Genomic DNA, 115343 nt, shown 5'->3' with positions numbered 1-115343 from the left:
AGGCTGCGGAAAAGGGTCAGATGATATTTTTTCAGTTCCTTCCCTTTGATAAGAACTTCTACCGCCCGCTTATCCTGCTTGAAACGGCTGTCGAACAAGGCTTCCACATGCATGCCTTTCTGTGCCCATAGAGGTAGCACAGCCAGCATGGTTATTCCTAGTATAATCCATCGTCTTATCATATATTTCATTCTTTTTGATTGTCAACTGATACGGATTCGCCTGCCTCGAGTGTCTGGAATATATCAGACAGTTGCTCTTGTACTGTTTCCTGCGGTGAAGCATGCTTTACTTTTTCTATTGATTTCATTGCTTCCGAAAGAACGATTTCCTTGTTTGTGCAACGTTCGCCATTGATATAAGCTACACATACGTTCGTTCTTTCCGACAGTTGCCAGGCAGCTGTCAGTGCGATAATGCCGGTTATTGCTGCGGCTGCTGCATAATACCTCAGTCGCACGCTATGTGTACGATGCTTGTGGTATATGGCACGTCCGGTAGCGGTGTATCCCATTACGGCACGAAGTTCGTCGAACTCCTTGCCTTGTGCGGCAGGAGTGGCCAGAAAGCGTGCCAGCGCTTCTTCTTCGGTCTCGGTAGTTTCTGCTTCGAAGTAGCGTTCTGCCAACTCTTTCCACTGTTGAAAAGTCCGTTCGTATTCTTTCATCGTTCCATTTGTTTTAGGTAACATTCTCTGATTTCTTTTCTTGCTCTCGAAAGTTGCATGCGTACTGCCGGTTCCTGCATGCCCAGTATATCGGCTATCTCATTGTATTTTTTCCCTTCGTATTCTTTCATGTGCAGAATCTGTTGCTGGAGTGGAGTCAGTCTGAGTTCGATAATGCGTTCCACTATACGGAAACGCTCTTCTTTCTCCATACTCTCAGCCGTAGAATCGGAAATAGATTCATCCCGGTTCTCGTCCAGCTCTACGGTAGGCAGGTGATTCCGTCTGCGTAATGTGTCGATACACAGGTTTTTTACCGTTACTACCGTAAGCGCTTCAGCTTCTTCTCGTGAACCGATCTGGTCAGCATGTTTCCACAGGCGGAAGAAAGCCTCCTGAAGAGCATCGTCAGCATCTTCCTTATTCGGCAGGAAGCGCATGGCTAGCCTGAGAAAACCTTTTCTCAGTTCAGTGAAAGTCGATGTCAGTGTTTCTTTACTCATGCTTTTATATCGGGTCGTACGAATTGTTTTCAAAAAGTTAAACGTAAAGCTATATCTTTTGTAACAGAAAGAATGAAAAAAAATCTTTTTTTGTGTATCCGAGTTAGGAAAATCCTTGTCGTAAAGCGAGATATTTGTTACAAAAAAACTCATGACGAGGCTTTGTCAATTATTTGCTGAATTTATCGGGAAAATATCTCGATGTTTTTTATTTTTTGTACAAAAGATAAATGAAATATGCTGATGTTTTTTGGGGATGTTCTTGTAATGAATGGGAAATGTTGAATAAACTTCTATAAATTAAAATATACTTTAAAGAAAGACGTATATTTGTAACAGAAACCGAAAATACAGATTATGAGATATTCTTTTATCGTTCCCGTTTACAACCGTCCGGATGAGGTGGATGAATTGCTGCAAAGTCTTACGAAGCAAACCCTTGGTGATTTTGAAGTATTGGTTATAGAAGATGGTTCGTCTGTACCCTGTGAAGATGTGGTAGAGAAATACCGTACACTGCTGGATGTACATTATTATAATAAGCCGAATTCAGGACCGGGGCAGACGCGTAACTTTGGAGCAGAACGCAGTCGGGGAGAATATCTGTTGATCTTGGATTCGGATTGTGTATTACCTCCGGGGTATCTTGCTGCTGTCGATGAAGAGTTGAAACGTGAGCCTGCCGACGCTTTTGGAGGACCAGACCGTGCACACGATTCTTTCTCGGCTACACAGAAAGCGATAAATTATGCCATGACCTCTTTCTTTACTACAGGAGGTATTCGTGGCGGGAAAAAGAAAATGGATAAGTTTTATCCCAGAAGTTTCAATATGGGAGTACGTGCCGATGTATATCGCAAGTTGGGAGGTTTTTCGAAAATGCGTTTCGGCGAAGACATCGATTTCAGTATCCGGATATTCAAGGCCGGATGTCGTTGCCGCCTGTTTCCTGAAGCATGGGTGTGGCATAAACGCCGTACTGATCTGAAGAAGTTCTTCAAGCAGGTACATAATTCGGGTATCGCACGTATCAATTTATATAAAAAATATCCAGAATCGCTGAAACTGGTGCACATGCTTCCTGCTGCATTTACGGTAGGGGTAGTGCTGGTGCTGCTTGCTTCGCTGATATGTCCGTGGGCACTCTTGTTGCTTGCACTGTTCGCTCTGATTATATTTGTTGATTCTTCCATACAAAATAAAAGTTTGTATATCGGTATATTATCTGTCGTTGCTGCGTTTATACAGTTGACAGGTTATGGAACCGGTTTCTTGTCGGCATGGTGGAAACGCTGTGTGCGGGGTAAAGGAGCCTTTTCCGCCTTCGAGAAGAACTTTTATGAGTAAATGGGTAATAATAAACTGACAATCAACCAATGGGCGGAGGAGGACCGCCCGCGTGAAAAAATGATGCAGCACGGCGCTGCTGCTTTGTCGAATGCCGAACTGCTGGCTATTCTGATAGGTTCAGGAAATACGGAAGATTCTGCGGTGGAGCTGATGCGAAAGGTGCTCGGCGACTATCGTAACAGTCTGAGTGAACTGGGGAAGACAACTATCGATGAACTTTGCCGCTATAAGGGAATAGGTCCGGCAAAGGCGATTACTATTCTGGCAGCTTCGGAAATAGGCAGACGGCGGCTGGAGGAGGAGCCGTTGGAAAGAAAACAAATCAGATGCTCCAAAGATATATATGAGGTGTTTTATCCGTTGATGTGCGACCTTCCGGTGGAGGAGTGCTGGGTGCTGTTGCTCAATCAGTCATCGAAAATCATAGACCGTATTTGTATCAGTCGTGGCGGACTTGCTTCCACACAGGTGGATGTCCGTTGTATTTTGCGTGAGGCTCTGCTCAAACGGGCGGTATCCATGGTACTTTGCCATAATCACCCTTCTGGAAACACATCGCCCAGCCGCGATGACGACCGTCTGACAGAAGCGTTGAGGCGGGCAGCCGAGGTGATGAATATCCGCTTGCTCGATCATCTGGTAATAACCGATGGCGGCTATTATAGCTATTGCGATGAGGGAAGGATATGAGTGTATTTTCGTTATTCCATTTTTTTATTACATTTGCACATGTAACTAAAAGCGTGCTTTATGGATAACGAAACTAAACTGAAAGTAGAAGAAAGTATTGTAGAAATGCTGAAAACCGTATACGATCCGGAGATTCCAGTCAACGTATACGATTTGGGACTGATATATAAAATAGACTTGCAGGATGATGGTGAGGTTGTGATTGACATGACACTGACTGCTCCCAACTGTCCGGCTGCCGACTTTATTATGGAGGATATCCGCCAGAAAATAGAATCGGTAGAAGGTGTGAAAGCTGCTCAAATTAATCTGGTGTTCGAACCTGAATGGGATAAGGACATGATGACCGAGGAGGCAAAACTGGAACTGGGTTTTCTTTGATAAACATAAACTGAGTCTATGAATACGAAACGTATGCTTCTGATTGCGGGAACGGCCGGGTTGTTTGCCGGAAGTTTGTCTGCTCAGGTAGCAACAGTCGAGGGCAGGCTGTCGGGAATAGACAGTGATACATTGCTTGTAGATTATTTTCCCATATCCGATTTGAAGCGTGAGAACCTGAAAACGGATGCAGTAGCCATACGACAGGGACACTTTACGTATAAAGTGGAGACAGGTAATATGCCTGCTGAAATGTATTTTTACGCCAAGCCTAAAAGTGGTGAGGCTTCTTCGTTGCGCAAAACAGTCAGCGTAGTCGCTTTTCCGGGTGAAACCGTTCAGCTGACAGGTTCCATAGACGATTATCAGGCAGAAGGGAATGTATTCCATAAGAATTATGCCGAAGCTGCAGAAGGGTGGAAGTCTGCTCAACAGCGGATGGAAGCTACGACAGAAGTTATCATGAAGATGCAGCAGGAAGGACAGTTGAATCCTCAGCGTATTGACTCGCTGCGTCAGATTTATCAACCGATAGCCGATGAAATAAGCAATTGTAAGGAACAGTACATCCGTAAGTATCCCGATAGTGATGTTTCCGTGTATCTGCTTGCTGGTCTGAGGGGTGCTCGCGCCAAGGTTTTGCTGCCTCTTGTGGGCGAAAAGGCAAAGACGGGGCCGATGTCTTCGCTTTATCTTGCCATGCAGGATGCTTTGAAGGAGGCAGAAGCACGTAAGGCTGCTTCTCAAAATATCAAAGAAGGAAAAGAAGCTCCCGAGTTTGTGCTGAAAGATATCAATGGGAAGGATTTTGCTCTTTCGTCGCTGCGAGGCAAATATGTGGTGCTGGACTTTTGGGGAAGCTGGTGCGGCTGGTGCATTAAGGGGCTGCCTGATATGAAGAAGGCTTACGAAAAGTATAAAGACCGGATGGAGATTGTAGGCATAGACTGCGGTGATACGGAAAAGAAATGGAAGGCTGCTGTTGCCGAGCATGAAATTCCCTGGCTGCATGTACGCAATGCGGGACAGGAAGATTTGACCGTAGTGTACGCCGTTAAAGGATTTCCTACAAAAATTGTGATAGATCCTCAGGGTAAAATAGCCCGGGTTGTGGTAGGTGAAGATCCTGCTTTCTATACGTATCTGGATTCATTGTTCAAACTCTAAATATAGCAAAATGAAGAATGTGTATTTCCTTTCCGATGCCCATCTGGGCTCACGTGCGATAGCGCATAGTCGTACGCAGGAACGTCGGCTGGTTAGCTTTCTCGACAGTATCAAGAACCGGGCGGCTGCTGTTTATCTGCTGGGCGACATGTTTGACTTCTGGTACGAATTCAAGCTTGTTGTTCCGAAAGGATATACCCGTTTTCTGGGAAAAATATCCGAGTTGACCGATATGGGAGTAGAGGTGCATTTCTTTATCGGTAATCATGATATCTGGTGTGGTGACTATCTGGAAAAGGAGTGTGGCGTTACGATTCATCGTGAACCGCTGACTTGCGAGATTTATGGCAAGGAATTTTTCCTGGCTCATGGCGACGGTCTGGGTGATGGTGACCGTAAGTTTAAACTACTTCGTACAATGTTTCATAGTAAAACGTTGCAACGTATGTTTTCAATGCTGCATCCTCGCTGGAGTATTGAGTTTGGTCTGGAGTGGGCAAAACATAGTCGCCTGAAACGAAAAGATGGAAAAGAACCGGAATATATGGGTGAAGATAAAGAACCTTTGGTGTTATTTACCAAGGAGTATCTGAAGACACATCCGGATATTAATTACTTTATCTACGGACATCGTCATATCGTACTCGACCTGATGCTGAGCCGTTCATCACGAATGATGATTCTGGGTGACTGGATTAATGAATTTTCGTATGCAGTATTCGATGGCGAGTCAATGTTCTTGGAACAGTATATCGAGGGAGAAACTTCTGTACGATAAGAGTGTATTTATACATAACAAAAGCCTGCCGGACATTGTCCGGCAGGCTTCTATTTTTATATAGGGTAAGGTTGCTTTATCGAGCTACCTCTCCACTTTCATGTTTAGCCAGCAAGCCTTCTACTTCAGATACTTTTACGATGTTATAGTCGCCGGCAATTGTATTTTTCAGAACAGAAGCTGCGGTTGAGAAGTCTACACGTTTCTGTTCATCCTCGTAAGCATGTTGTGCATACAGCATAGCACCGCAGAATGCATCACCCACACCAACGCAGTCGATAACGTTGTCGATATCGAATACTCGTGTATATTTCATGCTGCCATTAGAGTAAAGCACTCCGGCAAAGGTATGATGTTCCGAGCTCATCACGTTACGCAGGGCAATATATATGTATTTGCAATTTGGAATTTGCTGACTGATTGCCTTACAAAACTCTTCGTAAGCTTTTACATCGTATGTTTCGCCACTTTTTGTTGCCTTAAATCCTGGGGCAGGAATTCCAGTCAGCAAAGCATATTCTCCTTCACTACCAAACATGATATCACTGCTCACCATCAGTGGACGAAGCACTTCTTGTGCACTCTTACCATAATTCCAAAGGTTCTTTCGGTAGTTTATGTCGTATGAAATGGTCAGTCCCATTTCCTTGGCAACGGTAATAGCTTCTTTGCATACCTCTGCAAGTCCCGGAGTCAGTGCTGCATCTATGCCCGACCAGTGGAAAATTGCAGCGCCGGCAAATGCTGCATGCCAGTCTATCATTCCAGATTTCAGTTCGGAGAAAGCAGAACCCTCACGGTCGTAAATGACTTTTGAGTTACGCATGGCAGCGGCTTTTTCCATGTAATAAGTTCCCAGACGGTGTCCGCCGATCAGGATATGTCGTGTTCCGATATTGTGTGAACGCAATTCGGCCAGACATGTTTCTCCTAGAGCGTTATCTGGAAGGCGGGTAATATATTCTACATCTCCTCCAAAGTTGGCGATGGAGATGGCTACATTGGCTTCGCTACCGCCGTAGTTGACCAGGAGCTCACGGCTTTGTTGCATACGTAAGTTATCCGGGGTAGTAAGGCGAAGCATGATTTCACCAAAGGTTACGATTTTCTTTTTCATAATAGAGGCGTGTTTCTTGTTGTTTTGATGGCATAAAAAAAGAAGACATTCCATATAAGTCTTTCTTTTTTGCTCGCTGCAAAGATAAGAAAACTTATGAGGAATATCCTCTTTTTTAAGCTATTTAAGGTATGCTGTTCCTTATTTGTTCATGCTGTTCAGTATGTCCATTGTGTCTGTTGCAATCATCAGCTCTTCGTCTGTCGGGATAACTACAACTTTTACTTTAGAATCGTCGGTAGAAATGATCGCTTCTTTGCTGCGAACTTTGTTCTTTTCCGGATCGATCTTGACGCCCAGGTAGCCCAGTGTCTTACAAACGCCGGCACGAGCTGTAGCCTGATTTTCACCAACACCACCAGTAAACAAGATTACATCTACACCGTCCATTGCAGCTGCGTATGCACCGATGTATTTAGTGATGCGGTAGAAATACATGTTTTCTGTAAGGATGGCACGTTCTTCTCCTCTGGCTACTGCATCTTCCAGTTCACGCATATCACTTGATTTTTCGAACATTCCCAATACACCGCTCTTCTTGTTCAGCAGAGTAGACATTTCATCAGGTGTAAGGCCTTCTTTTTTCATGATATAAGTGATAGCACCACCGTCGATATCACCGCAACGTGTACCCATCATCAGACCTTCCAGCGGAGTCAGTCCCATAGTAGTATCGATACATTTACCGTCTTTTACCGCAGCGATAGAACCACCGTTTCCGATGTGGCAAGTGATGATCTTGGAACCTTCTTGTGGAATACCCAGATATTCGCATACACGTTTTGATACATAGCGATGAGATGTTCCGTGGAAACCATAACGGCGGATACCATATTTTTCGAAATATTTGTAAGGTATCGGATACAGATATGCATAGTCGGGCATAGTCTGGTGGAAAGCAGTATCGAATACAGCTACCTGTGGTACTTCAGGCAACAGTTTCTGTACAGCATAGATACCTTTCAGGTTTGCTGGGTTGTGCAACGGGCCCAAGTCGCAGCATTCTTCTACAGCTGCAATAACAGCGTCGTCAATCAATACAGAACCGCTGAATTTTGTTCCTCCGTGCAATACACGATGACCTACTGCTTTGATTTCGTGCAAGTTATTTACTGCGCCGTATTCTGCGTTAGTCAGTGTGTCGAAAATAAACTGTACACCTGTAGTATGTTCAGGTACGTCCTTTTCAAGGATTTTCTTTTCTCCGTTAGGCAAAGTCAACTTCAGGAAAGAGCCTGGCAGACCGATTTTTTCGATACCTCCTTGTGCGAGGACTTCTTTGGTAGTCATTTCGAACAATTTGTACTTGATTGATGAACTACCGCAGTTGAGTACTAATACTTTCATATATGAATTTTATTGTTTTATTAATGTGAAATAAAAACAGTTGTCATTCAGAACGAGATTGCATTGAATGACGTCTGAATGACAATGCTGTATAAATTAAGTTCCTAATTATTGAGCTTTTGCTGCAATAGCCTGGTTGGCTGTGATAGCGATCATCTTGTAAACGTCGTCGATAGAGCATCCGCGTGACAAATCGTTTACAGGGCGTGCGATACCTTGCAGGATAGGTCCTACAGCAGTAGCGTGTCCTAAACGTTCAACCAGTTTATAAGAAATGTTACCTACTTCCAGACATGGAACAACCAATACGTTAGCTTTTCCTGCGATTTCAGAACCTGGAGCTTTGCTTGCACCTACTCTTGGAACCAGGGCAGCATCTGCTTGCAGTTCACCGTCGATCTTCAATGCTGGATCCATTTCTTTAGCAATCTTCAATGCTTCTACTACTTTGTCTACAACTTCATGTTTAGCAGAACCTTTAGTTGAGAAGCTCAGCATAGCTACACGTGGATCAAGTCCGGCAACTGCTTTAGCTGTCTGTGCTGTACAGATTGCGATTTGAGCCAATTGGTTTGCATCTGGAACAGGAGTTACGGCTACGTCACCCATTACCAATACACCATTGTCACCACATTCTGGAGCATGAGTCAAAAGCAGCATGGCACCAGATACGCAAGTAATGCCCGGAGCTGTTTTGATAATTTGCAATGCAGGGCGCAGAACGTCGCCGGTAGTATTGCGTGCACCAGCCAACTGACCGTCAGCATCGCCCGCTTTGATAATCAAACAGCCCAAGTATAATGGATTGAGAACCAGTTTACGGGCTTCTTCGATAGTCATTCCTTTTTTCTTGCGAAGTTCGCATAACAAATGTGCGTATTCTTCTTGTTTCGGATGGTTTTCCGGATCGATGATTGTTGCTTTATGGATATTTCCTAAGCCCCATTCTTTTGCCAGACCCATGATTTCATCGGGATTTCCCAACAGAATCAGCTCAGCTACACCATCTGTCAATATCTGATTGGCAGCTTTTAAAGTACGTTCTTCAGTTCCTTCCGGAAGCACAATGCGCTGTTTGTTTGCTTTAGCGCGTTCAACGATTTGACTAATTAAATCCATGACTTAATGAATATATTTATTATATGTGATTCTTTTATCGTGCGCGATAACAAGAAGTATATATCGCACTGCAAAAATACGCATTTTTGTAATATCTAGTTTGCAAAAGCGAGTTTTTTTTCTCCTAAAGTATGCAAAAAACTTATGTTTAATAGCAGAAGAAATAAAAAAGGCCACTTTCGATACAGCGTTTTCTCCTATTGTGTAACTTTACGTCCGTTTTTCAAGATAATATTAATAGGTATGATTCGTCAATGTTCTATCCTTTTTGGATGTTTGGCGTTAGGTGAACTGATAGTTTATCTGACGGGAATTAAGCTGCCGTCGAGTATTATTGGCATGCTTTTACTTACGTTATTTTTACAGTTAGGTTGGATAAAACTGCACTGGGTGCAGGGATTGTCCGATTTCTTAGTAGCTAATCTGGGCTTTTTCTTCGTTCCTTCGGGGGTGGCGCTGATGTTATATTTTGACATTATTGCTGCCGAGTTCTGGCCTATTGTCATTGCTACTTTAGTAAGTACGGTATTAGTGTTAGTTGTTACAGGTTGGGTTCATCAATTGGTTCGTAAGTATGGAATATTTAGAAAGTAAATTCTTTTTGCTCGCCATTACGTTTGGATTCTTTTTTCTTTCCAAACAGTTGCAGAAAAAAACAGGTTTGATTATTCTTAATCCGATATTGATAGCGATTGCCTTGCTGATTTGTTTTCTGAAACTGACAAATGTTTCGTATGAAAAATATTATGAAGCAGGTTCCTTGATTGAGTTCTGGTTGAAGCCGGCAGTTGTAGCACTGGGGGTTCCCTTGTATCTACAATTACGCATGATAAAAAAACAATTAATGCCGATAATTGTTTCTCAATTAGCAGGCTGTCTTGTCGGACTAGTATCGGTTACTATTATAGCAAAACTGCTGGGAGCTTCTCCAGAGGTTATCATGTCGTTAGCTCCAAAGTCGGTGACGACTCCGATTGCGATGGAAGTTTCGGATGCAGTAGGCGGAATACCTTCTCTTACTGCAGCGGTAGTGATTGTTGTAGGACTATTTGGTGCTATTTGTGGTTTTAAGGTACTTCAGGTAGGACATGTTGGAAGTCCTATAGCGCAAGGGCTTTCGATGGGAACAGCTTCGCATGCGGTAGGAACATCGCGTGCTATGGAGGTCAGTGGAAAGTATGGAGCTTATGCCAGTCTGGGATTGACTCTGAACGGTATTTTGACTGCTTTGCTTACTCCGACTATCCTTCATCTGCTGGGGCTCTATTAAATTATAAAATCCAATGCGAGCATGTTTCGTGGAAGCGTGCCGATGTTTTTTAATATCGGTGCGTTTCTTTTTAAGCATGGTTACGCCTGAAAAATAAAAGAAATATAATATGATACCATTTAGACCCATAGAACTGGAAGATAAGGAAACTGTGCAGCGTTATACTTTAACAAGCAAGCGCCGTAACTGCGATTTGTCGTTTTCTAATCTGTATAGCTGGAGGTTTTTGTACCAGACGGAAATTGCTGAAATGGACGGCTTTCTGTTGTTCCGTTTTTATGCAGATAATGAACTGGCATATATGATGCCGGTGGGTGAAGGCGATGTACATCGAATTGTTGACGTGCTGATAGAGGATGCGCGCAGCAAAGGTGTTCCTTTCCGTTTGTTGGGTGTATGTAGCTATATGCGTGCAGAACTGGAAGCTGCTTTTCCGGGGCGTTTTACGTTTACAGCCGATCGTGATTATTTTGATTATGTATATCTTCGTTCTGATCTGGCAACGCTTCGTGGAAAAAAGTACCAGCCTAAACGGAATCATATCAATCGGTTTAAAGCAGCTTATCCTAATTATGAATATAAGGAGTTGACAGCCGAACTCGTCCCTGAGTGTCTGCGTCTGGAAAGCATGTGGTGTAAAGCAAACGACTGTGCAGAGAATGAAGCTCTGATAGCAGAACGGCGTTCGATGACTGATGCGTTGAAGCATATTAACGAACTGGATTTGCGAGGAGGAGTATTGCATGTTAACGGAGAGATTGTAGCATTTACTTTCGGAGCTCCTATAAACAATGAAACTTTCGATACTTGTGTAGAGAAAGCAAATACAGATATAGAAGGAGCCTATGCTATGATTAACAATGAGTTTGCTAATCGTATTCCGGAACAGTACATTTATATCAACCGTGAGGAAGACCTGGGGCTGGAAGGACTGCGTAAGGCTAAATTGTCTTATTATCCAGAAACTCTTCTTGAAAAATATATCGTGGAATTACAATGAGCGTAAAAGAACAAGTCAGGCAACTTTGGGAAACTTGCTTCAATGATGATGAAGCATTTGTAGACCTTTATTTCCGTTTACGTTATACCGACCAGATTAATAAAGCGATAATAGAAGATGGTAAGGTGATTTCTGCGCTTCAGATGATATCTTATCCGATGACATTTTGTGGCCGGACGGTAGCTGCTTCATATATATCGGGTGCTTGTACTCATCCTGATTATCGGGCAAGAGGGGCTATGCGTCGCCTGCTTGAGGAAACACATCGTTCCATGTTCGATGAGGGAATCGTGTTTTCAACACTAATTCCTGCCGAAGATTGGTTGAAAGGATATTATGCTCGCTCAGGCTACGCGACTTGTTTCCGTTATGGTGTGCTGAAAAAAGTTATCAACAGTTATGAACAACCTGTTAATAACTCTGTATCATATCTGAAAATGAGTAAGATAGATCTGTTGAAAAACCCTGAAGAAACAATTTATCCATACTTTAATGAACAAATGAACAGGCGGTCGTGCTGCATACAGCACACCTTTGATGATTTCCATGTTGTACTGTCTGATCTGGCTTTGAGCAAAGGTGATGTATGGACAATTTATAAAGGTGATGTCTTGTCCGGACTTATCTTTTGCCTGATGCAGGAAAAGACACTTTCTGTCAAAGAAATACTTCTGTCTGACGAGGCGGACCTGACAGTTGCATTACATCAACTCGCTGCTTTTTATCAAGCTGAAACCATGACATGCATACTTCCTTTTGCTGACGAGATGCATGAATTAGGCATGGCACGCTTAATAAATGTTCCTGCTTGCCTTGAGTTGTATGCTGCTGTTTATCAAGGGGAGGAACTCTGTATTCATCTGCAAGGAGACGAGGTTATCGGAGAAAACAATGGATATTACACGGTTTCTCCGGGGAAGATGATACAAGGTTATCAGATGGGAAAAGAGTATGTTTGTGTCACAATAAGCGAGCTGACTGCTCTTGTACTGAAAGACCTTCATCCCTATATGAGCCTGATGTTGGATTAATCCTTAAAGCTCATCTTCACTCGTAAGCATTCTTTCCAGTTCCTCAGCCGTCAGTTTTAGGTAGAACTCACCCTGATAGGCTATGGAAATACCTCCGGTTTCCTCGGAAACGATAATTGCCATGGCATCTGTTTCCTGAGAAACTCCCAGTGCGGCACGGTGTCTTAGCCCCAACTCTTTCGGAATGTTCAGGTTATGTGATACCGGAAGAATACATCCGGCAGCCTTTATACGTTTGTTGCTGATAATCATAGCTCCATCGTGTAGCGGACTGTTTTTGAAAAAAATATTTTCTATCAGTCGCTGATTGATGTTCGCATCGATGATATCTCCTGTACGTGCGATGTCATCCAGTGGAAAATTCTTTTCGATGACAATCAGTGCGCCCACTTTTCCTTTACTCATGTTGAGGCAAGCCATGACAATAGGCATGATGGCCTCTTTGCTGTTGTCGTTCTTCTGACTTCCCTTAAAAAAGCGAAGCAGACTGCTTGTGCGGTGGCGTGAACCAAGCGAGAGCAGGAAGTGACGTATTTCATCCTGAAAGATTACAATCAGTGCAATGACTCCCACGCTTACCAGCTTATCGAATATCGAACCGAGCAGACGCATTTGCAGCACTTGCGATACGATAACCCAAATGACGATAAACACGAGAATTCCCGTAAATACATTGATTGATCCCGACGATTTCATCAGCTTGTAGGTTTTGTATAACAGAAACGCTACCAGCAGAATGTCGATAATATCTTTGACGCTAAGTATGGAAATATCGAAAGGCATAATTTTATATTTACAAACTTACAGGAGTTAACTTTTTCATGGCGGCAACTATTTTGACTGCTTCGGATGCGGCACGCACATCGTGTACACGCAGGATGTCGGCTCCTTTCATCAGGGCTATTGTGTTGACGACGCTTGTTCCGTTCAAGGCATCTTCCGGTTCTCCTCCCAGCAGGCGGTAAATCATCGACTTGCGTGAAACTCCTACCAGTACAGGCAGTTCGAATATCTGGAATTCTTCCATTTTGTCCAGTAGCTCGTAGTTGTGTTCCAGCGTCTTTCCGAATCCGAATCCCGGATCGATGATGATATCCTTGGCTCCCAGGTCACGCAGCTTCTGTACCTTTTCAGAAAAGTAATATAATACTTCTTTCAATACATTGTCATAGTGTGGAGCCTGCTGCATGTTTTGCGGAGTTCCCTGCATGTGCATCATGATGTAGGGGACACCGAGCCGGGCTACGGTTGCAAACATGTTTTCATCCATATTGCCCGCTGCTATATCGTTGATGATAGCTGCGCCGTACTCTTCTACACACATACGTGCAACATCTGCCCGGAACGTATCTACCGAAACAATGGCATCGGGACATTCGCGGAATACAATCTCCAGTCCGTGACGCAGACGAGACATTTCCTCCTCCGCACTGATATGTTCTGCATTGGAGCGTGATGAATAAGCTCCTACATCGATAATGCTTCCCCCTTCCGACACGATTTGAAGTGTACGTTCTGCAATTTCCGTTTCTGTCTGTTTCCGGCTTCCGGCATAAAAAGAATCGGGAGTAACATTCAGGATACCCATTACCTGCGGGTAGGATAAGTCCATTAACTGTCCCTTTACATTGATAAGTTTCGTGATACTGTTTTCCATGTCCGATGAATACGTCTTTAAGCGCTGCAAATGTACACACAATAATTTGTTTTTTCGCAGTCGCGGGAAATTAAATTACGTTATCTTTGTGCCGGAATATTTTGTTACAGAAAATATGGAAATAGCAGAATTATATAAATGTTTTATGGAATGCGGTAAGGTGACCACCGATAGCCGCAACTGTCCTGAGGGTTCTATGTTCATCGCCCTGAAAGGAGAAACTTTTAATGGCAATGCTTTTGCCGCACAGGCTTTGAAGCAGGGTTGCCGCTATGCTGTAATCGACGAATCTGAATATGCGGGTGAGGGTACAATTCTCGTAGACAACTGTTTGCAGGCTTTGCAACAACTGGCTAATTATCACCGCCGGCAGCTGAAAACGCCGGTTATCGGCATTACAGGTACGAATGGAAAGACCACAACCAAAGAACTCATTTCTACGGTGCTGAGCCGGAAGTTCAATACATTATATACAGAAGGTAATTTCAATAATCACATCGGAGTACCGCTCACGTTGCTTCGTCTGACAAAAGAACACGAAATGGCGGTTGTCGAAATGGGTGCGAACCATCCGGGAGAAATAAAGACACTGGTACATATTGCCGAACCGGATTATGGAATTATAACAAATGTAGGCAAGGCTCACCTGCAAGGTTTCGGATCTTTCGAGGGAGTTATCCGCACGAAAGGAGAGTTGTACGATTTTCTGCGGGCTAAAGGTGGGGCTACTATCTTTATCCAGAATGAAAATCCTTACCTGAATGGCATTGCCGAAGGGTTGACTTGTGTGCGTTACGGGCAGACTGCCGGTTTGTATGTCAGTGGAGAACTGATAAGCTGTTCACCTTTCCTGTCTTTCCGATGGACAGCAGAAGGAGTATCGCACGAGGTGAATACACATCTTATCGGCTCGTATAATTTGGATAATATGCTGGCAGCAGCAGCTATCGGACGTTACTTTGGAGTGTCTGATGATGATATCAGCAGTGCGCTGGCGTCGTATCTGCCTCACAATAACCGGTCGCAACTGAAAGAAACAGCCGATAATAAACTGATTGTGGATGCATATAATGCCAACCCGACCAGTATGATGGCTGCCTTGAAGAATTTCCGTCAGATAGAAGCTCCGCATAAGATGGTGATTCTTGGCGATATGAAGGAATTGGGTGAAGCAAGTCGGGAAGAACATCAGAAGGTGGTAGATTATCTGAAGGAATGTGGTTTTGACCGTGTTGTTCTGGTTGGTCCCGAATTTGCAGCAGCCACTCATTCCTATCAGACTTTTCAGCATGTAGATGAAGTGCTGGCTGATATCCGGATACATAAGCCTCAGGGATATTATATCCTGATAAAAGGTTCAAACAGCATGAAGTTGAGTCAGCTGCCTGAGTATTTGTAATGCACTGTTAATCAATTGATAAATTCTTCTTTTCGATAAAAGAATGATATTCTCGTAAGAAACGTATTATATTCTTGCTGACGTTTTAAAAAAATATCCTGATGTTTTCGGAAAAACATCAGGATATTTTTTTAAAATCTGTACAAACTTCGACAATCTTTGTACGAAAAAATAGGGCATTTTCGCTAGTTTGTGAAGCCTTTTTCTGAAGCTTTCAGTATGTATTCCTGAACTATAAACGGCTGTCTGCTCCCCACATCATTTTTTCCCGAAGCGTATTGAAGAAAGAGTGATGACAGCGTTTTACGATGCGTACGAAATAATCGGCACGGCGTACCGTCAGGCGGATTCCTTCGCGGCATGTTTCACTGCGTCCGTCTACGGCTACCAGAAAGTTGTGGCTTCGGCTTTCTACGTCGAGTGTGATTTCCCAGTCGTCGCGAATGACAATCGGGCGTACGTTCAGGCTGTGTGGAGCCACGGGAGTCAGACTGATAGTTCCGCTTTGCGGCACAAGAATCGGACCTCCTACACTGAGTGAATAACCTGTCGAGCCGGTGGGGGTTGCGATAATCAGGCCGTCTGCCTGATACGAACAGAGTGGCTCACTGTTTATGTAAGCCCGTATGGTAATCATCGACGAGCTGTCACGTTTCAGAATAGCTATTTCGTTCAGTCCGTAGGGATAGCCTTTCAGCACGTATCCTTCGGATGTCAGATGCAATACCCTGCGAGGTTCGGCAAGGTATTTCCCTTCGTAGATTTCATCGAAAGCCTCCTCCATCTGGTCGGGTGATATATCGGCAAGGAATCCCAGACGTCCGGTATTGATGCCCAGGATAGGAATTTCTTTCTTTCCTACACGGCTTGCTGCACGCAGAAAGGTTCCGTCGCCACCGATACTGAGTGCCATGTCTGCATTAAAGTCGTAACCTTTGAATATCTCCAGTCCGTCGAGGTTTGCTTTTGTATGCTGTTTTAAAAAGTCGTAAAACTCGTTGCTGATACAGATTTCGGCTCCTTTGCCACGCAATATCTCCAGCAAATGGGTGACATGTGCCGACTTATGTTCCTGATAAGTATTTCCAAAAAGGGCGAATCTGAGGTTGCGTTGCATATCTTGTAGCTTTTTTTATCAATCTTTTGTCACGTAAAGTTAACAGGTTTCTCGCAAAACCTGTTAACTTTGCAGGTTGTAGACGCAAAGATATAAAATAAATTCAATATGACTAAGCTAAGTGTGAATATAAACAAGGTAGCAACCTTGCGTAATGCTCGCGGGGGAAATAACCCGGATGTAGAAAAAGTGGCGTTGGATTGCGAGGCTTTCGGGGCCGAAGGGATTACGGTTCATCCTCGTCCCGATGAACGGCATATCCGCTATGCGGACGTGTTGGCTCTTCGTCCCATACTTCGTACAGAGTTTAATATCGAAGGATATCCTTCGAAAGAATTTATTGACCTGGTATTGAAGGTAAAACCGCATCAGGTAACGCTTGTTCCCGACGCTCCCGACCAGATTACTTCTAACTCGGGGTGGGATACTAAAAATAATCTTTCCTTCCTGACCGAACTGATGGATACTTTCGGAGAAGCAGGTATACGTACTTCTATTTTCGTAGGAACTGATACGGAAATGATAGAGTATGCGGCAAAAGCCGGAGCCGACCGTGTGGAACTTTATACAGAGCCTTATGCATCACAGTATGGAAAGAATCGCGAAGCTGCCATTGCTCCTTTCGTTGAGGCTGCAAAGGTAACCCGCAAGTTGGGAATGGGACTGAATGCCGGTCATGATCTCAGCCTTGAGAATCTTGCTTACTTTCATGAAAATATTCCATGGGTGGACGAAGTTTCCATCGGTCACGCATTGATTTGTGACGCACTCTATCTAGGACTTAAGAAAACTATTGAAGAATATAAAAATTGCCTTCGTTAAATTATGATTACAATGACACTGCTGGCAGCTGCACAGACCGTTGCCGACACCATGACGGGAAATAATCCCGTATTGACTCCTGTTGCATCGGGAGAATCGGAAATGAACCTTTGGGACATGGCTTGCAAAGGTGGTTGGATTATGATTGTACTGGCTCTGATGTCTGTCATAGCCTTTTATATCTTTTTTGAACGTGCGGTAGCTATCCGCAAGGCGGGTAAAGAAGACCCGTTGTTTATGGATCGTATCCGCGACTATATCAAGACTGGAGAAATCAAATCGGCAATCAATTACTGCCGTATAACCAATACTCCTTCTTCGCGTATGATTGAAAAAGGTATCATGCGTATGGGACGTCCGGTTGCCGATGTACAGGCTGCTATCGAGAATACCGGAAACATTGAAGTTGCAAAACTGGAAAACGGACTTTCTATTATGGCTACTATTTCCAGCGGTGCGCCGATGCTTGGTTTCCTGGGTACGGTAACTGGTATGGTTCGTGCTTTCTGGAATATGGCTAATGCCGGAAACAATATTGATATTACTCTGCTTTCGAGCGGTATCTATGAAGCGATGATTACTACTGTAGGCGGTCTGGTTGTGGGTATTGCTACCATGTTTGCTTACAATCATCTGGTATATCGCGTAGACAAGGTTGTAAGTCAGATGGAAGCTCGTACCATTGCTTTCATGGACTTGATGAACGAACCAAACGAAAAATAAGAAGCCTATGTCACTGAAAAGAAGACAGAAAATATCTCCGGCCTTCAGTATGTCGTCGATGACCGACCTCATCTTTTTGCTGCTGATATTTTTTATGATTACCTCTACGATGGTATCGCCGAATGCAATCAAGGTCTTGCTTCCGCAGGGTTCTGAGCAGACTTCGGCCAAGCCTATGGCGCGGGTAATTATCGATAAGGATTTGAATTATTACGGGGCGTTTGGTAATGAGGATGAAATGCCGCTTGCACTCGACGAAGTTCCTTCGTTCTTGCAAGAGTGTGCTGCGAAGGAACCGGAAATGTATGTGGCGCTTTACGCTGACGAGTCGATTCCGTATCGCGAAATTGTCCGTATCCTGAATATTGCCAACGAAAATCATTTTAGAATGGTTCTGGCTACTCGCCGCCCTGACAAACAGAATTAAAAAAGAATACAGTGAAGAAAAGTAAAGTAACCGGAATAATAGGAACGGTAGTGCTGCATATCTTTGTGGTACTATTGCTGCTCTTTTGCTCACTTACTCGTCCTGAGATACAAGAAGAAGGAGGTGTGCCGGTTATGCTTGGTAATACACAAATGGCTCAGGGAGATGCCGATCCGTATACAATGACGGAGGTTGATGTATTGCCGCAGCCGGAAACTTCTGTACCCGAACCGGAAGTAACTCCGGAACCGGAGGTGAAACAGCCTATGATTACGCAGGATGATGAACCTTCTATTCAGGTAAAAAAGGAAAAGCCGAAAGAAGAAAAACCTAAAAAAGAAGTTACTCCTAAAAAGAAGCAGGAAACAAAACCTGTTGTAACCAAACCCAAGGAAAAAACTGAAGCCGAAAAGCGTGCTGAAGAAGAACGTGCTGCTGCTCAGGCTGCTGCCAACAAGATTGCCGGGGCATTTGGTAAAGGATCTAAAATGGGTAGTAAAGGTTCGGCTACTTCCGGACAAGGCATAGAAGGTAGTCCGGATGGAAATGGAAATACGGGAAAGACTTCAGGAGTAGGAGGATATGGAACATTCGACTTGAACGGACGTTCTTTGGGACCTGGAGGGTTGCCTGTTCCTGTATACAATGTACAAGATGAAGGAAGAGTTGTGGTTACTATCACAGTAAATCCTGCCGGAAGAGTCATCAGCACGAGTATAAACAAACGGACCAATACGGTAAATCCCGCTTTGCGTCGTGCAGCAGAAGAGGCAGCTCGTCGAGCTCGGTTCAATTCGGTAGACGGTGTAAACAATCAGAGTGGTACGATAACCTATTACTTTAAGTTGAAATAAGACTATAAGCATATTTAAATTCATCATATTATGAAAACTATTTGTATCTTTTTGGCAGAAGGTTTCGAAGAAATGGAAGCCATGTTTCCACTCGATGTAATGCGTCGTGGGGGACTGAATGTAAAAACTGTGTCGGTAACAGGTGAAAAGACCGTTGTCAGCTCACATCAGGTTCCTATCGTTGCGGATATGCTGTTCGAGGATTTGAAGGAAGAAGATGTGGAAATGGTTGTTCTTCCGGGTGGACTTCCGGGAGCGACAAATCTGGATGCTCATGCAGGACTCGACAAGCTGATTATGAGTTTTGCTGCGGCAGGTAAACCTCTTGCTGCTATTTGTGCAGCTCCTATGGTATATGGCAAGCGTGGTTTGCTGAAAGGCAAGAAGGCTACTTGCTATCCGGGCTTCGACAAATATCTGGAAGGTGCAGAATATACAGGCAATATGGTTGAAGTTGTCGATAACTTTATCTTGGGTAAAGGTCCGGGTGCTGCTCCGGCTTTTGCTTTTGCTATTCTGGAAAAATATGCAGGAGCAGAAAAAGCTTTGGAAGTTAAAAAAGGAATGTTGCTTGCCTGATGAAGAAATATATCATTGTCGTAGCAGGAGGTAAAGGTTTACGCATGGGGGGAGATATACCCAAGCAGTTTATCCCGGTAAAGGGAAAGCCTGTACTGATGCGTACGCTGGAGGCTTTTTATGCTTACGATAAATGTATAAATATCATATTGGTACTTCCGGTAGACCAGCAGGACTACTGGAAGCACCTTTGTGCGGAATATGGATTTACGCTTCCCCATCGTATCGCCAACGGCGGAGAAACTCGTTTTCATTCTGTAAAGAACGGACTGGCCTTGGTGGATGATAGGAATAGTGTAGTAGGAGTGCACGATGGTGTACGTCCTTTTGTTTCTCAGGAAGTGATAGCCGCCTGTTATGCTGCTGCTGAAGAAAACCAAGCTGTAATTCCGGTTATTGATGTAGTGGAAACAGTCCGTCGGATAGAGGCAGACGAAAAGAGTGTGACTGTACCACGCGACTGTTATAAACTGGTGCAGACTCCTCAGGTTTTTACTGCATCGTTACTGAAACAGGCTTACGGACAAACATATACTTCCGCTTTTACAGATGATGCTTCGGTAGTGGAGGCTTTGGGACATCCTGTCTTCTTAATACCGGGAAATCGTGAAAATATAAAGCTTACTACTCCATTCGACTTGAAAGTTGCAGAAGTTCTGGTTTAAATAAATGTTCGATTTATCTACGCGTGACATAAAATATTTGCAAGGGGTGGGCCCGCAGCGTGCGGCCATACTGAACAAGGAACTGAATATCTATTCCTTTCGGGACTTGTTGTGTTATTTCCCTTATAAGTATGTCGACCGTAGTCGTCTGTATTATATCCATGAAATAGATGGAAATATGCCTTACATACAGTTAAAAGGTAAGGTACTCAGCTTTGAAACAATGGGTGAAGGTCGCCAGCGGCGTCTGGTCGGACATTTTTCCGACGGAACGGGTATTGTCGATCTGGTATGGTTTCAGGGACTGAAATTCATCATGGGGAAATATAAGGCAAATGAAGAATATATTGTCTTTGGCAAGCCGACCGTATTCAATGGACGAATAAATATAGCTCATCCGGATATTGATCCGGCACAGGAGCTTACTCTTTCTACAATGGGGCTTCAGCCTTATTATAATACGACCGAAAAGATGAAGCGCAGCAATCTCAATTCGCATGCGCTGGAAAAACTGATGAAAAATCTTTTCGGGGCGCTTCAGAAGGAGATTATTGAAGAAACCTTGAGTCCGCAACTAGTGGATCATTATCGGCTGATGCCGCTTACTGATGCGCTGTATAACATTCATTTCCCTCAGAACCCTGATTTGCTCCGCAGAGCACAATACCGTTTGAAGTTCGAGGAACTGTTTTATGTCCAGCTTAATATTCTTCGTTATACCAAAGAACGGAGAAATAAGTTCCGCGGACTGGTATTTGGCAAAGTAGGAGAGATATTCAATACTTTCTATTCGCAGAATCTTCCTTTCCAGCTTACCGGAGCACAGAAGCGGGTGATAAAGGAGATGCGCCGTGATATGGGAAGTGGAAGACAAATGAACCGCTTGCTGCAAGGAGATGTGGGCAGCGGAAAAACACTTGTTGCCCTGATGACTATGCTGATTGCGCTGGACAACGGCTATCAGGCTTGCATGATGGCTCCTACAGAAATTCTGGCTACTCAGCATTATGAAACGATATGTCGTTTTCTGGCGGGTATGAATGTACGGGTGGAGCTGCTTACCGGAACAGTAAAAGGAAAGCGCCGGGAAACAATTCTGAAAGATCTGGTGACGGGAGATGTACATATCCTTATCGGTACTCATGCGGTAATAGAAGATACTGTCAACTTTTCGTCTTTGGGATTGGTGGTGATAGACGAACAACATCGTTTCGGAGTAGCCCAGCGTGCCAAGCTGTGGGCAAAAAATACCTGTCCGCCTCATGTCTTGGTTATGACGGCAACTCCTATCCCGCGTACACTTGCCATGACATTGTATGGCGATCTTGATGTTTCGGTTATCGACGAACTTCCTCCGGGGCGAAAACCCATTCAGACTGTTCATCAGTTTGACAATCGTCGTGCTTCGATGTATGCTTTCATACGGAAGCAGATACAGGAAGGCCGGCAGGCATATATTGTTTATCCGCTGATTCAGGAAAGCGAGAAGATGGATATCAAGAACCTGGAAGACGGGTATATGCATATCTGTGAAGAGTTTCCGGAGTATAAGGTGAGCAAGGTACATGGTAAAATGAAACCTACAGAGAAAGATGAGGAGATGCAGCGTTTCTTGGCCAATGAAACTCAGATAATGGTAGCTACTACGGTGATTGAGGTGGGGGTGAACGTGCCCAATGCCTCGGTTATGGTGATAGAGAATGCGGAGCGTTTCGGCTTGTCGCAGTTGCATCAGTTGCGCGGACGTGTAGGACGAGGAGCGGACCAGTCATATTGTATTCTGGTTACCGGATATAAGCTGACGGAAGAAACGCGTAAACGTATCGAAATCATGGTGCAAACGAATGATGGATTTGAGATTGCAGAGGCCGATTTGAAGTTGCGCGGTCCGGGTGATTTGGAAGGAACGCAACAGAGTGGTGTAGCCTTCGATTTGAAAATTGCCGATATTGCCCGCGACGGACAGCTCTTACAGTTTGTACGTGAAATAGCCGAGCATCTGCTTGATGCCGATCCGAATGGAGAACGTCCGGAAAATGCGATTATATGGCAGCAGTTGAAGGAGCTTCGGAAAAAGAATGTGAACTGGTCGGTTATTTCGTAATCCTGTAAAAAAGGAAAATGTAAAGTACATGGTCCTTTAATTTTTTGTAAGTTTGTTATCGTCTGATAATCAGATTTAGGATAACTCAAAGAAATCTAAGATCATGGTACTGGAAGAAGAGAAAGAACGCAAGGTGGAGTGCTGGTTGAAACGCAAGCACGTTAATGTGGAAGAGATTGCAGGTTTCACGTTTATGCAATACTATAAGCCTCGTTCTAGCAAGTGCAAACCTTATTGGCGTTGTCTGGATGGATTGGGTGTGTTTATCTTTACTTTGAAGTCGGGTTTTGTACGTGGAGCACAATTGCAAGGTATGTGGTTGAATAGGGGATCTCGCCTGAACCCGGCCTGGATTGTGCAATATCTGTTGGCACGGCAAATTCCTTTTACCAATTATGAAACTTCCCTCAAGCAGGTGGATAGCTTGGCCGTAGTTCATGTTTATAATGAGTTTCCGAAGTGTATGCGTTCGCGTCGTAGGTGGGGAGTTTTTGAGTTGTTGTTTGGGGCGTTTGTTTTCTTCTGGTCATGTTTGGTGATTTTTGGAACTCCTCATGTGTGGCTGGCGGGACTTTTAGTGTTATTGATTGGAATAGGGCATGTAGGACTTTCATTATTTACACTTTATCAGGGTATTTCTTGTCAGTATGCATTGACGCTGGAACCGCGAGAAATGGTCTTGCAGCGGCCTGATGAAGATGAAACTGTAAAATTTGCTTATTCGGACCTTCGGAAGGTGAATTTCACGTCAGCACCTTTTGTGAGTCATGAATTTATCTCCTTCATAGAGTTTCTAGATACCGATTTTGCTTATCACTGCTATCCGATAGAAAGGGTTCCAGTGGAAAAGTTCGATGAGATCGTTTCTATATTGAGACAACTGGGAATTGATGCGACCAACTCTTTTAAGTGATTCCGGCAGACGGCAGAGAGGATTATAATTTCAGCACCACCCGGTCGCCGGCACGCTGAGCCATGATACTTTGTGTTTCGTGCAGCTCCTTATAACGCTGCATGATTTCCATATAGCGTTGCGGATCATTGGCTATTTCCGGATTGGCAAGTGCTTGAAGCGTATGTTTCATTTCCTCGTCTACAATGGATAGCTTAAAATCGAGCAGCAAACGTGGAACCAGTTCATGCAAGCGCTCTTCATCGCTGATGATTTTTTGTCCTTTTGAGTGATACTTGCTCAGTTGATAGCGGTCGCTGGCAAGATCGACAGCTACTTTACTTATTTCTGGAACCGGATGTGCGATAAAGTAACGTTCTGCGGTAAAGTTCTCGTCATGAATGTGCATTTCCGCTTCTTTCAACATTTGGCGGTGAAGTGCGACATGAAATTGCAATTCATCTTCTTTCAGCCCTTCGGATATATATTCGGTCACGGTGAGAGGCAGTTGTTCTCCATTTTCATTTTCCATGTAACACATTACTTTCTCTCCGTACCGTACAATCATACGCATTAAGTCTTCCTCCTTGGCATAGAACACCTTCTGCTCATTGCCTTCTGTCGGAATGTATGACGTATATGTATCAACTGGAATTTCATTCCCCAGCGATGTAGGTACGACAGCCCCTTCTCCTGTTTCAACAGGAGGAAAATCGGGGATGATTCCATTATTTCCGGAATCTTCGACGGGAGGAGGGGGGAGTGGAATATCATTCGATGCTGTGAATGGTATATCATTACCAGCTGTTGCATTGCCTTCAGAAACAGCAGGAGTGGAAGAAGCCGGTGTACCAGTATTCGGAGTAGTGGCAGCCAACTGACGTTCCCGGTATTGTCTGCGTTGTTCTTCCTTAAATTTATTTTCTCTGGCCTGCTCTATCAGTTTGGCAGTAGCTTCTACCAGTATCTTTTCTTCCATTTGCAGTAACTGACTGCATTCACGAATGTACACCGATCGTACAATGGCGTCGGGAATAACCGAAATACTTTTTACGATACTGGAAATCAGTGAAGCACGCTTGATGGGATCTTTACCCGCTTCTTCCATAAGGAGGTTGGTCTTAAAGCGGATAAAATCAACTTCATGGTCATTGATATATGCCTGATAGTCGGTGGCATTATGCTTGCGGGCAAAACTATCCGGATCATCACCGTCGGGCAGGAGGCAGACCTTGATGTTCATTCCTTCTTCCAACAGCATGTCGATACCGCGGATACTAGCCTTAATACCCGCTCCGTCACCGTCGTAAAGTACGGTGATGTTATTTGTAAAACGATGAATAAGCCGGATTTGCTCAGAGGTTAATGCTGTTCCCGATGAGGCTACTACGTTTTCTATACCACTTTGGTGCATAGAAATCACATCGGTATATCCCTCTACCAGAAAACAACGGTCTTGCCGCACAATAGCTTGTTTGGCAAAGTAAATACCATACAGCTCACGGCTCTTGTGATAGATTTCCGATTCGGGAGAATTGACGTACTTCATCTGTACGTTTTTGGTGGCGGAGCTTAATACACGTCCGCCGAAAGCTACAACTTTTCCCGACAAGGTATGAACAGGAAAAATGACACGTCCCCAGAACCGGTCGTGCAAAGAACCGTTGTCTTTACGGTAACAGAGTCCCGTTTTTACCAGAAATTCTTCCTTATATCCTTTCTGGATGGCAGCCTTTGCCAATGCATCGGGGCTGTCGGTGCTATATCCTAACTGAAACTTCTTGATAATATCGTCACGGAATCCGCGTCCGCGCAAATAGGTCATACCGATACGCTGTCCGTCGATGTGATTATAAAGAACATCCTGGAAATATTCCGAAGCAAACTGGTTGACAACAAACAGACTTTCGCGCAAGCTTTGTGCCTGCTTTTCTTCATTAGTCAGTTCGCGTTCCTTGACTTCGATGTTGTATTTTCGGGCAAGCCACTTCAGTGCTTCGTAATAAGAAAGCTGTTCGTGTTCCATAATGAAATGAACAACATTTCCTCCTTTCCCACAGCTGAAGCATTTGCAGAGTCCCTTACTGGGAGAAACACTGAAAGATGGAGTCTTTTCGTTGTGGAAAGGGCACAGTCCGATATAGTTTACCCCCCTGCGTCGGAGAGTAACAAATTCGGATACTACGTCTACAATCTGTGCAGCATCGAGGATACGGTCTATGGTGGCTTGGTCTATCATTTCGAGAGGCGAAAATAATAAAAATAAGTAGAATGTGCAACGACTTTCTTTCTGCTGCTTTTCAGGATGCACGGCTCTTTCATTTAAAACAACCTCTATAATCCTTGTTATTCTCCGAAAAACCATTATTTTTGCGCACAGCGATGCAGGAAGCACCGCTTCCGGTGTTTCTTTTTATCGTTCATATAAAATTATTTTTGTAGGCGGAAATCAAATGCGACAGAGGTCGTTTTTTGATTTCCGCCTTAATTTTCGCTATGCGAAAATAAGATTTATTTTGCTGATATGCAACATTTTGCATGTCTAATATATAAAAAAGAAACATGCATTCTGCCGTCGTGGCAGCATAATGAAACATCTGAAAGAATTTGTGAAATCAGTGCCGGATTACCGCAGGACAGACAAGGGAAACTACAAATACAAGCTGGAAGATATTCTTCTCCTTGTAATACTCGGACGGCTGGGCAAGTGTATGACAAGACCGGATATAATCAGATTCGGCGAGCGTAATCTGAAACGCTTCCGCTCTTTAGGAATTTTGTTGGACGGTGTGCCTTCTGAACCTACGCTCTGCCGTATATTCAAACATATTGATGATGAAGCCATGTCTGAGCGGATGTCTGAATTTACCTCCACCTTCCATGATGAGCTTGTCGGTTGTGCCGGAGACATCCTCTGTATTGACGGCAAGGCAATGAGAGGGACGGTACTTGAAAACGGACGCACCCCCGACATCGTATCCGCCTATTCCCTTGAAGGAGGTTTCACCCTTGCCACGGACATGTGTGAAGAAAAAAGCAACGAGATAACTTCCGTACCCAAACTGTTGGACAAGGTGGATGTGTCAGGATCATAGTTACGGCAGACGCCATGTCCTTCCAGAAAGCCATCATAGATAAAATCCGGGAAAAAGGCGGTGATTTCCTTATCGAGCTGAAGGCAAACCAGAGAACTCTGCGATATGGGGTTGAGGACAATGTCGAACTTGCAGAGCCTGTGGATGTATATTCGGAAGGCCCTTTTCTTGAACATGGCAGAATAGAGACCAGAGTATGCCGTATCTTTCGTGGAAATGACCTGATTACGGACAGGAAAAAGTGGAATGGAAATCTGACGGTTGTCGAAATACGGACTGCAACGGAGAGAAAATCTGATGGTCAGAAATCTTCCGAGAGGAGGTTCTATGTCTCCAGTTTTCACGGAAGTGCCAGGCGGCTGAGTACAATAGCCAGAATGCATTGGACAATAGAAAGCATGCACTGGGACCTTGACCGCAACCTGAGGCAGGACTTCATCAGGCGGAATAGTGCAAGGTCCGCCAGAAACCTTGACACGATACAGAGGATAGTACTGGCAATACTTTCTATATGGAAAGGTAAAAGGAAAAAGCTCTCCGACAAGGCTAAGGGAACGGCCGAACTTATTAGAGAACTTTCTTTGGACTTTACCGCAATGATACATATGCTGGATCAAAAATGAGATAATTTGTAATTTCAGAGGATTCGTAACGTTTTGGGTATCAATCATAACAAAATCCCTACTTCCCATAAGAAGTGGGTGGGGGAATTATGTGCCTTTATCTAAGCTTAAATGAAAGAGCCGTGTTCAGGATGGAAGTTACATCAGAACATAAATGCAATGGAAGCACCGAATGTCAGGTTATGCATGGGCATTCCGATTGCCTTCTTCGTTTGTCCAGGAGTTCTTTAAATCGTATGTCAGACGGGGAGAGGCAAAGTCGTAGTCACAATATAGACGGAGAGCTGCATCTTCCTTGTAGCGGTAGGTAAACGAAACTCCCGTACCGACTTTATATGTAGCACTCTTACGTATGTTCAGAAAATCGTCATCTACAAAAGAACTGTTCAGCAATTCATCGCGGCTGATTCCATCTTGATTCATGTAATAGTCGATGTCTTCTTTATAAAATTGGTTGTAAACTTCTTCACTAACAATCCCACGGTCGAATATTTGTGGATTGATGCGACAGATTGAATTCAACTTGAAATTAGCATTTATTCTGCGTCCTACCAGCAGCTTGCTTCCTATCTGAAAATGCCGGCTGAAAGGATATGAAAAATAAAGTCCCAGGTCGACATCGAACATACCCAGATGATCCGATTCCAGACCATCGAGCAGAAATAGATTGACTGGAGCGTCTTCTTTTAAATCGCTGTCCATATCGAAGTTTCTCATATTCTCTGCCGGGATATCAGCAATGACAGGTAGAGTTGCCACCTTCAAACGTCCTCCTGCTCCGATAAAAGCATTGAAAAAATAAGCTCCCTCTACGCTGACAACTGTTGCTGTTCCAACCTTTAAGCGCATACCTAGCGGGGAGCCACCTTCAGAATCATATATTTCTGCTGTTCGTAAAGCTGAAGGACCGGATGCTATTCCCATGTTAAAGCTTAAGAACGAAGGCGTGTCATACCGGTCGTAAGCAGTATTTGTTTTCCGTGTATCTGCATTATCGCGTCTGAAAATCAGATTAGAGAAAAAATATCCCAAGTCTGTAGAAATCATGCCTATTCCGGCTCCTACAAGCACATCGCCGATCCAGTGCCGGTTATTGAGCTGACGTGTAACTCCCGTAATTCCGGCCAGTGTATATCCTCCGATGCTGTACCAGGGACTTTTCATGCCATATTCCTTGTGAAGAATGGTGGCACACATGAAGGCAGTGGCCGTATGTCCTGAAGAAAATGAGTTGTTGGATGTATTGTCCGGACGGGTTTCTCGGGTGGTGTATTTTAAAGACTTGACAAATCCTGCCATCAATGCAGCCGAAAAGACATTGCTCACTGCCAGTTCTTTCCATGAACTGCGACTTTGAACACCAGCCAGTTTCATTCCCCAAGTAGCAGCCAGAGGAACATATTGTGTATAGTCGTCATATCGATGATGAAAAGCTGGCTTAAACCGGTTGCGGAGCGTCCGGAAATCAGTATTGCGTTCTTTTACGATCAGCCCGGCTGTGATAAAGGGGATTCCCATATATGAAAAGTTCCTTTTAAAACTTTCTTTGGCGGTCGGATGCTTTGTTTCTTGCGAACCGGTTATTTGTGAAATAGAGTCAGGGAAATTATAAAAAGCTTCTTCACAGAAGTTATGGGCATGCAACGGTATATAACAGAACGATAGACTGAAAAAGATCAAGACGTTTTTGAATTTCATAGTTTAGCTTCCGGTTATAAGCTGTTAAAAACTGTATAACGGAGTGATTGTAAGGCTGGTTCATCGGATTTTGTTAAAAAAGATTTTTAATAAACAAGTTTTCATGGGTTTGGTTACTATAAAAAACAAAGAAGGAAACTGGTATACAGTCTCCTTCTTCTTAAATCAGGTATATATCTGATTATTTAATGTTCGGGTTCAGTTTGTTCCATTCAGAAACAGGAGGAAGAACGCCCATTGCGATTACTTCGTCACGCAGTGCGCACAAGTGTTCGTAGCTCTTATCCAAAGCAGCTTGTTCTTCTGCAGTACCGTTCAAAGCAGCGCAGTGGCAACCGTCAGCAGTGATAGAAGTTTCCCATGCCATCATGATGTGATCGTACTTATCGTTTGATACGTAAGTACCAGCCGGCCAACGGAATGCTTTACCACCCATAGCAGCACCAATCATTTCGATAGAAACGTATGATGGGCTCTGGAATGAAGAACGGCCACGCAAGTTGATGATGTTTGCACCACCTTTAGTAACTTTCTGCTGGATTTCAGCCCATTGTTCTTTAGTCAGAGCGTCTGTACCGATGATGTCAGTCAGAGCTTTGCCGTTAACTTTTGCTGTAGAAGCAAATACAGCCATCTGTTCTCCGTGACCACCATAAGTACGGCAGTTTTCAACAGCATCCATAGCTACTCCGAAGTGTTTAGCCAATTCGCTGCGCAGACGAGTAGAGTCAAGAGCTGCCAAAGTAGTAACCTGACTTGGTTTCAAACCAGAGTACAGCAATGTAATCAAACCTGTGATATCAGCAGGGTTGAAGATAACAACGATGTGTTTTACATCCGGGCAGTACTGTTTTACGTTCTTACCGAATTCTTCTGCGATAGCAGCGTTACCTTTCAACAGGTCTTCACGAGTCATACCTGCTTTACGAGCAGCACCACCTGAGTTTACGATATATTTTGCACCAGTCAGCGCTTCTTTGATATCAGAAGTGAAAGTTACGTTTACGCCTTCGAAACCGCAGTGGTACAATTCTTCAGCTACGCCTTCCAATCCCGGAGCATACGGGTCATACAAACAGATGTTCGGAGTCAGACCCATCATGATAGCAGTCTGAGCCATGTTAGAACCGATCATACCGGCAGCACCAACAATGGTAAGTTTTTCGTTAGTTACAAATTCCATAATTCTTATTATTTAAGTTATGTTATAAAAGTGTATTTCTTCTTTCTTGCGCTACAAAGATAAAAAAGTTCTTTGGTATAAACGAATCTTTCTTGGCGTAAAAGTGGGCAAATCTGCGGGCTTTCGAATTAATTACGGAAAAATTTCACTATTTTTAAATCTGGATATGGCGTTTTGCTATCAGGAGTTATCAATTGCCCGATTATGCTTGTCGGATATGTTTTTATTTGCTTCTCGATTTCTTTATTTCAGAAATAAGATTTATATTTGTAAATATGAAAGTGGATAATATATATACATAATGTATATGTGTGGAATGTATTTGGAGGTAGATTGAACATTATCGGCTTTGGCTGTAAACTTTATTGGTTGTCAGTCGTTTTTATTATATAGATTAACCTAAATACTACAATTATGACACATGTAATGCCTCAATTAGCTTACGGGTTGGATGCACTTTCCCCGTACATGAGTAAAGAAACACTCGAATTTCATTATGGAAAACATCTGCAAACTTATGTAGATAATCTGAACAAGCTGATTCCCGGAACTCCTTACGAAGATATGCCTTTGGAAGAAATCTTGAAAAAAGCCGAAGGTGGAATATTCAACAATGCTGCGCAAGCGTGGAACCATACTTTTTTCTTTCAGAGTTTAACTCCCGGACAATCTGATATGCCAGCCAAACTGGTTGAGGCTCTTACAGAAAGTTTCGGTTCGGTTGACACGTTCAAGGAGCTGTTTACCAAGGCAGCTTTAGGATTGTTTGGCTCCGGTTGGGTATGGCTTGTAATGGATAAGGAACATAAACTTTCTATTGTTCAGGAGTCCAACGCAGGAAATCCTTTGACAGAAGGACTGACTCCTGTGATGGTAATAGATGTATGGGAACATGCCTATTACATTGATTACCGAAACCGTCGTGCCGCATATATTGAAGCTTTCTGGAAAGTTGTGGACTGGAATGTAGTAGCTGAACGTATTTAAAAGTACAGAAGTTATTGTTTAGATGATATACACCTGTTTCCTTTTATCGGGAACAGGTGTTTTTTTATGTCAGTTATTTCTGATTTGCACAAATTAAAAACTATCTGTACCTTTGTTTGGTTCGAAATACGTTTTAGTTTTATCAATCTAAATTTAAGCATATGAATACCACATTGTTATTTATGGGAATCGGTACCCAGGAACTGCTGTTTATAGCCTTGATTATACTTTTATTATTTGGGGGTAAAAAGATTCCTGAACTGATGAAGGGACTCGGAAAAGGCGTGAAAAATTTTAAAGACGGTATGAACGGGGTGGAAGAAAACTTGAAGGATTCTGCTGATAAACCAGAAAATAAGGAAAAATAAGATCGTGAAGGAGAAGAATGAATCGGAACTGACCTTTTGGGATCATTTGGATGAACTGCGGGCAACTCTCATGCGGATTGCATGTGTGGTTGTGGTGCTTATGCTGCTCTCTTTCTTTTTTAAAGATGAGCTTTTCCATATTATCCTTATGCCTAAAAATAGTGATTTTTATATTTATCGTTTTTTTGAATGGATAGGAACATCCTTGCATATACCCGGACTTGAAGCAAATGACTTTCATGTTCGTCTGATTAATACGAAACTGTCCGGTCAGTTTTTGATGCATATGAATGTTTCATTTTATGCAGGGATTATTCTGGCTTCTCCTTATATTCTTTACCAGCTTTTCAGATTTGTTTCCCCCGCATTGTATGAGAATGAAAAACGCTATTCTACGAGAGTTATCATATGGGGATATGTGCTGTTCCTTTTGGGAGTATTATTCAGCTATTTTCTGATATTTCCTTTTACTTTCCGTTTCCTTGCTCTTTATCAGGTCAGTCCTGAAGTCGAAAATACGATTATGCTAAGTTCCTATATTGATACGCTGACTATGCTAAGCTTGATGATGGGGATTACTTTCGAAATACCGATACTGGCATGGTTGTTCGCAAAACTAGGTTTTCTTACCGCCGACTTTATGACTAAGTATAGGAAACATGCTTTAGTCATTTCATTAGTCATAGCCGCTATCATTACTCCGACCTCTGATGTCGTAACTTTACTGATGGTTACTTTCCCGATGTTTGTATTGTATGAGGTCAGTATCTTTATCGTACGGCGTACTGGTAGAAAATGTAAATCGGAAATTATCTGATAGATAGTGCTTTATGAGGACTTGGCCTGATAGCCTTCCTGACATGCGGAAAGCTCAATGAAATTTGTACGAATTTTAAAAAAACATCGAGAAGAATTACTTGAAAGATGCTGATATTTTAGAAAAAACATCAGCATCTTTTTTGTTTCTGCTTTTCACGTCCCTCACATTTCTTATTGAAATACTTTTTTGAGCGTGTTGGCCAGAGTTGTATTTCCTTTGCCAAATTCGAACTTATTCTTGTTTAGCTTCTCCTTCTTCTATTTTTCGGGCAACAAACTGGATCTTTAAGTTTGCTTCTTTCTGTTCCTTACGTATTTCTTCCATTCCTGCAAGAATTCGTGCCAGATTGCTTACCTCTGTGATTGCTTTTATGTCATTGGCATACATCGTTGTTTTGTAGTTACGGTCGCCTATGAATTCCAGTTTGAGACTTTTCTTATCCTTATTGGCTGCGATGTAAGCTGCTACACCTCCGTCATTGCCTACTTTATAATCAGCCTTTTCTATGGCACGCCCTAAGTCTGTTGTTTCGTAGCTGTCTGTCGAAGCTGGAGTTTCGGCAAATGTATCATCGTTTGCACTTACTTTCACTGCAGTGTGGTGTATGTTGCCTCCTGCACAGTAAATAGATGTAAGCGACATTTCGCCCAGTTCGTTTACCTGTGCACGCAAGAAAGAGCGTCCGATGTTTTTTTCTACTACCTGCGACGGGTAGAAATAGTTTCCGATTTCCTGATAGGCAGTATCTTTCTCTAAAACGAAATTTCCCTTTATCGAGTCAAGTTCAGCTTGCTTGACGGTCATCATACTGTCCAGATAAGCCAGCGTCTTATGCTGTTCCTGCAAATCTATCTGTTGCATCAAATGGATTCCTGCCTTACGTACATCTACTGCCTTAGGATAATAGGTACGTATGCTGTCTATTTGTAGCCGGGCGAGGTTATAGTCGCCTGCTGCGAAAGCTAGTTCCGCACGTTGGAAAAGTTTTCCGGCATTTTTACTGTCGCTATTGCATCCGGATAGTAGGAATGCTAAAGTTGCAGCTGCTAAGATTATCTTTTTCATATAATTAAGCGATTTATTGTGGAACAAAAATACAATTAAATCGCTTATTCTCTACGAGGCTTTTCATTTTTTTGTAATTTTGCACGCTAATTTTGTAATAGACATGGAATTGAAAGAACACTTTACAGGCAAAATATTCAATTTGATATCTGATACTGCTGATGAGTTAGGATTGGAATGCTATGTCGTGGGAGGTTATGTCCGCGATATTTTCCTGAACCGTCCTTCGAAAGATATTGATGTGGTAGTAGTAGGCAGCGGAATCGAAATAGCCGAAGCGTTCGGAAGAAAATTAGGACGTGGCGCTCATGTTTCTGTATTCAAGAATTTTGGTACGGCACAGGTGAAATATCATGACCTGGAAGTCGAATTTGTTGGAGCCAGAAAAGAGTCGTATAGTCACGACAGCCGTAAGCCGGTAGTAGAAAACGGAACGTTGGAAGATGATCAGAACCGCCGAGACTTTACCATCAATGCGCTGGCTGTATGCCTAAACAAATCACGCTATGGAGAATTGGTCGATCCCTTTGGGGGACTGGACGACTTGAAAGAGCGTACCATACGTACTCCGCTTGATCCGGACATAACGTTCAGTGATGATCCTTTACGTATGATGCGCTGCATCCGTTTTGCTACTCAGCTGAATTTTTTCATTGAGGACGAAACGTTTGATGCGTTGGAACGTAACCGGGAACGTATTAAGATTATTTCTCGGGAGCGGATAGCTGATGAATTAAATAAGATCTTGCTTTCTCCTGTTCCTTCTAAAGGCTTTGTAGACTTAGACCGTTGCGGATTGTTGGAACTGATTTTCCCGGAATTTGTGGCCTTGCAAGGTGTAGAGGTAAAAAACGGAAGAGGGCATAAGGATAATTTCTATCATACATTGGAGGTGGTAGACAATATAGCAAAGGTTACTGATAATTTGTGGTTGCGTTGGGCTACTTTGCTTCACGATATAGGAAAACCTCGTACCAAACGTTGGGATTCCCGTATCGGATGGACATTCCATAATCATAATTTCGTCGGAGAGAAGATGATTCCTGATATATTCAGAAAGATGAAGCTGCCGATGAACGAAAAGATGAAATATGTTCAAAAGCTTGTAGGCTTACATATGCGCCCTATCGTAATTGCTGATGAGGAAGTGACTGATTCTGCCGTAAGACGCTTGCTTTTCGAAGCCGGTGACGATATTGATGACTTGATGCTGCTGTGCGAAGCAGATATTACATCGAAGAATGAAGTCCGTAAGCAACGCTTCCTTGATAACTTCAAGCTGGTTCGTCAGAAACTGAAAGATCTGGAGGAAAAAGACCGTATCCGAAATTTCCAGCCTCCTGTAGATGGTGCTGAAATTATGAAAGTTTTCAATTTGCAGCCCTGCCGCGAAATCGGTAGTTTGAAAAGTTCTATAAAGGATGCTATCCTGGATGGAGTGATTCCAAATGAACATGATGCTGCTTTTGAATATATGCTGAAGAAGGCAAAACAGATGGGACTGGAGCCTGTCAATTTATAACTTGTTATGCTCCCTGCTTTTACTCTTTTAACGCAGGGAGCGTAGCCGGTAAAAAGGAAAAAATATTCTTCTCTAAAGGCAATAAGAAATTAATTTAATTATCCAAATAGAAAAGTTAGTATAAATAATAGTTTGCCATTTATATGTCCTGTAGGTGCTTCTGGGTTATTTTTCTTTCTTAAAAGTTGTCCAATTTAGAAAATTATCAAGATTCTGATTTTTGTTTATTTCTTTAAAGCCATATCTTTGTATGGCTTTTTGCTAGGTAACAAAAGTGTTTCAAAAGGGAATGCCGTGAAAATCGGCAACAGTACCCGCTGCTGTGATTCTTAATGAACCGAAGGCAATGCATAAGCAAACCACTATTGTTTTTTTACAATGGGAAGGTGGCTGTCGGGGAGAGATCAGTCAGAAGACCTGCCGCAAAGAGCAAAGCCAACTTTTATATTAACTTATTCGTTACAAGCCAGTATGAATTTAACTGAAATCTGTATTATCAAGCGTGACGGGAAGCGGGAAAACTTTTCGCCTTCAAAGATTACAAATGCTATCAGTAAAGCGTTCAACGCAACGGGGATTGCTCATCAGGAAGAACTGATTGACGAGATTACACAGCGTGTTATCAATCATTTTGAGAATCCTACTATCGGAGTCGAAGAAATTCAGGACCTCGTAGAAACGGAATTGATGAAGGTACAGCCTGAAGTGGCTAAAAAATATATCATTTATCGCCAGTGGAGAAATACGGAACGCGATCGGAAAACTCAGATAAAGCATATCATGGATGGTATTGTTGCCATAGATAAAAATGATGTGAATCTGAGTAACGCCAATATGTCGAGCCATACTCCGGCCGGACAGATGATGACCTTTGCTTCGGAAATAACAAAGGATTATACCTATAAATATTTGTTGCCGAAACAATATGCTGAGGCACATCAGTTGGGAGATATACATATTCATGATCTGGACTATTATCCTACCAAGACTACGACGTGTATTCAGTACGATCTTGACGATCTGTTTGAACGCGGTTTTCATACTAAGAACGGAAGTATCCGTACACCTCAGTCTATTCAAAGCTACGCAACACTAGCTACAATTATATTCCAGACCAACCAGAATGAGCAGCACGGAGGACAGGCTATTCCGGCTTTCGATTTCTTCATGGCAAAAGGCGTATTGAAAAGTTTCCAGAAAGTCGTTGTTTCTTCTATTTCTTTTTATTTCGATATGAAAGGCATGGAAGTAGATGAGGCGAAGTTGCAGGCGTTGGTAAAACAGCATGTTGCTTCAATAGCTCCTTCTGAAGATGAAAAAAAGATTCTTCTTGCAGCATTTGCTGACCAGCAGATCAATCTTACAGCCGATGAACTGGAACATATTTTGAAAAAGGCTTATAGTCAGGTACGTAAAGATACTCATCAGGCAATGGAAGGGTTTATTCATAACCTGAATACGATGCATTCACGCGGAGGAAATCAGGTTGTGTTCAGTTCTATCAATTATGGAACAGATACTTCTGCCGAAGGACGAATGGTGATAGAAGAACTGCTGAAAGCTACTATTGAAGGTTTGGGTACGCGGGGAGAAGTACCTGTATTCCCCATTCAGATATTCAAGATAAAGGATGGTGTGTCTTATTCGGAAGCCGACTACAAACGGGCAATGGAAGACTTTGATGCGGCAATGGAAGGTAAGGTAGAGTTTGAAGCTCCTAATTTCGACTTGTTCCTGAAAGCTTGCCGTACTACGGCAAAAGCTTTATTCCCGAATTTTATGTTCCTTGATACTCCTTTCAACCAGCATGAAAAATGGGATGCCAGCGATCCAAAACGTTATCGCTATGAACTGGCAACAATGGGATGCCGTACGCGTGTCTTCGAAAACTTGAATGGAGAAAAGACTTCCTTGGGACGTGGTAACCTTTCGTTTACTACGATGAATCTTCCCCGACTGGCTATCGAAGCCCGCATCAAAGCAGAAAGCATGTCAGATTGCCAGAGTCAGGATGCAATAGAACGTCTGGCAAAAGAAATATTTATCAGTTCTGTGCATGATATGGCAGTCTTTATTGCAGAACAGCTGTATACTCGCTATCAATATCAGCGTACGGCACTGGCACGTCAGTTCCCTTTCATGATGAGTAACAATGTATGGAAGGGAGGAGGTAACCTGAATCCGAACGATGAAGTAGGTGATGTACTGAATCAGGGTACATTAGGTATCGGGTTTATAGGTGGCCACAATGCAATGGTTGCTTTATATGGTCAAGGACATGGTCATTGTCAGAAAGCCTGGGATACGCTTTACGAAGCAGTAGAAGAGATGAATCACGTTGCAGATGAATTTAAGCAGAAGTATCATTTAAATTATTCTGTACTGGCAACCCCGGCAGAAGGACTTTCGGGACGTTTTACACGCATGGACCGTCGTAAATATGGAGTAATACCAGGAGTGACCGACCGTGATTACTATGTAAACTCTTTCCATGTAGACGTAAAAGAACCTATCACTATAGTAGAAAAAATAAAATGTGAAGCTCCTTTTCATGCTCTGACCCGTGGAGGCCATATTACTTATGTGGAGCTTGACGGAGAAGCACAGAAAAACGTCAAGGCAATTGCCAAGATTGTAAAAGTGATGCATGATGAAGGCATTGGTTATGGTTCTATCAATCACCCTGTTGATACATGTCATAATTGTGGCTATAAAGGAGTGATTTATGATAAATGTCCTATCTGTAACAGTGAGAATATTCTCCGGATGCGTCGTATAACCGGATATTTGACTGGTGATTTGAACAGTTGGAATTCTGCGAAACGTGCAGAGGAGCGTGACAGAGTAAAACACTGTTGATTAATTCGTTTGTTATTAAGGATAGAAGGCTTTTTAGATGCGGATTATCTGCCTGTAAGCAGGTTGTAGGTATATAAAAAGCCTTCTTTTTATTTCACTGGCAATTGGGAATAACTTATTCTTTATGCTACATTATTTATATACATATCCTGAAACAATTGTTGATGGTGATGGTATACGCTTTTCTATTTATCTATCGGGATGCAGACACCATTGCCGGGGATGTCATAACCCTGAATCCTGGAATCCTGCGTCAGGTCATCCTTTGACTCGTGAGAAGATAGAAGAATTTATTGAGGCTATTAATTCCAATCCTTTATTAGATGGAATTACCTTTTCGGGAGGGGATCCGTTTTATTCGCCGGAAGACTTTCTTCCTCTTATCAAGGAATTCAGTGAGCGTACCGGACAAAATATCTGGTGCTATACCGGATATACTTATGAAGAACTTTTGGAAGATCCTGTACGCAGACCTATATTGTCTTATATAAATGTATTGGTAGACGGCCGTTTTGAGCAATCCCTCTATTCTCCGAAGCTGGAATTCAGGGGAAGCAGTAACCAGAGAATCCTTAAATTGAAGTAAAAAAATGTTGCATATTGTCTAATTTCGTTATCGCACACAAAAGAAAACTGTCGTTCCCATGATATAAATCAAGAAAACAAATACTTTGTGAAGAAAATAATTATATCTTATTGCTAATTAAACAGAAACATCTACCTTTGCGATGTGGTTGTGAAACCAGAATTAATTAAGATATAAAAGAAGGTATTAGAATAGATTTTTTAAGGTATTAGAAGTTAAGGTAAAAAAGCAATTTTAAGAAAAGGTATTAGAGATTTAAGGTATTAAGTTTTAGGTTTTTATTTTAAGGTATTAGGATAAAAGGTAATTGTTTTCAGGTATAGTTGAAATAGGATTAGGAAAATTGCTTTAAGGTAAAAAAGAAGAGAAAAGGATAACGTACACAACAACAACTAGATGAGTAAAAGATGCAAGAACCCTTAAATGGGGGTTCTTTAGGAAATCGGCGGTGTTCAAAATGTGAACAATCGCTTTTTTTATTGTTAAACGGTATAAATTTCGTACAATTGCTCTTACAATACTGTTTCTCCTTCCAAGAGCAATATTCATTTTCTGAAAAACTTAGTGCATGTTGATAAGAGGTATCTGTGTTTTTTAAAGTATTTTATTTTAAATAACCGATAACTTCGTGTATCTTTGCGTCCAGATGAAAGTAAAAGCGCGCTATATACGCATTGGGGCAGTAGCTCTTTTAACCTTGTTTGTTGCTTATTATGCCATTTCGACATTATATGCGCACGTACATGAGGTGAACGGGACTTTTATTGTCCACTCGCATCCTTTTACTGAACATCATTCTCACTCAAGCGGGCAGGCACTGACACTGCATTTCTTATCAACATTTACTTCTGTAGGTTCAGACTCTATTGAATCGGCGTGTCCTGACTTGCCTTTACTCTGTTTATTAACTGGCAGCTTGTCTGCATTTCATGCCCTGTCTTCATTTGGAGATGAGATTTATCTACGTGCACCTCCCGTATATCTTTTCATTTGATTAAGCGAGAAACAGGAAACCAATTAAAATGCCTGTTCAAATAAATGCTGTCTGGCTTCTGTTGGACAGTTATCTTTCGTCTGCTTCTATAAACTAGATGTGGAAAGGGGAAGATATGGAAAAATCTGAATCAGTCAGACCTGATTCTGTGGTATTTATCTTGAATATTTAGAACGGGCTTTATTAAGTTAACGAACGAAAAGATTATACATGAAATATATTTTATTCATAATGGGATTGCTATGCTCTTATGTAAGCATGGCAATAGAGCCGGTTAAGGAAGGAAATGTTATAGCCGGACACGTGATAGAAAAAGGCTCGGAAAATAGTTTGCCTTATGCCACTGTGTTAATCGTAGAAACGGGAAAGGGTACAGTGACCGATGCGGAAGGATATTTCCGCTTTAAGGAAATTCCCGCCGGAGAATATACGCTGAAAGTACAGAGCATGGGGTATAATACTCAGACTAAAAAAATAACAGTCAGTAAGGATTTCACGGTAGATGTACATTTTGTAATGGAAGAAGAAACTATTATGACAGATGAAGTCGTAGTTTCGGCAAACAGAAATGAAACAAGCCGTAAAGTAGCTCCGGTGGTCGTGAATGTAATGAGTAACAAGTTGTTTGAGGCTGTAAATTCTACAGATTTAGCAAAGTCATTGAATTATCAGTCAGGACTTCGTGTAGAAAATAACTGTCAGAACTGCGGATTCCCACAAGTGCGTATTAATGGACTGGAAGGTCCGTATTCCCAAATTCTGATAAATAGTCGTCCTGTAATGAGTGCTCTCTCGGGTGTATATGGCTTAGAACAGATCCCCACTAACATGATTGAGCGTGTGGAAGTGGTTCGCGGAGGTGGGTCTGCTTTATTTGGAGCCAATGCGGTAGGAGGAACAATTAATATTATAACAAAAGATCCGGTTAGTAATTCTTTTCAGGTTTCTTCTACAATGTCGAATCTGAACGGGAAAGTATGGGAACAATATGTAGGCGCTAATGCCTCTTTGGTTTCATCGGACAATTCATATGGAATAGCCCTTTATCAGTCTTACCGTAACCGTAATCCTTATGATGCCGATAATGATGGTTTCTCGGAGCTTGGAAAACTGAATATGAATACGTTTGGTTTACGTTCGTATTATCGTCCTACTCAGTTTAGCCGTATCAGTCTGGAGTATCATACCACGAATGAATTTCGTCGTGGGGGAAATAAGTTTGACCTTCAGCCTCATGAAACAGATATAACAGAGCAGACTAAGCATATTATTAACAGCGGGGGACTGACGTATGATGTGTTTTTCAATGAATATCGCCATAAACTATCCGTTTATGGTTCTGCACAACATACAGATCGTAATAGTTATTATGGAGCAGATAAAAATGCCAATGCTTATGGAAAGACAAAAGACTTGACAGCTGTGGGAGGAGCAATGTATGTAGGGAATATGGATGATTGTCTTTTTTCGCCTGCCACGTTTACTGGAGGAGTTGAATACAGTTATAATTCGCTGCATGATGTAATGACCGGATATAACCGTGACTTGCGTCAATATGTAAGAATATTCAGCGGATTTGCTCAGAATGAGTGGAAGATGACGTATTTTACACTTCTCGCAGGATTTCGTCTGGATAAGCATAATCTGATAGACAACATCATTTTCAGTCCACGCGTAAATTTGTTGTGGAAACCAACAGACAAGATACAGGGACGTTTAACCTGGTCTACTGGCTTCCGTGCACCCCAGGCTTATGATGAAGATTTACACGTAGCAGCCGTTGGCGGCGAAGCCATGATAATTCGTCTGGCAGATGGATTAAAGCCAGAACGTTCCAACAGTTTCAGTGGCTCTGTAGACTGGGGATTTAATTTTGGACATTTCCAGTCGAACTTGCTGGTCGAAGGGTTTTACACATCCTTGGATAATGTCTTTTATCTGACAAAGGTTGGAGCGGATGCTGATACGGGTGCCGAAATACAGGAAAGACGAAATGGATATGGTGCACGCGTGTATGGTGCAAATATTGATTATAAAATAGCTCACGGACGTGAAGCTCAGTTACAATTAGGATTTACAGTACAGCGCAGCCGATATACAGAAGCTGTAAGCTGGAGTGAAGATCAGGATGTAGATCCTATAAAACGTATGCCTCGTACTCCAGATTACTATGGCTATTTTACGTTTACTTCTGCTCCGTTGAAGAATTTTGATTTTTCTCTTTCTGGTGTGTACACGGGAAAGATGGTGGTTCCTCATTTTGCTGGTTATATTGAAAAAGACCGTCTGGAGCATACACCCAATTTCATGGAACTGAACCTGAAGCTGAATTATACGTTTGTACTGAATGATCACTTGAAGCTTCAGCTGAATGGGGGAGTGCAGAATATGTTCAACGCATTCCAAAAAGATTTGGATAGAGGAGCCTTACGAGATTCAAAGTATTTCTATGGACCTACTCAACCGAGAACTTACTTTATTGGAGTTAAGTTTTTTAATTGATCCATTGCTAAACTGTTGTTTTTTGACATGGCATTAAACAAATAAATGAGACTCCAAATAAAAAACAGAGATAAGTTTACTTACAATCTATAAGTCACAACATAAAAATCTCCTGCTTTTAGTCCTATAATTGTAATAAATAAGGGCTAAAGCAGGAGTTTTTTATTACGAAGTTTCAATCTATAAGATTTTTACTTTTGCATTTCTATTTTGAGACAGCTTCATTTTGATTATTGATAAAAATATAGATTTTGAATTTTTATTTTACTACAATCTGTAATGAACCTTGATTCGTAAATGTTACATTATCTTTTTGTTCTTGAGTTACATATAAAGTTTGTAACTTCTGACGATCTACGTTACATGTCTTTAAATGAGGACAACCAGTGACATCTAAAGTTGTTAATTGGTCATAATAACCCATCCAAGAAGATAAACTAGCATTGATATCTGTGATATTATTACCTGATATTATCAAAGATGTTGCTTCTATATAATCTTGTAATCTTAATGAGGTTACAGGATTATCACCTATGATAACCGAAGTCAATGGATAGATTGATTCAATATTTAATTCTTTTACATGTTTAAGTTTAGATATATCTATTGTTGTTAGCTTATTATATGCTAACCTTAAAACTTCAATTTGAGGAAATTGTTCTATTCCTTCAATTGATTCAATACCGTAGTTGCTCCAGCTGGTACCATCTAAATCAAGAATTGTTTCTTTTAGTCCTTTTTCTAATATTTCACATTGACTATTATCTTCTTCTCCTAATACAATCCAACCTTCAGCAGATAAGGCTTCTCTGAAATTTTTATCAGGAATTGTAGCCATAATAGGATTTGGATTTTGTTGTTTTATTGTAAGGGTTAGGTCTATTTTTGAGTCTTTTAAGAAATAAATATCACTTCTTCTTGAAGCCATTGCTTCTGATACATGGAAAGTAAGGGTCTGTTTTTGTAAACCATCAACAGTTTCTCCCTTAGTAGTTTCTTTCAATTGAATCCATTCCGGTAACTCTCCCAGCTGATATTCTATGTTCGTTTTAATATTAAATTGTATGTCGCATTCTGATAAATCAGTTTCTTTGTATTCTTCTCCATCCGACAATATTCCGTCTAATTGAGCTTGTTGTATATTAATAGAAACAGATCTATTTTCACTTGTAATTTTTAAAGTAGAACTGCGTGATATATAAGTATCATTCGCATTAGCTTCTAGTACAAGAGTTCCTTTTCCAAAAGCTGATTCAAAACTTGAAACTTTTAGCCATTGATTCCCGTTATCGGAAAATTCATAGGATAAATTAGTTATATTGGTAGATAAGGAAATATTGATTGTATTCTTATCTGAATTTATAGATACATTATCTTCTGATAAAAGCTCTAACTTCATTGTTGGATTAGAAATAACAACAAGTTTCTTTACATTAGAGCCAGCAAATATTTTATAAGTATTTTCTAATTCTTTATCTGTTTCATTTGCTTCCACCTTAAAAGTTAAGGTTTGGCCGCTTTGACCTTTATTGGTAGAAGGAGTAGCCCATTCTACTTTAGGACCTACTAAAGTCCAATCTTCAGAACTTTCTATAGTTACTTCTAAATCCCCTCCCTGAGGTCCGGCCGATAAGGTATCAGCAGATAGGACGACAAAGTCTTCATTAAGATTTAGATTTTCATTGGAGTCATCATTAGAGCAACTGTATAATAGTCCAATAGTTGCTAATATTATGAGTATTTTTTTCATATGCAATTAAATTAAATAATTACCTAGAATATTTGGTTGTATCATTTTTCTTGTAGTAAAAAGTTGGATATTTTACTTCTTGGTTATAAAGTCCCCTCGATACATTTTGTATACGGTATACTTGAATTGGATATAATGAAGGATCTAATGCAAACCACATATAGAAACCGTAGCCGTCTTCTTTCACACTACGTGCATAATCTTCACTTGTATCCCCATATCCTCGTCTTAATTCGACAGACATTCCTGCACATTGTTTTTGGGTCATACCTGTCATTGGGCGTGTTGATTGAGCATAGTCTGCAACTACGATATCTACAAAATTATTAGGGGTAATTCCATATACCGATGGACAATTTGATTCAAGACTTCCCAAATAGTAAACTGTTACATATTTATCAGGCATTGCTTTTTTGGTTTCGTATAATAATTTTGCACCTGCTTCTGATGATTTATAGGTTAACCAAGGATTATCTAAGTTTGGATAATTAGAATATTCATCATCAAAATTAACTCCATCTAAATTATATGCATTACAGATTGCTGCAAGTTCACGTGCAAACTCTTTACAGCCCATATCAGATAGCTGACATACTCCTGCTTCATCATGATTTCCAAGAACTCCAAGTAACACTTTTATACCGCGTTTTCTTAATGGTTGTAGATATTGCTCATTATTGTCTAATAGAAATTGAACATTCGGGTTGTTGTATACATATACTCTGCCCGTTTCTGCATTCCAGTTAATATTTGCTGCAAAAAGCACAACATAGTCAAAGAATAATTTTCCATCTTCTCGAATGAATTCAAGTGCATTTAATGGATTTGTATCATTCACTTCGAAATATAGAAAATTTTTCACAGCATCAGCTCCTTTGTCACAATCTGCTTCATTATGATAGTTTTTGATTAAGTAAATACAATGACTTGTAGAGGATAAGGAGATACCTTCTGTTGTAGTTGTTATCTTTAAGGGTAGCACATAGGTTGTTCCTTCCTCTAAATCTGTACTTGCTGGTTGAATTGTTAAATTAACAGCTAATGATTGTTTTTCATCAGGTGCCATTAGAATATTAGCTTCAGAAGCGCCATCTAAAGAAATCAGATTTTGAGGGAATAGCTTAAAATTGGTTCCGTGTTGTGTATTGTATTCATTTAAGTATTCTGCATCATAAGAAATGGCAAAATCAACTCCTTTCATTGGAGCTTTTGTCAGGTTTACACAAACAGAGGTTATGCATTCTTTCGTTCTAAGTTCTATAATGTTATCGGAAAGTCCACTATTTTTATCTTTTAGTGAAGCTTCAAGTTTTCCTATATTATTATATGAACTTTGATTTACGCTACCGACTACTAAATCATCTTCGCATGAAGTGAAAAGCAGCGATCCACATATTAAGACTAATGAAAATATTATTTTGTTCATAATTTTAAGATAAGGGGTTATTATTTTTCAGGCAAAGAAACTTTAGTCCATGTCAAATCATTTTCAGCAGTAATATTATTACCATTGGCTGTATAATCTTTTACTTGTTTTCCTGTGCCTTCATTAAATTTCCAATAAGCGACTAATCCTTCTGTTGATGGATCTACGTCATACATACTTGAAGCAATTTGTTCAGGAGTTCTTTGTATACTCCAAACTCGAAGTTCTGAAATTTCTCCATCAAGCCAACGGTCATCATTCCATGCTTTACCAACATAACAATCTCCATTGGTTAAGTTAACTGTACCCGATGCTTTTGAGTCTCGAGCCACTTCTTGTCCATTTGTATACATAATTCTATCACCCGTGGTTGCATCCCATACTGCAGCAACATGTACCCATTGGTCTACAGGTAGTCCTAATTCAGAATTTCCAGCAGGAAAATTGCCATTGGAATTTACCATTTGTACCTGATTTTGCGGAAATCCTGCATCACCAATACGAATGAGGAATTTTCCTTCAATACCGAAAATTGTACTCATTGCTTCTCCTTTTAAGTCATTAGATGTCCCAAAATCTCGTACTCTGATTAAAGCTTCTACTGTGATAGTTTTCATGGAACGTACCAAGTCTGGAGTATTCCAGTTGACTGGTAAATTGTTCTGGGCTATATCAGCTACTACATTAATTAAAGAAGCACCTTTGAAAATGAAATATGTCTTTGTTTTTGATGATAACACATCTATACCTTGTACATCAACCAACTCTATAGGCATTACATAAATGAGGTCACGATCTAGTCTTTCTAATCCTGTAAAAGTAACTGTTACAGGAGCAGATGTTGTACCTCCAACTTTTATTTTAGCTTCAGGATTCTCAATAATGCACATGTCTGATGGCAAAGGTTGAGCTTCTGCATTATAAATCATATTGTAGGTACTTGTTAAGGCTGGATTTGCTATAAATTTTCCTGTAATAGTTTCTGTTGCTTGTAAGGCTGTTGCAACAGTCAGTTCTCGTGTTTCTGTTACATTTTCAGAACCTGATTTAAAAACAAGTTCTTCTACGGGAGTTTCTACATTGATAAACAGTTTATTGTCAAAGTGATGCTCCTCTACGTCATTTGTATTACAGCTGATTAAAACGGCTGCCATACAAAAAGTGATAATATTTAATTTAAAGAGTTTCATAAATTGTCTATTAATTTAAGGGTGACGGATTCATTATAGAAATAGCTTCTTTAATGTTTTTATAATTGCTTTTTACACCAAAATAATAATCATTTTGAGAGCGAGAAATACATAGTCCAGTTTGAACGAAATTATTATTATTATTACTGATAACGGCTAATGCAGCACCTTTTACTGCGTACATTGGACTCCCATTTTCTTGGGCTTCAAAATAACCTGTTTGGTCTTTGCTATCTGTAAGTGAAGGAATGGTGACTCCATATATTATACGGCCAGTTGGAACACCTTCAACTAATGCCATATTTGTGGTGAACAATATGTCTTCACGATTTACTGCATCAACAACAGGGATGATTATAAAATTTGTTTTTTGTAATAAACTCTTGTCGTAAAGAAGATTTTGAGGTTTCCCTTCAAATATAAAAGTTGCATTAACATTTGTATTCTTCCATGCTTCAATTTTTCCAAAGAATATTTGCTGGCGTGCTTCTAACTGACTCTTTTCAGTTTCAGAAAGCGCTAATGGATCTATACCTGAATAGATTACGTTTATTCCATCATATTTATATTTAGAGAATAATCCTAAATAGTATTCCATTCGTTGTTCGCAAAACTCTAGGAAACGATCGGTTGTCATTTCTTCTTCTCCAGTATTCTCGTCTTGGACTTTTGTGTCTTCTTCTGGCGTTTCTTCATTTTCAAGCATAGCTTCATACTCTTTTTCTATGATAGAATAATCTATAGAATAAAGGGTATGCGTTCCTTTTAGACGTATTTTTTGCATATCATCAATGGTAACAGCATTAAGATTGTCTGCATTATTTAATATAACAAAATCAATACTATCTGGTAAGGCTGTAATACGCTCTCCTTGACCTGCAGGATCTGTTTCTTTATTGTCAAATTTTACAATGGTTACTTTATGTTCACTCTTTTTATATTCATTTAAGGAGCTGATATAGGCTTCATAAAGTGCCGGATTTTCTTCTTCTAAAGTTGGTGTTTTAATATTTAAACTTTCTGTTTCTGTCCAGTCTGAGCAAGAAAACAAAGCCATTGTAGCAATTACTGCAACTATAGATCTTTTTAACGGATTGTATTCTTTAATTTTCATAGAATTCATAATTAATAAGTTCTCTAAAATTAATTGTTTCTTGGTTTACAAGCCCACCAAACGTCTACGCTCATGTTGTCAATTCCTTTTAAATATTGGTTGACTGCATTTTGTACGTTTTCAGTATTGCTTGTATATTCTTCTAGTGGATATGGCATACGACGGACACCACGATTGCTGTTGACTATACCTCCACTAAGATTACCTTCCGTTGTTGCAGGTATTAATTTAGGATATCCTGTACGGCGATAATCGGCCCATGCTTCGTTTCCAAGCATCCAGTTGGCAATCCATTTCTGAGTAATAATTCTTTCTTGTTTTTTTTCTAAGTCAGCATTTTCGTCCCATTTTATGGTTATATCTGATATGGTTGATTCATGTGAATTAAGACCTGCTGGGTCTGTATAGTTTTCTGGAACGCTTGTTCCGTCTTCTATATATTGTTCATATCCGCTAACCCCTAATTGCTCAAAAGAAAGTCTGATTCCCTCATTATAGAAGTCCTTAGCTTCACCTCCCATATTAAAACCGAAGATAGCTTTCCCTTCTGCACGTAAGAACGCTATTTCTGCTGCATTCATCCACATAACGGGTGCTGAAGCTGAAATGTTAACTCTTGAGTATTTTGAAAAGTAACTATCGGCTTTTTTCATATTAATGCCCCTGCGTAGGCCTACATATTCTTTTCCACTCCATCCTGAAGGTTCGAAATATGAAGCACGACGGGGATCGTTATATCCATTCATGTAACAAACGATATCAGCTGCAACATGTGTATCACCTCCTGTTTGTTCTTCATTGTATCTTACCGCTGTGTAAAGAGGGTTACTGATTGTACTAAAATAATTCCAAGCAGCATTATCTTCATTTTTGGTAATAACACCGAATTCCTGTGTGATTGCACTTTCTGCCATTTCTCTAGCTTTGTTTATATCTGCATAAGCAATGCGAATGGCTAGACGTAGTTTTAAGGAATTGGCGAATTTGATCCATTTTTGAACATCTCCACTATAGACGTAGTCAGCTGTTGGAACAAGTTTAGCATCACTATTAGCTGTCAATGTTTCAATGGCACCGTTCAGCTCTTCAAAGAATTTATTATAGACATCTGCTTGAGAATCATATGGGGTTGTGATCTTACCGTCTTCTCCGATTTGGGAATAAGGTATTGCTCCATAAGTATCGGTGACACGACTCATTGCTGCAACTTTTATAATTTGAGCAATTGCATATGGCACTGGGTTCTCCGTAGATTCTGAAACAATTTTTACAGCGTTGAGATTGGTATATAAGGTTGGTATAATGCGGTCGCTCATCATAAATACACGGGTCCAGTCATTCTTTGCATTATAATTAGAGATTGTGTTAGACCATCCTGAATTAGAATCGGCAAAGTATCCTCCCATCGGACCTCCCAATAAACAATCTGTGAATTGGGCTGTATTTACATCAGATGAAATAACGGTACTGGCAAGGTTACTCATTGCTGAACCTAAGGCATAATCATCTGGATTTAAATCTCCTGGTTGATATGGGTTGGAATTTATATCAAAATATTTATCTGTGCATGAAGTGACAGTGAAAAGTAAAGCTCCAACTACAAACTTGTTGATTATATATTTTTTCATACCTATTAATTGTTAAAATTTAAAGTTCAGGTTAAATCCAATATTACGTAATGCAGGCATCATGAAATAATCGATTCCCTGATAAAAATTGTCTGTAGAGGCAATACTTTCTGGATCGAATGGAGCTTTATTATAGATCATCCAAAGATTACGACCTACCAAAGATACTCTGATGTCACATATGTCACGCAGCCATTTTCTTGGGAATGTGTATCCTATAGATACCTCCTGTAAGCGTACGTTTGTAGCGGAATAAGTGTAATATTGTGGAACGGATGTGCCACCACCAATTACATTATACCAGGTTTCTGGATTTATATGATCATTATCATTTATTATGACATATCCTTGGTCGCGGGCTGTTGCTGTAGCTTCGGAAACGCCAAAATAATCAAGCATAGCTTGAGTACGAGAGAATACAATGCCACCTAAGCGTGCTGTAACTAAGAAGCCGACGTTGAAATTCTTCCAATTAAAGTTATTTCTCCATGATAGATTACCTTTAGGTAATACACTTCCTAATTTTATGTAGTTATTAGGATTACTGATTGTTTCTGTTGCTATCTGACCATTAGCATCTACATATATTTTCCCATTGGCATCACGTTGCAAATCAATCAGAGAGTATAAATCTCCCATGGTTCCACCTTCTCTCAATAAGAATTTAGCTTCACCTAATCCACCCATATCTAATGTAGAAATAGATATTGGTTCACCTGTTGCTGGATTTATAGCGTTATCAGCTAATTCCAAAATTTTATTTCTATTCATAGAGTAGGTGAGACCTGTTTCCCATGTGAAGTTGTTCCAAGTATTTTTATATCCTAACGAAAGTTCAAGACCTTGATTTCTGACAGCACCAGTCTGAAGATAAATGGCTGAATATCCATTTACTGGTAGTTCTGGATTAAATGTCTGATTCATTGTCTTGGCATTATAATATGTTATGTCAAGATCAAAACTTTTCAAGAATTTCATTGTCAAACCTACTTCGAAAGAGTTTGTTCTTTCTGGTTTTAGGTTATATGCTGGATATTGGGTGGTGTTACTCCACTGTCCTGATCCTCCTACGGGATTCCACTCATAACGTGGATTAGCCAAATATCTAGCAAATGGGTTACCTACAGATGCCCACGAACCACGGATCTTCATGTATGATAAGTAATCCTTGTTTAAGTTAGGCATGACCTCTGATAAAACTACAGAAGCACCGATTGACGGATAGAAGAATGATTTGCTTACTGATTTGGGACCAGCTAATTGTGAGGGCCAATCATTACGTCCTGTTACAGTTAAATAATAGGTACTCTTATAACCGATTTCGGCAGATGCAAAAATTGATTGTGTTTGTTCACGCCATCCTTCATTTAAGCGTTCGGTATTTTTTGCACTTAGGTTTTGGATAACGAACCAGTTTGTTAATCCGACAGGCTCTCCTGTAAATGAGTCGGAACCGTCTGCAATAGGCCCGCGTACTTTCATCAAATCATAACGTAAGTCTGAGAAAGAGGCTCCTAAGTTAGCTTGCAAGCTCCAATCTTCACCGAATGTTTTATTAATATTGATTAGAAAATCTGCATATAGTTGCTTATCTTCTGATTTTGATTGTCCATACAAGCCACGACTTGACTTTTCTGTCAACTGAGTATTGGTTGTTGCATAAAATTTTTCGGTATAATTGGTTGATGTATTATCTAAGCGGACACGACCAGCTATGTTTAACCAGTCAAAAATTTGATAACTTAAACCAGCGTTTAGCATGTAACGGTCTTTCTTGTTTTCGCGTAAGTTTCGATAGTTAATCCAATAAGGGTTCTGCATCGCAATAGCAGCATCCCCAACAGGCCAATATTGGGTATAAATTTTGCGAGCAGGGTCGTAGCGTTCGTACATTTTGATATCTTCCCAATCATAGCCTCTCGGTATTAAATATGCTCCAACAAGAGGATTGTTATAGGTACCTTGATTTGTCATGTTTCGGTCGTTCTGAAGAATATAACTTGCACTGACATCAAGTTTCATTTTGTCATTGAGGAATGATGTTGTATTACGGACTGTAAAGTTGTAACGATTATATTTATTATTAGGAACAATGCCTTTGGAGTTTACAGCAGCAGCAGAGGCATAAGTTTGATTTTTTTCTGTTCCCGTTGAGAAAGAAATGCTTTCTGTTCCAGTAATTCCTGTCTGGAAATAATCGTCTTTGGGAGAATAATTGAAGGCATTAGCTTCAGTTAGTTTACCTCCCCAACTTAAGATACCAGAGTCGCTTAATACGCCTCCAATTCCAGTACCATAGCGATTTTGAAATTCGGGCATGACGAATGGTGAAGAAAATTCAGTATTGCTGTTTACAGTAATGCTCATTTTCCCTTCCTTTCCTTTTTTGGTTGTGATAACAATAGCACCGTTTGCTGCATCAGAACCATAAAGTGCTGCAGCAGCTGCACCGGTCAGTACAGACATTGATTCGATATCTTCTGGATTGATATCTGCAATGGGTTCGGTTGCTCCTTGTGAGTTAAACTCTGTTCCTCCTTTATTACTTCTGCCAGAAAAGATAGGGACACCGTCAATTACATAAAGAGCATTTGATGATTGCATAATGGATTTAGTACCACGCATTACAACTTTCGATACACCACCAATACCTGAAGAGGAAGCATTAATATTAACACCCGCAACTTTTCCACTTAAAGAATTAACGAAGTTTACATCTTTATTAGTTGTAATGTCTTCAGCGTTTACTTGCTGTACATTATATGACAAGGCTTTTTCTGAACGTTTGATACCTAATGCTGTAACAACAACTTCTTCCAGCACTTCAGTATCTTCTTTCATTGTAATGTCAATTACATTTTTACCTGCTACTGACATTTCTACAGTTTGGTACCCTACATAAGAATACTGCAGCACTGCAGCATCGGGTACTGACAATGAGTAGTTACCGTCAAAGTCAGTGATAGCACCGTTAGTTGTGCCTTTTTCAATTACTGTTACACCGATTAATGGTTCTCCTTTCGCATCTATGATTCGTCCGGTTACTGTTTTAGTCTGCTGTTGTGCAGCTTTTAATGATGTTGACGAAGCGGAAGGAGAAGTAGAAGCTTTTGATAAATATACAACATTCTCATCAACTCTGTAGCTAATGCCTTTACCAGCCAATGCGGTATTTAAGACTTCTTCTACGGAAGCGTCTTTTACATTAACTGATGAGATTGGAGTATCTGCCAAATCATCATCATAAAAGAATTGATACTGAGATTGTGATTGAATTTGCTTAATCATTGTCCCCAGTTGGGCATTGGATAAAGCAATATTCAACTGCGCTGACGCAAACTGTGAAGGCACAGCAAATAGCGTCGACAGCAATAACGCCCGAAGTAATTTTTTCGAGCACTTGCAAGAGTTTTTGCTTCTCATACCTGCTTTTTTAAGGTTATACATTAAGTTATTTAATTTATTTCGTTTTTATATATTCAATAGTTCGTTAAAAATTCGCCAAGCCTAAGCGGCTCTGGCAGTAAATAAAATGAGTTCTTTGAAAAGTTTGTCAATAACTTGCGGGTCTGGGCTAATCCCAAACACGCAAATAAATCGTTCAAGCATATAAGCATTGTGTATGAATGACTTGCAGGAGGATATGGAATAGGCTATTCCGAGCCTCTTACATGCCGCTTTGGCCAAGTTGACAGCAGCAAGCGATGCATTGAAGTGAAAATCCAATTTCCTGAAGTCGGTAGACTGGCAGCTGGTGATTCCTGCATGCTGCTTGCCATCTCTAAAGCAAAATTCCAGTTGGAACCTGGTTCTGTAATAATCCAGCACCTCACGTCCATCCATGGAATCGTCTGTAGAGAAATAAAGTTGCCACTTGTCTGTTCTTCCGTCCATCGGATACCAGATGGCTAAGGAAACATACCTTTTGAAAGCTTTAGCATAAACCCTCAATCCGTATAGCTTTCCTTTGTTCACCTCGTATTCCTTGCACCGGGTCAAATCCAGATTGGCAAAGTCAATCCTGCCGTCAAACCACTTGGGATGACCACGTTTTCCTGTTTTCTTTTCCAATGTCGGATAGTACAGGACAACATCATTCCTAAAGCGGCTGATGACATGGAAACCGTTCTCACACATAGGCGTTACGAAAGTTTTCTTGGAAAAGAATGCGTCTGCAACCACCGTTTTGGATATGCTTTGCAGCTTGTCTTTTCTGCTGATAAGATAGCAGCTGTACCAGTCAACAAGGTTCTTGTCCATATTATCCAAGGTCTTACAATCCGGTGTCTGAATGGAACCTAAAGTCATGCATTCATGGTTGTCGATGTCAATGATACCGATGCCCATGATTTCCAATCCTCGCTTGTACTCTCCTGCACAACCGGACCGGAAGTAACCTATCCAAGGTGTCTTCTTGCCTGATTTGGGAATATAGGAAGGGTCGATGGCAATGGCTTTTCTTTTGCCTGTGAGATGCTTGCTGATGATAGAGCCGTTGAATGCAAACCAGTCGAAAGTTTCATGCTCAAAAAGGTTACGATAAGTCTGTTCTGAGAAACAACCATATCTGCCCAATTGGAGGAAGTTTATACGATCCGGGATGGCCATGAATAATTTCATGGTGTCCATGAATGCTTTTTCAAAAGGTTTGTGTATATTCGCTACTGATTTGAGAGCCGACAGGCACTCGGATTGGTATTGCATAAGGAGCGTTTCTTTAGTCATAATCAGAAGAGTTCAGAGACTTCTAATTTACTAAGAAATAACGAATTATGCAATACTTTCCTCCTTTATTATCAGCAGGTTAGCTCTCTTTTTTTTCAGCACATTTCTTCATGCTTAACCATTCGTTTTTGACAACATTTCAATGACCTCTTTAGTGTTTCCGAACCAGCTTTTGCCGGTTCTATTGTTTAACTTTTAATTTTTCGGTAAAAATTTACCGAAGTATTGATATTCTTGAACGAATAAAATTCGACTATATAACAAGTATACCTATGAAAAACACTTACTCTTACAAAGATATTTTTGAGAATTTTTCTACTTTTTTCTTATTCTTATGTGGCTTTTTCTGACTTTTTTGCCCTTTACGTCCTTATCCAAAGCCAAAAATGTATCTAATTGTTGTTAAATAAGTAGATTTATCTTTAATTGATTATGTGTTATGAAAGGTAAAAACTACGGTTAAAATCTTTTGGAGGAATGCTTTTGTCCCTCCTTTATAAGATTTATCTAGATGTTTTCTGAAAGGTTATATAAAAGACCCCGGATTGGGTACAAAAAATTAAACTTTTGTACCTAATCCGGGATATATAAGGATTAATAGACATCTAATGATATTTTTTGAGGACTTTCTTTGGGGCTTTCAGGAATATTTTTTCCATTAACTGAAGATTGGGTAAAGTTTATACATTCAGTATTCATCAAATAATAAGGATATTGTGCCTCTTTTACATGGAAGTTATCAATGTTTATGTTGCGGATTTTATATTCTTCATTGCCGTCCATAAAAATTGCATAGTTATCAGCTGTGCCGGCGCTTACATTACTTATATGAAAATCTTCATAAAGTGCCTGATGATTTCCACCACGGAAGCCGAAATAATTTGTTTCGAAACGTAGAATGGCTCCTTTTGCTCGTTCTACCGTAATGCTGTCAACGACAACATTGCGTATATATCCTCCTCGGTCCCGATTTGATTTGAAGTAAATAGCATTTTTTACGGTTCCAATTTCTATATTGTTCATATATACATCAGATGCTCCTCCAGACATTTCACTACCAATACAAAGTCCATTACATTCCGAGTGAAAAATACAGTTACGGATTACAATATTACGTGAAGGACGTCCTATATATCGTCCGTCGGTATCTCGTCCGGATTTGATGGCGATAGCGTCGTCTCCCGTACGGAAGGTACAGTTTTCAATCAGGACGTTAGTTGTCGATTCCGGATCACATCCGTCATTATTCGGAAAGTGACTGTCTATGGTGACTCCGCGTACTATCACATTGTCACAATATACAGGATGGATTGTCCAAAAAGGAGAATCTTTAACAGTAATTCCCTCTATCAGGACACGTGAGCATCCATAAGGCTGTATGCAAGAGGGGCGTAGAACGGTACCTTCTCCAAAAATACGTTCGTGTACAGGTACTAGTTTATCTCCCATTTCACGGAGCCGGTCACAATCGTTGGCTTCTATTTTACTCCATGCAGCAAATTCAAGTCCTCCTTGTGCATCGATTGTTCCTTTTCCTGTGATAGCAATATTATTAGCATGATAAGCATAAATCATAGGTGAATGTCCATAAAGTTCTGTTCCTTCCCAACGAGTGAGGACAACGGGAAGAAAATCGGAAGATTTACCACTGAATTGCAGGTATGCTCCCTCTGCTAAATTCAGATTGACATCACTTTTCAGATGTAACGGACCATTAAGGAAATAATGTCCTTCTGAAATCTTTACTGTTCCGCCTCCTGCAACCGAACAAGAATCAATTACTGCTTGAAGTAAAGTCCGTGCACAGCTTGTATCTTGAGGTACATTTATCATAAATGTTCTGTCAGGAAATGAAGTGAGTGCGATATTGTTGATGATTTCCTCTTGAGGAGTAGGGGAAGCAATGGGTTGTTGTGGAGAACCGCATGCTGCGAAGATGCCACTACCCAGTACAAAAAGATATTTTACTAGTTTCATAATTGTTTATTATTTAATGTTTGTTTTGTATAGAAGGTCCGTCGTGTTCATATTGGAACCAGTCGAAAGCAACTTTTCCGTCAGCAGACTGGGTGTTATAACAATAGAGTCCAATCCTTACACCTTTCCAGTTGCCGAACTTCATATTGAAAGAAGTGCCTATTTCTTTGTATGATTTTCCATCTTGACTAGCTAGAAATTGATAGTTATTTTCCTTTGCGTCAGCTTCCAGACGTAAATAAATGTCTTCTCCAGAAATAGTTTCTTTTTGTTTTATGATACCGTCTTTTTCAAAATACAAAAATGTTTTGCCGTTCTGTTTTGCGATACCAATAAGATAATTTTCCTTACCTATGCAAGCCAGTCCGCAATACTGTCCTTCAGCTAGTTCTGTATAAATCATTTTTGTAGTTGCTGTTCCTTTGTATCCCATCATTTTCTGTGTCAGTGTATTACGGGCTTGTTTAAAGCTACTGGCTCTTAATGCATGAAAGGTAAGCATTCCTTTTTGCTCGGTAAGCGACCATGCTTTATTTTCAGGATTATGGTTGAACTGCCATTGCAAGGATAGCTTTTCCGAAGAAAAGTCATCATCAGTTTGTGGGACTGTTATAATGCTCTGTTTACCAGTACGTGGTTTAGTCCAAACGGTTACAGGTTCACCGATTCCATTCATATCCATATCTACACCGATAACTGGCCAGCCATTTTTCCAGTGCATAGGTTGCAAATGTACCACTCTGCCCAATGGATTGTATTGTTGAAAATGAAAAAAGAACTATTCTCCATACGGAGTATCTACCATTGCTCCCTGATGAGGCCCATTGATATTTGTACTACCTTGTTCTAAAACAACTTTTTTTTCATATGGACCATATATGTTTTTCGAGCGTAAAATAGTTTGCCATCCTTCGGAAACTCCTCCCTCTGGTATACTTAAATAATAATAACCATTGATTTTATGTATTTTAGTTCCTTCTGCTACAGGTCCTGTGTATACAGTTCTTCCTTCATCGAGCAATTTGGTCCCGTCTGGACTCATCTTATGAATAATGATAGGTCCTGCACCATGAATACTTCTTCCAAGATATGCTTGCCCATCATCATCCCAAAAAGGACAAGGGTCTTCCCACTTTTCTACATGACAGACATTTACTAACGGACTCCATGGACCAGCAGGGTTTGTAGCATTCGACATAAATAATCCTTCGTCTGGGGTACAAAAGAAAACCCAGCACCTTCCATCATGATGACGGATTGAAGGAGCCCATGATCCTCCGGCATAGTGTTCGTTTGTATCCCATCCAGGAAAGTCGAAGCGTGAATATACTTGTGACAATAGTTTCCAGTTGACCATATCTTCTGATTCAAGGACTTGCATCCTTAAAAAATGGAAGTCGGATGCTACCATATAGTATTTATTTCCGACGCGGGTAACATCCGGATCTGAGTAATCGGCATTCAGTATCGGATTTATATATGTTCCGTTGCCTTGATCTCCCCAGGTGTTAAGTGAAGTAGGAGAGGGAAGATAGGACTGTGCAAATGATACAATTGCACCTCCTATCCCCAATAGAAATAAAATAGTGTTTTTCATGTGTATTGTGTGTCTTATGATTAATATATATTCTCTAGTGACTGTATTATTTACTCCTTATATTATATATACTGATATTATAGTAAAATAAATTATAGCAGTCATTTATAACCTTTTCAGTGCTAGCTTAATTACTTTTTCTACAGCTGCTTCAGGCTCTTCTTTTAATATTGCTGCCACTACCTTTTGTGATGGCGCTTGTGCAAATCCTAACATCGTCAATGCAGCTATTGCTTCTTCATAAATTTCATTGTTGGCGGTGATGCTAATAGGAGCTGATGTTGTTGATGTACCGATGTCTGTAGTTGAAATTTTGTCTTTTAAATCAACAATGATACGTTGTGCGGTTTTTAATCCGATTCCTTTGACGGTCTTTAGTAATTTATCGTTTCCGCTGCTTATTACATTACAAAGTTCAGAAGGTGTGAGAGCCGAAAGTATCATGCGGGCAGTATTTCCTCCTATGCCTGATACGCTTATTAGTAATAGAAATAGTTCTCTTTCCTGCTTGGTTGCAAATCCATATAATATATATGCATCTTCTCTGATTGATTCATAAATGTAAAGTTTGACTTCTTTTTTCCCTTGGATGGCAGAATAGGTGTTCAAGGACACATTAATACTATATCCTAAGCCGTTACATTCAATGACAGCCATTGCTGGCGTGATTTCGGTAAGTTCTCCTTTGATATATTCAATCATATTTTTCTGATAATTTATTATTTTAATACAAAAATAGGCATAAGAAAGTTATAAATTGTAAGTTTGTGCAGATTTATTTCAAAATCGCTGCCACAGTGTTTGTTTAGAATTGTTCTAATTTTGTATTTTTGCGGTGTTAAAATATAGAATTAATTCAAACATCAAAAATAATATGGGAAAAATTAGAGCAGCCGTAGTAGGTTACGGAAATATTGGAAAGTTTACATTGGAAGCACTCGAAGCTGCTTCTGATTTCGAAGTTGCAGGTATTGTACGTCGTAATGGAGCTGAAAACAAGCCGGCAGAGTTGGCTAACTATCCGGTAGTAAAGGATATAAAAGAATTGGAGAATGTTGATGTTGCTATTCTTGCTACTCCAACCCGTAGCGTAGAAAAGTATGCAAAAGAAATATTGGCTTTGGGTATTAATACTGTAGATAGCTTTGATATCCATACACAAATAACAGATTTACGTCGTTCTTTGGGAGAAACAGCAAAAGCTCATAACGCTGTATCTATCATCTCTGCGGGATGGGATCCGGGAAGTGATTCTGTAGTTCGCGCTTTGTTGCAGGCTATTGCTCCTAAAGGTATTACTTATACAAACTTTGGTCCGGGACGTAGTATGGGACACTCTGTAGCTGTACGTGCTATTGCTGGCGTGAAAGATGCACTGTCTATGACAATTCCAGTTGGAACAGGTATTCATCGCCGTATGGTTTATGTGGAACTGGAAGAAGGTGCAGACTTCAAGACTGTAGAAGCTGCTATCAAAGCTGATCCTTATTTTGTAAATGACGAGACTCATGTAATTCAGGTTCCTTGTGTAGACGATTTGAATGATGTTGGTCATGGCGTTAACTTGGTACGTAAGGGTGTATCTGGAAAGACACATAATCAGTTGTTCGAATTCGATATGAAGATCAACAATCCGGCTCTTACAGCTCAAGTATTGGTATGTGTTGCCCGTGCTTCTATGAAACAGCAGCCGGGATGCTATACAATGATTGAAGTTCCGGTTATCGATTTGTTGGAAGGTGACCGTGAAGAACTGATTGCTCATTTGGTATAATTAATTTTCAGATAACTTTGAAATCTCTTTCCTGTATCGTTTCGGGAAAGAGATTTTTTTTGTTCCTTTGTGGCCATATCAAAGAAATATAAATTATGACGTTAGCAAGTATTGTTTGGGATGTAGATCCTGTTCTGGTACATTTAGGCTCCCTTGAAATTCGTTGGTATGGATTGATGTGGGGACTCGGATTCATTTTCGCTTATGAAATAGTATCGCGTTTATTTAAAAAAGAAGGATATCCTGACTATTGGGCAGATAAATTGTTTGTATATTGTATAGTAAGTAGTGTAATAGGAGCCCGATTAGGACATTGCTTATTTTATGAGTGGGATTATTATGGAGCACATCCGTTGGAGATTTTGAAAATCTGGAAAGGAGGACTTGCCAGTCATGGAGGAGTATTTGCCTTGATTTTGGCTTTGGTTTGGTACTCAAAGAAAGTTACGAAAAAAAATGTGTGGTGGCTTTTTGATCGTATGATTCCAGCGGTAGCTGTGGTCTGCATGTGTATCCGTTTCGGAAATCTGATGAATTCGGAAATATTTGGTTTTCCGACTACATTACCTTGGGGATTTGAGTTTGTACGTTCTCGTGAATGGCAAGCTTTGTATAATCAGAATGGAGAATCTCAAGCGTGTCATCCTACACAGATATACGAAATGCTCTATTGCTTGATAGCATTAGTGACCTCATGGCTGATGTATTACAAATTTCACCTTCAAAAGCGGATAGGTCTGATAACTGGAGTTTCTCTCTTGATTTTCTTTGGTGCACGATTTGGACTGGAATTTATGAAAAATCCGCAAGTTGCAGAAGAAGTGAATATGACTTTGAATATCGGACAACTGCTGAGTCTGCCTCTTATTTTGTTAGGTATATATCTGATAGCTACAAGTAAGAAACGTAAGGAGGCTTTCTAAAATAAAAAACAATAGAACGAAATTCCGTTCTTTGAGTAAGAATGTTTCATCCTCGATTAAAAATGTTGCATGTATCATTTTTAATCGAGGATGAAACATTTATTATATTCCTTTTATTAAGCTCTACATACATTTGCAATACCGTTTTGAACGGCAGTGTGAGATTTGTAATAAGTTAAACTTAATCTATTTGTAAATGGAAAGCATAAAAAGAACATTTCTTTTAGCACTCCTTTTCATGGTGTGTATGGTTGTGCAAGCACAAAGTTTGCAAGTGTCTGGAACAGTAGTTTCAAAATCTGATGGAGAGCCTGTTATCGGGGCAACTATTCTTGAACAGGGTACGACTAACGGTACGATTACTGATTTTGATGGTAAGTTTTCTTTAACTGTAAAGCAAGGTGCGGAAATTTCAATTTCTTATATCGGCTTCAAAAGTCAGGTCGTAAAAGCGCAAACTGTATTGAATATTGTTTTAGCAGAAGATACAGAAGTGCTGGATGAAGTTGTAGTAACTGGTTATATGACTGAAAAGAAAGCAAGTTTAACAGGTTCTGTTGCAGTTGTAAAAATGAAGGATGTAGCTGATGTTCCTACAGGAAATGTTATGTCCGCCTTGCAAGGACGTGTAGCAGGTATGAATGTTACGACGGATGGTACTCCGGGAGGAATGAATACTGGAGCTTTGGTTCGTGGTACAACTACAATCAATAACAGTGCTCCGTTGTATGTAATTGATGGTGTACAGACTCGTGATAACATTGCTTCTATCCTTTCTTCTAATGATGTAGAATCAATTCAGGTCCTAAAAGATGCTGCTTCTGCCGCTATATATGGTGCTCAGGCTGCTAATGGTGTAATTATTATAACAACCAAGCGTGCTAAAGAAGGTGATGTAAAAGTAAATTTTGATATGACTCTTACGGCACAGACATTTTCTACAGGATTTGATATGTTGGATGCTCAGCAGTGGGGAGATGTGTATTGGCAAGCATATAAGAATTCATATGGTACACATCCTAATAGTGCTGTTTATGGAAATGGAGAGAAACCGGTTTTACAGGAGTATTATTATGACCAAAATGGTGTAAAAATCCGTACAGGAAATACCGATTGGGCTAAAGAAATCTATAGCACAGCTTTAATGCAGAATTATAACTTGTCATTGTCTAAAGGATTCAAGGATGGAAATGTTGCGTTGACAATGAACTATATGGATCAAGATGGTTTGTGTCGTAATACTGATTTTCAGCGTTTCAATACTCGTTTGACTTCTGATTTCCGCTTTATTAATAACAAGGTAAGAATTGGAGAAAGTGTTTCTGTAAACTACTGGACTCGTCATCTGAACCCTTCAGGAATCGAAGAAAATGTAATAGCCCAGCATCCGGCTATACCGGTATACGATGAAAATGGAAATTATGCCGGAGGTTATGTGGATATATTGGGTGATAAACCTAATCTAATTCGTTTGACAGATAATGAAGCAAACAATCGTCATAAATATTGGCGTATATTTGGAAATGCTTACATTGAAATCGAACCGGTGAAAAAGTTAATCTTCAAATCTAATTTTGGTTTGAATTACTATAATGAGTTTAACTCGACTTTTGTTCCGGCATGGCAGGAAGCAAGTCGTGTAGTTGATACAAATGAGTTGAATGTTACTCACAACTATAGCCTACAATGGATTTGGTCGAATACATTAAATTATTCATTTGAAATTAATAAACATTCACTCAATATTTTGGCTGGTATGGAAGCGAAAAAGGAATTTGGTGAGTCTTTGAGTGGATATGGTAAGGGATTGGTTATTGAGGATTTAGACTACCGTTATCTGGATGCAGTAACTTCTGGTCAGGTTGTTGGTAATAATGCTAGTGAATATGCTTTGGTATCTTATTTTGCAAAGGCAAATTATGATTATGCTAATAAATATCTGGTTTCTGCAACGTTACGTCGTGATGCTTCTTCACGTTTTGGAATGAATCATAATTCTGCTATATTCCCTTCTGCCTCTGTAGGTTGGAGACTTTCAAGTGAGAACTTTATGGAAAGAACTCAAAACTGGTTAAGTGACTTGAAAATTCGTGCATCTTGGGGTATAAATGGTAATGATATGATTGATAATACAGCTACTTATGATAAATATATTATGAGTCTAAAAGGAGCCTCTTATAATATTGTAGGTGATGGTAAATTGCTAGCTCCAGGAGTTTTTAAAACAGCTTCAGCTAATAATGATTTAAAGTGGGAACAAACAGAACAGTGGAATGTAGGTATAGATGCATCTTTCTTGAATAACCGTTTGGGACTTACTTTAGATTATTTTGATAAAAATACAACTGATATGTTAATCCAACGTCCTTATATTGGAGTTATCGGTGAAGGTGGATATTATTGGTATAATGGAATATCAATGAAGAATAAAGGATTCGAAGCAACTGTAACTTGGAGAGATCAAATTAAGGATTTTAACTATGATGTATCATTAAATCTATCTTATTATAAAAATGAGATAACAGATCTTCCTTCTGATATTTATTATACTTATGGTGGTGGTAATGGAGTTGATCAGAGTATTGTAGGACAGCCGTTTGGCTCGTGGATGGGATATAAAACTGATGGCTTATTCCGTACAGAGGAAGAGGTTCGTGATTATCTTGCAAAATACGATGTGCAAATTGGTAAACCAGGGGTAGGACGTATTCGTTATGTTGATGTGAATAATGATGGCATTATTAGTACTGCTGATCAAACGTGGTTAGGATCTGATCAACCTAAAGTTATTGCTGGGTTGAACTTGGGAGCTTCTTGGAAAGGATTTGATTTGAGTATGTTCTTTAATGGCATGGTCCGTGACGTTTGGAATAATTCGAAATTTTATACAGATTTATTCCCTTTATGGAATGGAAACCATTCAACCCGTTTGTTGGATGCTATGGATGCTTGGACTGTATATGAACAAACTGGAGTTTATAATGGTGATATTCCTGCTTTGTCTGCGGTTGATACTAATAATGAAGCTCGTAGTTCTGAGTTTTTTATTGAAGATGGATCTTATATCAAGCTGAAAACTCTGACCTTAGGGTATACTCTACCTAAGAAAGTTATTGATAAGTTATTCTTAAATAATGTACGTGTGTATTTCCAGGCACAGAATCTGTTTACATTAACGAATTATACAGGTGCAGATCCTGAAGGGTTAGGATATACTTACCCACAGCCACGTTCATATACATTCGGATTATCAGTTGGATTTTAATGATTAAAATAAAGAATTTATGAAACTAAAATATATTACCTTATCGTTTGTTTTTGCTACTGCTGTTTTAGCAAGTTGCAATGAAAGCCGTTTTCTTGATATCAAGCCTCAGGGAACATTGAATAACGGAAACCTTAATTCGGCTGAAGGAGTTGAATTATTAATTAGTGCAGCATATGCTGGTCTTACAGGTCCAGATGGACAGACTGGTAGTGTATGGCTTCATCCTATGACGAACTGGAGTTATGGTGAAGTTCGCGCTGATAATGCATATAAAGGAGGTGGAGGAGTCGGTGATGTTTCTGATATTCATAAGCTGGAAACGTTTGACGTGGATGCTACTTTGGGTGATGTAGATAGTAAATGGTTTCAATTGTATAGCTGTGTTCAACGCTGTAATTCAGCTCTGAAAGTATTGAATATTTGTTCGGAAGATGATGTTCCTGAGCTAAAATCTAGAAAGGCAGAAATGCGTGTGTTAAGGGCACATTTTTATTTTGAGTTAAGTCGTTTATTTAATAAAATTCCATATTTTGATGAGAATGTAGACATAAATGATTATCCAAAGATTTCTAATGATGAGTATACTCGTGATGAAATTTTAGGAATGATAGCTGATGAGATGATGAACTCAGCAACAGACTTGCCTGAAGAACAAGCTGATAAAGGACGAGTAAATCGTTATGTAGCTTGGGCGTATGCAGCTAAAGTTAAATTATATAAAGCTTATGAGCAGGATGAAAAAACACATGAAGTAATTCGTATAAATAAGGATTTGTTGCGTGAAGTTGTAGAACTTTGTAATAAATTGGAAGGTAGATACGATTTGCTGGATGATTTTCAACAGTTGGATTTATTAGAATATGAAAATGGTAAGGAATCTATATTTGCTGTTCAATATTCTATGAATGATGGTTCTCCTGATGCAGGACGTATTAATTGGAGTAACTTGTTGAATGCTCCTCAAGGACCTTATAGTGGTGATGGTTTTTTCTTGCCAAGTCAAAATTTGATAAATGCTTATCAAACAGACGAAAATGGTTTACCGATGTTCAATACATTTAATGATCATGATTATGATGTTATTGTTTTTGATGGAGATAAACCTGTGAATACTCAGATTGATGGAACAGTAGATCCGAGATTAGATTTTATTATAGGACGTCCGAATATTACATGGAAAACTTATTCAGAATCGCCTTGTATGAATAATTGGGTACGAGATCAAGGTACTTATGGTTATCATTGTTGTAAACGTTTCTTTGTATCGCCGGAGAGTCCAGATATGTTTAAAGGATGGCCTTGGGGAGCTTCTGGATTAAATTGGCAGATTATTCGTTATGCAGATGTTTTATTGTGGAAAGCTGAAGCTTTGATTGAAATTGGTGATGGAACAAGTTTGGAAGAAGCAAGAGAATGTATTAATCGCATTAGGCGTCGTGCTATGCATAGTACCTATGTGAAGAGTTTTAATGATCCGTCGAAGGATGCAGCCAATTACTTGATAAACGAATATCCAGCTACAGGATGGACTCAAGAGTATGCTCGTGAAGCTTTACGCTTCGAAACCCGTTTAGAAAAAGCGATGGAAGGTGAGCGTTTTTTTGACTTAGTACGCTGGGGAATTGCAGCTGAAACAATGAATTCATATATTTTGAAGGAAAAGGAGAATAGAGTATATTATTCTACAGCTAAGTTTACTTTAGGACGTGATGAATATTTACCTATATCTAAACCTCAATATAATTTCTCTCAAGGAAATTATGTGCAAAATCCAGGCTATGGAGATTTTTAATAGATTGAGTTTTCAGTTTTGAACTTCAGGTGACAGATATCATAAATTTCTGTCACCTGTTTTTATAAAGTCGTAATTAGTTATGAAATACTTTATACAGACTATTTTGTTTTTAGTGGTAAGTCTTGGAGATATAGGGAGTCGTATTTATGCAAATAGTCCAACTCTATATGAACGAACTGATAGCGTTTGGGGGATGGAATGGCATTCTGTAAAAGAACAACCTGAGTGGGGAAATGGATGTAGGGGAAAGGTAATACGTACAGATGGTTATTCAACTTATTTAAATGCTGAATTGGAATCTGGAGTGAAAGCGATAGATACTTGGTTCGCTTTGGAGTCATATCCTACTGATACAGCTTCGTGTATTGCCCTATTGGATAAATATAATCAACTTTCTTTTTCATTGTGTGTGACTCGCTTTGGAGATTTAGTTGCTATAACTCGAAATTTAGATAAAGGAACTTCGAAGACATTTTCTTTACAAAAAAGAATAAATTGTTTTGAATGGTTTAATATTGCTCTTTCAATGGAAAAAGATTATTTTTCATGTTTTTTAAATGGAAAACAATTGACAAATATTCCTTTGAAAAAAGAAAAAAATGTGACTGATAAATGGCTATTGCGTTTCGGTAAAGATTTTTTTGAAAAGAAGGTCGGGATGTATGATGTGACATGCATTAATGGATTGATAGATCGTCCTTGTTTTCATTCTTTATTTAAGATTGAACAACTTGAAGAAGAAGCTTTAATAGTTAGAAATTCTACACCCGTACTGGCTCCTGTTTCTCGTTTTAAAGATGATTTCAATCGTCCTACTTATCATTTACTGCCCGCAGCCAATTGGACGAATGAAACTCATGGTTTGTTTTATTATAAAGATAAGTATCATATATTTAATCAAAAGAATGCTTCATCTATATTCTTAGGACAGATAAATTGGGGACATTTTACTAGTCCTGATTTGATACATTGGACGGAAGAGAAGCCTGCATTAACTCCTGATATGGATTATGATAAGAAAGGTATATGGTCAGGATGTGCGATTCTTAATGATAAAGGAACTCCTCAGTTGTTTTATACCTCAGGTGGAGATAAAAATGGGATAGGAATTGCTTTTCCAGCCGATAACAATCTTGTAGCTTGGGATAAATATGAGAAGAATCCTGTGATCTATGGTCAGCCAAAAGGCTTTACACGTACCGATATGCGTGATCCGTTTGTATGGAAAGAGGGGAATGTTTGGTACATGATTATTGGTTATGGTATAGAGGATCCGGTTTCTCCGCATGGAGCATTACTTTTGTATAAGTCGACTGATGCAAAAAAATGGGACTATGTACACTTAATGTTCGAAGGAAATCCAGAAATAGATGAGAGTGGAGTATTTTGGGAAATGCCTTTCTTTAAAAAGTTTGGTGAAAAATATGTACTGCTGGTAAATAGAGTTCCTCATAATCGTATTCCTGCACGCTCTCAGTATTGGATTGGCAAGTTTGAAAATGAAAAGTTTATACCAGATAATCCAGTACCTCAAAATTTGGAAGTGATTAATAGATTATTATCTCCTTCTATATGGCAATTGAGTGATACTTCGACTGTTGCCATTGCTATTATTCCGGATGAGATATCAGAAAGCGCTAATTATAAACAGGGGTGGGCACACTTGTATAGCATACCTAGAATGCTGTCTTTGAAGGATGGGAAAAAACTAGTACAACGTCCTTATTCAGGATTGAAGAGCTTAAGAGGTAAACATGTGGGTATAGAAAAAAGACGGTTAACTGGAACTTCTGTTAATTCTATATCCAATACGGAGCACCAAGTGGAGTTGTGTATAGACTTTTATCCAAAAGATGCAACAAAGTTTGGAGTGATTATCGGGAAAAATCCAGCAGGAACGGAGCAGACCTCAATCTATTTCGACTTGAATATGCAGGAGTTGGTAATCGACCAGACTCGTTCTTCGCTACGGGAAGGAATTCCTCAACGCATTCGTAAAGATAAATATAGCGTAAAGAAAGATGAGGAAAAAATTAATCTTCATCTTTTTATAGATGGATCTGTGGTGGAAGGATTTATCAACAATGAAGATGCGTTTACTACAAGAGTTTTTCCATTGTATGAAAACAGTACGCAGATAGAAATCTTTTCTGATGGGAAAAATAGTGAGGTAAAAGCAGACATCTGGCAACTGGAGGATGCTAAAGTAAAAACGAATTTTTAATTAAGAGGATAATCGTATGAAGATAAATATAATAGATTGGATTAAGGTTGGATTTGTGCTTGGCTTATTTCAAGGGTATAGCATAATGGGCAATGCGCAGAACACTGAACTGTATAAAGAAAAATATCGGCCACAATACCATTTCAGTCCAAGAAAAGGTTGGATTAGTGACCCTAGTGGATTTATCTATTATCAGAATAAGTACCATATGTATTGGTGGGGAAAGGCAGAATCGGAAGATTTAGTTCATTATAAACAGGTTATCCCCAATAATGATTCAGTGTTTTCTTGTATGAGAGGGGCCCCTGAGAATATCGCTTATTTTACCGGTTCCATACTTATTGATAAGAATAATACCGCAGGATTTGGTAAGAATGCTTATGTAGCAGCTTATACGGCATTCGAAAAAGATACAAAGAAACAGGCTCAGGGAATTTCTTATAGTGGCGATGGCTTGACATTTGACTATTATCAGGGAAATCCAGTACTAGATATTGAGAGTACTGAGTTTCGCGATCCTACTGTCTTCTATTATGAGCCTACTAAGAAATGGATAATGGTAGTGGCTAAAGCGCTTGAAAAGAAAGTAAAGTTCTATTCTTCTTCCGATTTGAAGAAATGGGAATGGATGAGCGATTTTGGTCCTGCTGGTAATGAGGAAAGAGCTTGGGAATGTCCGGATTTGTTTCAGTTGTCGGTAGATGATAATCCTTTAAATAAAAAATGGGTATTAGTAGTTTCCATAAACTGGAATAAAGAACAGTATTTTATAGGTAATTTTGATGGAAAGGAGTTTAAACTTATCGAAAACCATCCTAAAGAAGCATTGTATGTAGACAAAGGTCTGGACTATTATGCCTCACGCACCTTTAGAGATTACGATAACACACTAAAAACAGTCAGTACAATGGGATGGGTTTCTACATGGGATTATGCTCCTCATGTGCCCAGTACTTATGGTAAGGGATTCTGGTCGTTACCGAGAGATTTAGCTTTGAAAACTTTCCCCGAAGGATTGAGAATGATACAGACTCCAGTAAAGCAACTGGAGCAATTGAGGTATGATGAAATATCTTTTCAGCATACATTGGAAATGGGCGTACATCGGTTACCTCAATTCTCACCAGAGGAGAATTGTTATGAAATGGATGTTTGCTTTGATGTAAGTAGTAAAAATGTGTTTGGATTTAATCTTTGTGTAGGTGAAGGACGGAAAGTGGTGATTAGTTATGATACAGAATCCAATTCTTTGCTGATAGATCGTATGAATTGCACAGATGCATCTATTCCTGGATTTGGCCGTGTGGCATTTGCTAAGGTTACCCCTGAGAATAATCAATTAAAAATGCACATTTTTGTTGATAAATCAAGTATCGAACTATTTGTGAATGAAGGAAAGGATGTTTTTACATTGCTAACTTATCCTTCTGAAGGTCAAACTGGGATTGAAGTGTTTGCTTTACAGAAGGGGACTTCCATGAAATTTAAAGGTTGGAAATTAAAACCTTCTTCACCTTATTGATATTAGCTTTTCTCTGTTGTATGAGATATGTGGGAGTGAATAGAAAGGAATCATGCTTTCGTTTCATTACCTTGCAAAAATGTTACGTGTAACATTTTTGCAAGGTAATGAAACGAATTTGAATGCACCATAAGTATTAAACCTCTATTTTTGCAAAGAAATCATTTTAAATTTAATATAAATGAAAAACATTAATACAATTATGAGGTCGATAGGCCTATCTCTTGTATTGGGATCTTTTCCTTTAATGGATGTGATGGGAGAATCTGTTACTATATCCCATCTGGTAAACGAACAGAATATCGTTTTGATTAAAGATTCTGAAAGCAAATACTTACTTCTTCCCGTTCAAGAAAATGCTCCGGAAGGTAAGGTTAACATTGTTGTTAATAATGAATTGCAGTTGGGACAAAACATAAATGTTCGTCTGGCTCGTGAAAAAGTTGATTATTATGTGCCATTAGATTTATCTGCTTACCAGGGAAAAACAATCTCAATTGATGTTACGGGTATGCCTTCTTCATCATTGTGCTGGAAGGAGATAAAGCTTTCCGATACGTTCGATTCTTCAAATCGTGAAACTTACCGTCCTGTTTATCATCATACTCCAATGTATGGATGGATGAACGATCCGAATGGAATGTTTTATAAAGATGGAGTGTATCATTTGTATTTCCAATATAATCCTTATGGTTCGATGTGGGGAAATATGACTTGGGGACATTCTACAAGTACAGATTTGACTCATTGGACGTATGAAGGCACAGCTATTGTTCCTGACGCATGGGGAGCTATTTTCAGTGGTTCTTGTGTTGTCGATAAAGATAATACTGCTGGTTTTGGAAAAGGAGCTGTTGTCGCTTTTTATACATCTGCAAAATCTACTCCGTGGGGAGATATCCAGTCACAAAGTATGGCGTATAGTTTAGATAACGGTAAGACTTTTATTAAATATGAACATAATCCGATACTGACTTCGACTGAGCGTGATTTCCGTGATCCGAAGGTTTTCTGGTATGCTCCGGGAAAACATTGGGTGATGATGTTGGCTGTAGGACAGGAAATGCAGATATATTCATCTGGCAATTTGAAAGTATGGAAGAAGGAAAGTAGTTTTGGGGCAATGCAAGGCGCGCATGGTGGTGTATGGGAATGTCCAGATCTGGTAGAACTTCCGATTGAAGGAACAAAAGAGAAAAAATGGGTATTGATTTGTAATCTGAATCCTGGAGGACCTTTTGGAGGCAGTGCTGCTCAGTATTTTGTTGGTTCGTTCGATGGTAAGAAATTTGTGAATGAATCACCAACTCAGACCAAATGGCTTGATTGGGGAAAAGATAATTATGCAACTGTTACGTGGAGTAATGCTCCTGCTGGTCGTTGTATAGCATTGGGTTGGATGAGTAACTGGCAGTATGCAAATAATGTTCCTACTACACAATATCGTAGTGCGAATACAATTGCGCGTGACCTGACACTTTATAGAGTAGGAAATGAACTGTATCTGAAAAGTAAACCTTCACCTGAAATAGAGAAAGCAAGAGTCGAAAAGGTGGATAAGTCTTCTTTCAAGGTTGCCGGAAAATACGAAATTGAAAGCTTGCTGAGAGATAATGACGGTGCTTATGAAATTGAGATGACGATTGAGAATGCCGGGGCTTCGAAAATGGCTTTCTGCTTGATGAATGCAAAGGGAGAAAAGGTTTCTATGTATTATGATGTGTTGCGTAAGCAGTTTGCTATGGACCGTAGTCAGAGTGGAGCTGTAGATTTTAGTCGCGATTTTCCGGCTCTAACAGTAGCACCTGTTGATAATGCGGAAAAAATTCATTTACGTCTGTTTGTTGACCGCTGTAGTGTTGAGGCTTTTGGTGAAAACGGAAGGTATGCCATGACGAATCTGGTTTTTCCATCTGATACATATAATAAGATGACCTTTGAGTCGGATAAGAAGAGTTTTATAGTAAAATCATTAAAAATTTATAGATTAAAATAAGTAGCTATGACTAGTCATCAACTGAAGTACGCGAAATTAGTTCCCATTATGCTCTGCTTCTTTGCCATGGGCTTTGTTGATTTGGTGGGAATTGCATCAAACTATGTAAAGGCTGATTTGAATCTGACAGATTCGGAGGCTAATATCTTTCCTTCACTGGTATTTTTCTGGTTTCTGATATTTTCTGTACCTACGGGTATTCTGATGAATAAAATCGGACGAAAGAAAACGGTAATGCTTAGTCTGGTGGTGACTTTTGTGTCGCTTCTGATACCTGTTTTTGGAGATAACTACGGTGTTATGCTCTGTTCTTTCTCACTGTTGGGTATAGGAAATGCCTTGATGCAGACTTCGCTCAATCCGCTGTTGAGCAATATTATTTCGGGCGATAAACTTGCCAGCTCACTTACATTCGGGCAGTTTGTCAAAGCAATTGCTTCTTTCCTTGCTCCTTATATTGCGATGTGGGGAGCTACTCAGGCAATGCCGACATTCGGATTAGGATGGCGTGTGCTGTTCCCTGTATACATGGTAATAGCTGTAATAGCTGTTCTTTGGTTGGGAGCAACTCCTATTGAAGAAGAAAAACCGGATAAGGCTTCAGGTTTTGTAAGTTGTCTGAAACTTTTGGGAAGTCCGTTTATTTTGCTTTGCTTCCTGGGTATCATGTGCCATGTAGGTATCGATGTAGGAACCAATACTACTGCTCCTAAAATTTTGATGGAACGTCTGGGCATGACACTCGATGAGGCAGGTTTTGCTACCAGTCTGTATTTTATATTCCGTACGCTGGGATGTTTCTCAGGAGCTATCATCTTGCAGAAGGTTTCTGCACGCTCGTTCTTCGTTGTTAGTGTAATCTGTATGCTGCTTGCGATGGCAGGATTATTTGTATCGGATGCCGAAGCTGTTATTTACACAGCCATAGCACTGATCGGATTTGGTAACTCTAATATTTTCTCTATTATCTTCTCACAGGCGTTGCTTGCTGTACCCGAAAAGAAAAATGAAATTTCCGGATTGATGATCATGGGATTGTTCGGAGGGACAGTATTCCCGCTGTTTATGGGATTTGCCAGTGATGCTATGGGACAGGATGGAGCTGTAGCCGTAATGACGGTCGGTGTTATTTATTTGCTGTTCTACACCTTGAAAATTAAAAAGTAATGTCTAACTTTGATAACAGAAACTAGAATATGGAAAATACAATTGTAGTAGGAATGGGAGAAGCACTGTGGGATGTGCTTCCAGAAGGAAAGAAAATAGGTGGTGCTCCTGCAAACTTTGCTTATCATGTATCACAGTTCGGATTGAACAGCCGTGTTGTAAGTGCAGTAGGCGATGACAAACTCGGCATGGAGATTTTAGATAATTTCCGTGAAAAGAAATTGAATGCTATGGTAGAGATAGTGCCTTATCCTACCGGTACAGTACAGGTAGAGCTGGATGCAGAAGGAGTTCCTTGTTATGATATAAAGGAAGGGGTAGCCTGGGATAACATTCCTTATACACCGGCCTTGGAAGATCTGGCAAAACATACTAAGGCTGTTTGCTTTGGTTCATTGGCTCAGCGTAGCGTTGTATCACGTGATACGATCAATCGCTTTATTGATGCTATGCCTGCCGAAGATACACTGAAGATCTTTGATATTAATCTTCGTCAGGGATTTTATACCAAAGAGATTCTTTGTAATTCATTTAGCAAATGTAATATCTTGAAGATAAACGATGAAGAACTGGTTACTGTAAGCCGTATGTTCGGTTATCCGGGTATTGACCTTCAGGATAAATGCTGGATCTTACTTGCCAAGTATAACTTGAAGATGCTTATTCTTACTTGTGGAGTAAACGGAAGTTATGTCTTCACTCCGGGTAATGTTTCTTTTGTTGAAACACCTAGAGTTGAAGTGGCCGATACAGTTGGAGCAGGCGATTCGTTTACGGCAGCATTCGTTTCTTCTATATTGAGTGGCTTGTCTATCGGCGAAGCTCATAAGCTGGCTGTAGAAACATCTGCTTATGTTTGTACTCAGAACGGAGCAATGCCTGTATTGCCGCAATCGTTGAAAGATCGCGTCATAAAATAATTTTTTGTATCTTTACCTGTCCTTCACATGTGCAGTACTGTTTGATGGTTGAACTGTACATGTGAAGGAATCTTATCATAATACCTTTGAATGCTATGAAACATGTTTTGTTTGTTCTTGTTGCGTTGTTCTGTTTGCTGATGGCAGGGTGTGCTCCCCGTGAGGTACGCTATGTCGTTGGTGTATCTCAGTGTAGTGACGATGAATGGCGTGAACAGATGAACAAAGAGATTCGTCGTGAAGCTTTGTTCTATCCGGGTGTTAAGATTGATATCCGTACAGCGAAAGATAATAATGCTCAGCAAATAGCCGATATAGAAAGTCTTATTGGTGAAGGAGTTGATCTGTTGATTGTTTCTCCCAATGAAGCTGATGCCATTACACCGGTTATAGAGAAAGCTTATAACAAAGGTATTCCTGTTGTTTTGGTCGACAGAAAAATACGTTCAGACAAATATACCGCATATGTAGGAGCCGACAATTATGAAATCGGGCGTCAGGTAGGGAGCTATATTGCTGAACGCTTGCAGGGGAAAGGAAATCTGGTAGAAGTTGCTGGTCTGAAAGCTTCTACTTCTGCACTCGAACGCCATCGAGGTCTGATGGATGCATTACGGGAAACTCCTGACATAAAACTCATTGCTTCGGCTGATGCCGCATGGCTCAGAGTACCGGCCGAGAAAGCTTTTGGTGACATTCTTTCAAAATTCCCGGATATTGACATGGTTTTTGCTCATAATGACCGAATGGCAGCCGGAGCATACGATGCGGCCGTCAAACAACATCGTGAGCATGATATGCTGTTTGTAGGGATCGATGCGTTGGCCGGTGAAGGTTATGGTGTAGAACAGGTAGCAAACAGGCAGTTGGATGCGACTTTTATTTATCCTACCGGAGGTGATAAGGTGATGGAAGTTGCCATGAATATTTTGCAAGGCCGGGATTACACGCGTGAAACAGTGCTGTCGACAGCACTTGTCAATAAGGCGAATGCACGCATTATGCAAATGCAGACTGCACATATCGGTCAGCTCGATAATAAAATAGAAGTTCTCGATAAGCAGCTTGATACGTATCTGATGCGTTACTCTTCGCAAAGGATGTTATTGTATGCCTGTATTGTAATTTTGGTTCTGGTTGCAATGTTGCTTTTCTTCGTTGTACGTGCTTTCTGGACAAAGAACAGACTGAATGCGGAATTGTCTGACCAGAAGAAACGCTTGGAGGAACAGCGTGACCAGTTGATAAGTCTTTCCAAACAGCTGGAAGAGGCTACGCATGCCAAGCTGGCTTTCTTTACAAATGTTTCTCATGATTTCCGTACACCGCTGACTTTGATTGCAGCTCCGGTCAATCAGCTGGCAGAAAGTAATAAGTTAGGAGAAAATGAACGTTTCCTGTTGAATATCATACAGAAAAATGTGACGGTGTTGCTCCGGTTGATTAATCAGATTCTTGATTTCCGTAAGTTCGAAAATGGTAAATTGAGTATGACGCTGTCACGTTTCGATATCTCGGAAAATATCAAAGACTGGACTGACGCTTTCCGTACACTTTCTTATCGCAAGCACATTCATTTTACTGTATCGGTAGAACCTTCGGAAGAAGGTTACGTAATGATTGCCGATGCCGAAAAGATGGAACGCATAACTTATAATTTGCTTTCGAATGCGTTTAAGTTCACTCCTGAAAATGGTACTATCGAAATAAAGCTTTCTCAGTTTACCAAAGAAGGTGAACGCTGGTTGCGCTATCAAGTTTCAGATACTGGTATCGGAATGCCGGCAGAACATGTCAAGCATATTTTCGAAAGTTTTTATCAGATAGATGTACATCATGCAGGTTCGGGTATCGGACTGGCATTGGTAAAGGCGTTTGTAGAGATGCATGGAGGTACAATCGCTGTAGACAGCGGTGAGGGCAGGGGAACGGTGTTTACCCTCGAAATGCCTGTCCAGCAGAACGGAGTGCCGGAAGAAAATGTAGAGAAAAATATTGTACTTACGAACTTAAAAGAAGGGGCAGTACTTTCTGCCGATCAGGAAACAATCCAGACTGCTCCCGAAGTAGTTGAACGGGATGACAAAGAAACTGTATTGATTATTGACGATAATCAGGACGTACGCGACTATGTAAAGTCACTTCTGCATGATAAGTATACAGTAATAGAAGCCTCCAACGGACAGAAAGGTTTGCAGCAGGCAATGAAATATGTGCCCGATGCCGTGATTTGTGATGTGATGATGCCGGTGATGGACGGTATGGAATGCTGCCGCCGGTTGAAATCGGAAGTACAGACGTCACATATTCCGGTGATGATGCTTACTGCCTATACCATGGATGAACAGAAAGTGAAGGGGTATGAATGTGGAGCCGACTCGTATATTCTGAAGCCGTTCAGTGCACGTTTGTTGCAGGTACGTTTGCGTAACTTGATAGACAACCGTCTCCGGTTGCAAAGTTTCTTTGCCGATAAGACTTCCTTGCGCAAGGAGCCGATAGCGGATTTGGATAAAGGATTTGTCGAGAAACTTCGAGCGCTTATAGATGAACAGTTGGGCAATTCCGAACTGAGCGTGGAAGACTTAGGTGACAAGATTGGCATGAGCCGCGTGCAGCTATACCGGAAATCGAAAGCTCTTACTGGATATTCTCCCAATGAACTGTTGCGTATAGCACGTTTGAAAAAAGCTGCTTCACTGCTTGCATCTACCGAAAAGACCATTGCAGAGATTACTTATGAAGTGGGATTCAGTTCACCGTCTTATTTTACGAAATGTTATAAAGATTATTTTGGTGAAAGTCCTACTGATTTCCTGAAGCGGAAGGGATAAATTTTTTTTGCTGATAAATGAAAGAAAACATCAGCATGTTTTAGAGTAAATATGCTGATGTTTTTTTTAAATTTGTACGAAAATAAAAGCCATTTCTAGTTGCTTGTTATATAGATACTTATCTGGTGCGAAATATATCGCTCTTCTAAAATGATATTTAACTTTCATTATGGGTCATTGTCACCTATGTGACAGATTTTGTCCGGATACCGGGATATCTTTGCAGTCGTAATCAAATAGAACTAGTGGAAATATGAAAACAGCAGACTGGAAAGATACAAGTGTTGGCAAGATTGTAGCCGAAAATTTTGCTGCGGCTAAAGTATTCAAAAAATATGGGATTGATTTTTGTTGTCATGGAGAAACTCAGCTGCATGAAGCTTGTGCAGCTTTGAAGCTGGATGTGGAAGAAGTTATACAGGCATTGCAGCATCAGGACTCGGACGGAAAGGGAGCTATTCCCTTTGCATCGTGGCCGCTCGATTTGCTGATGGATTATATTTTGAAAATACATCATCGCGGTATTCGTTCGCGGGGACCGGAACTGATGGAATTGCTGGAGAAGGTAGAACGGGTACATGGAGAAGCTCATCCCGAGCTGCGTGAACTGAAAACATTGGTCAGTGAATCGCTCCAGGATTTGGAGATGCACTTGCAAAAAGAGGAAAACGTATTGTTCCCTTATTTGTATGAATTGTATGCAGCACAGCAGCAAGGGCAACGCATGGAACCGATGCATTGCGGGACCATTGCCAATCCGATTCGGGTAATGAAAATGGAGCATGAAGGGGAAGGAAACCGTTACTTGCATATTATTGAACTGACCCGTCATTTCTCGGTTCCTCAGGATGGATGTGCCAGCTACCGGTTGCTGATGCAGGAACTGGAAGCTTTCGTCGATGCCCTGTTTGAACATATTCACTTGGAGAATAATTTGCTTTTCCCCCGTTTTGAGGAGATTGAACGTAAGATTGTATTCTAATTAGCTTACAGAACAGCTTATGCTGTTGTAGATGTTGATAATTTGGGAGCCACCTTGTACAGGGTGGCTTTTGTTTATAGATATGTTTTTATACTGCATTAAAAAGCGGGCTGTTTTTTTCAATATATTCTATTTAAGTGCTACTTTTGCAGGCAATGAGTGCTTTTTTAGCATCGCTGAATGATATAATAAAAACAGAATATTTCATGAGAAAAATATTGATTATAGCCGGAATACTGTTGTGCTGTCTGAATATGCAGGCACAGGATATGAAATCGTTGTTTGTTGCTTTGCCCGATTCTCTTTCGCCGTTGCTGACAGAGGTCAACAGAGCCGATTTCGGCGATTTCCTTGCCAGCAATATGAAGGCTCAGGTGAAAAACCGTTTTGGAAACACGTCGGAAATGTTGAAGCTGACAGATGATTATCTGTTGCTGAAAGTAAGCGCAGTCAGTACGGCAGAAATGAAGTTGCTTCCTCTTAACGATTCTGTAAAAGTGATTTGTGTCGTACAGACTTATCAGGGACCGGTGAGTGACAGTCGTGTTTCGTTTTATGATACCTCATGGAAATCTCTTCCGGCAGAGAATTTTCTTACCCTGCCTGCCGAGGATGCTTTCTATAAAACCCCTGTGACGGAAACACAAACTGATTCGTTGAAAAACCTGCGTACACGTGCTGATATGTTTTTGTTGAAAGCTGTATTGTCGGAAAAAGATACTTCACTTTCGTTCGTTTATACTACTCCCGATTATCTGGATAAAGAAACCTTGAAGGAAATAAAACCTTATCTTGTTGCTGTACCGCTGAAGTATGTCTGGCAGAATGGGCGTTTCGTACGTCTTTAATGTTTGTTGGGGCATCACATCTTCCTGGTTGTTTGATTTACAGACTGATGTAAACTGTTTGTAATAGCTGTATGTTATGAAACATATTATCGGCTAAGGTTAATGATTTTGGTATGAAAATACATAAAAAATCGTTAACTGGGCTCTGTCTTTTGCCGGAAAAATGCTATATTTGAAACGATTTTTTGGAATCTTAGTGTCTGAAAAAGACTTTTTTAATTAGAATTGTTTAGAACCGGCAGTTATACCAACGCAAGAAGCAGATAGAGAGTTCGGAGATCCACTTGCAGGTATAGGCTGAAAAATAGTATAGCGATAATGATTTTAAAATGTATTAGAACAGTTGCAATAGCAGCCTTGGCGTTTGTCAGTGTAAATGTATCAGGACAAGATTTGTTGGCTCGCCAGGCTCCTATCGACAGAAAACTTAAAGCAGTAGATTCTTTGGCATTGATTCGCCAGATTAAAGCAGAACAAGCAGTTTATCCTGCTTACAGTCTTTATCCCAATTGGAATAACCAGCGTGTTCACGCTTATGGCAATACCGTACAGATTCCTGATAGCTTCCGTATCGACCTGACGGGTTTCTGCATGCCTACCACTCATACAAAAATTACTTCAAAATGCGGCCCGCGCTGGCGTCGTATGCACAACGGACTTGATATCAAGGTATATATCGGTGATACTATTCGTGCGGCTTTCGACGGAAAAGTACGTATGGTAAAATATGAGCGCCGTGGCTATGGTAAGTATGTAGTAATACGTCATGATAATGGTCTGGAAACTATTTACGGACACCTTTCAAAGCAGATTGTAAAAGAAGATGAATATGTAAAGGCTGGTGATCCTATCGGATTGGGTGGTAATACCGGACGTTCTACTGGTTCACACTTGCATTTCGAAACTCGTTTCCTGGGTGAGGTTATCAATCCGGAATTTATGTTCGATTTCCCGAAACAGGATATTGTAGCCGACAGTTATTTGTTCATTCGCGGAGCGAATCGTTACGAATATCAGCGTACACGTGCTTTAGCTGCTGTAAAGAGCGGCAAATCGGGTGCTGAAGAAGCAGAGAAATCAGCAATCCGTTATCATAAGATCCGCCAGGGTGATACATTAGGACGTATCTCACGCTTGTATCATGTTTCTATCGATCGCCTGTGCCAGATAAATGGTATTAAACGTACTACTACTTTACGTATCGGTCAGGTACTGAGATGTTCTTAATCAGAGGCTTGAAAATAAAATATTCTAATAAAAGAAATAGCCGGAATTCTCATTGAGAGTTCCGGCTATTTTCTTTGTATGTTTTAGCTTGTGGATTGCTATTTTAGAACTGCATGCAAGCGGCTCAGGAATTCATCAGCTTCTGCCATGCTCAGACAGAGAGGAGGAAGCAGACGTATAACATTGGTTCCGCTTACACCGGTAAAGACTTTCTGTTCGAACAAGAGCTGTTGGCGGATTTCTTTTATCGGTTCGATGAATTCCATTCCAATCATCAGACCGCGTCCGCGTACTTCTTTGATTTGAGGGAATTTCTTCAATTCTTCAATCAGGTGTGTTCCTACCAGAGCGGCATTTTCTACCAGATTTTCTTCCTTCATTACATCGAGTACGGCTATAGCGGCTGCACAGGCAAGATGATTTCCTCCGAATGTAGTACCCAACTGTCCGTATACTGGAGTGAATTTAGGACTGATGAGTACACCTCCCATCGGGAAGCCGTTTCCGATACCTTTGGCAACTGTGATAATATCAGGACGTATACCTGTGTACTGATGGGCGAAGAATTTACCGCTTCGTCCGTATCCAGACTGGATTTCGTCGAGTATCAGTACTGTATTGTGCTCATCGCATGCCTGACGTAATGCCTGCATGAATTCGCTTGTAGGCAACTGGATACCGCCTACTCCCTGAATACCTTCTATAATGACTGCACACACATCGCCTTTAGCGAGTTCTGCTTTCATGGCTTCTGTGTCATTCAGCGGCAGATAAGTCACATGTCCGTTATCGTTTATAGGAGCGATGATTTTAGGATTGTTTGTTACTTCTACTGCCAGTGAAGTACGTCCATGGAAAGCCTTTGCAAATGATATAACACGAGTGCGTCCGTTATAAAACGAAGCGAGTTTTAAGGCATTCTCATTTGCTTCAGCTCCGGAGTTGATCAGGAAAAGTTGGTAATCGTCGTATCCGCACATGGCTCCGAGGCGATCGGCTACTTCCTGTTGCAACTTATTGATGACTGAGTTTGAGTAGAATCCCAGTTTGGCTACCTGTTTGCTGATTGTTTCCACATAGTGAGGGTGTGCATGTCCGATAGAAATAACGGCATGTCCTCCGTAAAGGTCAAGGTATTCCTGACCTTTGTCATCCCATACGTGACAACCTTTTCCTTGTACGATATTTACATCGAACAAAGGATATACATCGAATAGTTTCATATCTTGATATAATATTTAAATCTGACTTAGAATGCGCTGGGCTTCAACATTAAGCCGACAGTTTCTTCTAAGTTGAACATCAAGTTCATGTTATGTACAGCCTGTCCACTTGCTCCTTTCAACAGATTGTCAATGCAGGAAACGATGAGCAGTTTGTCACCGTGTTTTTCCAGGTGGATAAGGCATTTGTTGGTGTTGACTACTTGCTTCAGGTCGATATTTTTTTCTACGATGTGTGTGAACGAGTCTTCTGCATAGTAGTCCTTATACATTTTTACGATTTCGTCCAGCTCTACTTTGGTTTTGACAACGATTGTTGCAAAAATACCTCTGGCAAAATCTCCTCGGTAAGGTATAAAATCTATCTCCGAATTGAAACTGTTTTGCAGTTGTTTGATAGATTGCTTGATTTCGGGCACGTGCTGATGAGTAAACGGTTTGTAGATACTCATGTTATTGTTACGCCAGCTGAAGTGTGTAGTTGCTCCGGGTTTTACTCCAGCTCCTGTGCTGCCGGTTATAGCATTTACCATAACATCATCGTTCAGCATCAGGTGTTTGGCCAGCGGAAGCAGACCAAGCTGAATACATGTAGCAAAGCATCCCGGGTTGGCTACGTGTTTACTCTGGCAGATGGTACGGCGATTCAGTTCCGGAAGTCCGTAAACGAAATCATGGCTTTCATCCTTAATGCGGTAGTCCATCGAAAGGTCAATGATTTTCACATCTTCAGGGATGTCGTGGCTTTCTATGAACTTTTTGGTATCACCGTGTGCTGTACAGAAGAATATTACGTCTACAGTATCAAGAGGCAATTCGTCTGTAAAGACCAGATCGGTTTCACCGTACAATCCTTCGTGTACGTCAGTGATTTTGTTGCCTGCATTGCTGGAGCTGTTTATGAACTTTATTTCTACATCGGGGTGGTTGATAAGCAGGCGAATCAGTTCGCCTGCCGTATATCCAGCCCCTCCTATAATTCCTGCTTTAATCATGAAAATAATGGTTTGGTTCTTGTGGAATGATAATCCACATTAATAGATAAATAGGTATACCTGCAAATGCGGTAAAAAAAGTCAGTATCACGTATACGATGCGGATAATAGATACGTCAAGACCAAAGAAGTTTGCCAGTCCTGCACATACTCCGCTTATCATTCTTCCGGTACGTGGACGTCTGAGTTTCTGGTTGCCAGACATAATCAGATATTCTCCTCGTCTTTGTGGTTAGCATAATAAGCGCGAAGTGGAGTAGAAAGCACTTTGATGAAGCCTTTGGCATCTTCTGCTGTCCATCCTTTCTGCATTTCACCGTATTCACCGAACTTGTTCTTTACTAAGTCGTCTTTTGAGTCAACTCCTACAGTAGAGAAGCAGTACGGACGAAGTTCAAGAATTGCGGTTCCGTTTACATTTCGCTGTGATTCCTGAAGCATGGCTTCGATGTCACGCATTACAGGTTCCAGATACTGGCTTTCGTGAAGGAACATGCCATACCAGTTGGCTACCTGATCCTTCCAGTACTGCTGCCATTTGCTTAATGTATATTTTTCGAGGAATTTGTGTGCACCGATAATCAGCATAGGGGCAGCTGCTTCGAAGCCTACACGTCCCTTGATACCGATGATTGTATCACCTACGTGCATGTCACGTCCGATACCGTAAGCTGCTCCGATTTCTTCTACTTTCTGAATAGCTTTAATCTTGTCGTCGAACACTTCACCGTTTACGGCATACAGTTCTCCTTTTTTGAATTCCAGTTTCAGCTGTTCGCTTCCAGTCTTGGTTACTTGTTTCAGATAAGCGCTTTCGGGTAATCCCTGAGCAGAGTCCAGAATTTCGCCTCCACAGATTGATGTTCCCCATATACCTACATTATATGAATATTTCAGTTTGGTAAAGTCTGCTTCAAAGCCATGTTCTTTCAGGTAGTTGATTTCGTAATCACGGCTCAGTGCCATATCGCGGGTAAGTGTAATGATTTCTACTCCCGGAGCCATAACCAGGAAAGTCATATCGAAACGAACCTGGTCGTTTCCTGCACCTGTAGAACCGTGAGCTATTGCATGTGCGCCGATTTCGTTGGCGTAACGAGCAATGGCAAGTGCCTGGAAGATACGTTCAGAACTTACAGAAATAGGATAAGTACCGTTACGCAATACGTTACCGAATATCATATACTTCAAGCTCTTAGCATAGTATTCCTGAGTAACGTCGAGTGTAACATATTTAACAGCTCCCAGTTTGTAAGCGTTTTCTTCGTTCTGTTTTAGTTGTTCAGGGCTGAAGCCACCTGTGTTGGCACATGCAGCATATACTTCATAACCTTTTTCTTTAGCCAGATACATGACTGTAAACGAAGTATCCAATCCGCCACTGAAGGCAACTACTACTTTTTTCTTTTCTTCCATAAGGCATTTATTTTATGAAAAACGATGGCTGAAAAATGAAGCCTCTTTTTCTGTATTAATATTCTTTATTTAATGTGTATGTTTAAAAGTTGGTTACTTTGTCGTCTGTGTGCAAAGCCGGATCGTAAAGCATGGCAGTACAGATACAGAATTTACGCTTTTTAGCGACAAGAATTTCGTGGTTGATGCAGCCTTCACATCCTTTCCAGAACGACTCATCGTCGGTAAGCTCATTGAAAGTAACAGGAACATATCCCAGTTCTGTATTCATTTTCATGACAGCTGCTCCGGATGTCAGACTGAAAATTTTAGCTTTCGGCCATCGCAGACGTGCCAGAGTAAATGATGCATGTTTGATACGTTTGGCAAGTCCGCATCCACGATATTTGGGATGTACGATAAGTCCCGACGTAGCTACATATTGTTTGTTTCCCCACGATTCAATGTAAGTAAATCCTGCAAAGTCGTTGCCGCACAAAGCGATGATAGCTTTTCCTTCCTTCATTTTTGTAGCTACATATTCGTGCGTACGTTCTGCGATACCTGTTCCGCGCACTTTGGCTGCTTCACGAATTGTATCTAGTATTGTGTCAACGTATACCTCATGTGAGGCGTCGGCTACCATAACATCTATTTGTTTAGTATCCATTTTGTTTTTTGTTTCTTTATTTTATAAGGTTTATATTCGGTATTACATGTGCCAGTGCTTGTTTTACGCTGGTGCGGGTACAGCCTTCGCGGACAATAAGCATAATGGTATCGTCACCTGCAATTGTTCCTATGATTTCGTGAAAATGATTGTTGTCGATATCGTAAGCAAGGCTGCTGGCATATCCCGGGCGTGTTTTGATGACCGCAATATTGTCAGAGAACTCAATAGATACGAATCCGGGCTGGCGGAGCATCTCGGAAGCGGAATGTGGTTCAGTCATACGCTTGTACATGGTATTGTTGGGCAATACATATACATAATTTCCATTCATGCTGGCTGCTTTGGCTACTTTCAGTTGCTTCAAGTCGCGTGAAAGAGTTGCTTGCGTCAGTTGGAAACCTTCCTTTGCCAGCTCTTGGAGAAGCTCTTCCTGGCTTCCTATCTCTTTGCTTGAGATAATCATTTTAATGGAATCAAGTCGGCTGTTCTTACTTTTCATTGTGTATAATTATTCTTTAATTGGGTGCAAATATACAGATTATATTGAAATAATATACAGTTTTTGTGGATTATTTTGTTTTATTCTTAAATTATGTAAACAGAATGAATAAATAGTCATCTTTGCATGATATGATACTCTTTTTGTATCTTTGTAGGGATATATATAAAAAATGAATGATCTGAAATTATGGACTTGAATTTATTATCCGAAGGAAAAGATCCGATGGGAGCTGCCATCTACGATTATCTCAAGTATGGCAAGGCGGGACGTCTGAGAGTGTTTTCTTCTCAGTTTGATGAAGATGAAATTCCCGTAGCCGGTTTGTTTCGTACATACGAATCGATGCCGGAACTGGAACAGATTGCCTTGCAGCAGGCAACGGGTAAAATTCTGGATGTAGGAGCCGGAAGCGGCTGCCATTCGCTGGCTCTTAAGGAAATGGGTAAGGAGAGTCTTGCCATTGATATATCTCCTCTATCGGTGAAGGCCATGCAGGAACGCGGGTTGAATGCTCTTCATGTCAATCTGTTTGATAAACATTTTACCGGACAGTTTGATACGATTCTGATGCTCATGAACGGTTCCGGAATTATTGGAAAGTTAAAGAATATTCCTGCTTTCTGTGCAAGAATGAAGCAGTTACTGGCTCCTGGTGGATGTATCTTGCTAGATTCCAGTGATTTGAAATATCTGTATGAAGACGAAGACGGCAGTTATGTGCTCGATCTTGCAGCCGATTATTATGGTGAGATAGATTTTCAAATGCAGTATAAACAAGTGAAAGGCGATTCGTTCGACTGGCTGTATGTGGATTTCGATACCCTTTCTGCTTATGTCTCACAATATGGCTTCCATGCTCAGATTATAAAGGAAGGCAGTCATTACGACTATCTGGCGAAACTTTGGTTGTAAGGATCCACTTTGAAAAAACAGCGGCATGTGTTTTATGTTCTCATGCCGCTGTTTTTTTATAATACTCCGAAATGTTTCAGTGCATTCATAATGCCGTCTTCATCAACTGAAGTCGTTACATAGTCTGCGGCGGCTTTTACCTCATCAGAAGCATTGCCCATTGCTACGCCAATACCGGCATGTCCGAGCATCGGAATATCATTTCCTCCATCTCCAAAAGCCATTGTATCTTTCAGGTCGATACCATAATATTCCAGCACGTGATCTATCCCCTTACTCTTACTGTTGCCACGTGCTATGATGTCGGCAAAAAGCGGATACCAGCGCATTGGCTCGCAATGAGTCAGGACATTGCGGAATACTTCCAGATCCTGATCTTCCTTGAAATACCCCATGATTTGTAAGATTTCCTTATTACGTGCCTCTTCTATCGGGCGTATGGGAGGAAGACTGATTTCAATTAGCTTGGCTACATCTTTTACAGCTTCATTGACATTCGTAATAAACCATTCATCATCGTGTACAAAGACGAACGGAGTTTCCGGATGTTGTTGGTGATAATTGATGAGGCGTTCGATATCTTCTTCGGGTACTCTTCCTTTATAAATATCCTGATGATCGGAAGTAAAACAATGCGCTCCGTTCAGAGTAATGAATCCGTCGAAGGGCAAATGACCTACCGCATCCATCATCAGAACTTTAGGACGTCCTGTGGCTATGAATACTTTGATGCCTTTTTCCCGCAATTGTTTTAATGCGTTTTGGGTGGACTCTGGGATGGAATGAGTATTGAACGATACTAATGTTCCGTCTATGTCGAAGAAGATAGCTTTGACCATATTAAATAATGTGTTAATTTTTTGTCACGCAAAGGTACTGATTTTCTCTTTATTTTGGCTTGATATGTGTCAATAAGTAACAAATTTATATTTTATTCAGGCTATTCGCTTGCATTACGAAGTAAAAAGTTATATTTGCCGGACGAAAAGAAACGGAAGTTTATTATGGCATTTCAGTTTACAAAGATAGCAGTAAAAGTGGGAAGCAATGTGCTTACCCGCCGCGACGGAACACTGGATGTAACTCGTGTGTCGGCGCTGGTGGACCAGATAGCTGAGCTCCGTAAAGCGGGAGTAGAGGTAGTGCTTATCTCTTCAGGTGCAGTCGCTTCGGGAAGAAGTGAGATTAAAGTATCACGAAAACTCGACAGTGTGCAGCAGCGTCAGCTGTATTCTGCTGTGGGGCAAGCCAAATTAATTAATCGCTACTATGAATTGTTCCGTGAGCACGGCATTGCCGTTGGACAGGTGTTGACCACAAAAGAGAGCTTCTCTACTCGTCGCCACTATTTGAATCAGCGGAATTGTATGCGTGTGATGTTGGAAAGTGGAGTGATACCTATTGTAAACGAAAATGATACCATCTCTGTAACCGAACTGATGTTTACGGATAATGATGAGCTTTCGGGCATGATTGCTTCTATGCTGGATGTCCAGGCGCTGATAATTCTGAGTAATATCGACGGTATCTACAATGGCTCGCCCTCGCAGCCGGGTACTTCGGTGATACGTGAAGTGGAGCAAGGGAAAGATTTGTCCGACTACATTCAGACAGAAAAGTCGGGCTTTGGCCGAGGAGGCATGCTTACCAAAACAACTATTGCCCGCAAGGTAGCCGATGAAGGGATTACTGTCATTATCGCCAACGGAAAGAAAGACAACATTCTGCTGGATTTGCTGCAGCATCCAGACGAAACCGTGTGTACTCGTTTTGTGCCTTCTTCTGAAGCTGTTTCGAGCGTAAAGAAATGGATCGCTCATAGTGAAGGATTTGCCAAAGGCGAACTGCATCTGAACGAACAGGCTGTTAAGGCTGTGAAGGGAAAGAAGGCTGTAAGTATACTTCCGGTTGGAGTCGTTTCTATTGAAGGAGAGTTTGAAAAGGATGATATTGTAAAGATAATGGATGCGCGCGGACGTCAGATAGGAGTAGGACGTATCGGGGTGGATTCTGCCGAAGCACGCGAAATGCTAGGCATGCACGGACAGCGATCGCTGGTGCATTACGATTATTTATATTTGGATTAAAACAGCAATCAATTTAAAAAAGCATATAAGATATGGATGAACAAATTAAGCAGATAGCCGAACGCTTGAAAGGTTTGCGCGACGCTTTGGATTTGAGTGTAGAGGAAGTTGCAGCCGACTGTAACTTTACGGTAGAGGAGTACCAGGCTATTGAGTCGGGTGAGTGCGACTTCTCTGTAAGTGTTTTGCAGCGGATAGCACGAAAATACGGTATTACACTAGACGAACTGATGTTTGGTGAAGAACCTAAGATGAAATCTTATTTTCTTACCCGTCGTGGAACAGGTGTATCCGTAGAACGTACTAAGGCATATAAATATCAGTCGCTTGCTTCTGGTTTTAAGGGACGTAAGGCTGATCCGTTTATTGTAACGGTAGAACCGAAGCCGGAAAATACACCGGTATATTTCAATACCCACGAAGGACAGGAGTTCAACCTGGTGATAGAGGGACGTATGCTGTTGAATATCAATGGTAAGGAGTTGATATTGAATCCGGGAGACAGTCTGTATTTTGATTCAAGCAAGCCTCACGGAATGTTGGCTCTGGATGGAAAAACTGTAAAATTCCTGGCTGTAGTAATGCAATAACAATACAAACAACTAGTAAAAACAAGCAAAAGATATATGTTAGAACGATTTATAGATCAAACTAGCTTTACCTCACAAGAGGATTTTATAAAGCACTTCAAAATAAAAGTGCCCGAAAACTTTAACTTCGGTTATGATGTAGTAGATGCATGGGCTGCCGAGCGTCCGGATAAAAACGCTCTTCTCTGGACAAACGATAAAGGAGAACATATTCAGTTTACTTATGCCGATTTGAAAAAATATACCGATATGACGGCTTCTTACTTCCAGAGTCTGGGTATCGGACATGGCGACAAGGTGATGTTGATTCTGAAACGCCGTTATGAATTCTGGTTCTCTATCATTGCCCTTCACAAGATAGGGGCAGTAGTGATTCCGGCTACCCACCTGCTGACTAAGAAAGATATCGTTTACCGCTGCAAGGCCGCTACTATCAAAATGATTGTTGCTGCGGGAGAAGAAGTCATTACCAAACATATTCTGGATGCAATGCCTGAATGTCCAAGCGTAGAGAAGCTCGTCAGTGTAGGTCCTGAATATCCGGAAGGATTTGAAGACTTCCATAAAGGAATGGAAAGTGCAGCTCCTTTTGTACGTCCTGAACATGCAAATACCAACGATGATATTATGCTGATGTATTTTACTTCAGGAACTACCGGAGAACCTAAGATGGTGGCACACGATTTTACTTATCCGTTGGGACACATTGCTACCGGAAGTTTCTGGCATAATCTTCATGAAAACAGTCTGCATCTTACTATTGCCGACACCGGATGGGGAAAAGCTGTATGGGGTAAGCTGTATGGACAGATGATTGCCGGAGCAAATATCTTTGTGTACGACCATGAGAAATTTACTCCTGCCGATATCTTGCAGAAGATACACGATTATCATATTACTTCATTGTGCGCACCTCCTACTATCTACCGCTTCCTGATTCGTGAGGATCTGAGCAAATTCGATTTGTCTTCACTGGAATATTGTACTACGGCGGGAGAAGCATTGAACTACTCTGTTTACGAAACTTTCAAGAAGATTACAGGTATTCGTCTGATGGAAGGTTTCGGACAGACAGAAACAGCTCTTACACTTGCTACTTTCCCATGGATGGATCCGAAACCAGGCAGTATGGGTGTTCCTAATCCGCAGTACGATATCGACCTGCTTACACCCGACGGACGTTCGGCCGAAGATGGTGAACAGGGACAAATCGTTGTACGTACCGATAAGGGAAAACCGCTGGGATTGTTTAAAGAGTATTATCGTGATGCAGAACTGACTCGCGAAGCATGGCACGACGGAGTTTATTATACCGGTGACGTCGCATGGCGTGACGAAGATGGTTATTACTGGTTCGTAGGCCGTGCGGATGATGTAATCAAGAGTTCCGGTTATCGTATCGGCCCGTTCGAAGTAGAAAGTGCCTTGATGACCCATCCGGCAGTAGTAGAGTGTGCCATAACAGGTGTACCCGATGAAATTCGCGGTCAGGTAGTAAAAGCTACGATTGTATTGGCAAAGGATTACAAGCAGAAAGCCGGTCCGGAGCTGATAAAGGAATTGCAGGATCATGTAAAACGTGTGACAGCTCCTTACAAATATCCACGTGTTATCGAGTTTGTAGATGAACTTCCGAAGACAATCAGCGGTAAGATTCGTCGTGTAGAAATACGTGCAAAGGATACTAAGTAATATTTGCTGTAAATCTTATATTTTCATGTTCGGGTATTGTTGAGGCCGTTCGTTCGGATGGTTTCGGCAATACCTGATTTGTTTTTCAGGGGTATGGATAGAGAGGATAATCTCTAAGAATTTAGTGGCTTTCTTTAAGGCTTGCTGGTAAAGCTGGGAGGTATTGAAAAAACGTCAGCAAGTTTTGTGGAATATTTGTACGAATTTTACAGAAAACTTCAGCATGTTTTTCTCAAAATATGCTGAAGTTTTTGATATGATATGCTGATAAGTTGTGTGACGGTAAAAATAAAATCGGGCGTTCCTCACGTGAAAGAAACGCCCGATTTTATATTTCTGCAAGTAATGATTACTTCTTGATGCGGTTGTAGCGGCTCATGAACTTATCAACACGTCCTGCAGTGTCTACCAATTTAGACTTACCTGTGTAGAACGGGTGAGAGCTGCTAGAGATTTCCAACTTAACACAAGGATAAGTTTCGCCTTCGAATTCTACTGTGTCTTTTGTTGCACAAGTTGAACGTGACAAGAACATGTCACCGTTTGACATGTCTTTAAATACTACCGGACGGTAGTTTTCAGGATGAATGCCTTTTTTCATTTCAGTATATACTTTTATTGTTATTATTTGCTATATGTGGTAACACTGCAAAATATATAGTGTGTAATGGTCTGTTTCGGGTTGCAAAGATACTGCTTTTCTTTGAAATAGAAAATGATTTGCATAATTTTTTATTTAACTTGCTGTAGTTTTGAAAGATGACCACTGACTGCATTGTACTGTTATTATATAATATAAGGTGTAAGAAGCTGGCGGATGGCCGAAAAAACGGATGTTGATTTTCCGGAAGAGAAAGCAGAATGAGTCTGTAAAATTTGTAATATACACTTTACATCCAATGCTTTTTGAGTGAAATGGCCGATGATTTAGGTCAAAATGTTCATGAGTGGAGCACTTTTTTCATGCAATGAAAGGAAGATTTGTTACAATTCTTTGTAACTTTGCCTATGGAATTTAATCACTAACAATTATAAAATTTACAACAATGGTTAATTACAAAGAATTAGGCTTGGTAAACACTAGAGATATGTTTGCCAGAGCAATCAAAGGTGGATACGCTATCCCTGCATTCAACTTCAATAATATGGAACAGTTGCAGGCTATCATCAAAGCAGCTGTTGAAACAAAATCTCCGGTTATTCTTCAGGTATCTAAAGGTGCTCGTAACTATGCAAACCAGACTTTGTTGCGTTACATGGCAGAAGGTGCTGTAGCTTACGCTAAAGAATTAGGCTGCGAACATCCTGAAATCGTTCTTCACCTTGACCACGGAGATTCATTCGAATTGTGCAAATCTTGCATCGACTTAGGTTTCTCTTCAGTTATGATCGACGGTTCTCACTTGCCATACGAAGAAAACGTAGCTTTGACTAAGAAAGTTGTTGAATACGCTCATCAGTTCGATGTAACAGTAGAAGGCGAACTTGGTGTATTGGCTGGTGTAGAAGATGAAGTTTGCGCTGAACACCACACTTATACTAACCCTGAAGAAGTTATCGACTTCGCTACTCGTACAGGTTGCGATTCTTTGGCTATCTCAATCGGTACTTCTCACGGTGCTTACAAGTTCAAACCAGAACAGTGCCACGTTGATCCAGCTACAGGTCGTTTGGTTCCTCCTCCTTTGGCATTCGAAGTATTGGATGCAGTTATGGAAAAACTTCCTGGATTCCCTATCGTTCTTCACGGATCTTCTTCAGTTCCTCAGGAAGAAGTTGATACTATCAACAAGTTCGGTGGTAAATTGGATGCTGCAATCGGTATTCCTGAAGAAGAATTGCGTAAAGCTGCTAAATCAGCTGTTTGCAAGATCAACATCGACTCTGACTCTCGTTTGGCAATGACTGCTGCTATCCGTCAGGTATTTGCTGAAAAACCAGCAGAATTCGACCCACGTAAATATCTTGGTCCTGCTCGTGATAACATGGAAAAGATGTACAAGCATAAAATCTTGAACGTATTGGGTTCAGACGGTAAATTGGCTCAGTGCTAATGACAAGCAGATAATAAAGACTTTATACACCTAAATTATAATAACGAAGCAGCTTCTCCGTGGTGGAGAGGCTGCTTTTATTTTTTTGTATGAGATATTGATAGGTCTGGACAGGGTATGTTTTGGCTGGTTGGCTTCATATCTGTTGCCTGAAGTCTGTTGGGCATAAAAAATAACGCAGAACTTATCTTTATGACAGTTCTGCGTTTTTGTTATGATTTTGTTTCTTTTGGAAGTTATCTTGCTGCAAAGAATAATGAATTGTTTTGAGCTGCTCTCGCAACTGACATACCCATCATGTCAGGAGTAACGGTCATCGGAGTGCCGTCTTTCTGCTTAAATGTAATAGTGCCGTCTTCATTCATGGTTATCAGTTCGAATGTCTGTCCGTCGGCAACGGCGTTCCATGTACGTTTTTCTTTGTTGTAAACCAAATCTAAAGGTTTGTCTTCTTCACCTTTCTTGATGATGGTATAGCCATCGGCATTTGTACGTACCAGGTATTCTCCGTTTTCTCCTTGTACTGTCTTTTCAGTGCCTACCTGTGCTATAGGGTTAGAACCTGACCAGAATTCAATAGAGTTCAAAACCAGTACATCGGCAAAATAAGCAACTTCGTACACCGGAACGATGTGGAAAGCCAAAAATACGATTTCGTTTACAAATTTATTGCCAAGTCCTTGATTCCAATCTTTCAATTTGCTCCACAGTCCGAAAGAACCGATGCAGGAAGAAAATAATAGGCTTCCGCTCATTATGGCGCAGAGAACCGTAAGTTTTGTTTTTTTCATGGTTGATTTTATTAGTTGGTAAATTAAAATTGTAATGAACCTTGCACGCGTTTTACTTATATAATGTGTGTTACGTTCTGTTACAAAGTTAGAATATATTTTGAAAAATGAAATAGAAACGATGAAAAAAAACGTATCTTTGTCGCATTTTTAAGAAATATATAAAAAATAGATAAAAAATAGATGAAAGAACAGAATCTTAAAAAACTGAATGATTCCCGGGCTATTCGCTGGGGAGCGCTGGCAATTGTTGCCTTCACGATGATGGCGGCATATTATGTGAACGATGTGGTTGCACCGCTGAAGACGATGCTTGAAACCGATTTGAAGTGGGATAGTAGTGAGTTCGGACTTTTTACCGGAGCTTATAGCTTCCTGAATGTTTTCTTTTTGATGCTGATATGGGGTGGGCTGATTCTTGACCGTTTTGGTATTCGGTTTACCGGAAAGCTGGCTACTATTCTGATGGTATTGGGTACAGGACTGGAGTATTATGCTATGACGGGTATGGCAGATGCTACAGGCACAATTTTGGGATATAAAGTAAGCGTGTTTGTTGCATCGGCTGGTTATTCTGTCTTTGGTGTAGGAGCTGAAGTAGCAGGTATCACAGTAACGAAGATGATTGCCAAATGGTTCCGCGGAAAAGAAATGGCAACAGCCATGGGAGTACAGGTTGCGCTGGCACGTGTAGGTTCGCAGGCCGCTTATGCAGTTGCTATTCCGATGGCACGTGCGTACGAGATTACAACTCCGGTGCTGGTGGGTCTGATCTGTCTGATCGGTGGATTGATAGCTTTCTTTGCTTTCTCTGTTCTTGATAAGAAACTGGATCGCCAGATTGAAGCTGAAGTTGATAATTCTCCGGAAGAAAAATTCTCATTCAAGGATGTTGCCAAGATTCTTTCTAATCCGGGATTCTGGCTGATAGCCTTGCTTTGCGTATTGTTTTACTCATGCGTATTCCCGTTCCAGAAATTTGCTTCCGAGCTGATGATCAGTAAATATGGTATTGATGAAAGTGTTGCCGGATTCTTTGCCGGACTTCCTGCTTTAGGAGCTTTGTTCCTTACTCCGGTGTTTGGTGGTATGGTAGACAAGCGAGGAAAAGCTGCTTCTATCATGATGCTTGGTGCAGCTATGCTGATTGCTGTACACTGTATATATGCGTTGCCTTTCATTACAAGCTCTTGGATTGCTATCGTATTGATGATTGTGCTGGGTATTGCCTTCTCGCTGGTACCTTCTGCTATGTGGCCTTCGGTTGCTAAAATATTCCCTGCTCACCAGTTGGGTACTGCGTACGCGTTGATATTCTTTATTCAGAATATCGGATTGTGGGGAATACCGACATTGATTGGTATCGTATTGGATAAGTATTGTGTGGTAGGAAAGGCAAATGGAGCTAATCTGTACGACTATACATTACCGATGTGTATATTTACAGGTATCGCAGTATTGTCGCTGATTATTGCTTTCGCTTTGAAGGTAGCCGACAAGAAATTTGGATATAAGCTGGAAGAAGCTAATATCAAGTAACTATCAGGGTAGTTAACTGACTGAAATAAATAAAACCGGCAGGATTTCTGAATGAACAGAATCCTGCCGGTTTTATTTATTTCAGGATAACGACTGCTAGTTAGTCTTTATCTATTTTCAGAATTGCTCCGGTTTCGGGGTTAAACACTACTCGTGTGTTTATTTTCTTGTTGAAAAGCTCATTTACCAAAACCTCTGTAGAACCAAACTGAGTAATAGGAAGGTCTTTTTCGAAATATTTTTTCCCTTGGTAGCTTACAGAAACATTTCCTTTGCCCGGAATGTTATAGATAGCTCCCTCTGGTTTCTTTTTCTTCTTGCTGTCATCGGTCGGAGCTGGTATAGGAGCTGTACTGCTCATGCTGATATATATAGGATCACCAGCCAGATTGTCGGTAGACAAGGCTCCTAACAGGCGTGAGAAACGCAATACGATTTTATCTTTTGTATTGTCTTCCGGAGTAACAAGTACGGTAAATACCTTGTCTTCGCGATCGGTTGTTCCGGCGAACATTTGTGTAAGTGCCTTTTCCTGTTTGTCAAGATTGTCCATTATCAGCTTGAGTGAAGCTCCGTCTTTAGGCATGGTGTCAGCTTGTCCTCGCAAGATCAAATTCTTGCTTTCGCGGATATTGTAAATTTCCTTAGCTGTCAGTTCTGCCATTTTCGCTGTCGAACCTGCCATCAGGATCTCTTCTGTCATGTACTTGCGTGTACTTTCATGTGGAAGAGGTTTCTCCAGTTCGTATCCTTGCTGCTGTTCGTATTCTTTAGGAAAAGTGGTATTTATAGCCTTGGCTATCCCGCTTTCTGTCAGCTCAATATTTGATAAGGTGCTTTTATCTTTCAGCTTGATGATATATGCTTTGGTAGAATCGGGAACTCCGATAGAGCGAACGTCAATCTGTTTGATTTCCCAGTATGTTTCCGGTTGAGGATTTACATTGTTCATGCGCAGGTAACGATTGGCATACTGGCATAGCTCTCCCGGCTGATAGCTTATGCGTGTGGCTATAATATTTACTTCCAGAGCTGTTTTAGGCAGAAAGTATACAATGCCTTCGTCTGTGCCCGGTGTGTATATATTTACATCCTGTGCTGCAATGTGTGTTGAGCATGCCAACAATCCCAATGCAATAATCGTTCTGTTCATAATGGTTTGTTATTTAGTTTCTGTAATGTTTTTCCATGCTTCGGGTAGGGCTTCAATGATATCGCCTGCTGTCAGGCTGATTTCTCCTACACGGTTGCGGGCAATATCACCTGCCAGACCATGTACGTATACGGCTATACGGCAAGCGTTTTCCTGTGAATATCCTTGCGACAGCAGGGCGAGGATGATACCGGTCAGTACGTCACCGCTTCCTCCTGTTGCCATACCCGGATTACCTGTCTGATTGAAGTAGCAGTTGCCTTCGGGGGTAATAACTACAGTGTAAGCTCCTTTCAGTACAATGTAACATTGCAGATAGGCAGAAAGCTCTTTGGCTTTGGTCAGACGTTCGAAACTGTTGTTGCATCTTCCGATAATACGTTCCAGTTCTCCGATATGCGGTGTCAGGATTGTCCGTTTCGGAATCCGGTTCAGGTAATTACGGTGTGTACTGAATACGTTCAGTGCGTCAGCGTCGAGAACCAGAGGAATGAAACATTCTTTCAGCTGGTCGAATGTAGCGAGTGCGGTTTCTTCTTCCTGACCGATTCCCGGACCGATAGCCAGTGCCTGGAAGTTATCCAAGTCTACGGGTTCGGCAAAATAGAGTTCGTGTACATCGTTTTGTACCATTGCTTCGGGTACACTGGTCTGTACAATGTCATGGTTGCGGACAGGAGTATGAACTGTCAGTAAGCCTATACCCGAACGCATGCATGCACGGGCAGCTAATATGGAAGCTCCTGCCATACCGTATGAGCCGGCAATCAGCAGGCCATGTCCGAAATTGCCTTTATGTGCGAAACGGCTGCGAGGCTTGATCAGCTGGCGTATTTCATTTGCTTCGGTGATGAAGTACGGAGTAGAGGCTTCTTCTATGAAGTTTTTGCTGATGCCTATATCCAGTACTTTCCATTCGCCTACGATGTCTTCATTTTCGGCAAACAGGAAAGACAGTTTCGGCAACTGGATACTTAATGTCAGGTCAGCCCGTATGATGTTCTGGCGGATATTGTTTGAGTTGTCTTCTCCCATCAATCCGGAAGGCAGGTCGATGGATACAACCGTAGCTTGTGAAGCATTGATGTATTTCACTACCGATGCGAATCCACCACTTAACGGTTTGTTCAGTCCTGAACCGAAAAGTCCGTCTATCACGATGTCATCTTTTGTCAGCTGAGGTGGGTCGAAGCTGTTACTGATTTCGTGATAGTTAGGGAATCCGCATTCTTGCAGGCGCTGTACATTCTTCATGCAATCGTCCGACAAGACTCCGGTGATATTGAACAGATATACTTCTACTGTATAATTTTTCAGGAACAGCATGCGTGCTACGGCAACGGCATCTCCTCCGTTGTTTCCAGAGCCTGCAAATATGATTATTCGGTGAGATTTATCCCAACGACGGCAAATTTCATCAGTTAGCAGCGAGGCTGCTTTTTCCATCAGATTGATGGAAAGTATGTTTTCTTGGGCGATTGTATATGCGTCCGCCTGTTTTTGCTGAGTGCAACTAAGTATTTTCATCTTTTTTCTAAATAGCTATTTGTCGGTAAAAGTACGAAAAAAGTATAGAAGTTTGAGGGATAATTCGTATTTTTGTCCCAATTTTATAAACTTATATATTATGAGTGTAATTCAGATCAAAGATAAACGCTTTAAGACTTTTATTCCTGAGGAGCAAATAATGAAGGAAGTGGCTCGTGTAGCAGATGAAATCAATCGTGATTTGTCGGGAACCAATCCGCTTTTCATAAGTGTGTTGAATGGTTCGTTCATGTTTACGGCTGATCTGATGAAGCACTTGACTATGCCTTGTGAGGTTTCTTTCGTAAAACTGGCTTCGTATGAAGGTACTTCTTCTACCGGTAAAGTGAAAGAACTGGTTGGCTTGGGTGATGATATCACGGGACGTACAGTGGTGATTGTAGAAGATATTGTCGATACGGGACTGACTATGAAGCAGCTGGTAGAAACATTGCGTGCCCGCGGTCCGAAAGACATTAAAATTGCTACATTGCTGGTTAAGCCGGATAAGCTGAAGGTTGAGCTTGACATTAACTATGTGGCAATGAACATTCCTAATGACTTTATCGTAGGATATGGACTTGACTACGACGGACTGGGACGAAACTATCGTGATATTTATACTGTGATAGAATAATTATTCATAATTAAAATAAAAGGTAATAAAGATGTTGAACATTGTAATTTTCGGCGCACCGGGTTCAGGTAAAGGAACTCAGAGTGCTCGTATCGTAGAGAAATATGGTTTGAACCACATCTCTACTGGTGACGTTTTGCGTGCAGAAATCAAGAATGGTACAGAACTGGGTAAAACTGCCAAAGGATATATCGACAACGGTCAGTTGATTCCAGACGCTTTGATGATAGATATCCTGGCTAGCGTATTCGATAGCTTCAAGGATAGCAAAGGTGTTATTTTCGATGGTTTTCCACGTACAATCGCTCAGGCAGAAGCTTTGAAAGAAATGTTGAAAGTACGCGGTCAGGAAGTTTCTATCATGCTTGACCTGGAAGTTCCGGAAGATGAACTGATGACTCGTCTGATCAAACGTGGACAGGAATCTGGTCGTGCTGACGATAATGAAGAAACTATCAAGAAACGTTTGGTAGTTTATCATTCTCAGACTGCTCCTCTGATTGACTGGTACAAGAATGATGGCAAATATTGCCACATCAATGGCTTGGGTTCTATGGATGGTATCTTTGCAGATATTTGCTCTGCTATCGATAAACTCTAATTGAAGATATGAAAAACGGAGAATGAGAAAACTTCCGTTTGGAGGTTTCTCGTTCTCTTTTTTGTAACAGACAGTGCAATCTCGATTGCATTAAGTAAAACCGTCAGACAGGCGGTTGACTCATTTAATTTTTCAAAGAAATATTATGGCTGAATCGAATTTTGTTGATTATGTAAAAATCTACTGCCGCTCCGGTAAGGGAGGGCGCGGATCGGTACACATGCGCCGTGAAAAGTATATGCCCAACGGAGGTCCTGACGGTGGCGACGGTGGTAGAGGAGGTCATGTTATCTTGCGGGGAAACCGCAATTACTGGACTTTGCTACACCTGAAGTACGAGCGTCACGTGTTTGCTGAACATGGTGGTAATGGCTCGAAGAACAAAAGTTTCGGTAAAGATGGTGCAGACAAGGTTATTGAAGTGCCGTGCGGTACTGTCGTTTACAATGCAGAAACAGGCGAATATGTATGCGATATTACTGACGACGGACAAGAAGTCATTCTGCTGAAAGGTGGTCGTGGAGGCTTAGGAAACTGGCATTTCCGTACGGCAACCCGTCAGGCTCCACGCTTTGCACAGCCTGGTGAGCCGATGCAGGAAATGACTGTTATTTTGGAATTGAAACTATTGGCAGATGTTGGTCTGGTCGGTTTTCCGAATGCCGGAAAATCCACTCTTCTATCTACAGTTTCGGCTGCGCGTCCGAAAATAGCCAATTATCCGTTTACTACACTGGAACCGAACCTGGGTATCGTTTCTTATCGTGAAGGCAAGTCTTTTGTGATGGCAGATATACCGGGTATTATAGAAGGTGCAAGTGAAGGTAAGGGGCTCGGACTTCGTTTCCTGCGGCATATTGAACGTAACTCGTTGTTGCTCTTTATGGTTCCCGGTGATGCTGATGATATTCGCCGTGAATATGATATCTTGCTGAACGAGCTGGCTAAGTTCAATCCGGAGATGCTTGACAAGCAGCGGGTACTTGCTATCACTAAATGTGATATGCTGGATGAAGAGCTGATAGAAATGCTGACACCTACATTGCCTGAAAATATACCTTATGTATTTATTTCTTCTGTTGCCAATATCGGAATTCAGCAGTTGAAAGATATATTGTGGGAGGAATTGAATAAAGACAGTAACCGCCTGGAAGGACTTCGTCAGGCGTCTATTGTGCATCGTGCAAAAGATGTTACTAAGCTTCAGCAGGAATTGAAGGATATGGGTGAAGATGAAGACTTCGATTTCGAATATGAAGATGCTGACGACGATGAAGATTTCGACTACGAATACGAGGAAATAGATTGGGACGACGAACCACAGAAGTAATGATTCACTATTCAGAAGATAAAAGAATGTTGGAGTATGGTTTAATGAAATCGTACCCCGGCATTTTTTGTTTCTCTACAACTCGCCACGGAGGATATAGTACAGGAGAATATGCTTCGTTTAATTGCAACAACTATTGCGGCGATGTTATGGAGAACATATTGAAAAACAGAAGTCTGCTGTGCTCTTTATTACCTGGTACAGAGAAAGAACTGGTTATTCCACATCAGGTACATCGTGCAGAGGTTCGGGTTGTTGATAGAGAATTCTGTAAACAGCCGGAGAGTTTGCGGGCTTCTTTGCTGGAAGGTGTGGATGCGTTGGTTACTGACGTTCCTGGCAAGTGTATCTGTGTGTCGACTGCCGATTGTGTTCCGGTAATGTGTTTCGATACAAAGCAGGGTGTGGTTGCTGCCATACATGCAGGATGGAGAGGTACGGTAGCACGTATCATAACCGAAACGTTGCAGGTAATGAACCGTACGTATGGAACACAGGGGAAGGATGTTGTAGCCTGTATAGGTCCTAGCATATCACTGGAAGCTTTTGAGGTAGGTGATGAGGTCTATACTTGCTTCGAACAGCAGGGATTCGATATGCAGCGTATAGCATCGCGTCAGGAAAAGTGGCATATTGATTTGTGGGAAGCAAACCGTATGCAGCTGCTTGATTTTGGTGTACTCCCATCAAATATAGAGCTAAGTGGTATTTGTACGTGGAAAGAAAATGCCGATTTTTTCTCGGCACGCAGGCAAGGTATAGCTTCGGGACGTATTTTGTCAGGCATTATGTTGAAATCGGTTTAATCCTGACTTATATTTGTCTGGAGGCTTTTGTTTTTAGAAATAATAAATCAGTATACAATGAAGAATTTAGTGATAGAAGTATCTGAAGAGCTGAAACAGGCTTGGCCGCAGTTTCGGGGAGCAGCTGTTTTTGCAACTGTAAAAAATACTGCCTATAATGAGGAATTGTGGAAACGTATTGACGAGTTTACTGTGTTATACCGTTCTAAATATACCACCGACTCCATCAAAGAAATGCCGGCCATTCAGGCAACCCGGCAGGCTTATAAAAAATGTGGAAAAGACCCCAGTCGCTATCGTCCTTCTTCAGAAGCCTTGTGTCGCCGTATATTGAGGAGGGGTATTCCTTTGTATCAGATAGATACCCTGGTCGATTTGATTAATCTGGCTTCCATATACAGTGGACATTCCATTGGCGGATTTGATCTGGATAAAATACAAGGTGACCGTCTGGTATTAGGTATAGGAAAAGCGGGAGAACCTTACGAAGGAATAGGCCGAGGAGAACTGAATATCGAAGGCATGCCTGTATATCGTGATGCTGTAGGTGGTGTAGGTACTCCTACCAGCGATAACGAACGGACCAAAATAAGCGAAGGTACTACACACCTGCTTGCTATAATGAATGGATATAGTGGAAGCGAAGGACTGGAAGAAAATGTAACTTATATGGTCGATTTACTAAAAGAATTTGCTGAGGCTCAGGAAGTGAAAATAGTATATTTCGAATGATGAAACTAAGAATACACGTCGTTTTATTGCTTTTAGGATGGATAGGGTGTATGTCATTGATGTATGCGTCCGATCCGATTGTACGATCTTTTTCGGTAATGGAGCGTAATCACATTCGTGTAAAGACTCCGGAGCTTTTTGCAAACGGAAATAGTTTTGAGATTCATCTGGAAAACTTGTCCGATTCGATGTGGTGTTTCCCTCTTCCGAAAGGAAAGGTTATATCGGCATACGGTGCTCGTGGAGGACATAGTGGTTCGGATATTAAAACCTGTGCCAACGATACTATCCGTTGTGTCTTCGATGGTGTTGTGCGTATGGCTAAACATTATGGTGGATATGGCAAAGTGATAGTTGTACGTCATGACAATGGAATCGAAACCATTTATAGTCATAATTCAAAGAATATGGTGGCAGCGGGAGATACTGTAAAGGCTGGCCAACCTATTGCTCTAACGGGACGTACAGGACGAGCTACAACCGAACATTTGCATTTTGAGATCAGAATAAATGGACAGCACCTTAATCCGGGACTTCTTTTTGATATGAAAACCGGTAACTTGCTGAAGCGCACACTGGTCTGTACAAAGACTGGAAATCATGTGAAATTAGTTCCTAAAAAATAAATTAAGAATCATTTTAGAAAATCATTGTATGGATATAGAAAAGATATTGACCGAAGGAATTGTCTTTAAAGGCAGCAAGCCTTCTACCGCTAAAAAAGAAGATAAGGTAAAGACAAAGGCAAAGAAGAAAACGTATATCACCGGATTGCATGGCTCAGGCTCTGCAAAGATGAAAGCTGAATACCGTCGTCGACGTGCTAACCGTCATAAGAATGGATAAAACTAAGAAAACGGATACTAGACATATTATTTAATAACTAACTAATTTATGTAATTATGAAAAAGATTTTAATGATTGTAGTTGTAATGATGGCCGCTTTGTCATCATATGCACAGGAGATGTATTTGGGTGGTGGTATCAGCCTTTGGAGAGACTGTGATGCCGATGTAACCTCATTCTCTATCTCACCCGATTTTGGTTATAACTTCAATGAGCGTTGGGCTGTAGGTGGCGAAGTTGTTTTTTCTCATGAAGGAACACATTATGATGTGGGAGATGAAAAGGTTTCGTCTCATATTAACAGTTTTGCCATAGCTCCATATGCTCGTTATTCTTTCTATGAAAATAAGATAGTACGTTTGTTTATAGATATGGGAATGGGCTTCTCTACATCAAAACCTAAGCATGGAGATTCTGTAAATGGATTTGAAATAGGTTTGAAACCAGGGCTCGCTATTAAGTTGAATGATAGCTTCAGCTTCATTACCAAAGTAGGTTTTGCCGGTTATCGTGATGATTATTTCAGAGGAGCTGATGGCTTTGGTGTTACTTTGGATGGAGAAAATATCTCAATCGGTATCGATTATGAGTTTTAATCAGAACGGTTGAATAAAATTCTATGAATATACTGAAAGCCTCTCGCATGAACTAGCATGCGGGAGGCTTTTTTATTGTATTATAAAAACAGACAGATGTAAAAATGTCGGATATTTTAGCCATTATCGTTGTTTTTCAATTCTTTTTCCCTTCTTTTGATTGCAATATTTAGTTATATTCCTATATTTGTTTTTAGGAGTTTGCACTGAATCCTTTATTGGGATGCGCTGCTGGCAGAATAGATGTGATTTCTTAACAAAAAAGTCTGAAATATGAAAAAACTGTATCTTTTAGTCTTGTGTATGATATCGGCTATGCTTGTTAATGCTCAAGCACCGGTATGGAACGTGAAAGTTGGTTTGGGTGCCTCTTCATGGATGGGAGATGGATTCGGATCTGCAAAAGCTTTGTTTAATCAGCGGATAGGTGTAGGTGTAGATATCCCTCTTACAGGTTGGGTGTCTTTTCAGACTGGTCTTAACTGGACTTCCAAAGGTGCAAAATATTCATTGGTAAACGATACCAAACAAACCGTTAATCAGAATTATTTTGAAATGCCGTTATTGGCAGCTTTCCATATCGGAACCCCAAAGAATTTTGATGTGATTATTTCTGGAGGTGGATATATTGGTTGTGGAATAGTGGGTAAAACCGAACAGAAAGCAGATGATGTTACTTCATCGTGGGGTACGTTTAATGATGCGTGTGTGGGAGATATCAAAATCTGGGACGGTCTCCGTCGTTTCGATGCAGGTATACAGGCTGGTATAAATTTGGATTTCCGTCATTATATTGTAGGTGTAGAAGGTGAATTCGGATTGGCCCGTATGTGGGAAAAAGGACCTCGCAACTTGGGAATCTTTGCAACTTTTGGATATAAATTTTAGGTACTTATAAAAATAAAAGGAGCGGACAGCTATAGGGGGGAATGAAGACCTTATGCTGTCCGCTTATTGTTTTTAATATTCTATGGACTGTGCAATTAATGATGGAAGAGACGGATACCTGTAAATGCCATAGCTATGCCATATTTATCGCATGTAGCTATTACATGGTCATCACGCACTGAACCACCGGCTTGTGCAATGTATTCTACTCCGCTCTTGTGGGCACGTTCTATGTTATCACCGAAGGGGAAGAAAGCATCCGATCCCAAAGCCACACCTTTCAGTGTATCCAGCCATGCACGTTTTTCTTCGCGAGTCAGCACTTCCGGCTTTTCTGTAAAGAACTGCTGCCATACACCGTCGGCAAGTACGTCATCGTGTTCATCGCTGATATAGACATCGATTGTATTATCACGGTCGGCACGGCGTATTTTTTCAACCCAAGGCAGATTCAATACTTTCGGGTGCTGGCGTAGATACCAGATATCAGCTTTATTTCCTGCAAGACGAGTACAGTGAATACGGCTCTGCTGTCCGGCTCCGATACCGATAGCTTGTCCGTCTTTTACATAACATACAGAGTTCGACTGTGTATATTTTAATGTAATCAGTGCAATCATCAAGTCGCGGCGTGCTGATTCCGGGAAATTCTTGTTTTGAGTAGGAATGTTTGCGAATAAATCGTCGCCGTTCAGTTTGATTTCATTACGTCCTTGTTCGAAAGTGATTCCGAATACATCTTTACGTTCTATCGGAGCAGGGCGATATTCCGGATCTATCTTGATAACATTATATGTTCCTTTACGTTTATTCTTCAGAATTTCCAGTGCTTCGTCTGTATATCCCGGAGCAATGACTCCGTCAGAAACTTCGCGGTTGATAAAACGTGCTGTAGCTTCGTCGCATACATCACTCAGCGCAATGAAGTCGCCGTAAGACGACATACGGTCAGCACCACGCGCACGAATATACGCATTTGCCAAAGGAGAAAGAGGAAGGTTGTCTACGAAATAAATTTTCTTCATTGTATCATCCAGCTCCAGACCGATAGCTGCTCCTGCAGGGCTGACATGCTTGAATGATGTTGCAGCCGGCAGGCCGGTAGCTTCTTTCAGTTCTTTTACTAACTGCCATCCATTCAGGGCATCCAGAAAATTGATATATCCGGGACGTCCGTTCAATACCTCAATTGGTAGCTCTCCTTCTTGCATAAAGATACGTGCCGGTTTCTGGTTAGGATTACAGCCGTACTTCAATTCGAGTTCTTTTGCCATAATTTATATGTTTATAGTTGCTTGTCTACAAAAATACAGAATATTTTCGGCTTATTGAAAAAACTTTTTACCTTTGTGGCGCATTGGTTCAAGAGATTATCTGTTTTTAGAAGATAATCTGGTGATTAAAAGGGAATCAGGTGAGAGTCCTGAACAGTCCCGCTGCTGTAAATTCCATATTATATAAATGTCGCAAACAGTCGTTCAGACCACTGGAGAAATGTTTGTTTCCGGGAAGGTAGTTTGCGACTAGGAATAAGTCAGAAGACCTGCCATGCATATTTCTTCACAGCTTTCGAGGAAAAAGCGTGGGATGACTTTTCGGTGCATATTCTATCTGTTCACCCCATTGCTTTATTTTTCGCAGGCAATGCAAAGGCTGTTCCTTTGCTGTTACATTAAGTATTGAGAAAATATGAAGTATATTGTATGTAGTTGGATGATGCTGATTGGATGTGCCGTTCAATGTTATGGCAGTCAGGAAATAGATACAACGAAAGTCTATTCCATACCGGAGGTTGTGGTTTCCGACCGCTACCAGACGCGTGAAGTTCGTTCGGCTGTTCCTCTTCAGATCTTTTCTCACGAAGAGCTGAAAAACCTGAATGTGATGCAGGTATCCGATGCTGTCAAACACTTCTCTGGTGTGACAGTGAAAGATTATGGAGGAATAGGAGGACTGAAAACAGTTTCTATACGCAGTCTGGGAGCACAGCATACAGTAGTGGGATACGATGGAATAGCTGTTACCGACTGTCAGACCGGACAGGTGGATATCGGTCGCTTTTCATTGGAAAATGTAGACCGTCTGATGTTAAGCAACGGGCAAAGTGACCAGATTTTTCAGCCTGCACGTTTTTTCGCTTCAGCTGGAATTTTGAATATCCAGACACTTACTCCTGTTTTTCAGAATAACAAGTCTGTTAATCTGAACGCATCTGTGAAATCGGGTTCATGGGGACTGGTGAATCCTTCAGTTTTGTATGAACAGAAACTGGGTGAAAAATGGGCATTGACAGCAGATGCGGAATGGATGTCATCCGATGGGCATTATCCTTATACATTATATTACGGCGAGGAAGGTGATCAGTCGAGTCGTGAAAAACGCAAGAATACGGAAGTGCAGACATTCCGTGCCGAGGCAGGTCTGTTCGGTAATTTTTCTGATACGGAACAATGGAAGCTGAAAGCTTATTATTGTCAGTCGTTACGCGGGCTTCCCAATGCAACAACTTTGTACTACGATTATTCCTCACAACATTTGTGGGATAAAAATATTTTCATCCAGAGCCAGTATAAAAAAGAGTTCAGCCGTAAATGGGTGTTTCAGGCTTCGGGCAAATGGAACTGGACCTACCAGCATTATCTGGACCCAGATTATAAAGGAACTACCGGACAAAGTGAGAACAGTTATTTTCAGCAGGAATATTATCTTTCTACGGCAGTGTTGTTCCGGGCGCTGGACTGTCTTTCTTTTTCTCTTTCAACCGACGGAATCGTTAACCGTATGAACTGCGACTTGAAAGATTTTGCCAAGCCAGTGCGTTACTCATGGCTTACTGCGCTGGCTGGGAAATATGTCAACGACTGGATGACGCTTTCAGCTTCTGTTTTGTCTACAGTTATTTATGAAGATGTAGCAAAAGGCAACAGTGCCGGGGGACACCGGAAACTTTCTCCGTATGCCAGTGTATCATTTAAGCCATTTGCTTCAGAGGAGTTTCGTATCCGTTTCTTTTATAAAGATATTTTCCGCTTGCCGAGTTTTAATGATTTGTATTACGGACAGACCGGTAATATTCGTCTGAAGCCGGAAAATGCCAGCCAGCTGAATGTCGGACTGACATATAGTAAACGCATTTCTGACTGGCTTCCTTATGTATCGGCAACAGTGGATGCTTATTCCAACCGGATAACCGACAAGATAGTAGCGATACCGACCAAGAACCTGTTTATCTGGAGTATGGTAAATCTGGGCAAAGTCGATATAAAAGGAATAGACTTTACAGCAAGTGTTAGTGTACAGCCGGCAGAAAAATATGTGTTGAGCCTATCGGGTAATTACACTTATCAGCGTGCGCTGGATGTTACGAACTCAGATCCTTCTACTCTTGAAGGAAAAACGTATAAGCATCAGATAGCCTATACACCGCGTGTGTCAGGTTCCGGACAGGCAGTACTCGAAACACCGTGGGTAGACTTGTCGTATTCCATGCTGTTTTCCGGCAAACGCTATGCGTTGGGACAGAATATAGCCAAGAACAGGCTGGACGGATATACTGATCATAGCGTTTCTGTACGTCGGGGGTTCCGTTGGAAAAAGACAAACCTCTCGCTGGCACTTGAGATGCTGAATCTGGCAGATAAAAATTATGAAATAGTGAAAAACTTTCCGATGCCCGGACGGTCTTTCCGGATAACAGTCGGAGTGAAATATTGATGAATATGAGGAAACTGGTAGTTATTATATATTCGTTGGTTTTGCTGTTTGCCGGTTGCGATGATTTGGAAGACAAGCCTTATACACCCGGTGAAGCAAATGGGGTAGTCGAAGACTATGGAACGGCAGAAATGTATATCTTGAATGAAGGGTTGTTTAATTTGAACAACAGTACACTGGCAAGATATTCCTTCCTGACGAATAGCTGTTCGTATGATTATTTCCGTGCGCTGAATCATCGCGGATTGGGAGATACCGCTAACGACATGGATATTTACGGTAGTAAATTATATGTTGTGGTAAATGTTTCCAGTACAGTAGAGGTAATAGACCTTCAGTCTGGGCTTTCCGTAAAGCAGATTCCGATGCTGACCGATAATGGCAGTTCCCGTCAGCCTCGTGCCATTACTTTTGATTCGGGAAAAGCTTATGTCTGTTCGTATGATGGAACCGTAGCTCGTATCGATACTGCTTCTCTGGAGATAGACGGAGTTGCGGAAGTCGGACGTAATCCGGAAGATCTTTGTGCGCAGGATGGAAAACTTTATGTGTCCAATTCAGGTGGATTAGACTGGGCTGGAGTGGGAGTTGACCGTACGGTATCTGTTGTCGACCTGTCAACTTTTGCAGAAACGAAAAAAATTGAAGTCGGTCCTAATCCGGGAAAGATACTTGCCGGTCCCGATCATAGTGTATGGGTAGCTACACAAGGAGAACAGATAGAGCAGGGTGACTATAAACTGGTAAAAATAAACTCACAGTCGGATGTTGTAGAAAAAGTTTATGACGAACCGGTAATGGATTTTGCTTTCGATTATAATATCGCCTACCTTTATAATTACGATTATTCGACCGGACAGGCTGCATTCAAGGTGTTCGATCTTACTTCAGGTACGGTGTTACGGAGTCAGTTTATTACCGATGGAACAAATATAGAACGCCCGTTCTCCATTCAGGTAAATCCTTATAGCAGCAATGTGTATATAACCGAAGCGTACAATTATCAGGTAGATGGTGATTTGTTATGCTTTACTCCTGAAGGTACACTTATGTTTCGCCTGAGTGGAATCGGGTTAAATCCGAATACCGTGCTGTTCCGTGATGAGGCTGCCGGTGTAGATACTCCGGATAATCCCGATGAATCGGATGAAATGGCTGCTTATGCCGATAAAGTGTTCGATTATGTTCCGGCTCCTACACAATATATGAATACGGTTACGACTGCTTATGCTGAGGGCTTTACAACCAAGCAACAGGTACTGGACTATGCTGCCGAACGACTTCGGAAAAAATCATTGTTGTCGTTAGGGGCATACGGGGGCTATATTGTGTTAGGCTTTTCTCAACCCGTGCCAAATGTTCCGGGAGAATACGATTTTAAAATTTACGGTAATGCCAACTATAATCCGAACGCTTGGCAGGACCGTCCTGGTGGTAGTGCAGAACCGGGTATTGTACTAGTTTCGAAAGATGAAAACAGTAATGGGCTGCCCGATGATGAATGGTACGAACTGGCCGGCAGTGAGTATGAAACAGATACCGAAATACGTGATTATGAGATTACTTATTATCGCCCTGTACCTGAAAATGCTGATGTGCGTTGGACAGATAATCAGGGAAATGAAGGGTATGTGTATCGGAATACTTTTCATCAGCAGTCATCGTATTATCCGCTTTGGGAAGAGAGTGATTGCCTGATTTTCCGTGGAACACGCCTGAAAGATAATGCGGTTCAAGAAAACGGAGTGTGGGTAGGTTATGCTTACGACTGGGGATATGCCGATAATCATCCCAACAGTACGGAGATGTCGAAGTTTAAGATAGATTGGGCTGTAGATGCTCAAGGTAATAAAGTCGCTCTCGATCAGATTGATTTCGTGAAGATATATACGGCTGTCAATCAGTATTGTACTCAGATAGGAGAACTTTCGACAGAGATTACCGGAGTGGAGAATTTACATTATGAGAAATAATCAGTAAACTATATTTTAATCATTTAATTAATTAACGACAGATGAAAAAGTTATTTTTTGTTTTGTACGCATGTTTATGCGTGGGATTGTGGAGTTGTAGTAACGATGATGAACCGACAGTACCTGCAAAGCAGGAAGTGGCAGTTAGCTTCGAAGACAAATTAACGGAACCTAATACATCATTTGCCCCTACTGAAGGTGAAGATTACGGGGACTGGGGATATAAGCTTACATCATTTACTGATAGCAAATCGCTGATAGAATGTAACAGCTACTTTAGTGATTGGGGCTTTGGTGGCGGATTTACCTATACCAATACTACCGATGTAACTACTCCGGGATATTCTAATCTCAGCGCGATAACCGGAAAGGGTAAGGATGGCAGTGTATATCTTACTGTAGCTTTGTCGAATCCTACTAAATTGACTAACTTGCAGGCTGGTACATATCAGTTCAAGGGAGCTTATATAACTAATACTACTTATGCTTATTTAGCTGTGAAGGATGGTAATGATGGAGGCGGATATGTAAAAGGTCCTTTCGAAGATGGTGATTATTTTACTGTAACTGCAATCGGTCATGCAGCTTCTGGCGAAGAAGTTGGAAGAAGCACTTTCTATCTGGCCGACTATCGTGATGGAAAGAGTTCTGTTGTGAATACTTGGGAATGGTTCGACTGGACTCCGCTGGCTAATGCTGCATATGTGACTTTCGAAATGGAATCTACCGATACAGGTGATTATGGTATGAATACTCCGAACTATTTCTGTCTGGATGGCATTACATTAGTTGAAAAATAAGGTTTTATTTTTCTTAATCATAATGAGGAGGGTAATATTATAAGTGTATTAAGACTCATTTTGAGAAAAGATGTTTTTGTGTTTAATACGCAGGCGACTTATAACACCCAAAGAAAGGATAAGTCAGAATAAAATAATCCTCCGGGAAATTATGGTTTATAACTACAGGGCCTGAAAGGGACGGTTAAGTAACAATCGTATAGATTGAAACTTAAAAGTAAAAAATCTCCTGCTTTTAGTCATATAAATAAATGAAGACTAAAGCAGGAGATTTGTCTGTTGTAACTTATAGGTTATAAGTACGTTTATCTAATTTCTCTATTTTGAATCTTTTTTGCCTTTAAGGGTGTACCATTCTTTGTTCGGTTGGTAGAACAACTGACTTTTAATCAGATTTTCTTTGGCTTTTAAGCTTCAGGTCAAGTTTATTCATGCTAGAATGAAGTCTTGACATCGTTTCTTTTCCGTTTGATTATTGTCATTTGTTGTTTTCAGGCAAATCATCTTCTGGAAAGCGGTTCTGCATAAATATAAGCTATAGGCCAACTGTCATCAATCCGAAGCTGTACGATGCGTGTCTGGTCGGTTTCCCAAATAGCCAGAGGAGTCGCATGGTCATGATGATAATCAAAATCGGCAGTATATGCTTCTGCCAGATCAGGAGAGTTTTTGTCGATGGACGGAGCACCGTATATTCCTGTTATGTAGCGGTAAAGTACATCGGATGATTTTTCGTAGAATACCTGCTCGTCTTCTCCGGCAGAATTAAATATATAGAGGTTCCACCCAGGGACACCATTGTCGGACAGATGGTTATAATATGTCAATTCAAAGTCGCTGTTGAACAGGTTTACGGTACCCGTTCTCTTCTGGTCTGGCTCATCAGGAAATTCGTTCCATTTCCAGCCTAAAAAGTCTTTTGTAACAACTTGCAGATTGATAGTTTCACTTCTGAAAGTTTCTTCTTTGTCTTTATATCCTGACAGGTATGTCTTATACTCGCCGGGATAATAAAAGCAGTGACTCCATAAAAAGGTTTTTTCCTGCTGTTCCATGATACGGAATGAGTGAAGATTTTTATCCTTGTCTTCTACTATCCATACTATTGAATCAAACTGATTGGAGATGTCCCACATGGAAACGGTACGATTGAACGAAATAGAGAAAGTAGTCAAATCCAGTAAGTTGCAGGTTGTCTTATCTGCATTCAACTGAAAGGTCAGGCTTCCGTTTTCCGGCGTTTCTGTTTCAGGATTTCCGGTAATTTCGGATAATTCAGTGCTCTTTTCACATCCACATAAGGCGATGAGGCACAGCATAGGTAGTAATATTGCTTTCTTCATACTCATAATGTTGTTACAAATTCATATCTTGTATATTCTGTAAATGAGTTGTCTTTGCTTAGTTCCAGATAAACCTTTTCAGAATCTTTTGAATAATAAAAACGAAAATAGAGGAACAGAGGATCACTGCCATCGGCTGGATTTATTAATAAAGCTCTGTTGGGAAGCAAGATAGACATCGGACCTTGGAAGCTGGCGTATTTGTTATCTTTCTCATAGTAGACAAAGTAATCATCATCGGTTCTTTGGTAAAGTTCGATGGTGGAAAAATTCTCATCTTTTTCGTCGATGATGCCGTCCTGTGAATAGACAGACTTCCATTTGCCATAGAACGGACTGGTATGACTGAATTCTCCGTCGCCTTGTATCGTCAATTTTTCTGCATCCGCCTCACAGATGAGGTTTTTGGTAGCCATATTAGATAGCAGTTGGATACCGTCTTGAGTCCTGAGCCAGGAGTATTTTTGACTTTCCCAAATGCCGGAAGTATTGAAGGTGAAACACTCGGCATTGCCATCAGCGGCAAAAGTATAATAGAAGGTGGAGCCGGTAAAATGGTTGTGTGCGTTGGTTGCAAGCCAGGAACCGATAAAAGGACAATCGAGGATATATGACAGTTGAGGACTCTTCAACTGAAGAGTTGCCCCATAAAACAGATAGTCACAATCTTTGATGGATTTGCCGTTGTCGAAATCAATGTACAAATGATTGTTGGAACAGTACCATTCCAGCGTACCGTCGTCATAAGAGCCTTTACCGTCTTTCTCGAAAACAAGTGTTCGGGAGAAATCATTGCCATTATTCGATGCATATTCCCACTTACCTTCCAGTTGCCAATCGTAACTTTTGATCACTTCTTCTACTTCCTCTCCGTCAGGAGTGTTGGCGGGAGTTTCATTGTCGTTGCAGCTTGGCAGACAAAATAGACTGAAACATAGTAGAATACTGCTTAATGCATATTTCATGTTCATACTGTGTGCTTATTAAATTTAGAAATAGGTTAAAGCTAGTTGTGTGATGTTTCTTTTGATTTTTATGGGTTTTACGTGAATATTCTTTTCGGTACTACTTCGTTCTTGAATTAGTAAAGAATATTTCGTGATTAAATTGCTTCAATAACAAAGTTAGCGAAAAATGTTCTTTCAAAGAAATTATTTATGGTGTTTGTTGCAGAATCATTTGAAAGGAAATACAGAGAATAATTTATGAATTATATTGGCTGTTTCTATTTTTTATTCAGGTCGTTTACGAAGAATAAATAAAACTGTAATTTTGCACTCCTTAAAAAAATATAGGTTTGAAATAATGATTTTATAGTGACAGAAAAATGAAAAAGAGTCTGATAGCTTTGGCTTTTGGTACACTAGGGCTGGGTATTGCCGAGTTTACCATGATGGGTATTTTACCTTATGTAGCCCAAGATTTGGGTATTAGTATTCCAGTGGCTGGTCATCTTATTTCTGCGTATGCATTGGGTGTCTGCTGTGGTGCTCCGATGCTGATTCTGGCACGCAAACGACCGTTGAAGCAAACATTGCTGGCCTTGGTGCTGCTTATGATTATCGGAAATCTCTGTGCTTCTGCTGCTCCCAATTATTGGGTGTTAATGGCTGGTCGTTTTATATCCGGTCTTCCGCACGGCGCTTATTTCGGTGTGGCATCCATTGTAGCTGGTAAGCTGGCAGATGAAGGAAAAGGGTCGGAGGCTGTGTCTATCATGATAGCAGGCATGACAGTTGCCAATTTGTTTGGTGTTCCTTTGGGTACTTCCTTGAGTCATACGATTTCGTGGCGTGTTGCTTTCTTGCTTGTGGTATTCTGGGGACTGATTACCTTATATTATATATATCGTTGGGTTCCACAGGTAGAAAATTTGAAGGATAACGGGTTTAAGGGGCAGTTCCGTTTCCTCAAGTCGCCTGCGCCCTGGCTGATTCTCGGAGCAACCGCATTGGGTAACGGAGGCGTGTTCTGCTGGTACAGTTATGTCAATCCGATGCTTACTGAGATATCCGGTTTCCAGACCAGTAGTATGACGGCTCTTATGGTACTGGCGGGCTTTGGTATGGTAGTAGGTAATCTGGTCGGTGGGCGTATGTCAGATCGTTATACGCCCGGAAAGGTTGGAACAGTAGTTCAGGGTATGATTGGTGTGGTTTTGTTACTGCTGTTTTTCTTTTCGCCTAATCCATGGTGTGCAGCTATACTCATGACGTTGTGTACTGCCGGCTTGTTTGCCGTTTCCAGTCCGGAACAAGTACTGATTATTCGTGTAGCTCCTGGAGGAGAGATGTTAGGAGGTGCATGCGTACAGATTGCCTTCAATTTAGGTAATGCGGTTGGTGCTTATGCTGGTGGACTGGCTGTCAGCGAAGGATATCGCTACCCTGCATTATGTGGAGTTCCATTTGCGTTTATAGGATTACTACTTTTCCTGATTTTTTATAAAAAATATCAGCATAAGTTTTAAGGAACTATGTGTGGCAATTGGTATATGAATGATTCCTCTTACCGGTAATTTATGAGGGATCATCATATACATTTGATGTTTTTTATGTTGATTCAATGCACCCCTCAGCTTGTTCAGACTAGCTAAAATTTATGCTTAACCAACAGATCCCTCAGATTATTACGTTGATCCTATTTTATTTTTATTCTTGTAGGCAAAGATAATATTTATTGAATTAACCCCTCAGATTATTACGTTGATCCTTTATGGTCGGGCAGTTTTTTCATCGGAATATATAAAAAGAAAAACCACCGATAATTTAGTTATCGATGGTTTCCTTTTGGTGATCCGCCTGGGGCTCGAACCCAGGACCCCAACATTAAAAGTGTTGTGCTCTACCTGCTGAGCTAGCGAATCAAACCTGTGTTGCATTCATTTCCTGATTGCGAGTGCAAAGGTAGGTGTTTATTTTTAATCTGCCAAATATTTTAGAAGAAAATGTGAAAATAATCTTTTGCTTAATTTTTAATCCATTGATTATCTGTGTGTTAGTCAGAGGGATTTTTTTAAAAGAATATTTAAGAACATACTTAATAATCGTCAAAAGCCTGGAAAGGTTTGTAAGATTCTTGTTTTTTTACTTACTTTTGGCAAAGTATTTGTATGATTTTAAATTGAATAGAAACACATAAAGTATAATTATATGTATTGGATTTTATTTATTGGCATTGCACTCATCAGTTATTTAGTACAGTCGAATTTGCAGAGTAAGTTTGATAAATACTCTCGCATGGCATTGAGCAACGGTATGACGGGTAGGGAGATTGCAGAAAAAATGTTGCGTGATAACGGTATTTACGATGTGAAAGTAACCAGCACTCCCGGAATGTTGACAGACCATTATAATCCGACAAACAAAACTGTCAATCTGAGTGAAGGAGTTTATAATACATGTAGCGTGGCTGCTGCGGCAGTTGCTGCGCACGAATGTGGACATGCTGTTCAGCACGCCAGAGCATATGCTCCCTTGCAGATGCGTTCGGCTTTAGTTCCGGTTGTTCAGTTCTCCTCTTCTATCGTACAGTGGGTACTGCTGGCCGGTATGTTTATGATTAATACTTTTCCGCAGTTGCTGCTGATTGGTATCTGTCTGTTTGCTATGACTACCTTATTTAGTTTTATTACGTTACCGGTAGAAATAGACGCCAGCCGTCGTGCTTTGGTATGGTTAAGCAGTGCAGGGGTAACAAATATGTCGAACCACCGTCAGGCACAGGATGCGTTGAAGTCGGCTGCATATACATATGTTGTTGCTGCATTGAGTTCACTGGCTACCTTGGTTTATTACATTATGATATTTACCAACCGCCGCGACTGATAACAGCAGTTTAATAATATAAAGCAGGCGCAGAAGTATGTAGGCCTACTACGGCTGACATGCTTTTGCGCTTTTTTATTGTCTGTATCAGGAAATATCTTCTTCTGTATCAGCTTTCAAATTCAAATATTTCATGTATTTTTGCAACGAAATAAATAAACTTTGATTCATTATGGCAACAAAACCAGGTATACCAAAAGGAACAAGAGATTTTTCGCCTGTTGAAATGGCGAAACGTAACTATATATTCAATACCATTCGCGAAGTATTCTATTTGTATGGATTTCAGCAGATAGAAACTCCTTCTATGGAAAACCTGTCTACCCTGATGGGAAAGTATGGTGAGGAAGGAGATAAATTGTTGTTCAAGATACAGAATTCCGGAGATTATTTTTCAGGACTTACTGATGAAGAGTTGTTAAGCCGTAATGCAGCCAAGCTGGCAAGTAAGTTCTGTGAAAAAGGTTTGCGCTATGACTTGACAGTACCTTTTGCCCGTTATGTGGTGATGCACCGTGATGAAATAAGCTTTCCTTTCAAGCGTTTTCAGATACAGCCCGTATGGCGTGCCGACCGTCCTCAGAAAGGCCGTTATCGTGAATTTTATCAGTGCGATGCCGATGTCGTAGGCAGCAATTCGTTGCTTAATGAAGTAGAGCTGGTACAGATGATTGACGCAGTATTCAGCAAGTTCGGTATCCGGGTGTCTATTAAGATTAATAATCGTAAGATCCTGACAGGTATTGCAGAAATCATCGGTGAAGCTGATAAGATTGTCGATATCACCGTAGCTATTGATAAGCTTGATAAGATTGGTCTGGAAAATGTCAATGCCGAACTGGCTTCGAAAGGCATTCCGCAGGAAGCTATCGACAAGTTGCAGCCAATAATCTTGTTAAGCGGTTCGAACGAAGAGAAGCTTGAAACACTGAAATCTGTACTTGCTGCCAGCGAAACAGGCTTGAAGGGAGTAGAAGAAAGTGAATTCATTTTGAAAACAATCTCTACACTTGGAATCAAGTCGGAAGTTGAACTGGATTTGACTTTGGCACGTGGACTGAACTATTATACTGGAGCTATTTTCGAAGTTAAGGCGCTCGATGTGCAGATTGGTAGTATCAGTGGCGGTGGACGATATGACAACTTGACAGGTGTATTCGGTATGGATGGAATGTCGGGAGTGGGTATCTCTTTCGGTGCCGACCGTATATACGATGTGTTGAATCAGCTTGATTTGTATCCGGAAGATGCATCATTCGGTACTCAGCT

At 40.8% G+C, this 115343-nt stretch carries 95 protein-coding genes, 1 tRNA gene, 2 pseudogenes and 2 riboswitches (2 of these 100 running past the window's edge); of the genes and pseudogenes, 61 read left to right on the top strand and 37 right to left on the bottom strand.

The genetic code is table 11. The features are described 5' to 3' along the window. The 3 genes in view from ACDG22_RS00845 to ACDG22_RS00835 are tightly spaced (at most 5 nt apart) and all read right to left on the bottom strand, a layout consistent with a single transcriptional unit that may run on beyond the window. Positions 1-182: the beginning of a DUF6108 family protein gene (locus ACDG22_RS00845; protein WP_022125945.1), read on the bottom strand. Its footprint begins 268 nt before the window's first position; only the first 182 of its 450 coding nucleotides appear in the window; it begins with the start codon at positions 180-182; its stop codon lies off the left edge, out of view. A gap of 5 nt (positions 183-187) precedes the next feature. Then, positions 188-691: a hypothetical protein gene (locus ACDG22_RS00840; RefSeq protein ID WP_227994693.1), complete on the bottom strand. Its 504-nt coding sequence runs from the start codon at positions 689-691 to the stop codon at positions 188-190. Beyond that, entirely contained in the window at positions 664-1170 is a 507-nt protein-coding gene (locus tag ACDG22_RS00835; protein ID WP_022125946.1) for an RNA polymerase sigma factor, read from the bottom strand. The genes ACDG22_RS00840 and ACDG22_RS00835 overlap by 28 nt, the downstream gene beginning before the upstream one ends. A 357-nt stretch (positions 1171-1527) precedes the next feature. Between ACDG22_RS00835 and ACDG22_RS00830 the strand changes: the two genes are divergently transcribed. The 5 genes from ACDG22_RS00830 to ACDG22_RS00810 are packed head-to-tail and all read left to right on the top strand — an operon-like array spanning position 1528 to position 5536. Next, the gene (locus ACDG22_RS00830) at positions 1528-2517 is read left to right on the top strand and encodes a glycosyltransferase (protein WP_007571220.1); all 990 of its coding nucleotides are present in this window, start codon (positions 1528-1530) and stop codon (positions 2515-2517) included. After that, a complete protein-coding gene (gene radC, locus ACDG22_RS00825) occupies positions 2518-3210 on the top strand; it encodes a RadC family protein (RefSeq protein WP_007571219.1) in 693 nt (230 codons plus the stop codon). Between the two features lie 60 nt (positions 3211-3270). Further along, positions 3271-3591, top strand: a complete 321-nt coding sequence (locus ACDG22_RS00820) for a metal-sulfur cluster assembly factor (protein WP_007571218.1) — start codon at positions 3271-3273, stop codon at positions 3589-3591. An 18-nt stretch (positions 3592-3609) separates the two neighbouring features. Continuing rightward, positions 3610-4758 (top strand): TlpA family protein disulfide reductase, encoded by a 1149-nt coding sequence (locus ACDG22_RS00815; RefSeq protein WP_270230514.1) that lies wholly within the window; start codon positions 3610-3612, stop codon positions 4756-4758. A gap of 10 nt (positions 4759-4768) precedes the next feature. After that, positions 4769-5536 (top strand): UDP-2,3-diacylglucosamine diphosphatase, encoded by a 768-nt coding sequence (locus ACDG22_RS00810; RefSeq protein ID WP_022125948.1) that lies wholly within the window; start codon positions 4769-4771, stop codon positions 5534-5536. A gap of 76 nt (positions 5537-5612) precedes the next feature. Here ACDG22_RS00810 and ACDG22_RS00805 read toward each other — a convergent pair whose 3' ends face one another. The 3 genes from ACDG22_RS00805 to pta form a co-directional block, all read right to left on the bottom strand. Continuing rightward, positions 5613-6653 (bottom strand): sugar kinase, encoded by a 1041-nt coding sequence (locus tag ACDG22_RS00805; protein WP_270230515.1) that lies wholly within the window; start codon positions 6651-6653, stop codon positions 5613-5615. Positions 6654-6794: 141 nt separating this feature from the next. Continuing rightward, a complete protein-coding gene (locus ACDG22_RS00800; protein WP_007571213.1) occupies positions 6795-8000 on the bottom strand; it encodes an acetate kinase in 1206 nt (401 codons plus the stop codon). Positions 8001-8108: 108 nt separating this feature from the next. Then, positions 8109-9119, bottom strand: coding sequence for a phosphate acetyltransferase (pta, locus tag ACDG22_RS00795; protein WP_270212285.1), 1011 nt, complete (start codon positions 9117-9119; stop codon positions 8109-8111). Between the two features lie 243 nt (positions 9120-9362). Here pta and ACDG22_RS00790 point away from each other — a divergent pair, with 243 nt between their 5' ends. From ACDG22_RS00790 to ACDG22_RS00775, 4 genes are all read left to right on the top strand, one after another. Further along, entirely contained in the window at positions 9363-9713 is a 351-nt protein-coding gene (locus tag ACDG22_RS00790) for a CidA/LrgA family protein (RefSeq protein WP_007571210.1), read from the top strand. Further along, complete coding sequence (locus ACDG22_RS00785; protein ID WP_007571209.1) at positions 9694-10389, top strand: LrgB family protein; 696 nt, start codon at positions 9694-9696, stop codon at positions 10387-10389. The genes ACDG22_RS00790 and ACDG22_RS00785 overlap by 20 nt, the downstream gene beginning before the upstream one ends. Before the next feature lie 109 nt (positions 10390-10498). Further along, positions 10499-11389 carry a DUF2156 domain-containing protein gene (locus ACDG22_RS00780; protein WP_007571208.1) on the top strand — a complete coding sequence of 297 codons (891 nt, stop codon included), beginning with the start codon at positions 10499-10501 and terminating at the stop codon, positions 11387-11389. Then, complete coding sequence (locus ACDG22_RS00775; protein WP_007571206.1) at positions 11386-12420, top strand: GNAT family N-acetyltransferase; 1035 nt, start codon at positions 11386-11388, stop codon at positions 12418-12420. Before ACDG22_RS00780 ends, ACDG22_RS00775 begins: the two co-directional genes overlap by 4 nt. Positions 12421-12423: 3 nt before the next feature. On the opposite strand, the gene cdaA is transcribed toward ACDG22_RS00775, so the two are convergent. Together cdaA and folP are read right to left on the bottom strand one after the other, a co-directional pair. After that, the gene (gene cdaA, locus ACDG22_RS00770) at positions 12424-13203 is read right to left on the bottom strand and encodes a diadenylate cyclase CdaA (protein WP_007571204.1); all 780 of its coding nucleotides are present in this window, start codon (positions 13201-13203) and stop codon (positions 12424-12426) included. A gap of 10 nt (positions 13204-13213) precedes the next feature. Continuing rightward, on the bottom strand, positions 13214-14077 hold the full coding sequence (gene folP / locus ACDG22_RS00765; RefSeq protein ID WP_278677035.1) for a dihydropteroate synthase: 864 nt from the start codon (positions 14075-14077) through the stop codon (positions 13214-13216). A 115-nt stretch (positions 14078-14192) separates the two neighbouring features. Between folP and ACDG22_RS00760 the strand changes: the two genes are divergently transcribed. Continuing rightward, positions 14193-15476 (top strand): UDP-N-acetylmuramoyl-tripeptide--D-alanyl-D-alanine ligase, encoded by a 1284-nt coding sequence (locus ACDG22_RS00760; protein WP_270212286.1) that lies wholly within the window; start codon positions 14193-14195, stop codon positions 15474-15476. Between the two features lie 232 nt (positions 15477-15708). On the opposite strand, the gene ACDG22_RS00755 is transcribed toward ACDG22_RS00760, so the two are convergent. Next, positions 15709-16593, bottom strand: coding sequence for an NAD kinase (locus ACDG22_RS00755; RefSeq protein WP_022125956.1), 885 nt, complete (start codon positions 16591-16593; stop codon positions 15709-15711). 108 nt (positions 16594-16701) lie between these two features. On the opposite strand from ACDG22_RS00755, the gene ACDG22_RS00750 reads away from it, so the two are divergent. From ACDG22_RS00750 to ACDG22_RS00715, 8 genes are all read left to right on the top strand, one after another. Further along, a complete protein-coding gene (locus ACDG22_RS00750; RefSeq protein WP_007571195.1) occupies positions 16702-17415 on the top strand; it encodes a pyridoxine 5'-phosphate synthase in 714 nt (237 codons plus the stop codon). Between the two features lie 3 nt (positions 17416-17418). After that, the gene (locus ACDG22_RS00745) at positions 17419-18138 is read left to right on the top strand and encodes a MotA/TolQ/ExbB proton channel family protein (RefSeq protein WP_270212287.1); all 720 of its coding nucleotides are present in this window, start codon (positions 17419-17421) and stop codon (positions 18136-18138) included. A 7-nt stretch (positions 18139-18145) separates the two neighbouring features. Next, positions 18146-18565, top strand: a complete 420-nt coding sequence (locus ACDG22_RS00740; protein WP_083779597.1) for an ExbD/TolR family protein — start codon at positions 18146-18148, stop codon at positions 18563-18565. An 11-nt stretch (positions 18566-18576) separates the two neighbouring features. After that, positions 18577-19419, top strand: a complete 843-nt coding sequence (locus ACDG22_RS00735; RefSeq protein WP_270243374.1) for a TonB family protein — start codon at positions 18577-18579, stop codon at positions 19417-19419. A 30-nt stretch (positions 19420-19449) separates the two neighbouring features. Then, positions 19450-19998 (top strand): DJ-1 family glyoxalase III, encoded by a 549-nt coding sequence (locus ACDG22_RS00730; protein ID WP_007571191.1) that lies wholly within the window; start codon positions 19450-19452, stop codon positions 19996-19998. Then, entirely contained in the window at positions 19998-20663 is a 666-nt protein-coding gene (locus tag ACDG22_RS00725; protein ID WP_302559377.1) for a 2-C-methyl-D-erythritol 4-phosphate cytidylyltransferase, read from the top strand. The genes ACDG22_RS00730 and ACDG22_RS00725 overlap by 1 nt, the downstream gene beginning before the upstream one ends. 4 nt (positions 20664-20667) lie before the next feature. Continuing rightward, positions 20668-22767, top strand: coding sequence for an ATP-dependent DNA helicase RecG (recG, locus tag ACDG22_RS00720; RefSeq protein WP_302559376.1), 2100 nt, complete (start codon positions 20668-20670; stop codon positions 22765-22767). A gap of 103 nt (positions 22768-22870) precedes the next feature. Further along, entirely contained in the window at positions 22871-23680 is an 810-nt protein-coding gene (locus tag ACDG22_RS00715) for a hypothetical protein (protein WP_370858753.1), read from the top strand. Positions 23681-23702: 22 nt separating this feature from the next. Here the strand turns inward: ACDG22_RS00715 and dnaG are convergent, their stop codons facing one another. Beyond that, on the bottom strand, positions 23703-25898 hold the full coding sequence (dnaG, locus tag ACDG22_RS00710; RefSeq protein ID WP_177593118.1) for a DNA primase: 2196 nt from the start codon (positions 25896-25898) through the stop codon (positions 23703-23705). A 349-nt stretch (positions 25899-26247) separates the two neighbouring features. Here dnaG and ACDG22_RS00705 point away from each other — a divergent pair. Then, positions 26248-27377, top strand: a pseudogene (locus ACDG22_RS00705) (ISAs1 family transposase). Positions 27378-27557: 180 nt separating this feature from the next. Here the strand turns inward: ACDG22_RS00705 and ACDG22_RS00700 are convergent. Both ACDG22_RS00700 and ACDG22_RS00695 read right to left on the bottom strand, forming a co-directional pair. Further along, positions 27558-29075: a phosphatase PAP2 family protein gene (locus ACDG22_RS00700; RefSeq protein ID WP_370858752.1), complete on the bottom strand. Its 1518-nt coding sequence runs from the start codon at positions 29073-29075 to the stop codon at positions 27558-27560. A gap of 181 nt (positions 29076-29256) precedes the next feature. Continuing rightward, positions 29257-30258 (bottom strand): malate dehydrogenase, encoded by a 1002-nt coding sequence (locus ACDG22_RS00695; RefSeq protein ID WP_007571181.1) that lies wholly within the window; start codon positions 30256-30258, stop codon positions 29257-29259. 414 nt (positions 30259-30672) lie between these two features. Here ACDG22_RS00695 and ACDG22_RS00690 point away from each other — a divergent pair, with 414 nt between their 5' ends. The 3 genes from ACDG22_RS00690 (at position 30673) to tatC (ending at position 32430) form a co-directional block, all read left to right on the top strand. Beyond that, positions 30673-31245: a superoxide dismutase gene (locus ACDG22_RS00690; RefSeq protein WP_007566416.1), complete on the top strand. Its 573-nt coding sequence runs from the start codon at positions 30673-30675 to the stop codon at positions 31243-31245. Between the two features lie 161 nt (positions 31246-31406). Further along, positions 31407-31613, top strand: coding sequence for a Sec-independent protein translocase subunit TatA/TatB (locus ACDG22_RS00685; RefSeq protein WP_040311783.1), 207 nt, complete (start codon positions 31407-31409; stop codon positions 31611-31613). Positions 31614-31617: 4 nt separating this feature from the next. After that, the gene (tatC, locus tag ACDG22_RS00680; protein ID WP_007566421.1) at positions 31618-32430 is read left to right on the top strand and encodes a twin-arginine translocase subunit TatC; all 813 of its coding nucleotides are present in this window, start codon (positions 31618-31620) and stop codon (positions 32428-32430) included. 234 nt (positions 32431-32664) lie between these two features. On the opposite strand, the gene ACDG22_RS00675 is transcribed toward tatC, so the two are convergent. After that, entirely contained in the window at positions 32665-33498 is an 834-nt protein-coding gene (locus ACDG22_RS00675) for a hypothetical protein (RefSeq protein ID WP_270212295.1), read from the bottom strand. A 103-nt stretch (positions 33499-33601) separates the two neighbouring features. On the opposite strand from ACDG22_RS00675, the gene ACDG22_RS00670 reads away from it, so the two are divergent. The 5 genes from ACDG22_RS00670 (at position 33602) to ACDG22_RS00650 (ending at position 41961) form a co-directional block, all read left to right on the top strand. Further along, positions 33602-35020 (top strand): CCA tRNA nucleotidyltransferase, encoded by a 1419-nt coding sequence (locus tag ACDG22_RS00670; RefSeq protein ID WP_040311784.1) that lies wholly within the window; start codon positions 33602-33604, stop codon positions 35018-35020. Positions 35021-35264: 244 nt separating this feature from the next. Further along, a riboswitch (cobalamin riboswitch) is annotated at positions 35265-35459 on the top strand. 32 nt (positions 35460-35491) lie between these two features. Beyond that, complete coding sequence (locus ACDG22_RS00665; protein ID WP_022125276.1) at positions 35492-37879, top strand: anaerobic ribonucleoside triphosphate reductase; 2388 nt, start codon at positions 35492-35494, stop codon at positions 37877-37879. Positions 37880-38003: 124 nt separating this feature from the next. Continuing rightward, on the top strand, positions 38004-38465 hold the full coding sequence (gene nrdG, locus ACDG22_RS00660; RefSeq protein ID WP_022125275.1) for an anaerobic ribonucleoside-triphosphate reductase activating protein: 462 nt from the start codon (positions 38004-38006) through the stop codon (positions 38463-38465). A 646-nt stretch (positions 38466-39111) separates the two neighbouring features. Beyond that, positions 39112-39459, top strand: coding sequence for a hypothetical protein (locus tag ACDG22_RS00655; protein ID WP_270212296.1), 348 nt, complete (start codon positions 39112-39114; stop codon positions 39457-39459). Positions 39460-39669: 210 nt separating this feature from the next. Further along, on the top strand, positions 39670-41961 hold the full coding sequence (locus tag ACDG22_RS00650; RefSeq protein ID WP_270243368.1) for a TonB-dependent receptor: 2292 nt from the start codon (positions 39670-39672) through the stop codon (positions 41959-41961). A gap of 259 nt (positions 41962-42220) precedes the next feature. Here the strand turns inward: ACDG22_RS00650 and ACDG22_RS00645 are convergent, their stop codons facing one another. From ACDG22_RS00645 to ruvA, 9 genes and pseudogenes are all read right to left on the bottom strand, one after another. Continuing rightward, on the bottom strand, positions 42221-43711 hold the full coding sequence (locus tag ACDG22_RS00645; RefSeq protein WP_177593982.1) for a BACON domain-containing protein: 1491 nt from the start codon (positions 43709-43711) through the stop codon (positions 42221-42223). 19 nt (positions 43712-43730) lie between these two features. Beyond that, positions 43731-45137: a BT_3987 domain-containing protein gene (locus ACDG22_RS00640; RefSeq protein WP_177593980.1), complete on the bottom strand. Its 1407-nt coding sequence runs from the start codon at positions 45135-45137 to the stop codon at positions 43731-43733. 20 nt (positions 45138-45157) lie between these two features. After that, on the bottom strand, positions 45158-46327 hold the full coding sequence (locus ACDG22_RS00635) for a DUF1735 and LamG domain-containing protein (RefSeq protein ID WP_177593978.1): 1170 nt from the start codon (positions 46325-46327) through the stop codon (positions 45158-45160). A gap of 10 nt (positions 46328-46337) precedes the next feature. Continuing rightward, a complete protein-coding gene (locus ACDG22_RS00630; RefSeq protein WP_177593976.1) occupies positions 46338-47441 on the bottom strand; it encodes a glycoside hydrolase family 18 in 1104 nt (367 codons plus the stop codon). Positions 47442-47470: 29 nt separating this feature from the next. Further along, positions 47471-49069, bottom strand: a complete 1599-nt coding sequence (locus tag ACDG22_RS00625) for a RagB/SusD family nutrient uptake outer membrane protein (RefSeq protein ID WP_370858751.1) — start codon at positions 49067-49069, stop codon at positions 47471-47473. A gap of 12 nt (positions 49070-49081) precedes the next feature. Then, entirely contained in the window at positions 49082-52492 is a 3411-nt protein-coding gene (locus ACDG22_RS00620; RefSeq protein WP_370858750.1) for a SusC/RagA family TonB-linked outer membrane protein, read from the bottom strand. Positions 52493-52576: 84 nt separating this feature from the next. Continuing rightward, positions 52577-53794, bottom strand: a complete 1218-nt coding sequence (locus tag ACDG22_RS00615; RefSeq protein ID WP_370858749.1) for a transposase — start codon at positions 53792-53794, stop codon at positions 52577-52579. A gap of 594 nt (positions 53795-54388) precedes the next feature. Then, a pseudogene (locus ACDG22_RS00610) lies at positions 54389-57368 on the bottom strand (family 43 glycosylhydrolase). Positions 57369-57473: 105 nt separating this feature from the next. Beyond that, positions 57474-58070, bottom strand: a complete 597-nt coding sequence (ruvA, locus tag ACDG22_RS00605) for a Holliday junction branch migration protein RuvA (RefSeq protein WP_270668855.1) — start codon at positions 58068-58070, stop codon at positions 57474-57476. Positions 58071-58242: 172 nt separating this feature from the next. Here ruvA and ACDG22_RS00600 point away from each other — a divergent pair, with 172 nt between their 5' ends. The 13 genes from ACDG22_RS00600 to ACDG22_RS00540 all read left to right on the top strand — a co-directional run bounded on the left by ACDG22_RS00600 (position 58243) and on the right by ACDG22_RS00540 (position 78848). After that, positions 58243-59142, top strand: a complete 900-nt coding sequence (locus tag ACDG22_RS00600; protein ID WP_022125668.1) for a diaminopimelate dehydrogenase — start codon at positions 58243-58245, stop codon at positions 59140-59142. A gap of 95 nt (positions 59143-59237) precedes the next feature. After that, positions 59238-60065, top strand: a complete 828-nt coding sequence (gene lgt, locus ACDG22_RS00595) for a prolipoprotein diacylglyceryl transferase (RefSeq protein ID WP_370858748.1) — start codon at positions 59238-59240, stop codon at positions 60063-60065. A gap of 238 nt (positions 60066-60303) precedes the next feature. Next, positions 60304-63330, top strand: coding sequence for a SusC/RagA family TonB-linked outer membrane protein (locus tag ACDG22_RS00590; protein WP_370858847.1), 3027 nt, complete (start codon positions 60304-60306; stop codon positions 63328-63330). Between the two features lie 19 nt (positions 63331-63349). Continuing rightward, a complete protein-coding gene (locus ACDG22_RS00585; protein ID WP_217769889.1) occupies positions 63350-65125 on the top strand; it encodes a RagB/SusD family nutrient uptake outer membrane protein in 1776 nt (591 codons plus the stop codon). 82 nt (positions 65126-65207) lie between these two features. Continuing rightward, on the top strand, positions 65208-67352 hold the full coding sequence (locus tag ACDG22_RS00580) for a glycoside hydrolase family 32 protein (protein ID WP_270230057.1): 2145 nt from the start codon (positions 65208-65210) through the stop codon (positions 67350-67352). A 16-nt stretch (positions 67353-67368) separates the two neighbouring features. Beyond that, a complete protein-coding gene (locus ACDG22_RS00575; protein WP_270230058.1) occupies positions 67369-68874 on the top strand; it encodes a glycoside hydrolase family 32 protein in 1506 nt (501 codons plus the stop codon). 247 nt (positions 68875-69121) lie between these two features. Then, positions 69122-70870, top strand: coding sequence for a DUF4980 domain-containing protein (locus ACDG22_RS00570; RefSeq protein ID WP_270212169.1), 1749 nt, complete (start codon positions 69122-69124; stop codon positions 70868-70870). A gap of 6 nt (positions 70871-70876) precedes the next feature. Continuing rightward, on the top strand, positions 70877-72037 hold the full coding sequence (locus ACDG22_RS00565; RefSeq protein WP_022126201.1) for an MFS transporter: 1161 nt from the start codon (positions 70877-70879) through the stop codon (positions 72035-72037). A gap of 29 nt (positions 72038-72066) precedes the next feature. Next, positions 72067-72957 carry a carbohydrate kinase family protein gene (locus ACDG22_RS00560; protein ID WP_007571622.1) on the top strand — a complete coding sequence of 297 codons (891 nt, stop codon included), beginning with the start codon at positions 72067-72069 and terminating at the stop codon, positions 72955-72957. Positions 72958-73052: 95 nt separating this feature from the next. Next, entirely contained in the window at positions 73053-75791 is a 2739-nt protein-coding gene (locus tag ACDG22_RS00555) for a hybrid sensor histidine kinase/response regulator transcription factor (RefSeq protein WP_022126202.1), read from the top strand. 253 nt (positions 75792-76044) lie between these two features. Continuing rightward, entirely contained in the window at positions 76045-76773 is a 729-nt protein-coding gene (gene ric / locus ACDG22_RS00550; RefSeq protein WP_022126203.1) for an iron-sulfur cluster repair di-iron protein, read from the top strand. A gap of 206 nt (positions 76774-76979) precedes the next feature. Beyond that, the gene (locus ACDG22_RS00545; protein ID WP_022126204.1) at positions 76980-77621 is read left to right on the top strand and encodes a DUF3256 family protein; all 642 of its coding nucleotides are present in this window, start codon (positions 76980-76982) and stop codon (positions 77619-77621) included. A gap of 318 nt (positions 77622-77939) precedes the next feature. Continuing rightward, the gene (locus tag ACDG22_RS00540) at positions 77940-78848 is read left to right on the top strand and encodes a peptidoglycan DD-metalloendopeptidase family protein (protein WP_007571615.1); all 909 of its coding nucleotides are present in this window, start codon (positions 77940-77942) and stop codon (positions 78846-78848) included. Positions 78849-78946: 98 nt separating this feature from the next. Here ACDG22_RS00540 and ACDG22_RS00535 read toward each other — a convergent pair whose 3' ends face one another. From ACDG22_RS00535 to argR, 6 genes are all read right to left on the bottom strand, one after another. Next, positions 78947-80071, bottom strand: coding sequence for an aspartate aminotransferase family protein (locus ACDG22_RS00535; RefSeq protein ID WP_022126205.1), 1125 nt, complete (start codon positions 80069-80071; stop codon positions 78947-78949). 26 nt (positions 80072-80097) lie between these two features. After that, entirely contained in the window at positions 80098-81066 is a 969-nt protein-coding gene (gene argC, locus ACDG22_RS00530) for an N-acetyl-gamma-glutamyl-phosphate reductase (RefSeq protein WP_007571612.1), read from the bottom strand. Further along, positions 81059-81271 carry a PspC domain-containing protein gene (locus ACDG22_RS00525; protein ID WP_007571610.1) on the bottom strand — a complete coding sequence of 71 codons (213 nt, stop codon included), beginning with the start codon at positions 81269-81271 and terminating at the stop codon, positions 81059-81061. Before ACDG22_RS00525 ends, argC begins: the two co-directional genes overlap by 8 nt. 2 nt (positions 81272-81273) lie before the next feature. After that, positions 81274-82482 (bottom strand): argininosuccinate synthase, encoded by a 1209-nt coding sequence (locus tag ACDG22_RS00520; RefSeq protein WP_007571609.1) that lies wholly within the window; start codon positions 82480-82482, stop codon positions 81274-81276. An 82-nt stretch (positions 82483-82564) separates the two neighbouring features. Continuing rightward, on the bottom strand, positions 82565-83131 hold the full coding sequence (locus tag ACDG22_RS00515; RefSeq protein ID WP_007571606.1) for a GNAT family N-acetyltransferase: 567 nt from the start codon (positions 83129-83131) through the stop codon (positions 82565-82567). A 16-nt stretch (positions 83132-83147) separates the two neighbouring features. Next, complete coding sequence (gene argR / locus ACDG22_RS00510) at positions 83148-83633, bottom strand: arginine repressor (RefSeq protein WP_007571602.1); 486 nt, start codon at positions 83631-83633, stop codon at positions 83148-83150. Positions 83634-83822: 189 nt separating this feature from the next. Here argR and ACDG22_RS00505 point away from each other — a divergent pair, with 189 nt between their 5' ends. Then, entirely contained in the window at positions 83823-84548 is a 726-nt protein-coding gene (locus ACDG22_RS00505) for a class I SAM-dependent methyltransferase (RefSeq protein WP_177593952.1), read from the top strand. Between the two features lie 56 nt (positions 84549-84604). On the opposite strand, the gene ACDG22_RS00500 is transcribed toward ACDG22_RS00505, so the two are convergent. After that, complete coding sequence (locus ACDG22_RS00500) at positions 84605-85387, bottom strand: Cof-type HAD-IIB family hydrolase (protein ID WP_022126208.1); 783 nt, start codon at positions 85385-85387, stop codon at positions 84605-84607. Positions 85388-85552: 165 nt separating this feature from the next. Between ACDG22_RS00500 and proB the strand changes: the two genes are divergently transcribed. Genes proB through ACDG22_RS00485 form a run of 3 tightly spaced genes read left to right on the top strand, consistent with a single transcriptional unit; the run spans position 85553 to position 88917 of the window. Beyond that, positions 85553-86635, top strand: coding sequence for a glutamate 5-kinase (gene proB, locus ACDG22_RS00495; protein ID WP_370858747.1), 1083 nt, complete (start codon positions 85553-85555; stop codon positions 86633-86635). Positions 86636-86667: 32 nt separating this feature from the next. Further along, a complete protein-coding gene (locus tag ACDG22_RS00490) occupies positions 86668-87225 on the top strand; it encodes a helix-turn-helix domain-containing protein (protein WP_022126210.1) in 558 nt (185 codons plus the stop codon). A 36-nt stretch (positions 87226-87261) separates the two neighbouring features. Then, positions 87262-88917 (top strand): AMP-binding protein, encoded by a 1656-nt coding sequence (locus ACDG22_RS00485; RefSeq protein WP_204462188.1) that lies wholly within the window; start codon positions 87262-87264, stop codon positions 88915-88917. 349 nt (positions 88918-89266) lie between these two features. On the opposite strand, the gene ACDG22_RS00480 is transcribed toward ACDG22_RS00485, so the two are convergent. After that, on the bottom strand, positions 89267-89518 hold the full coding sequence (locus tag ACDG22_RS00480) for a type B 50S ribosomal protein L31 (RefSeq protein ID WP_007571099.1): 252 nt from the start codon (positions 89516-89518) through the stop codon (positions 89267-89269). A 445-nt stretch (positions 89519-89963) separates the two neighbouring features. On the opposite strand from ACDG22_RS00480, the gene ACDG22_RS00475 reads away from it, so the two are divergent. Then, on the top strand, positions 89964-90971 hold the full coding sequence (locus ACDG22_RS00475) for a class II fructose-bisphosphate aldolase (protein WP_007571096.1): 1008 nt from the start codon (positions 89964-89966) through the stop codon (positions 90969-90971). A gap of 236 nt (positions 90972-91207) precedes the next feature. On the opposite strand, the gene ACDG22_RS00470 is transcribed toward ACDG22_RS00475, so the two are convergent. Further along, positions 91208-91762 (bottom strand): DUF3332 domain-containing protein, encoded by a 555-nt coding sequence (locus ACDG22_RS00470; protein ID WP_007571094.1) that lies wholly within the window; start codon positions 91760-91762, stop codon positions 91208-91210. Between the two features lie 183 nt (positions 91763-91945). Between ACDG22_RS00470 and ACDG22_RS00465 the strand changes: the two genes are divergently transcribed. Beyond that, positions 91946-93301, top strand: coding sequence for an MFS transporter (locus ACDG22_RS00465; RefSeq protein ID WP_204462186.1), 1356 nt, complete (start codon positions 91946-91948; stop codon positions 93299-93301). 100 nt (positions 93302-93401) lie between these two features. On the opposite strand, the gene ACDG22_RS00460 is transcribed toward ACDG22_RS00465, so the two are convergent. Both ACDG22_RS00460 and ACDG22_RS00455 read right to left on the bottom strand, forming a co-directional pair. After that, positions 93402-94454 (bottom strand): DUF4831 family protein, encoded by a 1053-nt coding sequence (locus ACDG22_RS00460; RefSeq protein ID WP_204462185.1) that lies wholly within the window; start codon positions 94452-94454, stop codon positions 93402-93404. 9 nt (positions 94455-94463) lie between these two features. Beyond that, positions 94464-95981 (bottom strand): NAD(P)H-hydrate dehydratase, encoded by a 1518-nt coding sequence (locus ACDG22_RS00455; protein WP_270672537.1) that lies wholly within the window; start codon positions 95979-95981, stop codon positions 94464-94466. A 100-nt stretch (positions 95982-96081) separates the two neighbouring features. Here ACDG22_RS00455 and hpt point away from each other — a divergent pair, with 100 nt between their 5' ends. The 9 genes from hpt to ACDG22_RS00410 all read left to right on the top strand — a co-directional run bounded on the left by hpt (position 96082) and on the right by ACDG22_RS00410 (position 102417). After that, complete coding sequence (gene hpt / locus ACDG22_RS00450; RefSeq protein ID WP_118483653.1) at positions 96082-96618, top strand: hypoxanthine phosphoribosyltransferase; 537 nt, start codon at positions 96082-96084, stop codon at positions 96616-96618. A gap of 31 nt (positions 96619-96649) precedes the next feature. After that, positions 96650-97219: an adenylate kinase gene (locus ACDG22_RS00445; protein ID WP_007571084.1), complete on the top strand. Its 570-nt coding sequence runs from the start codon at positions 96650-96652 to the stop codon at positions 97217-97219. A 145-nt stretch (positions 97220-97364) separates the two neighbouring features. Next, on the top strand, positions 97365-98549 hold the full coding sequence (gene obgE, locus ACDG22_RS00440; protein WP_007571082.1) for a GTPase ObgE: 1185 nt from the start codon (positions 97365-97367) through the stop codon (positions 98547-98549). Next, on the top strand, positions 98549-99355 hold the full coding sequence (pgeF, locus tag ACDG22_RS00435; protein ID WP_007571081.1) for a peptidoglycan editing factor PgeF: 807 nt from the start codon (positions 98549-98551) through the stop codon (positions 99353-99355). The genes obgE and pgeF overlap by 1 nt, the downstream gene beginning before the upstream one ends. Before the next feature lie 57 nt (positions 99356-99412). Further along, entirely contained in the window at positions 99413-100087 is a 675-nt protein-coding gene (locus tag ACDG22_RS00430; protein ID WP_270230059.1) for a B3/B4 domain-containing protein, read from the top strand. A gap of 50 nt (positions 100088-100137) precedes the next feature. Then, positions 100138-100713 (top strand): M23 family metallopeptidase, encoded by a 576-nt coding sequence (locus ACDG22_RS00425; RefSeq protein WP_239466345.1) that lies wholly within the window; start codon positions 100138-100140, stop codon positions 100711-100713. Between the two features lie 28 nt (positions 100714-100741). Continuing rightward, entirely contained in the window at positions 100742-100933 is a 192-nt protein-coding gene (locus tag ACDG22_RS00420; RefSeq protein ID WP_007571078.1) for a hypothetical protein, read from the top strand. Positions 100934-100989: 56 nt separating this feature from the next. Next, positions 100990-101529: an outer membrane beta-barrel protein gene (locus tag ACDG22_RS00415; RefSeq protein WP_270668842.1), complete on the top strand. Its 540-nt coding sequence runs from the start codon at positions 100990-100992 to the stop codon at positions 101527-101529. Between the two features lie 273 nt (positions 101530-101802). Continuing rightward, positions 101803-102417: a porin family protein gene (locus ACDG22_RS00410; RefSeq protein WP_007571075.1), complete on the top strand. Its 615-nt coding sequence runs from the start codon at positions 101803-101805 to the stop codon at positions 102415-102417. A gap of 95 nt (positions 102418-102512) precedes the next feature. On the opposite strand, the gene ACDG22_RS00405 is transcribed toward ACDG22_RS00410, so the two are convergent. Continuing rightward, a complete protein-coding gene (locus ACDG22_RS00405; RefSeq protein WP_007571073.1) occupies positions 102513-103691 on the bottom strand; it encodes a phosphoribosylaminoimidazolecarboxamide formyltransferase in 1179 nt (392 codons plus the stop codon). Positions 103692-103758: 67 nt separating this feature from the next. After that, positions 103759-103981, top strand: a riboswitch (cobalamin riboswitch). A gap of 149 nt (positions 103982-104130) precedes the next feature. On the opposite strand from ACDG22_RS00405, the gene ACDG22_RS00400 reads away from it, so the two are divergent. Genes ACDG22_RS00400 through ACDG22_RS00390 form a run of 3 tightly spaced genes read left to right on the top strand, consistent with a single transcriptional unit; the run spans position 104131 to position 108904 of the window. Then, positions 104131-106131, top strand: coding sequence for a TonB-dependent receptor plug domain-containing protein (locus ACDG22_RS00400; RefSeq protein ID WP_050756987.1), 2001 nt, complete (start codon positions 104131-104133; stop codon positions 106129-106131). Further along, positions 106131-108104, top strand: a complete 1974-nt coding sequence (locus ACDG22_RS00395) for a YncE family protein (protein WP_007571068.1) — start codon at positions 106131-106133, stop codon at positions 108102-108104. The genes ACDG22_RS00400 and ACDG22_RS00395 overlap by 1 nt, the downstream gene beginning before the upstream one ends. Before the next feature lie 41 nt (positions 108105-108145). Then, positions 108146-108904, top strand: a complete 759-nt coding sequence (locus ACDG22_RS00390; protein WP_007571066.1) for a DUF4465 domain-containing protein — start codon at positions 108146-108148, stop codon at positions 108902-108904. A 500-nt stretch (positions 108905-109404) separates the two neighbouring features. On the opposite strand, the gene ACDG22_RS00385 is transcribed toward ACDG22_RS00390, so the two are convergent. Both ACDG22_RS00385 and ACDG22_RS00380 read right to left on the bottom strand, forming a co-directional pair. Further along, a complete protein-coding gene (locus ACDG22_RS00385; RefSeq protein WP_148315588.1) occupies positions 109405-110247 on the bottom strand; it encodes a hypothetical protein in 843 nt (280 codons plus the stop codon). A gap of 2 nt (positions 110248-110249) precedes the next feature. Continuing rightward, a complete protein-coding gene (locus ACDG22_RS00380) occupies positions 110250-111218 on the bottom strand; it encodes a hypothetical protein (protein WP_007571062.1) in 969 nt (322 codons plus the stop codon). A gap of 356 nt (positions 111219-111574) precedes the next feature. Between ACDG22_RS00380 and araJ the strand changes: the two genes are divergently transcribed. Next, a complete protein-coding gene (araJ, locus tag ACDG22_RS00375) occupies positions 111575-112717 on the top strand; it encodes an MFS transporter AraJ (RefSeq protein WP_007571060.1) in 1143 nt (380 codons plus the stop codon). Positions 112718-113037: 320 nt separating this feature from the next. Here the strand turns inward: araJ and ACDG22_RS00370 are convergent. Continuing rightward, positions 113038-113113 (bottom strand) — tRNA-Lys (locus tag ACDG22_RS00370). A gap of 286 nt (positions 113114-113399) precedes the next feature. Here ACDG22_RS00370 and ACDG22_RS00365 point away from each other — a divergent pair. Next, positions 113400-114074, top strand: coding sequence for a zinc metallopeptidase (locus ACDG22_RS00365; RefSeq protein WP_007571057.1), 675 nt, complete (start codon positions 113400-113402; stop codon positions 114072-114074). A 172-nt stretch (positions 114075-114246) separates the two neighbouring features. Beyond that, a protein-coding gene (gene hisS, locus ACDG22_RS00360; RefSeq protein ID WP_007571056.1) for a histidine--tRNA ligase crosses the window boundary here: on the top strand, positions 114247-115343 show its 5' portion. The gene runs 265 nt beyond the window's last position; the window shows 1097 of its 1362 coding nt (coding positions 1-1097); it begins with the start codon at positions 114247-114249; its stop codon lies off the right edge, out of view.

Source organism: Phocaeicola coprocola, assembly GCF_041333015.1.
Lineage (GTDB): Bacteria > Bacteroidota > Bacteroidia > Bacteroidales > Bacteroidaceae > Phocaeicola > Phocaeicola coprocola.
The sequence above is the reverse complement of the archived record's forward strand: the minus strand, read 5'-3'. Positions and strand labels throughout refer to the sequence as shown.

What these genes read in the sequence shown, in the direction of transcription:
- ACDG22_RS00840 (WP_227994693.1), bottom strand. Translation starts at nt 691, where the DNA reads ATGTTACCTAAAACAAATGGAACGATGAAAGAATACGAACGGACTTTT.
- ACDG22_RS00835 (WP_022125946.1), bottom strand. Translation starts at nt 1,170, where the DNA reads ATGAGTAAAGAAACACTGACATCGACTTTCACTGAACTGAGAAAAGGT.
- ACDG22_RS00830 (WP_007571220.1), top strand. Translation starts at nt 1,528, where the DNA reads ATGAGATATTCTTTTATCGTTCCCGTTTACAACCGTCCGGATGAGGTG.
- radC (WP_007571219.1), top strand. Translation starts at nt 2,518, where the DNA reads ATGGGTAATAATAAACTGACAATCAACCAATGGGCGGAGGAGGACCGC.
- ACDG22_RS00820 (WP_007571218.1), top strand. Translation starts at nt 3,271, where the DNA reads ATGGATAACGAAACTAAACTGAAAGTAGAAGAAAGTATTGTAGAAATG.
- ACDG22_RS00815 (WP_270230514.1), top strand. Translation starts at nt 3,610, where the DNA reads ATGAATACGAAACGTATGCTTCTGATTGCGGGAACGGCCGGGTTGTTT.
- ACDG22_RS00810 (WP_022125948.1), top strand. Translation starts at nt 4,769, where the DNA reads ATGAAGAATGTGTATTTCCTTTCCGATGCCCATCTGGGCTCACGTGCG.
- ACDG22_RS00805 (WP_270230515.1), bottom strand. Translation starts at nt 6,653, where the DNA reads ATGAAAAAGAAAATCGTAACCTTTGGTGAAATCATGCTTCGCCTTACT.
- ACDG22_RS00800 (WP_007571213.1), bottom strand. Translation starts at nt 8,000, where the DNA reads ATGAAAGTATTAGTACTCAACTGCGGTAGTTCATCAATCAAGTACAAA.
- pta (WP_270212285.1), bottom strand. Translation starts at nt 9,119, where the DNA reads ATGGATTTAATTAGTCAAATCGTTGAACGCGCTAAAGCAAACAAACAG.
- ACDG22_RS00790 (WP_007571210.1), top strand. Translation starts at nt 9,363, where the DNA reads ATGATTCGTCAATGTTCTATCCTTTTTGGATGTTTGGCGTTAGGTGAA.
- ACDG22_RS00785 (WP_007571209.1), top strand. Translation starts at nt 9,694, where the DNA reads ATGGAATATTTAGAAAGTAAATTCTTTTTGCTCGCCATTACGTTTGGA.
- ACDG22_RS00780 (WP_007571208.1), top strand. Translation starts at nt 10,499, where the DNA reads ATGATACCATTTAGACCCATAGAACTGGAAGATAAGGAAACTGTGCAG.
- ACDG22_RS00775 (WP_007571206.1), top strand. Translation starts at nt 11,386, where the DNA reads ATGAGCGTAAAAGAACAAGTCAGGCAACTTTGGGAAACTTGCTTCAAT.
- cdaA (WP_007571204.1), bottom strand. Translation starts at nt 13,203, where the DNA reads ATGCCTTTCGATATTTCCATACTTAGCGTCAAAGATATTATCGACATT.
- folP (WP_278677035.1), bottom strand. Translation starts at nt 14,077, where the DNA reads ATGGAAAACAGTATCACGAAACTTATCAATGTAAAGGGACAGTTAATG.
- ACDG22_RS00760 (WP_270212286.1), top strand. Translation starts at nt 14,193, where the DNA reads ATGGAAATAGCAGAATTATATAAATGTTTTATGGAATGCGGTAAGGTG.
- ACDG22_RS00755 (WP_022125956.1), bottom strand. Translation starts at nt 16,593, where the DNA reads ATGCAACGCAACCTCAGATTCGCCCTTTTTGGAAATACTTATCAGGAA.
- ACDG22_RS00750 (WP_007571195.1), top strand. Translation starts at nt 16,702, where the DNA reads ATGACTAAGCTAAGTGTGAATATAAACAAGGTAGCAACCTTGCGTAAT.
- ACDG22_RS00745 (WP_270212287.1), top strand. Translation starts at nt 17,419, where the DNA reads ATGATTACAATGACACTGCTGGCAGCTGCACAGACCGTTGCCGACACC.
- ACDG22_RS00740 (WP_083779597.1), top strand. Translation starts at nt 18,146, where the DNA reads ATGTCACTGAAAAGAAGACAGAAAATATCTCCGGCCTTCAGTATGTCG.
- ACDG22_RS00730 (WP_007571191.1), top strand. Translation starts at nt 19,450, where the DNA reads ATGAAAACTATTTGTATCTTTTTGGCAGAAGGTTTCGAAGAAATGGAA.
- ACDG22_RS00725 (WP_302559377.1), top strand. Translation starts at nt 19,998, where the DNA reads ATGAAGAAATATATCATTGTCGTAGCAGGAGGTAAAGGTTTACGCATG.
- recG (WP_302559376.1), top strand. Translation starts at nt 20,668, where the DNA reads ATGTTCGATTTATCTACGCGTGACATAAAATATTTGCAAGGGGTGGGC.
- ACDG22_RS00715 (WP_370858753.1), top strand. Translation starts at nt 22,871, where the DNA reads ATGGTACTGGAAGAAGAGAAAGAACGCAAGGTGGAGTGCTGGTTGAAA.
- dnaG (WP_177593118.1), bottom strand. Translation starts at nt 25,898, where the DNA reads ATGATAGACCAAGCCACCATAGACCGTATCCTCGATGCTGCACAGATT.
- ACDG22_RS00700 (WP_370858752.1), bottom strand. Translation starts at nt 29,075, where the DNA reads ATGAAATTCAAAAACGTCTTGATCTTTTTCAGTCTATCGTTCTGTTAT.
- ACDG22_RS00695 (WP_007571181.1), bottom strand. Translation starts at nt 30,258, where the DNA reads ATGGAATTTGTAACTAACGAAAAACTTACCATTGTTGGTGCTGCCGGT.
- ACDG22_RS00690 (WP_007566416.1), top strand. Translation starts at nt 30,673, where the DNA reads ATGACACATGTAATGCCTCAATTAGCTTACGGGTTGGATGCACTTTCC.
- ACDG22_RS00685 (WP_040311783.1), top strand. Translation starts at nt 31,407, where the DNA reads ATGAATACCACATTGTTATTTATGGGAATCGGTACCCAGGAACTGCTG.
- ACDG22_RS00675 (WP_270212295.1), bottom strand. Translation starts at nt 33,498, where the DNA reads ATGAAAAAGATAATCTTAGCAGCTGCAACTTTAGCATTCCTACTATCC.
- ACDG22_RS00670 (WP_040311784.1), top strand. Translation starts at nt 33,602, where the DNA reads ATGGAATTGAAAGAACACTTTACAGGCAAAATATTCAATTTGATATCT.
- ACDG22_RS00665 (WP_022125276.1), top strand. Translation starts at nt 35,492, where the DNA reads ATGAATTTAACTGAAATCTGTATTATCAAGCGTGACGGGAAGCGGGAA.
- nrdG (WP_022125275.1), top strand. Translation starts at nt 38,004, where the DNA reads ATGCTACATTATTTATATACATATCCTGAAACAATTGTTGATGGTGAT.
- ACDG22_RS00655 (WP_270212296.1), top strand. Translation starts at nt 39,112, where the DNA reads ATGAAAGTAAAAGCGCGCTATATACGCATTGGGGCAGTAGCTCTTTTA.
- ACDG22_RS00650 (WP_270243368.1), top strand. Translation starts at nt 39,670, where the DNA reads ATGAAATATATTTTATTCATAATGGGATTGCTATGCTCTTATGTAAGC.
- ACDG22_RS00645 (WP_177593982.1), bottom strand. Translation starts at nt 43,711, where the DNA reads ATGAAAAAAATACTCATAATATTAGCAACTATTGGACTATTATACAGT.
- ACDG22_RS00640 (WP_177593980.1), bottom strand. Translation starts at nt 45,137, where the DNA reads ATGAACAAAATAATATTTTCATTAGTCTTAATATGTGGATCGCTGCTT.
- ACDG22_RS00635 (WP_177593978.1), bottom strand. Translation starts at nt 46,327, where the DNA reads ATGAAACTCTTTAAATTAAATATTATCACTTTTTGTATGGCAGCCGTT.
- ACDG22_RS00630 (WP_177593976.1), bottom strand. Translation starts at nt 47,441, where the DNA reads ATGAAAATTAAAGAATACAATCCGTTAAAAAGATCTATAGTTGCAGTA.
- ACDG22_RS00625 (WP_370858751.1), bottom strand. Translation starts at nt 49,069, where the DNA reads ATGAAAAAATATATAATCAACAAGTTTGTAGTTGGAGCTTTACTTTTC.
- ACDG22_RS00620 (WP_370858750.1), bottom strand. Translation starts at nt 52,492, where the DNA reads ATGAGAAGCAAAAACTCTTGCAAGTGCTCGAAAAAATTACTTCGGGCG.
- ACDG22_RS00615 (WP_370858749.1), bottom strand. Translation starts at nt 53,794, where the DNA reads ATGACTAAAGAAACGCTCCTTATGCAATACCAATCCGAGTGCCTGTCG.
- ruvA (WP_270668855.1), bottom strand. Translation starts at nt 58,070, where the DNA reads ATGATTGAATATATCAAAGGAGAACTTACCGAAATCACGCCAGCAATG.
- ACDG22_RS00600 (WP_022125668.1), top strand. Translation starts at nt 58,243, where the DNA reads ATGGGAAAAATTAGAGCAGCCGTAGTAGGTTACGGAAATATTGGAAAG.
- lgt (WP_370858748.1), top strand. Translation starts at nt 59,238, where the DNA reads ATGACGTTAGCAAGTATTGTTTGGGATGTAGATCCTGTTCTGGTACAT.
- ACDG22_RS00590 (WP_370858847.1), top strand. Translation starts at nt 60,304, where the DNA reads ATGGTGTGTATGGTTGTGCAAGCACAAAGTTTGCAAGTGTCTGGAACA.
- ACDG22_RS00585 (WP_217769889.1), top strand. Translation starts at nt 63,350, where the DNA reads ATGAAACTAAAATATATTACCTTATCGTTTGTTTTTGCTACTGCTGTT.
- ACDG22_RS00580 (WP_270230057.1), top strand. Translation starts at nt 65,208, where the DNA reads ATGAAATACTTTATACAGACTATTTTGTTTTTAGTGGTAAGTCTTGGA.
- ACDG22_RS00575 (WP_270230058.1), top strand. Translation starts at nt 67,369, where the DNA reads ATGAAGATAAATATAATAGATTGGATTAAGGTTGGATTTGTGCTTGGC.
- ACDG22_RS00570 (WP_270212169.1), top strand. Translation starts at nt 69,122, where the DNA reads ATGGATGTGATGGGAGAATCTGTTACTATATCCCATCTGGTAAACGAA.
- ACDG22_RS00565 (WP_022126201.1), top strand. Translation starts at nt 70,877, where the DNA reads ATGACTAGTCATCAACTGAAGTACGCGAAATTAGTTCCCATTATGCTC.
- ACDG22_RS00560 (WP_007571622.1), top strand. Translation starts at nt 72,067, where the DNA reads ATGGAAAATACAATTGTAGTAGGAATGGGAGAAGCACTGTGGGATGTG.
- ACDG22_RS00555 (WP_022126202.1), top strand. Translation starts at nt 73,053, where the DNA reads ATGAAACATGTTTTGTTTGTTCTTGTTGCGTTGTTCTGTTTGCTGATG.
- ric (WP_022126203.1), top strand. Translation starts at nt 76,045, where the DNA reads ATGAAAACAGCAGACTGGAAAGATACAAGTGTTGGCAAGATTGTAGCC.
- ACDG22_RS00545 (WP_022126204.1), top strand. Translation starts at nt 76,980, where the DNA reads ATGAGAAAAATATTGATTATAGCCGGAATACTGTTGTGCTGTCTGAAT.
- ACDG22_RS00540 (WP_007571615.1), top strand. Translation starts at nt 77,940, where the DNA reads ATGATTTTAAAATGTATTAGAACAGTTGCAATAGCAGCCTTGGCGTTT.
- ACDG22_RS00535 (WP_022126205.1), bottom strand. Translation starts at nt 80,071, where the DNA reads ATGAAACTATTCGATGTATATCCTTTGTTCGATGTAAATATCGTACAA.
- argC (WP_007571612.1), bottom strand. Translation starts at nt 81,066, where the DNA reads ATGATTAAAGCAGGAATTATAGGAGGGGCTGGATATACGGCAGGCGAA.
- ACDG22_RS00525 (WP_007571610.1), bottom strand. Translation starts at nt 81,271, where the DNA reads ATGTCTGGCAACCAGAAACTCAGACGTCCACGTACCGGAAGAATGATA.
- ACDG22_RS00520 (WP_007571609.1), bottom strand. Translation starts at nt 82,482, where the DNA reads ATGGAAGAAAAGAAAAAAGTAGTAGTTGCCTTCAGTGGCGGATTGGAT.
- ACDG22_RS00515 (WP_007571606.1), bottom strand. Translation starts at nt 83,131, where the DNA reads ATGGATACTAAACAAATAGATGTTATGGTAGCCGACGCCTCACATGAG.
- argR (WP_007571602.1), bottom strand. Translation starts at nt 83,633, where the DNA reads ATGAAAAGTAAGAACAGCCGACTTGATTCCATTAAAATGATTATCTCA.
- ACDG22_RS00505 (WP_177593952.1), top strand. Translation starts at nt 83,823, where the DNA reads ATGGACTTGAATTTATTATCCGAAGGAAAAGATCCGATGGGAGCTGCC.
- ACDG22_RS00500 (WP_022126208.1), bottom strand. Translation starts at nt 85,387, where the DNA reads ATGGTCAAAGCTATCTTCTTCGACATAGACGGAACATTAGTATCGTTC.
- proB (WP_370858747.1), top strand. Translation starts at nt 85,553, where the DNA reads ATGGCATTTCAGTTTACAAAGATAGCAGTAAAAGTGGGAAGCAATGTG.
- ACDG22_RS00490 (WP_022126210.1), top strand. Translation starts at nt 86,668, where the DNA reads ATGGATGAACAAATTAAGCAGATAGCCGAACGCTTGAAAGGTTTGCGC.
- ACDG22_RS00485 (WP_204462188.1), top strand. Translation starts at nt 87,262, where the DNA reads ATGTTAGAACGATTTATAGATCAAACTAGCTTTACCTCACAAGAGGAT.
- ACDG22_RS00480 (WP_007571099.1), bottom strand. Translation starts at nt 89,518, where the DNA reads ATGAAAAAAGGCATTCATCCTGAAAACTACCGTCCGGTAGTATTTAAA.
- ACDG22_RS00475 (WP_007571096.1), top strand. Translation starts at nt 89,964, where the DNA reads ATGGTTAATTACAAAGAATTAGGCTTGGTAAACACTAGAGATATGTTT.
- ACDG22_RS00470 (WP_007571094.1), bottom strand. Translation starts at nt 91,762, where the DNA reads ATGAAAAAAACAAAACTTACGGTTCTCTGCGCCATAATGAGCGGAAGC.
- ACDG22_RS00465 (WP_204462186.1), top strand. Translation starts at nt 91,946, where the DNA reads ATGAAAGAACAGAATCTTAAAAAACTGAATGATTCCCGGGCTATTCGC.
- ACDG22_RS00460 (WP_204462185.1), bottom strand. Translation starts at nt 94,454, where the DNA reads ATGAACAGAACGATTATTGCATTGGGATTGTTGGCATGCTCAACACAC.
- ACDG22_RS00455 (WP_270672537.1), bottom strand. Translation starts at nt 95,981, where the DNA reads ATGAAAATACTTAGTTGCACTCAGCAAAAACAGGCGGACGCATATACA.
- hpt (WP_118483653.1), top strand. Translation starts at nt 96,082, where the DNA reads ATGAGTGTAATTCAGATCAAAGATAAACGCTTTAAGACTTTTATTCCT.
- ACDG22_RS00445 (WP_007571084.1), top strand. Translation starts at nt 96,650, where the DNA reads ATGTTGAACATTGTAATTTTCGGCGCACCGGGTTCAGGTAAAGGAACT.
- obgE (WP_007571082.1), top strand. Translation starts at nt 97,365, where the DNA reads ATGGCTGAATCGAATTTTGTTGATTATGTAAAAATCTACTGCCGCTCC.
- pgeF (WP_007571081.1), top strand. Translation starts at nt 98,549, where the DNA reads ATGATTCACTATTCAGAAGATAAAAGAATGTTGGAGTATGGTTTAATG.
- ACDG22_RS00430 (WP_270230059.1), top strand. Translation starts at nt 99,413, where the DNA reads ATGAAGAATTTAGTGATAGAAGTATCTGAAGAGCTGAAACAGGCTTGG.
- ACDG22_RS00425 (WP_239466345.1), top strand. Translation starts at nt 100,138, where the DNA reads ATGTCATTGATGTATGCGTCCGATCCGATTGTACGATCTTTTTCGGTA.
- ACDG22_RS00420 (WP_007571078.1), top strand. Translation starts at nt 100,742, where the DNA reads ATGGATATAGAAAAGATATTGACCGAAGGAATTGTCTTTAAAGGCAGC.
- ACDG22_RS00415 (WP_270668842.1), top strand. Translation starts at nt 100,990, where the DNA reads ATGAAAAAGATTTTAATGATTGTAGTTGTAATGATGGCCGCTTTGTCA.
- ACDG22_RS00410 (WP_007571075.1), top strand. Translation starts at nt 101,803, where the DNA reads ATGAAAAAACTGTATCTTTTAGTCTTGTGTATGATATCGGCTATGCTT.
- ACDG22_RS00405 (WP_007571073.1), bottom strand. Translation starts at nt 103,691, where the DNA reads ATGGCAAAAGAACTCGAATTGAAGTACGGCTGTAATCCTAACCAGAAA.
- ACDG22_RS00400 (WP_050756987.1), top strand. Translation starts at nt 104,131, where the DNA reads ATGATGCTGATTGGATGTGCCGTTCAATGTTATGGCAGTCAGGAAATA.
- ACDG22_RS00395 (WP_007571068.1), top strand. Translation starts at nt 106,131, where the DNA reads ATGAATATGAGGAAACTGGTAGTTATTATATATTCGTTGGTTTTGCTG.
- ACDG22_RS00390 (WP_007571066.1), top strand. Translation starts at nt 108,146, where the DNA reads ATGAAAAAGTTATTTTTTGTTTTGTACGCATGTTTATGCGTGGGATTG.
- ACDG22_RS00385 (WP_148315588.1), bottom strand. Translation starts at nt 110,247, where the DNA reads ATGAAGAAAGCAATATTACTACCTATGCTGTGCCTCATCGCCTTATGT.
- ACDG22_RS00380 (WP_007571062.1), bottom strand. Translation starts at nt 111,218, where the DNA reads ATGAACATGAAATATGCATTAAGCAGTATTCTACTATGTTTCAGTCTA.
- araJ (WP_007571060.1), top strand. Translation starts at nt 111,575, where the DNA reads ATGAAAAAGAGTCTGATAGCTTTGGCTTTTGGTACACTAGGGCTGGGT.
- ACDG22_RS00365 (WP_007571057.1), top strand. Translation starts at nt 113,400, where the DNA reads ATGTATTGGATTTTATTTATTGGCATTGCACTCATCAGTTATTTAGTA.